Source organism: Brachybacterium nesterenkovii, assembly GCF_900163655.1.
GTDB classification, from domain to species: Bacteria; Actinomycetota; Actinomycetes; order Actinomycetales; family Dermabacteraceae; genus Brachybacterium; species Brachybacterium nesterenkovii.
In genome coordinates this window covers 57,672-144,121 of sequence record NZ_FWFG01000048.1, presented here as the reverse complement: position 1 = coordinate 144,121, position 86,450 = coordinate 57,672, and the positions used below count along the sequence as shown (strand labels likewise).

Here is an 86,450-nt window from a genome sequence, read left to right as displayed (position 1 = left end):
GAAGACCTCGACCCTCACCCCGACACCGACGCGCCGCCCCAGGTCGCACCACAGCGACACCCTCATCTGTGAAGAGCCGGTAATGACGGGGATCGCGCCGGGCACCGGGCGCCCGAAGGCGGGGTTCATAACCCGTCCACTCGGTCGTCTTCCTCTGCATTCCGAAGCTCAGGCCCAGCTGCTCGGCCTGGTCCTCGAGATACCCGACCAGCTCGATCAGATCGGGCCGGACCCCGCCTTCCCTGAGCGCGGCGAAGCGACTCTCGCGATCGCGTTCAGTCCGGCTGGACTCCGCGATCTTTCGCGTCCCGTCGCGGGCGGTGACTGCCGAGCTGGTGACGGCGGAGAGCAGCGCACCCGTGTCGAGCTTCCCGCCAGGGGTGGAGAACGCGGTGCGCAGGTGCTTGAGGAAGTCCTCGAGCATGTCGACGTCCTCGGCTGGCACCTCCGGGAACTGCGTGTAGCGGACAGCGGCTGCTTCGGTGGTGCCTGCGTCGGGAAGCGGCTCGCAGTTGAGTCCCCGATAGTGGTGTAGCGCGGTGGCCCGTCGTCCCGGACAGGGACGCGGCCACCGTGTGATCCTTCGAGAAAGCTCTCTACTTCTCACTCGAACGGAGTCATCACGATGACCGCTCCTCACATTGTCGACCCTCACGGCCTTCTCAGTCACGCTCTCGGCGAGGCGTCGCCGGATCTGATGCGTGATCTGCTGCAGAACACGATCAACATGCTGCTGTCCGCGGACGCCGACCTCGTCGCCGGCGCGGAATACGGCCGGCCCAGCGAGACCCGGACGGCCCAGCGCAACGGCTACCGTCACCGCGAGCTCGATACCCGCGTCGGCACGCTCGACGTGGCCGTGCCCAAACTCCGCACCGGCACCTACTTCCCGCACTGGCTGCTGGAGCGGCGCAAGCGCGCCGAAGCCGCTTTGATCACCGTGGTCGCCGACTGCTACCTCGCCGGCGTCTCCACCCGCCGCATGGCTCCCCGGATGCACGCTTCGCGCACATCGCATCCGGGGCCCCAGCTCGTCAAGACCCTCGGTATCGATGGCCTGTCCCGCTCCCAGGTCTCCCGGATGGCCAGCGAGCTCGATGAGCAGGTCAAGACCTTCCGTCACCGCCCGCTGGGCGAGGCCGGACCGTTCACGTTCGTCGCTGCGGACGCATTGACGATGAAGGTCCGTGAGGGCGGACGCGTGATAAACGCGGTCGTGCTGGTCGCGACCGGGGTGAACAACGATGGGCACCGCGAGTGCCTCGGGATGCAGGTCGCGACCAGCGAGACCGAAGCAGCGTGGAACACGTTCTTCGCCGACCTCGTCGCCCGCGGCCTGACCGGGGTGCGCCTGGTGACCTCCGATGCTCACCGGGGCTTGGTCGAGGCGATCGCGGCGAACCTGCCCGGCACGGCCTGGCAGCGATGCCGCACCCACTACGCCGCGAACCTCCTGGCCGTGACGCCCAAGACCATGTGGCCGGCGGTGAAGGCGATGCTGCACAGCGTCTATGACCAGCCCGACGCACAAGCGGTCGACGCGCAGTTCGACCGGCTGCTGGGACAGACCAGCGAGCGTCTGCCCGAGGTCGCTGACCACCTCGCCGCCGCGAGAGAAGTCCTGCTGGCGTTCACCGCGTTCCCCAAGGAGATCTGGCGCCAGATCTGGTCGAACAATCCCCAAGAGCGACTCAACCGCGAGATCCGCCGCCGCACCGACGCCGTCTCGATCTTCCCGACCCGCGGCGCGATCACCCGCCTCGTCGGCGCGGTCCTGGCCGAGCAGACCGATGAATGGCTCGAAGGACGCCGCTATCTCGGCCTCGACGTCCTCCGCCGCTCCCAGCTCCACCTCGTCGCCACCCCGACCGATACCAAAGAGGTGACTACCCCCGGCCACACAACCCCAGCCCTGACCGCCTGAAACACCGAAACCGAAGGATCCGACCGCTACACCACTTCCAGGGACTTGACCGCGCTCGCTCGGTCTCTGGAGTGATGCGCTGGGGCACCCTGAGCATTCCTTCGAGAACCTCGGATTGGCGGTCTGCGGCCTCGTCGTCCAGTGACGAGGCGGCCCGGGCGAAGGCCTTGTACACGGAGGCGTAGCGGGTCTGCATGCAGAGCATCGCGAACAGCTGGGTCTCTCGCCGCTCGTCGAGCTGCGCGTCCTTGTTCTGGAGCTGGATCAGGGAGAGCAGCTGCAGGGTGTTGAACAGGGGCTTGATGGAGCGGGGGTTGCTGCCGACGGAGGAGAGCGCGAGATCGACCCGCAGCGCGCCGTCCGGCGAGTCCGGGATCCCCGTGAGCCGCTGGAGGTAGGCGAGGGTGTCGTACGAGCCGGTCGGGAGGTTGAACGGGATCTGGATGATCTTGTCGAAGAACGACTGGGCGCGCTCGTCGGTGATGTCGTCGCCGTACTTCTCCCGCACCCCCAGCTTCACGATCTTGAAGTCGATCGCGAGGACGAAGATGCAGTTCTCGACGTCGAGCAGCACCTTGATGGCCTCCATCACCTCCACGGCGCGGGCGGGCTCGAGCCGGTCGAGGTCGTCGACGAAAATCACGAAGCGCCTGCCCGTGTCCCTGATCGCGGAGGCGAAGCTCTCGCACAGCTCGGCCAGCAGGGTGACGTCGGCCGCGGGGTTCTCGAGACCGCCGTCGGTCTGCTCGAGCCCGTCCCAGAGGTCCTTCCCGTTCTCGACGAGATCGACCACGGCGCCGTAGCCCGCGAGGCGGGTCGCCCCCTTCGCGGCGCCGACCGAGGCGGCGACGAGGAACTGCTGCGCCTGCGTGATGAAGCGGCGCCGCTTCTCCCGGGCCTGCACGGTCTGCGCGGACTCCACCTGCGCGACCTTGCGGCAGATCTCCCACAGCAGCGCCCCCGCGGTCTGGGTCCCGGCGCCGAGCTGGGCGTACTGCCAGGTGTTGAACCAGATGATCTCCGGCCTCTTGTCGGGATCCTGCGCGGCGAGCCGCTCGCCGACGATCTTCATCGCACTCGTCTTGCCGGTGCCCCAGTCGCCCTGGACGGCCACCGTCATCGGAGTCTGGCACTGGGTGAGGAACTCCGAGAGCCCGCTCATGTAGTGCCCGATGCCGAGCTGGTCCTCGGTCGCGGGGAGATCGTTCAGGCCTGCGCGGAGCTCGGGGCGGGGCGGCATGGGGGTCCTCTCGGTGGTCGGGCCGGTCGGCCGCCCGTCCCCGCGACGGGAACGGGCGCTCCGACCACCGTAGGCACCGAGCGGGGCGTCCTCCCCGTCCGGACGGCGCCGGTCAGCCTTCCCGGACGACCCCGAACACCGTCGCGCGCACCCCGTTGGAGAAGACGCGGTCCTCGAGGACGCGCAGCGGCGGCAGGCCCGGGCCCTCGGCGGGGAACAGGCGCTCGCCCGCCCCGAGCACGACGGGGAACGTCAGCAGGTGGTAGCGGTCGACGAGACCGGCCTCGGCGAGGGACCGGGCCAGCTCGCCCGAGCCGTGGACGATGATCGGCCCTCCCTCGGTCTCCGTCAGCGCCCGCACCGCGTCGATCGATGCGAGGCGATGGCAGTCGCCCCATGGGTTCACCGCGACCTCGGCGTCGCTGAGCGTAGTCGAGACGACGTACTTGGGCAGGGCGTTGTAGTGCGCGAACTGGTCGTCCATCGACGGCCACACGGGCGCGAACTCCTCGAAGGTGCGCCGACCCAGCAGCAGGGCGGTGGACTCCATCTGCTCGCGGCCCTAGAGCTCGTAGGCCTCGGGCACGAACTCGACCTCCTGGAAGGTCCAGCCGGCGCGGGGGGTGGTCGCCGCCGCCGGGAGCCTCCATGACGCCGTCGAGCGTCAGCATCTCGGTCACGATGATCGGTCGGGTCTCGGTCATGGCTCCTCCTGGAGTCCGGGGCAGGCTGATGGGCCGCGCTCCGGCTCAGGACAGGGCGAGCCCGGACGACTACCCTCTCCCCATGGGACGAGTGACCGATGCGCGACGCATCACGACGGTGCGGGTCCGGGACGGGCGCCTGTTCTCGGGCCGCAAGGGCGATCACGTGGCCGTCGAGGAGCCCCTGGACATCCGCGTCAACGGGCAGGCGCTGTCGATGACGATGCGCACCCCCGGCCACGATGTCGAGCTGGTCCACGGCCTCCTCCACGCCGAGGGCCTCATCGCCTCCCGCGAGGACGTCTGCGAGGCCCGCTACTGCGACGGCGCCGTCGTCACGGGGGAGGAGGGCCTGCCCGAGAACACGTACAACGTCATGGATGTGGCCACCCGCACCCTGCCGATCGCTCCGATCGTCGCCCGCACCTTCGTCACCAGCTCCGCCTGCGGGGTGTGCGGGACCGCGAGCATCGACGCGGTGCGCACCAAGGGGCGCTACACCCTCGACGCCGACTGGACGATCGCCCCGCAGGGGCTCTTCGACGTGCAGCAGCGCTTCGACGAGGGTCAGGCCGTGTTCCAGCGCACGGGCGGCATCCACGGCGCCGCGCTCGTGCGGCGCGACGGCGAGATCCTCGTCCAGCGCGAGGACGTCGGGCGCCACAACGCGGTCGACAAGGTGATCGGCTGGGCGCTGCAGCAGGACCTCCTGCCCGCCGCCGACTGCTTCCTCCTCGTCTCCTCCCGCGCGTCCTTCGAGATTGCCCAGAAGGCGTACATGGCCGGGATCCCGATGCTGGTGTGCGTCTCCGCGGCCAGCTCGCTGGCCGTCGAGACCGCCGAGACCGTCGGCATGACCCTCATCGGCTTCCTGCGCGGTCAGGCCGACGGCGACGGCCGGATGAACGTGTACACCTCGCCCGAGCGCCTGGACCTGTCCGCGGTGGAGGGCTGACCGCCGCCGATAGCCGTCGCGACATGGCCCCGATCGCCCGCACCCTGCCCGCCGACACCACCAGCAGCACCCGATGATCGATCTGCACGCCGCCGTCGCCGACCTCCGTACCTGGCAGGAGGCCCTCTACCAGGACCTCCACCGCCACCCCGAGCTGTCGCTGCAGGAGCATGCGACGGCCGAGCGCATCGAGACCGAGCTGCGGGAGCTGGGCCTGACTACCGAGCGGATCGGCGGCACCGGCGTGGTCGCGGTCATCGAGAACGGCGACGGGCCCACCGTCCTCGAGCGGGCCGACATCGACGGCCTGCCCGTCACCGAGGCCTCCGGCCTGCCCTATGCCTCCGAGGAGCCCGGGCGCATGCACGCCTGCGGCCACGACGTGCACATCTCCACGCTGCTGGGCGCGGTCCGCGTCCTCACCGCCCACCGCGACGCCTGGCACGGCACCTTCATCGCCCTGTTCCAGCCCGCCGAGGAGACCGCCCAGGGCGCCCGGGCGATGGTCGCCGACGGCCTCGTCGACCGGATCCCGCGGCCCGACGTCGCGCTGGCCCAGCACGTGATGCCCGGGGCCGCCGGCCGCATCGGCACCCTCGCCGGGCCGCTGCTGTGCCAGGGCGACTCGCTGCGGGTGACGATCCACGGGCGCGGCGCCCACGGCTCGATGCCCCACTCCGCGCAGGACCCCGTGGTCGTCGCCAGCGCGATCGTGCTGCGCCTGCAGACGATCGTGGCCCGCGAGCTCAGGCCCGGCACCTTCGGCGTCGTCACCGTCGGCGCCCTGAACGCGGGCACGAAGTCGAACATCATCCCCGCGACCGCCGAGCTGCTGCTGAACGTGCGCACCTACGACCCCGCGGTGCGCGAGCACGTGCTCGCGGCGATCCGCCGCATCGTCGACGGCGAGTGCGCCGCCGCCGGCATCGAGACGCCCGCGGACATCGAGCTGTACGACGCGTTCCCGCTGACGTCGAACGACCCCGAGGTCACCGCGACCGTCACGGGGGCGCTCACCGCGGCCCTCGGGGAGGAGAGCATGGAGGAGGCCGAGCCCACCACCGGCTCGGAGGACTTCTCCTGCATCCCGGACGCCTTCGGCACCCCGTACACGTCCTGGGTGCTCGGCGGCTTCGACCCGGAGGCCTACGACCGGGCGGTCGAGCGCGGCACGGTCGCCCAGGACATCCCGGCCAACCATGCGCTGAACTACACGCCCGTCATGCAGCCCACGCTCAGCGCGGGCACCACGGCGCTGGTCGCGGCGGCGCTCGCGTACATGGGGAGCTGACCGCGGTCCGCGCGTCAATCCAGCCCGAGCGCGCCCGCGGCAGTGACCTCGTCGACGACCAGATCGGTGGCCGTCCCCGCCAGGAGCGCCGCGCGCAGGGGCACCGCCTTGCGCGTGCCGGCGGCGATGAGCAGGCGGCGCGGGATCCGCTGCAGACGGGCGGGATCCGGGCCCGAGCCGCGCCCGTTCATGTCGATCCCGTCCCAGCTGCCGTCGGCGCGCAGGAAGACGGTGCACACGTCCCCGACCGCCCCGTCGGCCAGCAGCGCCGTGCGGTCCGCCTCGGTGAGGTAGCCGCCGGTCTGCACCTGGCTGGGGACCTCCGCGTCGAAGGCGCCCACGCCGAACACCGCCAGCGTGCACTGGCGCTGGGCCTCCAGGACCCGCTGCACCGAGCGCTCGCGCAGCATCGCCTCGCGCGTGGAGGCGACGTCGAAGAAGGCGGGGACGGGGAACTGCATGACGGAGGCGTCCCACACCTCCGCGGCCCGCGCGAGCACGGTGGAGACGTACGCCAGGCCGGTGCCCTCGAGCGAGATGGCGCCGTTGAGCTGGACGAGCCGCAGCCCCGGAGTGGGGCGGGGGCGGAGGCGGGAGACGACGGCCGCGATCGTCGTGCCCCAGGCCAGGCCCACGCTCATATCGGGGCGGAGCATCCCTGCGAGCTCCTCGGCGGCCGCTTCGGCCACCGCCCCGAGGCGGTCGATATCGCTGTCTCTGCCGCCGTTGTCGGCCGGGACCACGCGCGCCCGGACATCGAAGCGCCGCTCGAGGCGCTCGCGCAGCTTCTCTGCCCGGTGCGCGCCCGGGGGGTGCAGGGAGATCCGCACGAGGCCGTCGGCCCGCGCGTCGCGCAGGAGACGCGAGACGGTGGAGCGGGAGACGCCGAGGGCGGCGGCGATCGCCTCCATCGTCAGCGCCTCGTCGTAGTACATCCGTGCAGCTGCGAAGGCGGCGTGTTGCCGAGCGTCCGTGCCCATGACGGCCAGTGTTGCACGTTCGTGCAGCCACCTTGCGTCAACGCGCACATCGGGTCACGATGGGGCCGACGTCGACGGGGACCTTCGTCCCGGGTCAGGTCCCGGCCCTGCGGGACCACGCCCTGCGGTCCCGGTCGACGACGCCCCCACCTGTGAAGGAGCACCCCGTGCCGATCGTCGCCCGCGCGAACCTCAGCCCCGCCTCCCGCGAGGAGCACCTCGCCCGCCTCGAGTCCGCGACGCTCGAGTACCCCCTCGACGTCCTCGTCATCGGCGGTGGCGCGACCGGTGCCGGAGCGGCCTTCGACGCCGCCTCCCGCGGCCTCGACGTGGGGCTCGTCGAGGCGGGCGACCTCGCCTCGGGCACCTCCTCGCGGTCCTCGAAGCTCATTCACGGCGGCCTCCGCTACCTCCAGATGCTGGACTTCACGCTCGTCGCCGAGGCGCTGCGCGAGCGCGACCTGCTGCTCACGCGCACCGCGCCGCACCTGGTCCGCCCCGTCTCCTTCGTCTTCCCGTTCGCGCGCAAGGTCATCGACCGGGTCTTCATCGGCTCCGGCGTGGCCCTCTACGACACGCTGCAGTCGCTCGGCCGCCGCCGCGCCGTCCCGCTGCACCGCCACCTGCTGCACGACAAGCTGATGACGGTCTTCCCCGCCCTCGACGGCTCGAAGCTCGCCGGCGCCGTCGAGTACCACGACGCCCAGGTCGACGACGCCCGTCTGGTCATGATGCTCGCCCGCTCCGCCGCCCTCCACGACGCCGCGATCGCCACCTACACCCGCGTCATCGACTACGTCCGCGAGGACGGCCGCGTGATCGGCGTGAAGGCGCGCGACGAGGAGACCGGCCACGAGTTCGTGATCCACGCGCGCGAGATCATCCTCGCCACCGGCGTCTGGACCCAGGAGCAGCAGGAGATCGCCGAGGCCGAGACCGGACTGCGGGTGCTCGCCTCCAAGGGCATCCACATCACGGTGCCTAAGGACCGCATCCCGGCCAAGGCCGCGACCGGCATCATCACGCAGACCGAGAAGTCAGTGCTGTTCCTCATCCCGAGCGACGAGTACTGGATCATCGGCACCACCGACACGCCGTGGACCGAGGATGTCGCGCACCCCGCCGCGACCGCCGCCGACATCGAGTACGTGCTCGATCATGCCAACGAGATCCTCGCCAGCGACCTCACCCGGGAGGATGTCATCGGCGTCTACGCCGGTCTGCGGCCGCTCCTGCAGCCCGTCAGCAAGGGCGAGAAGGCCGCGAGTGCGTCCACCAAGGTCTCCCGCGAGCATACGGTCATGACCATCGAGCCGGGGCTCACCGCGGTCGCCGGCGGCAAGCTCACCACGTACCGCGTGATGGCCGAGGATGTCGTCGACCACGCGATCCGCGACTCCTTCCCCGACCGCCCCAGCCTCACCGCCTCCCTGCCGATCGTCGGCGCCCAGGGGTACCGCGAGCTCACGGCGCAGCGAAGCGAGATCGCCCGCATCCGCGAGTACGATCTCGTGCGCGTGGACCGCCTGCTGGGCCGCTACGGCGCCCTGCTGCCCGAGGTCATGGCGCTCATCGACACCGATCCCTCGCTGGGTGAGCCCCTCGAGGGCGATGAGCGCTACCTGCGCGCCGAGGTCGTCTACGCGGTGCGCGCCGAGGGCGCCCGCCACGTCGCCGACGTCCTCATGCGCCGCACCCGCTCCGATTACGAGGTCGCCGACCGCGGCGCCGGCGCGGCCGCGGAGGTCGCCGCCCTCATGGCCCCCGAGCTCGGCTGGGACGCCGAGCGCGAGGCCCTCGAGGCCGAGACCTACCGGGCCCATATCGCCGCGCGCCTAGCCGGTGAGCAGGCGCGCGACGACGCGAGCGCCGCCGCGGCCCTCGCGGATGCGCCGGAGGTGCCCCGACGGGCATGATGGAGACCCCCCGACGGGCATGATGGACCCGTCCGGCGCGCGCCGGACGTCTTCGCGGCCCGGGATGCGATCCCGGTCCGCGTCCCCCGGGGGCGGGTGCAGCGCCCGCCCCCGCCGCACCGGCACCGACGCCGGTCGGCTCCCGGCAGCGACCGGGCATCCCGGGACCGCGACGACGCGGCCCTACCCCAAGGAGACGACAGATGATCGGAACGATCCTCCTGCACGAGATCGTCGGCACGGCGATCCTGCTGCTGCTCGGCGGCGGGTCCGTCGCCAACAACATCCTCGCGAGGACCAAGGGCTTCGGGGGCGGCTGGCTGATGGTGAACTTCGGCTGGGGCCTCGCGGTCTTCGCCGGCGTCTACACCGCCTACAAGACCGGCGGCCACCTCAACCCGGCCGTCACGCTCGGCATAATCGCCCACGGCGCGAGCGAGTTCGCCCCCGGCATCGCCGTGAACGTCGCCAACACCGCGGCCTACCTCGTGGCGCAGCTGATCGGCGCGATGATCGGCGCCTTCCTCTGCTGGATGGTCTACAAGAACCACTTCGACGCCGAGACCGACCCGGGCAAGATCCTGGGCGTGTTCTCGACCGGGCCGGAGATCCGCAACCCGCTGTGGAACCTCATCACGGAGACGATCGCGACCTTCGTGCTCGTCTTCATCGTGCTGGTGTTCGGCCAGACCCCCTCGGGCCTGGGCCCGCTCGCGGTCGCGCTGCTCGTCGTCGTCATCGGCATCTGCCTCGGCGGCCCCACCGGCTACGCGATCAACCCCGCCCGTGACCTCGGCCCCCGCATCATCCACGCGATCCTGCCGATCCCGAACAAGGGCGGCTCCGACTGGGGCTACGCGTGGGTCCCGATCGTCGGCCCGATCCTCGGCGGCGTCATCGCCGGCGTCGCCGCGAGCCTGTACATCTGATCCGCGCAGCGGGACGTGCGCCGAGCGCGCACGGCCCGCTCGCACACCCGCCCCCGGAGAACTCGCACATCCGCCCCGCGCTCTCCGCCCCCGGAGCCGCGCCACCGGCCACGACGGCCGCGTCACCACCACCGCAACGAAGGAGTTCCGATGAACGAAGAGCCGAAGTACATCCTCGCGATCGACCAGGGCACCACGTCCACCCGCGCCATCGTCTTCGACCACGCCGGGCAGATCGTCGCCACCGGCCAGCGCGAGCACGAGCAGATCTTCCCCCGGGCCGGCTGGGTCGAGCACGACCCGCTGGAGATCTGGAAGAACACCCGTGCGGTGGTCGGCGACGCCCTCGTCGAGGCCGAGATCAACCGCCACCAGCTCGCCGCGGTCGGCATCACCAACCAGCGCGAGACCGCCGTCGTGTGGGACCGCACCACCGGCAAGCCCGTGTACAACGCGATCGTCTGGCAGGACACTCGCACCCAGCGCATCTGCGACGAGCTCGCGGGCGACGAGGGCGCCGACCGGTACAAGGAGCGCGTGGGCCTGCCGCTCGCGACCTACTTCTCCGGTCCGAAGGTGGCGTGGATCCTCGACAACGTCGAGGGCGCGCGTGAGAAGGCCGAGAAGGGCGACCTGCTGTTCGGCAACACCGACGCCTGGCTCGTGTGGAACATGACTGGCGGCGTCAAGGGCGGCATCCACGTCACCGACGTCACCAACGCCTCCCGCACGATGCTCATGAACATCGACACCCTCGACTGGAACGCCGACATCGCCGCCGACATGGGCATCCCGCTGTCGATGCTCCCGGAGATCCGGTCCTCCTCCGAGGTCTACGGGGTGGGCCGCAAGAAGGGCCTGCTCATCGACACCCCGATCGCCGGCATCCTCGGCGACCAGCAGGCCGCGACCTTCGGCCAGGCCTGCTTCGAGGTGGGCCAGGCCAAGAACACCTACGGCACCGGCAACTTCATGCTCATCAACACCGGCGAGGAGGCGGTGCGCTCCGAGAACGGGCTGCTGACCACCGTCGCCTACAAGATCGGCGACAACAAGCCGGTCTACGCGCTCGAGGGCTCCGTCGCCGTGACCGGCTCCCTCGTCCAGTGGGTGCGCGACAACCTGGGCCTGATCGACGACGCCCCGCAGATCGAGGAGCTGGCCACGCAGGTCGACGACAACGGCGGCTGCTTCATCGTCCCCGCGTTCTCGGGCCTGTTCGCCCCGTACTGGAAGTCCGACGCGCGCGGCGCGATCGTCGGCATGACCCGGTACATCACCAAGAACCACATCGCCCGCGCGGCGCTCGAGTCCACCGCCTTCCAGTCCCGCGAGGTGCTGGATGCGATGAACGCCGACTCCGGCGTCGAGCTCACCGAGCTCAAGGTCGATGGCGGCATGGTCAAGAACGAGACCCTCATGCAGTTCCAGGCGGACCTGCTGGGCGTGCCCGTCGTGCGTCCCCAGGTGATCGAGACCACCGCGCTCGGCGCCGCCTACGCCGCCGGCATCGCCGTGGGCTACTGGGACGGCGAGCAGGACGTGATCGACAACTGGGCCGAGGACAAGCGCTGGGAGCCGTCGATGGACTCCGAGACGCGCGAGCGCTACATGCGGGTGTGGAAGAAGGCCGTGGAGCGCACCTTCGACTGGTACGACGACGACGTCGAGGCGCTGTTCGGCTGAGGAGGCTGATTCGGCGCGGCCGAGGCGGCCCGGCTGTTCTGCTCGGCTGCGTCGGCTGAGCTGATTCGGTCCGCGGGGCAGAACTGGTAGCTATACGTGCGCACGGTGCCTGTGAGGGCATCGTCTGCATGCATGGCTGCCAGTTCTGGCACGGGGTCGGTGTCGGGGGCAGGAAGCCAGGCTGCCCGGCGGGGAGCCTCAGCCCAGGCGCTGGCGGGGCTTCCTGAGCGCCACCGCGTAGACCGCGCCCAGCAGCACCAGCCACACCACGCCCACCACGAGGGCGATCCGGGTCTCGGGGAACACGGCCAGCAGGGCGATCACCGCGATGATGAACGCGAGCGCCGCCCACGACGCCACCGGCCACAGCGGCACCGGGAAGCGGTCCGCGCGCACCCCGTCGCGCACCATGCGCCGGCGCATCGCCAGGTGGGACAGCAGGATCATCAGCCACACCCACACCGTCGCGAACGTCGCGAGCGAGGCGATGATCTCGAACGCGTTCTCGGGCACCACGGCGTTGAGCACCACGCCGACGACGAGCGCCGCGATCATCACCAGGACGCTGGCCCACGGCACGCCCGCGCGGGACACCGAGGTGAACACGCGCGGCGCCTGCCCGGACTCGGCCAGGGCGTACAGCATGCGGCCCGAGCCGAAGGTGTCGGCGTTGATCGAGGAGATCGCCGCGGTCACCACGACGGCGTTGAGGATGTGCGGCGCGTACGGCACGCCCAGGGCCTCGAAGATCTGCACGAACGGGCTGGCCTCTCCGTCGATCTGCGTCCACGGCACGAGCGACATGATCACGCCGAGCGCGAGCACGTAGAACAGCAGGATCCGCACCGGGACCGTGTTCACGGCCTTCGGGACGGCCCGGTCGGGGTCCTCCGCCTCGCCCGCGGTGATGCCGATCGTCTCCACGCCCCCGAAGGCGAACACCACGAGCGTGAGCGCGGCCAGCAGGCCCATCGGCCCGTTCGGAGCGAAGCCGCCGTGATCGACGAGGTGGGACAGGCCCGGAGCGGTCGAGCCGACGCCCGAGCCGATGGCCAGCAGCGCGACGCCTCCGACGATCATCGCGACGATCGCCGCGACCTTGACCAGGGTGAACCAGAACTCGAGCTCGCCGAACACCTTCACGTGCCGCAGGTTCACCGCGGCGATGATCAGCAGCACGGCCGCCGCCCAGATCCAGCGCGGTGTGTCCGGGAACCACAGGCCCATGTACAGCGTGAGCGCCGTGACGTCCGCGATCGCGACCACCAGCATCTCGAACACGTACGTCCACCCGGTGACGTAGCCGGCGAACGGCCCCAGGAACTCGGTCGCGTACTCGCTGAAGGCGCCGGGGACGGGGATGCGCACGGCCATCTCGCCCATCGCCCGCATCACCATGAACACGGCCGCACCGGCCACGATGTAGACGAGCAGCACGGCGGGTCCCGCGGCCTGGATCGCCGCCGACGATCCGTAGAACAGGCCCGTGCCGATCGCGCTGCCCAGCGCCATGAACTGGATGTGCCGGACCGTCAGGCCGCGGCGGAGGCGCGAGGGGGGAGCGGTCGCGGCATCGGGGAGGGGGGAGGAGGGGCTCATCCCGGAATGGTACGAGGCCGACGGAGCGCGGTGCGCGCAGTCCGCGGCGGGCCCCGTGCCAGGATGGATCCATGGCCGACACCAGCGCCCTGCTGCCCGATCCCGTCTACTTCGCGGGCCTGCCGAAGGTCGTCTGCTCGGGCGCGGTGATCCTGCGCGATGAGACCGGGCGCTTCGTCATCGAGAAGCCCATCTACCGCGACCACTGGCTGCTGCCCGGCGGCGGCGTCGACCCCGGGGAGGACCCGCGCGAGTGCGCCCGACGCGAGGTCGCCGAGGAGCTGGGCCTCGACATCGAGGTGGGCGTGCTCCTGGACATCATGTGGGTGCCGTCCCGGGCGGCGAGCTGCGCGCCGATGGGCGCGCACTTCGTCTTCGACGGCGGCGTGATCCCCGAGGCCGAGCTGCGCGAGCGGATCGTCCTGCAGGCGGAGGAGCTCTCGGACTGGCGGCTCGTCGGCCCCGAGGAGGCGCACCTGCTCAGCGACTGGGGCGCGGAGCGGGTGCGCGGTGCCCTCGCCGTCCTGAAGGGGTGCGCCGGCGCGGACCTGCACACAGCGGGGTGACGCGTCGCCCCGCTGATCGGCCTGCCCTGCCCCTCACGCCTCGAGCGCGGTGCCCGCCTTCTCCGGCAGCGTGAACGCGGCCGCGCCCGCGAGGACGAACCCGCCCGCGAGCACCGCGAACGTGAGCACCTGCCCGCCCGCTCCCATGAGCACGGGCACCAGCAGCGGCGAGATGATCGAGGCGATGCGCCCGAAGCCCGCGGCGGCGCCGGTGCCGGTCGCGCGCAGGGCCGTCGGATAGAGCTCGGGACCGATCGCGTACAGCGCGCCCCAGGCGCCCAGGTTCGCGAACGACAGCGCGCAGCCCGCGGCGATGATCTGCGCCTCGGAGTCCGCGAGCCCGTAGGCGGCGGCCGCGACCGCCGAGCCCGCGAGGAACAGCGTGAGCGTCCAGCGTCGCCCGATGCGCTCGATCAGCCATGCGGAGACGGCGTACCCGGGCACCTGCGCGAGCGTGATGATCAGCGTGAAGGTGAAGGAGCGGGTGAGGTCGAAGCCGCGGTCGATGAGGAGCGATGGGATCCAGATGAACGCCCCGTAGTAGGACAGGTTGATCCCGAACCACACCAGCCACAGCGCGGTGGTGCGTCCGCGCAAGTCCGCGGACCAGATCGAGGTCGGCGCAGCGCTCGACGGACCGGGCGCGGGACGCCCCGCATCGGCGCTCTCATCGGCGTCGGTATCGGTGTCTGCGCCGGCTCCGCCCGCCGCGACCGGCGCCGGAACCCCGGCGGACTCCTCGAAGGAGCGGACCACGGCCTCGGCCTCCGCGTCGCGGCCCGTTCGCTCCAGATGGCGCACGGACTCGGGCATCGACCAGCGGACCACGAGCGACCAGATCGCCGGGATCATGCCGAGCGCGAGCGCCCAGCGCCACCCGTCGGGCCCTCCCGCCGCGACGAAGCGGCCGATCACCGCGGCGAGGATCCAGCCGAGCGCCCAGAAGGCCTCGAGCCACACGACCACCCGGCCCCGGATGCGTCGGGGCGCGAACTCGCTCATCAGCGTCGAGGCGACAGGCAGCTCGGCGCCGAGGCCCAGGCCGACGACGAAGCGCAGCGCGATGAGCATCGCCAGTCCGGTCGCGAGCGCCGAGGCGCCGGTGGCGAGCCCGTAGACGAGCAGGGTGAGGGCGAACACGCTGCGGCGGCCGATCCGGTCGGCCAGGAGCCCGCCGAGCGCGGCGCCGAGCGCCATGCCGACGAACCCGGCCGACGCGATCAGCGAGCCCTGCTCGCGCGTGATGCCCCAGTGGACGCCGAGGGCCGCGATGACGAAGGAGATGAGCCCGACGTCCATCGCGTCGAGCGCCCACCCGATGCCGGAGGCGCCGAGCATGCGTCCGTGGCGGCGGGTGAAGGGAAGACCGTCCAAGCGGTCGGCCCGACTGGGGACGCGGGCGGAGGAGGAGAGTGAGGTCACGGGAACGATCATGGCCGCTCCCGGCCGTGGATGGCACGTATCTCGGCCCCCGCGCGGCGGTTCTTCGTGAATCCGCCCCGCTGGGGTGTGACCTCCGCTACGGTGTGGCGGTCGGGACCTCAGTCCCGATGGCTCGCGTGCGGCGCTGCGCCCGACGGTCCTTCTCCTCGGGATCGTCGAGCCTCGGCCCTCGTCGCCCCGGCGACCACTGATCCGCCGCACCTCGCCTCTCCCCGACCCCCGGAGCCCGATGATGAACTGGGACGTGATCTGGAAGCTGATCGCGCTCGCGATCTACTTCCTCGCGATGCTCGCGATCGGCCTGCACGCGTACAAGAAGACCGACGACGGCGATGACTACATGCTCGGCGGCCGCCGCCTGCACCCCTTCACCGCGGCGCTGTCCGCCGGTGCCGCGGACATGTCCGGCTGGCTGCTCATGGGCCTGCCCGGCGCGCTCTACATGGGCGGGCTCGTCGAGGCGTGGATCGCCGTCGGCCTGACCGTCGGTGCCGCCCTGAACTGGTACTTCGTGGCCCCGCGCCTGCGCCAGTACACGCAGATCGCCCGCAACTCGCTGACCGTGCCGAGCTTCTTCGGCAACCGCCTGTACGACCGCACGCGTCTGCTCCGCATCGCCGCAGGCCTCGTGATCCTGGTGTTCTTCACCTTCTACGTGTCCTCCGGAATGGCCGCCGGCGGCAAGTTCTTCGAGTCCATGTTCGGCGGGAACTACCTCACGGGCATGCTGATCGTCGCGGGCGTGACTGTGGTCTACACCCTCTTCGGCGGCTTCCTCGGCGCCACCTACACCGACGTGGTCCAGGGCCTGATCATGCTCGTCTCCCTCATAGCCGTGCCGGTCGCGGCGATCATGGCGGTCGGCGGTCCCGGTGAGATGCTCGAGTCCGTGCGCCAGGTCAACGCCGACTTCGCCTCGATGACTCGCGGCGCGACCGCCGTCGGCGTCATCTCTTCGCTCGCCTGGGGCCTGGGCTACTTCGGCCAGCCCCACATCATCGTGCGCTTCATGGCGCTGCGCTCCTCCCGCGACGCCCGCTACGGCCTGGGCGTGGGCATCACCTGGATGATCCTGTGCGTCCTCGGCGCGGTCCTCACCGCGATGGCGGGTATGGCGTACTTCCAGCAGAACGGGACGGAGAAGCTCACCGACACCACCAACGGCGAGTCCGTGTTCCTGGACCTGTCCCAGATCCTGTTCCACCCGCTCATCGCCGGGGTCCTGCTGGCCGCGGTGCTCGCGGCGATCATGTCGACCATCTCCTCGCAGCTGGTCGTGACGTCCTCCGCGCTCGTCGAGGATCTCCTGGGCGGCGTCGGCATGGAGATGGGCCCGATCGCGAAGCTGTGGGCGGGGCGGATCGGGGTCCTCGTGGTCTCCGTGATCGCCGGCCTGCTGGCCCTCGACCCGGAGAGCTCGGTCCTGGGTCTCGTCGCCTTCGCCTGGGCGGGGTTCGGCGCCGCCTTCGGTCCGATCGTGATCCTGTCGCTGTACTGGCGTCGCCTCACGGCGATGGGCGCGCTCGCGGGCATGGTCGGCGGTGCCGTCATCTCCTTCTGGTGGGGCAAGGCCCTGCCCGATGAGGACTGGAACCTCTTCGGCGGGGAGCACCTGTACGAGATCGTGCCGGGCTTCCTCGTCTGCCTGATCCTGGCGGTGCTCGTCTCGCTCGTGACGCCGCAGCCCCCGCGCGCGGCGATGGACGAGTACGACGACATGGTCGCCTCGCTCGCCGACGGGCAGACCCCCGTGCACGAGACCGCGAGCGGCATGGACGCCGGTGCCGGGATGGCGACGGGCAGCTCGAGCGCCGTCTGAGGCGCACCTGCCGCACGCTCCCTGCGCTCGATGCATGACGACGATGGGCCCCTGCCGAGGCGATCGGCAGGGGCCCATCGTCGTGCCTCTGGGCGCCGGCCTGCCGCGGGCGCCCGCTGGTGATCGTGCTGGTGCAGGTGCTGGTGCTGGTGCTGGCGCGGGTGCCGGGTGCCGGGTGCCGGGTGCAGGTGTTGGCGCGGGTGCTGGTGCTGGTGCTGGTGCTGGCGCGGGTGCCGGGTGCAGGTGTTGGCGCGGGCGCGGGCGCGGGTGCGGTCCGGGCGCTCAGTCGCCGAGGCGGTACGTCACGACGTCGAGCACGTCGCTGTCGGAGAGCTCGGGCATGTGCGTGCGCAGGGCGTCGAGGAACGGCGGCAGCGCCGGGTAGCCGTCGGCCTGCGCATCGGCGTCGGTGAGCTCGCCGACGCTCGTGCGGCGCACGCACGTGACCTCGACGGGCAGCAGCAGGTCGGCGCCGTCGGCACCCGCGCCCAGGAGCACGATGTCGGCAGGGCCCGTTGCGAAGGGGCCGTCGACGCGGATGGTCTGCAGCTTCGCCCCGGAGCGGATCTGCTCCTCGTAGCGGGCGAGCATCGCAATGCGCTGACGGGGCGATGACGGTGCGGGCGACGATGCGGACGAGGCCGCGGCGGGGGCAGGCCCCGCTGCGGACGAGGCCGCAGCCGGTGCGGGCTCCGCCGTCTGCGGGCCATCCCCGACCGCCGTGCCGGTGGACGTACTGGCGGCCGTGCCGCTGGTGGTGTCCGTCCCGCTGGTGGTGTCCGTCCCGTCGTCCCCGATGAGCGCGTCATCGGGGTGGAAGCTCGGCATGTACGACAGTCCCAGCAGCAGACCCTCGGGGGTCAGCAGGCGTCCGGTGGTCTGGCCCCACGGCTCCACGTGCGCATCGACGAGGATCCGATGGCCGCGCCCGCGCAGCGCCTCGAGGCCTTCTCCCACCTGCTCGGGGGAGGCCATCTCGAGCTCGATCCACGCCTGCGGGACCGGCAGATCGGCAGGCCACTCCGTGCTCCCGAACGTCGCCTCGGCCGCCTGGGCCAGCGGCCACAGCCCGAACACTCTCGCGCCGTCGAGGTCCTGGGCGTGGAAGTAGTCGGGGGCGAGCTCGTCGAAGGGGATGCCGAGGTCCTGCGACCAGAAGCGGTGGGTCGTGCCCGCGTCGGGGCCGATCGGGCCGAAGCCCGCGATGCACTGGATGTCCATGTCGCGAGGGTAGTCCTGCGGGGGAGGGGCGCATCTCTGCCCATCTCTCCGCCGAGTGTCATGCTGCGACTCATCTAGGGCCGAATCTGGCACCCATCGTGACGCTCGGCAGGTGCGGGTGCGGGTGCGGGGCGGTGCTCGGCAGGCGAAGGCGGTGCTCGGCAGGGGCGGGTGCGCGCGTGAGAGCGGGAATGGGTGCGGGTGCGCGAGCAGGAGCTGGAGCGCGGGCGTGCGCGGGTGCTGGAGGCGGGGCCGCCTCAGCGCAGCACGAGCAGCGCCGCGATCACCAGCATCATCACGCCGATCAGCACGTCCAGCACCCGCCACACCGCCGGGCGCGCGAGGTGCGGGGCGAGGGCGCGGGCGCCGAGCCCCAGCAGCGAGAACCACAGGATGCTCCCGGCCATCGCGCCCGCGGCGAACCACCAGCGGCCGACGGGCCCGTGCCCGGACGCGATCGTGCCGAGCATCAGCACGGTGTCGAGATACACGTGCGGGTTCAGGAACGTCAGCGCGAGCGTGGTCAGCGCGACCCCCGACCGGGGCGCGCTCGACGCGGTGCTCGGCGACGGGGCTGCGGAGAAGGGCTGAGATGGGAGGCGCCGCCGGGACCCCGTCGAATCCAGGGCCCGGGGCGCGCTGTCCATCAGCGCGGCGGGCTCAGCCCCGCCGCGCGGCCAGGAGCTTGTCGGCGTGGGGGCCGAGCATCTCGCGGAACGTGCCCTCCTGATCGGTCGGCGCGGGCGTGACCAGGTAGAGCACCGTCCCGAGGAGTGCCCACGCGCCCAGCAGGATGTACTCGGCGGGCCAGACGAGCGACATCGCGACCCCGGGGACCGGGATGACGGTGAACGCGATGACGAGGGTCGCGCCGATCGCGCCGACGGCCGGGAGGAACGCGGGACGCGCACGGTACGTGTACTCGAGGCCCGGGTAGCGGGCGGGCATCCGGTACTTGGCGATGCACACCAGCAGCCAGACGATGCCGAGGAACACGCCGCCGGCGTCGAGGAACCAGACGATGGCGCCCGGACCCAGCAGGCCGAAGGCCACCGTCACGGCGAGCACGAACAGCAGGGCGCGGCGCGGGACGCCGGAGCGCTCGTCGATGCGGGCGAGGCCATGGGGGAGCATGCGGGCGCGCGCGAGGGCGAGGACCACGCGGCTGGACGCCACGAAGAGCCCGATGAAGCTCGTGACCAGGCCGAGCACGGCGATGAGGAAGGCGCCCAGGCCCAGCAGCGGGAAGCCGGCGGCGGTGAACGCGTCGATCGTGCCGAGCTCCATGCCCGCGACGTCCTCCCACGGCACGACGTACGCGGTCGCGAGCAGCACGGTCGCGTAGAAGGCCGCGGCGCACGCGACGGTCAGGACGACCGCGCGCCCCACGCGCGCCGGCGGGAGGCTCGACTCCTCGGCGAGCACGGCCACGAGGGAGAAGCCGACGACGTAGGTGATGCCGGGGACCACCATGCGCAGGGTCGAGGTCACGGGCTCCTGCTCGGGCGTCCACAGGGGCAGCAGGTTCGACGGCGATCCGTGGACCAGGGCGGTGCCGGCCAGCGCCAGGCCGATCACGATCATCACGGCGAACAGGACCACCTGGATCTGGGCGCCGAGGGACACGCCCCACCAGTTGAGCGCGAACACGATCGCGGTGAGCACGAGGCCGGCGATCAGCACGGGAGCGGTGACGGCCTCGTCGGCGATCGAGTACAGCGGCATCGCGTCCATGCCGGGGACGTACTTGCCCAGCAGGGTGCCGAAGGCGGTCACGTAGAACGCGAGGGAGGAGATGTAGGCGCCGATGTGGAACCAGCCGGTCGCGAAGCCGAACGGGCGGCCCAGCGCGGTGTAGCCCCACACGACCTCCCCGCCGGCGCGCGGGATCGCCGAGGTCAGCTCCCCGTAGGCGAGGGCCACGCAGGCCGCGAGCGCCGCGCCGATGAGCAGGCCGATGATCATGCCGCCCGCGCCGAGGTCCGCGAAGAAGGTCGACGACGTGTAGATCCAGGACGACCCGACCACGCCCGCGACGCCGAGGGCGATGAGGGAGGTCATGCCGAGGGACTTCTTGAGCTCCGCCATGGAGATGGTCCTTCCGGGAGGGGATCGCCCCATCATGCGCGGCGGGTCCGACGAACCGCGACAGCGCGGGCGCGTCGTCGGACAGGAGAGGCGGGAGCCGGGGCGCGTTGTCCGATCGAGAGCAGGAGCCGGGAGTGCTCGTCGTCCGATCGGAGGCCGGGGTGCGCGTCGTCGGACGCGATGGGCGGCACAGTCAGGTCCTGTCGTCGGACCGGAGAGGCGGAGGCCGGGGCGCGTCGTCCGATCGAGAGCAGGAGCCGGGAGTGCTCGTCGTCCGGCTCCTGGCTGGTGCGACTGTGCGGGACTCGCCGTCCCAGCCCGATGCGATCGGTGCTCCCCGCGCCTCGGGAGCGACAGGTGGAACGCAGGCCGGATGCAGCGGGCGGAATTGCGGTGGACGCGGGGGATGCGAGGGCGCAGGATCGACCACGATGACCACGATGAACGCTGCTCCCGCCCCGGACCCCGCCGTCCCCGACCCTGCTCCCGCCTCCCCTCCGGATGCTGTCTCTGCCGCGCAGGCCGGGGCATCGGCCTCTGCTGAGGCGCGGCGGGCTCCTGTCTCCGACGCCCCCGACCCCGCCGCGCTGCTGCGCGCCTACGACGAGGAGCTGCGCACCGAGGCCGAGACGCCGAGCGCGCTCCGGGTCGAGCTGCTCGGTCCGCTGCGCCTGGCCGAGTTCGCGGGCGGGCGCGGCTTCATCACCTACCGCGACCTCGGCGGTGCGGACGCGACCGCAATCGGGCGACTCGTCGACGCCGCCCTCGCGCACTTCCGCGATCAGACCGCCTGCACCGAGGTCGAGTGGAAGACCCGCGGCCACGACGTCGGCCCGGGCCTGCACGAGTCGCTCGTCGCCCGCGGCTTCGTGCCCGAGGAGACCGAGTCGATCATGATCGGCCCGCTCACCGCGCTCCTCGACGCTCATGCTCCCGCGGGCGTCGTCATCCGTCGCGCCACGGAGCCCGATGATGTCCGCGCGGTGTGCGCCGCGGTCGACCGTGCCTTCGGCGAGGACGTGGACCCGGTGCGCGCCGAGGAGATCCTGGCGCGGCTCGAGCGGGAGGCCGACCGCGCCGACGGCATGCAGCTGTGGGCGGCGGAGGTCGACGGCGTGATCGTCTGCGGCGGCCGCCTCGAGCCCGTGCCCGGGACCCGCTTCGTCGGCATCTGGGGCGGCGCGACGCTGCCCGCATACCGCGGCCGCGGGATCTACCGGGCGTTGACCGCCGCCCGTGCCCGCGAGGCCCTCGCGATGGGGCGCACTCTCGTGCACTCCGACTCGACGGAGGACTCCCGGCCGATCCTCGAGCGCTCCGGCCTGGTGAAGGTCTCGACGACCACGCCCTACGTCTGGCGGCGCTGACGGCAGGCTGCGGAAGCGCAGGGGTGTCCGAAAGGCGCTCTCGTGCCCGTCGTCCCATCCAGCGCCGCTCTGCGACTCACATCGGGCCTGATCTGAGTCCCATCATGGCGCTCGGGGATGCGCCCCTCAGCGTGGGAGCGCGTTCTGGTCAGAAGTCGTCGCTATCGGGCGTGAATTCCGACCGGGAGTGACCAGAACGGGCTGCGGACCGACGGGCAGACCGGTCGGCACCCCGTGGAACGACCAGAACAGGCGAGGGGCAGCTGGCGGGCTGGGCGTCCCTCGGTGCCCCGCCCGCCCGTCGTCCCGTCGCATGGCCGGGCGTCCCCAGCGCGCCGAATGTCTGCACGGGACCGGTCTGCACGGGAGCGGGCGTCACCCGCGCGCCGCTCCGCCATCCCTGTCCGGAGGGCGCGCCGGGATCCGCCTCAGCCGAACGTGTGCGACCCGCCCGTGACCTCGTGCCCCGTGCCGTCGGGCAGGACGATCGTCGCGGGCACGCCCTCGGGGATCGTCGTCTCCAGGCGCAGCGCGCCGCCGGCCCCGGTGCTCCAGGAGACCTCGACGCGGCCGGAGACCGTGTCGAGTGCGCCCTTGGCCCACGTGACGCCCTCGCCGGGGACGGGCTGGATGCGCACGCGGCGGTAGCCGGGCTCCGCCGGACGGATGCCGAGCACCACCTGGTAGATCCAGTCGGCCACGGCGCCCAGGGCGTAGTGGTTGAAGCTCGTCATCTCGCCGGGGTTGATCGAGCCGTCCGGGAGCATCGAGTCCCAGCGCTCCCAGATCGTCGTGGCGCCCATCGACACCGGGTACATCCACGACGGGCACTCTCGCTCCAGCAGCAGGCGGTAGGCGGCATCGGCGTGGCCCGTCTCCGACAGCGCCCACGTCACGAACGGCGTGCCCGCGAAGCCCGTGGACACCCGGTAGCCGGCCTCGGCGACAATCTCGGCCAGGCGGTCGCCCGCCTTCGCCCGCACATCGCCCTCCAGCAGGTCGAAGGCGATCGCGAGGGCGTACACCGTCGCGCAGTCGGAGGTGATCCGGCCGTCCTCGCTCACGTACGCCGCGACGAACGCCGCGTGGGCGCGGTCGGCGAGGGACTGCCAGCGCTCGGCGTCGGCGCTCTCGCCGACCAGCTGCGCGGTCTCGGCGGCGAAGCGGGCGGACCGGATGAGGCATGCGGTCGCGACCACGCCGGTGTCGGCCTTCGCGGCAGCGGGCTGGTCCGGCGGGGCGTCGGGGTCGAGCCAGTCGCCGAACTGGAAGCCCTGGTCCCACAGGCCCGAGGGGGAGAGGACCTTCTCGACCGACTCCAGGTGCAGCACCATGCCCGGGTACTCGGCGCGCAGGGCGTCGAGGTCGCCGTAGGCGTTCCACAAGGCCTGCGGCACCCACACGGAGGCGTCGCCCCAGATCGCGGTGACCCCGCCCCAGGCGTCGGCCTGGGCCGCGAACTCCTCGGGGAAGTTCGCGTGGCGCAGCACATCGGGGATCACGAACGGCACCCAGCCGCCGTCGTTGGTGCGCGTGTCCGCCGCGAGGTCCAGCAGCCACGAGTGCAGGAAGTCCGAGACGTCGAACTGGTAGGCGGCGGTCGCGGCGAAGGCGGCGATGTCGCCCGTCCAGCCGAGGCGCTCGTCGCGCTGCGGGCAGTCCGTCGGGACGCCCAGGAAGTTGCCCTTCTGACCCCACACCACGTTGCTGACCAGCTGGTTCACATCGTCGTTCGAGCACTCGAAGGTGCCGGTGCGCTCGATGCGCGAGTGGACGACGACGGCCTCGAGGTCATCGGCCGTGAGCTCGCCGGGCCAGCCCGTGACCTCGGCGTAGCGGAAGCCGTGGAAGGTGAGGGTGGGCTCGAACGCCTCCGGCTCCCCGGTCCCGGCCAGCACCAGGCGGTCGGTCGCCTCGGCGCCGCGCAGGGGCCGCGTGCCGAGCTCCTCGTGCTCGAGCACCTCGGCGTGGCGCAGCGCGATCTCGGTGCCCTCGGGGCCCGCGACGGCGAAGCGGATCCATCCCACCAGGTTCTGCCCGAAGTCGACGAGGGTCCTGCCCGACGGGGAGGTCCAGATGCGCTGCGGGCGCAGCACCTCGTGGCGGCCGATGAGCGGGGAGGCCTGCTCGATGAGCGTCGCGCGGTCGATCTCGACGGCGCGCACCGCGGCGTCCTCCGCCTCGAGGCGGCGGTCCTCCCGCTGGCCGGCGTAGAGAGAGGCGTGCTCGACGGTCGAGAGGGTCGCGCTCCACGACTCATCGGTGACGACGGTCTGGACGGCGCCGTCCTCATAGGTGATGACGAGGGCCGCGAGCAGGGCGGTGTCGGGGCCGTAGTTCGCGTTGGCGCCCTCGAAGCCGAGGTTGCCGTGCCACCAGCCGCCGGCGAGGCGGATGCTGAGCTCGGGCGCGGACGAGGCGGAGCGCAGGAGATCGGTCACGTCGAAGCGCTGGACCTGCAGGCGGTCGTCGTAGGCGGTCCATCCCGGGTTCAGGACGGAGTCGGTGACGGGGGCGCCGTCGATGCTCGCCTCGTAGACGCCGTGGGCGGTCGCGAGCAGCTCGGCGGAGGCGATGCGGGCCGCGTCCTGCTCGAGGGCGATCGAGGTGCGCAGGGACGGGCAGGCGGCCCTCGGGGTCGCCGGCCGCGATGGCGACGGCCTGCTCGAGGACGGTCAGGGGTGCGGAGGCGGTGGTGCCGGATGCGGCAGGTGCGGTCATGGTCTTCCTCGACTCGACGGGTGATGCGGCCCGCGGGCGGCCGATGCGGCGGCCCCGGGCGCGGGGTCCGCGGTGCGCGACTGCCGCCGGGAACGGGGCCGGGCGGGATCGCGCAGGAGCGGGCTCGGGAACCATTCGATGACAGAGCGTGAAACGTTGCAAGATGTGGCCTAAGGCGGAGACGGGGGCGCGGCAGGCAGGGGAGCCGGGCATGTGTGCGGGCGAGCGTGGGCGGGCGAGCGTGCGCGGGCGGGCGCGGACGGGCGCGGGCGGGCGCGGACGGGCATGAACGGGCATCGGCGGTATGGAGTGGGGCGCGCGTGCGAGGGATGCGCCCCGGGGCGCATCGAGGCTGTGTCCCTGCTCCCTGCTCCCTGCTCCCCGGGCGGGCGTTCCGGTCTCGGTGCTGGCCCATCTGCCCGATGCGGGCGGCCCGGGGCCGCAGGTGCGATACCGTCGCCTCACCGCCGCGCGCTCCCCGCGCGGCAGGCGACCGGTGCATGGTCGCCACAACGACCCGGACGACGCCTCGCTCGGTGCCATCGACGGCAGGGTGGCCTGCCGCCGGCGCCCGGTCGGGGCCGCCGCCCGGACGATGGCCCTGGACGGCGCCGACGGCGGCCGCGGGAACGGAGGATTCGGTGGCCACCACACGCCCCGTCGGCAAGAAGCCCGTCGGCATGAAGGACGTGGCGCGCGCCGCGGGGGTATCCGTCGGCACCGTCTCCAACGTGCTCAATCGCCCGGAGCAGGTCTCCGCCGACCGTCGCGCCCGCGTCGAGGCCGCGATCGCCGAGCTCGGCTACGTTCGCAACGACGCCGCCCCCCAGCTCAAGATGGGCCGCTCCCGCACCGTGGGCGCCGTCGTCCTCGACCTCGCCAACCCCTTCTACGCCGACGTCGTCGGCGGGATGGAGGCCGCCGCCGAAGCCTCCGCGCTCGCCGTCATCGCCGGCAGCTCCGCCAACCGCCTCGAGCGCGAGCGCCTGTACCTGTCCCTGTTCGAGGAGCAGCGCGTGCGCGGCATCCTCCTCGCGTCCACGGGCGGCGATCGCGATCTGCCCGCCGCCATCCGCCGCCGCGGCACGCCCGTCGTGCTGGTCGAGGACGGCATCGCCGATGGCCGTGACCTCGCAGGCGACCCCGAGATGCCCTCCGTCTCCGTAGACGACGTGGCCGGCGGGCGCATGGCCGTCGAGCACCTCGTGGGCGCCGGACGCCGCCGCATCGCCGTCGTCGCCGCACGCCGCGACATCCGCCAGGTCGCCGAGCGCGAGGCGGGCGCCCGTGCCGCCGCCGAGGAGGCCGGTGCCCGCTTCGAGGTGCTCGAGGCCGACGCCCTGACCGTCCTCGCCGGGCGCGAGGTGGGCGAGCGGATCGTCTCGATGCCGCGGGCCGAGCGTCCCGACGCCGTGTTCTGCGTCAACGACCTCCTGGCCGTCGGCGTCCTGCAGGCGTGCGCCTTCCGCCACGAGGTGGCCGTGCCCGAGGAGATCGCGATCGTCGGCTACGACGACATCGAGTTCGCCCGCTCGGCGATCGTGCCGCTGACCTCGGTGTCCCAGCCGGCGGACCTCATGGGCCGCACCGCGCTCGCGCTCCTCGAGGAGGAGATCGCGCAGGGCGCCGAGGCGCAGCACCGACGGATCGTGTTCCAGCCCGAGCTCGTGGTGCGGGAGTCCAGCGGGGCGTGACCCGGGCCCGAAGACGGCGGGCGAGGCCTGGCCCGGTCAGGCCTCGATCGAGGGGCGCTCGTCGTCGGCGAGGCCCGCGTAGACCTCGGAGAGGGACTCGGCCAGGCGGTCCTGGCGGGCGCGGATCGAGTCCTGGCCCGCATAGTTGGTGCCGTCGGCCAGCCAGATCTTCAGCTCCTTCGAGCCGGTGGCGCGCATGACGTCGATGCACTCGAGGTGGTGGTCGATGGCCTTGCGGCGGATCGCGGCGTCGCCGTGGGTGAGGGAGCCGAACTTGTAGTCGTCGTTCTGGAACGTGTTGGAGTTGATCATGCCGATCGACACGCCCTGCTCGCGGGCGAAGTCGGCCAGCTTCCCGAAGTCCTCGACCCGGTCCCAGGGGTAGTGCAGCGACACGCGCGGCGCGCTGCCCGTGTACGCGTGGGTCTGGGCGGCGTCGGCGATCTTCTCGAAGGGGTCGTGGGGCGTGCCCGGGGTGCTGAACACCTTGAAGCGGGTGCCGGAGTTGCCGTACCCCCAGCTGGGGACCTCGATCGTGAACTCCGCGAGGTCGCGGGCGACGTCCTCGGGCAGGGCCTCGAGGGGGTGGGCGGTCATGGGGTTCTCCTCGGTGAGAGCTCGGTAGGTGGGTCGCGATGGTCTCTGGGGTCGTTCCGGAACTCGTCGTCGATGTCGCGTGAAACGACTCATGAAGGACATGAGCATCGCGTGAAACGACTCACAAGGTGAGTCCCGGTCGATGCGGACCGCATGGGTCCCGCGACGACGACGTCAGAGGCGGGGCCGAAGGAGGACCCGCCCTCCGAGAGCTCGAGGAGGAGCCGCATGACCACCGAGAATGCCGACGTCGCACGCCTGGCCTCCCTGCTCGCAGCGACCGACGCCCGCAGCGCTTCGTGCTGCTGCTTCCTGCTGCACGTGCAGCCGGAGCGCCTTGCCGACTACGTCGAAGCCCACCAGGACGTGTGGGCCGAGATGCGAGAGGCCCTGACGGACGCCGGCTGGCGCAACTACTCCCTGTTCCTCCGTCCCGAGGACGGCATCGTCGTCGGCTACTTCGAGGCTGATGACTGCGACGCCGCACAGGAGGCGATCGCCCGCGCGAGCGTCTCGCTCCGCTGGGAGGCCGCCATGGCCGAGTACTTCACCCCCGGCGGCGGGGACAAGCAGATCCTTCCGCAGTACTTCCACCTCGCCTGACCGATCCCCAGCGGATCCCGCTGACAGCCTTCCGCCGTGCCCGCGCCCACCGTCGTGGGCCCCATCGCCATCGACCGCACCAACGCGGTCGGATGAACACCGTCCTCCGCACCCGCCCCAGTCCATTCCCGAACACCTGAGGAGAACCCATGACCACGACCCCCGACGTCGCCGGCCCGAAGCCCGGCACCGTCCGCGGCTGGAAGGCGACGATCGCCGTCGCCATGTCCAACTACATCGAGGCCGGATCGATTCTCGCCTGGCCACGAGCCTCAGCCTCTGGCAGGAGCACTTCGGCTTCACCGACTGGACCGTCGGCCTCGTCGCCGCGATCTCCGCCAACGCGTTCGGCGCCGCCGTCGGCGCGATGATCGGCGGGCCGCTCGGCGACCGCTACGGACGCAAGTTCATCTACACCTACGACCTGATCCTCTACATGCTCGGCACGCTGCTGGTGGTGTTCGCGGCGGCGCCCTGGATGCTGCTGGTGGGAGTGGTCCTGACCGGCATCGCGGTCGGCGCCGGCGTGCCCGTGGCCTGGACCTACATCACCTACATCGCCGAGCAGGCGCCCGAGGGTCAGCGCGCCCGGCACGTGGGCACCGCCCAGCTGGCCTGGTCGCTCGGCCCGGCCGTGGTGTTCGCGATCGCGACCGCGCTGGTCCCGCTCGGCCTGCTCGGGTCGCGGATCATCTTCGCCCACCTGTTCGTCATCGCCTTCATCACCTGGTGGGTGCGCCGCGGCCTCGCGGAGTCGACGATCTGGAGCGACCACAAGAAGGCCCGCGACGAGGCCGCCCGGGCCGGCGGCGCCGCGGTGCGCCACCGCGGCTTCCTCGAACTGCTCTCGCACCCCAAGAACATCACCGCCCTGCTGTTCCTCATCGGCGTCTACAGCCTGTGGAACACCGTGGCCGGTCAGATGGGCATCTTCATGCCGCGCGTCTACCAGACCGCCGGTGTCACCGATCCCGCCCAGCAGAACCTCCTGCAGGTGCTCCTATGGACCATGACGGTGGTCGTCACCTATGTCGGGTTCATGATGCTCGGCGACCGCATGGACAGGCGCGTCCTCTACGCGATCGGAGCGGTGCTGGGCATCGCAGCGTGGGTGCTTCTCGTCTTCGCGCATGTGACCATGCCGCTGCTGATCCTCTTCGCGGTGCTGTGGGGCGCGTCGGCCGGCATCGGTGCGCAGGCCTTCTACGCGCTGTGGACGGCGGAGATGTTCGCGACCCCGTACCGGGCCAGCGCCCAGGGCGTCCTGTTCTTCGTGGCGCGCATCGCCGTCGGGATCCTCAGCTACTTCTTCCCGACCATGCTGGCCGAGCGAGGCGTGCCCTTCGTCGGACTGATCATGTTCGGCTTCCTCGTGGCTGCACTCCTGATCGGCGTGATCGGCGCCCCGAACACGCGCGGCAAATCGCTCGAGCAGATCGAGCTCGAGCGCTACGTGCAGCGCGTCGCACGCTGAGGGGAGGACCCCGTCGGAGAGGTGACGCCGGTGTCCTCGCCGAGGGCGTGCGTCTGGCGTGCGCCGCCCTGCGGAATGGTCGATCTTCGTCGGGGCAGCGGCATCTTTCCGACGGAGATCGACCACTCCGCGTCGCCGTGCCGACGAAAATCGACCACATCGTGCACGTGCCCGGCTCGGTCGCCTGGTGCTCGCTGGTCACGTCACCGGTCCGACCATCGCATGTGCGACGGTGACCATGTCAACTGTTCGATGCCCCGTGGCGGACACAGCGTGCTCGCGCGACCATCACTCCACCCGACCGCATGACGAAGGAGTCCCGATGACCACCACCGACAGCCCCGCCACGACGCACGACGACGCCCCGGGCTTCCTGCCCGAGCTCGCCGAGCGCCTTCCGCTGATCCGGGACCTCGGGCCGATGCAATTCGATCACCCGGCGATGCGGGCCTGGGACGCCCCGCACGGCGACCCCGAGACCTGGGATCTGCAGATCCCCGACCGCGAGCTCCCCGGCCCCCACGGCCCCGTCCCGGTGCGCATCTACGCCCCGAGCGACGAAGCGCGGGACGGTGCGGCCGACGATCCGCGGGCCGGTGCGGTCAGCGATCCCGGTGCGCCGCGCCCATGCCTCGTGTGGCTGCACGGCGGAGCGTTCATCGGCGGTGATCTGGACATGCCCGAGGCCCACGAGGTCGCCCGCGGCATCGCCGGACGCGCCGGCGCCGTCGTCGTCTCCGTCTTCTACCGCCTGTGCGACGTGCCCGCCGACATGGGCGGCGCGCCCGCCACGACCAACCCCCGCGGCAAGACCGGGGTGCACGCCCCGATCCCGCTCGACGACGCGCATGCGGCCTTCACCTGGGTGCGCGAGCACGCGGCGGACCTCGGCATCGACCCGTCGCGGATCGCCGTGGGCGGGGCCAGCGCAGGCGGCGCCCTCGCCGCCTCCCTGTCCCAGCGCCTCGCCGACGAGGGCGCCCCCGCGCGGCGCGCGCTGCTCATGTACCCCGTCGTCCACGCCGTGTTCCCGGAGCCCACGCCGGAGGAGGCGGCGGCGCTCGCCGTCACGCCGGGGGTGCTGCGCTTCCACACCGAGACGACCGTCGCGATGAACGAGAACTACCTGGGCGGGCCCGTCGAGACGGCGACGCCGTACGAGTTCGCAGCGCTCGCCGACGAGGACGCCCTGCGCGCCCTGCCCGCCACGTACATCGAGGTCGACGAGTTCGACGACCTGCGCCGGAGCGGCCGGGCGTATGCCGAGCAGCTGCGCGACGCGGGCGTCGACGTCACGTTCGAGATCCGGCGCGGGGTGCCGCACGGGCACCTGAATCGGGTGGGGCTGTCGACGGCGGCGCAGTCGCTCGACCGGATGGCGGCGCTGCTGGGGGAGTGAGCGGGGGCGCGGGTAGTCGTCGTACGGAGGCGATGGGAAGTACCGCAGCAATACGCGCCGATAGGCCCATATACCGGCTATCGGCACGCATGCATGCGGCACTTCCCATCGGGGTGGGGGAACCGCGTCGTCTGCGCTCCTGATGCCCTGGATTTCTGAGCCGCCCGTGCTCCCGCGGCCCGGAACTCCCGTCGCCCCGGCCCCCTCGACCGCACCGTGCCCCGCTCGCGCGGGTTTCCAGGCACAATGTCAGCATGAGCGACGGACGCGGCCTGCGAATCCTGCGCGGCACCGCTGCCGCGTCGGTCGCGACCGCCGTCGCCCTGATCGGCCACCTCCTCGGCGGCGCCGAGTCCGTGCCGCTGCTGGGGATCCTGCTGCCGTGGTGGCTGTCGGTCTCGGTGTGCGTCCTGGCGATCGGTCGCCGGCCGAGCCTGGTGGGCATGAGCGTCTCCGTCGCAGCGAGCCAGGTCCTGTTCCACCTGCTGTTCAGCATCGGCGGGGGAGTGCAGCTCGCGCTCGCCGCCGGGGGCCTGCCCTCGGGCCACCATGCCGGGTATGGGGCGGCTGCGAGCAGGGCGGCTGTGAACGGGGCGGTGCCACCGGGCGCGATGCCTGACGGCGTCATGCCGGACGGCGCGATGCTCCACGGCGGCATGACGATGCCCGCGACGGCGGCGACCCCGGACTCGTCGGCCGCTGCCCATCTCGCGCACGCCGTCGGCATGGGGCCGATGATGCTGCTGGGCCATGTCGCCGCCGCCCTCGTCACTATCTCGCTGCTGCACCGCGGGGAGGTCGTGCTCCTGCGCTGCCTGGGCCTGATCGCCCGCGCGCTCGCGCACATCGCCCCGCACCTGCCGCGCCCCCTTCTCGCGCTCCCGGCCGTGCCCGCGGCCCGGGATCGTGCACCCCAGCAGATCGGCGCCCGCCTCCGCGAGGCGCTCCTGGACCCCCTGCGGCGGCGCGGGCCACCGCTGCTCCTGGCCGTCTGAGCCCGTCGTCGCCGCTGACCCCGCGTCCGAGCGCAGGCCCGCCGGACCCTCGATGCGACCACGCCCCGCCCCGGCGCTGCCGGACCCGCCGCGCCCATCTGCGGCAGGGGTTCCGTGTCCGTGCGGACCGCACGTCCAGGGGCCCGGGCAGACCGCCTCGCGGTCGGCACCGCAAGACCTGCGGAACCCGGCTCTGTGCCCCGTCATCTGTGCCCCGTCATCGGAGTGCCGAGCGGACGGCCGCGCCCTGTGCGCGATCGACGCGACCGGCAGCCGCGCGATCGACGGGACCGGCACCCGCGCGATCGACGGGACCGGCACCCGCGCGATCGACGGGACCGGCGCCCGCGGCGTCTGCACACGGACCGGCTGCTACCGCACGGCTCCCACCGGCACGGCTGCCACCGGCTCGGCACCGCGGCATCCACCGGGGATCGCTCATCGGCCCCATCCCTTCTTCGACACCGTTCGTCCTGCGCCCGCGCACCGATGCGCGAGCACGCCCATCCAAGGAGCACCCATGACCCGCACCACCGCCCCCACCCGCCGTGCCGCGCTGCTCGGCCTCGTGTCCCTCCCGGTCCTGCCCCTGCTCGCCGCGTGCGACGGCGGCACGGCCTCCGGCGCCTCGGACGGCGGTTCGTCCGGCGCGACCGCGTCGGCCCTGAGCGTCACCGACCCGTGGGCCAAGGCCGCCGAGTCCGATATGACCGGCGTCTTCGGCGTCCTGAAGAACACGACCGACAAGGACGTGCACGTGACCGGTGCCAAGAGCCCGGCCGCCGGGATGTGCGAGCTGCACGAGACCATCACCGACTCCACGGGAGCATCGAGCATGCAGAAGGCCGAGAACGGATTCGTCGTCCCCGCCGGCGGCGAGTTCGCGCTCGAGCCGGGCGCGAACCACATCATGCTCATGCAGCTCACCGGTCCTCTGAAGCCGGGCGACGAGGTCGAGGTGACCCTCGAGCTCGAGGACGGGACCACGATCCCCTTCACCGCCGCCGTCAAGGAGTTCACCGGCGCCAAGGAGAACTACGGCGGCGCCTCCGACGGCGGCGGCATGGAGGACATGGGCGGCATGGGCTCGGACGGCGGGCACTGATGCAGGACGACCCACGCCAGCCGACGGCCCCTCAGGACCCGGCGGACCCGCAGCACCTAGGGGATCCGCGAGACGCGGCGGACCCGCAGCACGTGACCGAATCCGCCGACCGCCGGTCTGCGGCCCAGCCGGATGAGCGGCAGGACGCCGCCGCATCCGCCGCATCGGCCGCATCGGCGGCACCGCAGTCCGCGGCCGGCCCCGACGGGCAGCAGGATCCTGCCGCGTCGCGGCCGGGTCGCCGCGGGGTGCTCATCGGCGGAGCCGCGGCCGGGGGAGCGGTGCTCGGCGCCGCTGCCCTGGCCGGCGCCGACGCGGTCCGCGACCGCGTCGGCGCCCCCTCCGGGGGTGAGGCCGCCCCGCTGATGGGCGCGACCACGATCCCCTTCCACGGCGAGCACCAGGCCGGCATCGAGACCCCGCCCGCCGCGCACGCCACCTTCGTGTCCCTCGACCTGCGACCGGGGGCCGTGCGCGACGACGTGATCCGCATGCTGCGCATCCTCACCGACGACGCGGCGCGCCTGACCGCCGGCCGCGGGGCCCTCGCGGACACCGAGCCCGAGCTCGCGGAGGTCCCGGCGTCGCTCACGATCACCGTCGGCTTCGGACCTGCCCTCGTGCGGGCCGCTGAGCGGGAGGTACCGACGTGGCTGGCCCCGCTGCCGGCGTTCGGCATCGACCGCCTCGAGCCGACGCTGTGCGACGGCGACCTCCTGCTCCAGGTCTCCGCCGGCGAGCCCCACACCGTCGCCCACGCCGTGCGGATGCTGCTGAAGGACCTGCGCGCCTTCGCGGACCTCCGCTGGACCCAGCAGGGCTTCCACCAGGCCCACGGCTCCGTGAAGCCCGGGACGACGATGCGCAACCTCTTCGGCCAGGTCGACGGCACCGTGAACCCGCAGCCCGGGGAGGAGTCGTTCCGCCACACCGTGTGGATCCCCGACGGACCGTGGGCGGGCGGCACCTCGATGGTGCTGCGCCGCATCGCCATGGACCTCGACACCTGGGACGAGCTCGACCGGCCCGGCCGCGAGCTCGCCATCGGCCGCCGCCTGGACACCGGGGCGCCGCTGACCGGGACCGCCGAGCACGACGAGCCCGACTTCGACAAGCTCGGCCCCAACGGCTTCGCGGCCATCCCCGAGTTCTCGCACATGCGCCGGGCCCGGGGCGTCGACAGCCCGAACGGGGGGCAGACGATCCTGCGTCGGCCCTACAGCTACGACGAGCCGGTGGGCGCGGGGGCGGGCGCGATCTCGTCGTCGGGCCTGATCTTCGTCGCGTTCCAGGCGAGCGTGCTCGAGCAGTTCGTGCCGATGCAGCGGCGCCTGGACGAGCTCGACCTGCTGAACACGTGGACCACGCCGATCGGCTCGGCCGTGTTCGGGATCCCGCCGGGCTGCGCCGAGGGCGAGTTCGTCGGCGAGGCCGTGCTGGGGTGAAGAGGGCGGTCGGGGTCCGGCACACCGGTGGACAGGGGCTCAGCGGGGCGCCCGAGCGGATGGGAGCCGTCTCCCTCGGCCGGGCCGTTCGTCTCGGCCGAACCGTTCGCCGTGATGGAACGGTCCGGTGAGGTCGAGCGCTCCGCCTCGGTCGGCTGCGCCCTCGCCGTGTCGGCCCCGGCAGGGCCGGGTCCCCGGTGCCGCGGCGATACTCTTCCCTTGGGGCCCGGATCGGGCTGATCGGGAGGGCGAACAAGGTCGCCCGCGCACAGGACGGGGCAGGACATGGACGGATGGCGGCCGATGCAGGACCCCTCTGCGATCTCACCGGCGGGACCGAGCGGTCAGGGGCCGACGGGTCCGGGAGCGACGTCGCAGACGCCAGGTGATCCGAGCCCGACGGCGATGGGCGCCTCCCCGACGGGTGCGCCGTCGACGGGCGCCGTGGCAGGAGCACCGTCGACGGACCTCGCGGCCGGCGCACCGTCTGCTGGCCCCGTACCGGGGACGCCGAGCGCAGCGACTCCGGGGCCCCGCGGCCCGCGCGACACAGTCGGGGTCGTGGTGTTCCTCCTGGGGATCGCCGCGAGCATCCCGACGGCCCTGATCTCGGCCCTCATCATTCGTTCGCTGCTGAATGCCCCCGGCGAGATGGGTGCGGGATACCTTCTCGCGCGCCTGGTCCCCTTCGGAACGGCGCTCGCCGTCACTGCGGTCCTCGTCGTCGGCATCTGGCTCATGCGGACGCCGGTGGCCTCGAGGGCCTGGGCGACAGGCGCCGTGGTCGGCGCCCTCGTGTGGGGCATCGGTGCCGCATACGTCCTCTCGCTCTTCGCAGGCATGGCGCTGGCGCAGATGGAGGTCGAGACCTTCCGCGTGTTCCACCTGCTGTCCACGGGTGTCATCGGCCTCATCGAGGTCTCGCTCGTGATCGGCGCCTGGGTGCTCGCGCGCCGCTACCGCCCCATCCTGCTGCTCGGTGCCGTCGTGGTCGCGGTCGCGGCCACCGTCTGTTCGACGGCGGTCTCCTTCCTCTTCCTGCACTCCTTCGCGATGTACGCCGGGTACCTTCTGGGCCTCGTGCCCACTGTCGTCTCGGTCGTCATCCAGCTGCTCGGGATCGGGGCGCTCGCGCTGCTGGCGCGGCGAGTGCATCGCTGAGGGACCGCGTCGACGGGCGGGTGCGGTGATGATCGACCCCGCCATGCTCGCCGCCTCGTCCCGAACATGCATCGAGGCGGCATGCGACCCGCCATGGGCGAGGCAGATGCCGTCCCACTGCATTTTCTGGACGGCTCTCGCCCCGTCCTTCCCCCACGTGCGCGGCCCTCGCACAGCCTGTCCCCGACACGTGCCGCCACCGTTCCCCGGCACACGCGACCCTGCCCGCTCCCGCCCGCCAGCACGGCTCACTCCCGGCGCTCGCAACCGGCCCGCTCACCGGCTCACGGACCCCGCCCCGCCCCCGCCGCCCCCGGGCTACGGTGGATGGAGGGAGCCAGGCGTCGCAGGGCCGCACGCACGGCCCCCCGACGCGGCGCCGCATCGCAGCGACGCATGAGGAGGCATCGGGAATGACCGCACTGCTGGAGGGCCGCACCGCTCTGGTCACCGGAGGGACGCTCGGCATCGGCGCCGGGATCGCCGAGCGCCTGCGCGCGCACGGCGCCCGGGTGGCCGTCACCGGGGTCACCGAGGAGGAGTGCGCGCAGGCCCGCGAGACAGGGGCCATCGCCCATGTGCTCGACGTCCGGGACGCCGATGCGTGCCGACGCGTGGTCGCCGACGTCGTCGCCGAGCTGGGCGGACTGTCGATCCTGGCGTCCAACGCCGGGGTGTACCCGCAGGCCCGGATCGACGCTATGACCGATGCGGACATCGACGCCATCTTCGACATCAACGTCAAGGGCACGATCCACGCCGTGCAGGCCGCGATCCCCGCACTCGAGGCGTCCGGCCGAGGGCGCATCGTCGTGACCAGCTCGATCACCGGGAACATCACGGGCTTCCCGGCGTGGTCGCACTACGGGGCGACGAAGGCCGCGCAGATGGGCTTCGTGCGCTCCGCGGCGATCGAGCTGGCCCGCCGCTCCGTCACGGTCAACGCCGTGCTCCCGGGCAACATCGTGACCCCGGGGCTGCGGGAGCTGGGGCAGGAGTACATGGACCGGATGGCGCGCTCCGTCCCCGCCGGGTTCCTCGGGGAGCCCGCGGACATCGGCGAGGCCGTCGCCTTCCTCGCCTTCGACGGGGCGCGGTACATCACCGGCCAGGGCATCGTGGTCGACGGCGGCCAGATCCTCCCGGAGACCCCGGAGGCGCTCGAGGATCTCTGACCGCGGCGCGTGCGCGTGCTCATGGGGCGCGTGCCCGCGAGGAGCCCGCGCGTGGTGCGCGCGGCGGCGGTGCATGCGTTCACGGGGCGGGCCGAGGAGAAGGGTGATGGTCGCTCTGCGGCGGACCGTGATCGCCGGGCGTCGGGTGCGGGGAAAAGCCCTCGTGCACGAGTGGCGGGGGAGCGCTGACAGAAGTGGTCGCTATGCGTGCGGACGACGCCCGTGGAGGCGGTGTCTGCACGTATGGCTACCGGTTCTCGCAACGCTGGTGGGCATACATGTCGGCGGTGCTCGCCGACGCCGTGTGCTCCCGTCGGGCCATCGGCCCGCGTGGGGCGGTCGCAGGGTCGACCGCGTTGTCGACGGTATGAATCCCGGCCCGGGCTGAGCTACTCCCCGGGGCTGAGCCGCTTCCCGGGGCTGAGCCGCTCCCCGGGCCATGGCGCGGCCCCGGAAGCGGTGCTGCTCAGACCTTGCGGCGCCCGAGCGACGTCTGCAGCCTCACGAGATACCCGTCGGGGTCCTGCACGAGGAACTGCCGCACGCCAGACTCCTCCCCGCCGGTGCGGTACCAGACCTCCTCGGGCTCGAGGAACAGCGGCCAGTCCTCCGCGGCGAGACGAGCCAGCGGTGCGTCGAGGTCGTCCACGGAGATCTGCAGATTCATCCCGCGCCCGAGCGGCTTCTCGAATCCGCCGGTGCGCCATGTCCGCCCCAGGCCGATCTGGTCGAGCATCACGTGCGCATCGCCGCAGGCCAGATAGGCAAAGCCCTCTTCGGGACGGTCGTAGAGCACGATGAAGCCCAGCAGGTCGCACCAGAATCGCCGAGAGGCGGCGCAGTCGGTGACGGCGAGCTCGGGGACGAGGGCGGGAGCGGGAGCCATGGCACCAGGAGACCACAGCGCGCAGCGATGGGATGTGGGACCGGGCGGCTCGGTCCGCAGAATGCATCGAGACGGCACGTGCCTCGCCATATGCGGGGCGCATGCCGCTGGACTGCAGATTCTGGACGCGTACCGCAGGAGTGCGCGGCGAAGGGACACCGGTGCGTGTGCCGTTCCGCGCAGGAGGCGACGACGGGGGACCGAGCGCGGCCCGGAGGCGGGGAACAGCGGAGTGGAGGTCGGGAACGGATCGGAGGCGGAGCACCGATCGGAGGTGGGGAGCGGACGGGGGACGGAGCGCGGCCCGGAGACGGGGAACAGCGGAGTGGAGGTCGGGAACGGATCGGAGGCGGAGCACCGATCGGAGGTGGGGAACAACGGACCGGATGTCGGGAGCGGATGGGAGACGGAGCGCGAGTCGGACCGGAGCTCCGTGGGCGACCTGAGCGCCCGGCGGAGGACGCGGCGCCCGACTAAATAAATGTGGTCACCTATTTCTGGGTACCCTGGTCCCACGGCGATGGGGCAGCGCCCGGTCGCCGTGCGATCGACGCCCCTCGCGAGCTCATCCGCAGACGTGTCGACCCCGGTCCCTCCTGCTCGCGCCGCCTGCCGTCCGCAGCAGCCGTCCCCGAAAGGCACCGCCTCCCGCCGTGTACGCGCTCCTCCTCGCGATCATCTACATCGCCTTCATCAGCCTCGGCCTCCCCGACGCCCTCCTCGGCGCCGGCTGGCCCGCCATGCACGGCGAGCTCGACGTCCCCGTCGCCTTCGCCGGCATCGTCTCGATGATCATCGCCGCCGGCACGATCGTCTCGAGCCTCGCCTCGGAGCGCCTCACCCGGCGTCTGGGCGCGAGCGTCGTCACGGCCGTGAGCGTGGGCATGACGGCCGTCGCCCTGCTGGGATTCTCGTTCTCCAGCGCGTTCTGGATGCTGTGCCTGTGGGCGATCCCGTACGGCCTGGGCGCCGGAGCGGTCGACGCCGCCCTCAACAACTACGTGGCACTGCACTACGCGGCCCGCCACATGAACTGGCTGCACAGCTTCTGGGGCGTCGGCGCCTCGATTAGCCCGTTCATCATGGGCACCGCCCTGTCGATGGGGGCGGGCTGGTCCAGCGCCTACCTGACCGTCGGCATCATCCAGGTGGCCTTAGTGATCGCCCTGGTCGTCGCGATCCCGCTGTGGGGGAAGGTCGATCGCGCCCGCCCGGTGCCGGTCGACGAGAACGGCGAGGCCGAGGAGCGTCCCGGCGGGCATGTGCCGCTGGCGACCGCGCTGCGGATCCCCGGCGTCGTGCTGATCCTGGCCACGTTCTTCGCCTACTGCGCCCTCGAGTCGACCGCGATGCTGTGGGCCTCGACCTACCTCGTCTCCGCTCGCGGGGTGGACACCGCGACGGCGGCGACGTTCGCCGCGATGTACCTCCTCGGCGTCACCGGCGGACGCTTCCTCGCGGGCTTCGTCGCCGATCGCATCGGGGACCGTCAGCTGATCCGCGGCGGCTTCACGCTCGTCGGCATCGGCGCGCTGCTGCTCCTGCTGCCGCTGCCCACGCCCGTCCTCGCGCTCGCCGGCCTGGTCATCGCCGGCCTCGGCTCGGCCCCGATCTACCCGGCGATCATCCACTCGACGCCCGCGAACTTCGGGAAGAACAACTCCCAGGCGATCATCGGCATCCAGATGGCAGCCGCCTACCTCGGCACGACGCTGATGCCGCCGGCTTTCGGCGCCGTCGCGGGGTGGGTCGGCCTGTGGCTGTTCCCGGTGGCGCTGCTGCTGTTCGCGGGCCTGGGCCTGGCGATGTCCGAGCGGATGAACCGCCTGATCCCCGCCTGGTCCGACGCGCCGGTGCGGTGCTGACAGAACTGGTAGCCATACGTGCAGACGCGGCTCTCATGAGGAGTGTCTGCACGTATGGCTACCAGTTCCAGCACGGGGTCCCGTTCCCGGCGCTCGCCTCACGCGTGCAGGCCGTGCGGCTCCTCGGCGCGGGCGATCTCGAGCGTCTCGAGCTGGATCGTGGCGTGCTCGAAGGCGACGGGGAAGTGGGTGCGCACGCACTCGTGGACGTCCCGCAGGATCTGCAGCGCATGGGCGGTCTCGAAACATCTGGCATCGACCACCACGTGGGCCGAGAGCACGGGCTGGCCGGTGCCGATCGTCGAGGCGTGCAGGTCGTGGACGCCCCGCACGTGCTCGAGCTCGAGCAGGTGGCTGCGGACATCGTCGAGATCGATGCCCGCCGGCACGGATTCGAGGAGGATGCGGACGGTCTCGCGCAGGATCCGCAGGGCGCGCGGGACGATCAGGGCGGCGATGAACAGGCCCGCGAGCGCATCGGCGCGCAGGAAGCCCGTGGTCTCGATGATGATCGCTGCGGCGATGACGCCGGCGGAGCCGAGCGCGTCGTTCAGGACCTCGAGGAAGGCGGCGCGCAGGTTCAGGCTCGCATCGCGCCCGCCCGCGAGGACCAGGATCGCGAAGACGTTGGCGGCCAGGCCGATCACGCCGAACACCAGCAGCTCCCGCGCGGCGACCGCGGGCGGGGAGGCCAGACGCGAGATCCCCTCGATCGCGGTGTAGACGCCGACGCCGATCAGCAGGCTCGACTGCGCCAGCGCCGCGAGCACCTCGAGCCGGGCCAGGCCCCAGGTGCGGGTGCTGGTGGCGGGGCGGCGCATGAGCGCGGCGGCGGTCAGCGCGATGATCAGGCCCGAGGCGTCGACGAGCGCGTGCGCGGTATCGGTGAGGAGCGCGAGGCTGCCGGTCAGCACGGTGCCGACGGCCTGGGCGATGACGATCCCGCAGGTCAGGGCGGCGGCGATGGCGAGGCGCGCGGTGGACGATGAGCCGTGGCCGTGGCCGTGGCCGTGGCCGTGGCCGTGGCCGTGTGCAGGGGAGGGGGAATGGCTGCTCGGGTGCGCGTGCGCCTGGGGCGGGGATTGCGCGCCCGGGTGTGCGAGCTCGTGGCCGGGGGTGCCCGTGCCCGCGTGCGCATGGTCCGGGCGGAGGGGACTCCCGCCGGAGTCGGAGTGACCGCGGCCCGGCCGTTCACCCTCGTCCGCAGTGCCCATCGCGGTCGCGCCCCCTCCCGGATCGGTGCCGCCACAGCGGCATCGTCAAAAAACGATGATATCGCCATGCGACGTCATCGGAAAGGTCGGTGTGTCGCTCGGGGCTGCGTGAGGGCCGTCTCGCGCGCCTCGACCCGGGGGCGGCCCGGCTCCGAGCCGCACCGGGCCTCGCCGATCCGGGCCTGGACGGGGCCTCGCCGATCCAGACTTGGACCGGGCCCGACCGGGCCCGGTATCGTGGTCGCATGTCCACGCGGGTCAACATGCACGAGGCCAAGTCGAACCTCTCCGCGCTCATCGCCCGCGTCCTCGAGGGGGAGGAGATCACGATCGCGCGGGCGGGGGCGCCGCTCGTCGATCTCGTGCCGCACCGCCCCCTGCGCGTGGTCTACGGGCTGGCTCCGGACGCCGCGGATCACGACCCGGATGTCTTCGACGGGCACGACGAGGAGATCGCGGAGATGTTCTACGGGGCGCAGGACGCATGATCCTGTTCGACACGAATGCGCTGCTGTGGCTCGTCGCGGACAGCCCCCGTCTCGGACCGGAGGCGAGAGAGCGCATCGGATCAGCGGATCAGGTCTGCTTCTCGGCGGTCTCCGTCTCGGAGATCGCGATCAAGCACATGCTCGGTCGGATCGCCCTCCCCGGCGCGGACGCGTTCCCGCGCATCTTCGCGGAGTCCGGGCTGCGTGAGCTGCCGTTCACGGCGCACCACGCCGCGACGCTGCTCGAGGACCCGGACCTCCGTCGACACGACCCGTTCGATCGGATGCTCCTGGCACAGGCATCGGCAGAGCGCGCCGAGCTGCTGACCTCGGACAGCGTGCTGCTGGGCATGGGGCGCAGCGGCGTGGTCGACGCGCGACGCTGAACCGCGCTCAGCGGAAGCGCCGGCTGTCGCCCCGTGCTCGCCGTCGACCCCGTGCTCGCCGTCGCCCCCGAGCTCGCCGTCGACCCCGCGTTCGCCGAGCACCGACCCTCGGCCCGTCCAGAGCCGCACAGCACCGGCGGCGCCTGAGCACTCGTGCCCGGTGAATCAGCTCCCCGCGATGCCGTGCCCTGCGGTTCTCAGCGCCCCGCGGTTCAGCTCCCCGCGCGGAAGCGCGCCGGGAACGTCGGATCCGCGGTGCCGCCGGGGACGTCGGTGAGGGAGGCGCGCACGGCGTCCATCGAGGAGGGGATCTCGAAGGGCAGCGTCCCGATCGGCTCGACCGCACCGGTCAGCGCGTCCACCAGGGCATCGTCGGAGACCCCGGCGCTGCCGACCAGCACGGTCGCGATCTCCGCGATCGGCGCGAGGATCGCCGGGCGCAGCAGCGTCGCGTCGACGATGAGCGGCACCTGCTCGGCGACCGTCCGCAGACGGGCGACCAGGCCGGGGCGGTACTCGAGCGAGCCCTGGTGGAAGAAGGACTCCAGGAGCAGGTCGTCGCGTGGGTCGAAGGGCTCGGCGAGCCGCACCACCGCGAGATCGGCGTCCGCGGGATCCGCCACGACCGTCCCGAGCCGCGAGGCCGCGGCTTCGGAGAAGCCCTCGACGTACACGCGGCGCTCATCCGCAGGCAGCGGCAGCACGACCGGGCCGAGGGTCGCCGCCGACGCGGTGCTCCGCTCAGCCGCCGACGCGGCGCCCCGCTCCGCCGCAGGAGCCTGCCCCGCGGTCGCCGCCCGCGCATCCGCCCCGTTCTTCAGCACGATCACCGACGCCGCCTGCGCCCGTGCCCCGCTCTCCCGGAACTCCTCGAGCCCGACGATCTGCTCGGCCGCGTCCTCGTCCACGAACGGGTCGTCGAACAGCCCCAGCTGGAACTTCACCCGCAGCAGGCGGCGCACGGAGGCGTCGATGCGGGCCTCGTCTATCCGCCCGTCCCGCACGAGCGCGACGATCCGCTCGGGGCACTCCTCGCCGCCGAACTGGTCCACCCCGGCGCCGACGGCCTTGATGATCCGCTCGTCGGCGTCCAGGTGCTCGACGCCCCAGGTGCGGGCCGGCAGCGGCTTGCCCATCGCGTGCATGTCCGTGACCAGGCCCCAGTCCGTGCACACGACGCCGTCGAAGCCCAGCTCCTCGCGCAGGATCTGCGTGATGACCTGCCGGTTGTAGCCGAAGCCCACCTCCTCGATCGCCTCTCCGTTGCGCACCAGGCCGACGGGCATTCCGTAGTAGGGCATGAGGGCGCTGACGCCGCGGGCGATGGCCGCGCGGAACGGCTCGAGGTGCATCTCGAAGCGCCCGCCCGGGTAGACCTGCTCGCGCCCGTAGGGGAAGTGGGGGTCCTCCCCATCCTTCTGCGGGCCGCCGCCGGGGAAGTGCTTGGCCATGCAGGCCACCGACTCCGGGCCCAGCTCCGCCGTGAGCTGGAAGCCGTCGAGGTAGGCCTCGGCGATCCGCGAGACCCGCTCGGCGTCGGGGCCGAAGGTGTGGAACTGGCGGCCCCACCGCGGCTCGGTCGCCAGGTCGATCTGCGGGTGCAGCGCCGCATGGATGCCGACGGCCCGGTACTCGCGCCGGGCGATGTCCGCGAACTCCCGCACCGCCTCGGGGGAGTCGAGGGCCGCGAGGCCGAGGGGCTCCGGCCAGGCCGACATGACCCCCGCGGAGAACGCGGCGCCCTCGTTCTGCACCATCGAGTGGCGCGGATCGGAGCTGATCGTCACGGGGATCGAATGCGGCCCCTGGGCCGCCATCTCCTGGACCGTGTTGGCCCAGCGGGCCGTGGCACGCCCGCTCGACGCCAGCGCGTGCACGTTGGCGTGCGTGATCCGACGCCGCAGCACCATGTCCTCGGTGCCCATCGTCGCGATCATCCCGGGGCCGGTCAGCGGCTCCCCGTCGGGGGACATCTCGATGATGCTGTGGAACATGAGCCCGGCCTTCTCCTCGAGGCTCAGGCGGGACGTCAGGTCGGCGGCGCGCTCGTCGGGCAAGAGCCGCGGGTCCTCGAACGGCGCCATGACGCCGTCGTGGTCGAGGTCGCGGAAGCGCGTGCCGTCGTCGGCGGTGAGCAGGGCCAGATCGGGGCGGGAGGTCATCGGGGGCTCCTGGAGGGGTGGTCGGCGGTGGTGGTGGCGGATCAGGCCCGGGCGCGCAGGGCCAGCTTGGCGTACAGGTCGAGGTGCATGAGGGCCACGTCGAGGCGCTCCCACACGGTGATCTCGCGATCGGCCATCACCTCGCCCGAGTACGCGCCCTCGTCGGTCAGCACCGGGGCCGGGCGGCGGCGGAAGGACGAGGACGCGGGGCTGAGCTCGAAGGCCGTCTGCAGCGCCGTGAGCAGCACCAGCGGGGAGTCCCCGAGCACGTAGGCCTCCCCGGGGTCCATGCCCAGGGCCGACACCTCGGCCGTGACCCGCGAGAGGGCCGCGAACAGGTGCGCGCCGAGCTCCCCGGCGCCCGCCATGTGCACGGTGAGCTCCGCGAACGAGGCGATGGTCTGCCGATAGGCGTCCCGCGGGACCTGCCACAGCTCCACTGCCGAGGCGTTGAGCACCAGGCGCGCGGCGACGGGATCGATCGCGGTGTTGTACTCGACCGGCGGCACGCCCGGCGCGACGGGCGCTGCCGGATGCTCGGCTCCGCCGATCCACACCACGGTGAGGCGCTCGGCGATCTCCGGGGCTGCGGCCAGCGCGCTCGCGATCTCCGTGAGGGAGCCGCCGCAGCACACGTACAGCGGTCGCGGATCCTCCCGCAGCGCCTCGTCGACGATCAAGCGCACGGCCTCGCTGCCGCCGCGCTCGGCGGCGATCACGGCCGCGTCCGCGGACGGCACGGCCTTCTCGGAGCCCGCGACGACGCGCACGTCCTCGCGCCCGGCCAGGCGCAGCACCTCGCGGGCCGCGCCGACGCCCCGCTCGGCGGAGCGGCCCGAGGGGTCGAACGGGTCGCCCTCGCGCAGGTGCGAGGCGATCACGCCGACGAGCTCGACGGAGGGGCTGAGCGCGTGGTGGGCCAGCTGCACGAGGCCGTCGGGGTCGCCGATGTAGTCGTTGTCGCTGATCACGCGCACGCGCGGGCGGATCTCGGGCATCTGGGGCAGGGCGGCCTGCGCGGTCGCCGGGGCGGTGGTGGTGTCGGTGACGGCGGGGTTCTGGGCGCTCATCGGTTCTCCTCCGGGGAGTGATCAGGGGCAGGGGCGATGGAAGACGCGGGATCGGGCTCGGCGACCGGTGCGGCCTCCGCGAGGCGCTCGGCCAGCGCGCGCTCGAGGCCCAGCAGGGGCTCGACGGCGCAGTCGCCCGACGCCTCGGGCCCGCCCAGGCGTATGCCGCGCCCCTCGGCGGTCTCCCAGGCGGGCCAGCCCGGCTTGCCGTCGGCGATGAAGCGCACCCACGCGCCGTGGACCGCATCGGCCAGCTCCTGCGGCGGCTGCTCGCCGCACAGCGCCGTGACGTGCTCGGCCGCGGTGCCCAGGGCGTCGAAGACGAAGGGCACGTCGATGCAGTGGCTCGCGGTGCCCCCGCGCGGCGCGAAGCGCAGGTCGTAGACGAAGATGGGGCCCGCGCTGCGGTCGGCCACCTCGAGCAGCGGCAGGCGGAACGTGCCCAGGGTGATGATCCCGCCCAGGGCGTCCGCCGCTGGGTGCCCGCGGTTGAGCTCGGTGACCAGACGCCCGGCGAGATCCCCGACCACGGTGGAGCCCAGGGCCTCGACGACGTCGGCGCCGCCGAGCATCCCTGCGAGAGCGCCGCCCGCCATCGAGAACTCATCGGCCACGGCCCCCGCCAGCAGCGGGCGCCGCGCCGGCGGGTCGGCCAGGGCGTCCAGGATCTCCCGGGGCAGGATCTCGTCGTCGGCCACGGGGTAGAAGGCCAGGCCCGGCATGTCCGCGCCCGCGAGGTTCTCCGCCACCCAGTCGGCCAGCGGCGCCGCGGAGGCGGCCGCCGCCTGCTGGGCCGCGGCGCCGAGCTCGCCCTCGAGGGCGGCCTGCGCCGCGTCGATCGCCGCATCGTCCAGGGTCGCGAGACCCTCGAGGGTCGGCTCGACGCCCGCGATCTGCGCGAGGCGCGCGGTGCGCTCCCGCGCGGTCTCGAGCGGCATGCGTCGCAGCGCACCGGACTGGGAGATCCCGGCGCGGAACAGGCCCTCGGCGGCGGGGGAGGCCAGCAGGGCCAGGACGGAGCCGCCGCCGGCGCTCTGGCCGGCGATGGTCACGCGCTCCGGGTCCCCGCCGAAGGCGCCGATCGCACGGCGCACCCAGGTCAGGGCGGCGATCTGGTCGCGCAGTCCGCGGTTGTCGGGGGCGCCGGGCACGGAGCCGAAGCCGTCCAGGCCCAGGCGGTAGGAGATCGTCACGGTCACGATGCCGTCGCGGGCGAACGCCGCCCCGTCGTACCAGGGGCTCGCGGCGCTGCCGGCCCTGTAGCCGCCGCCGTGGATCCACACGAGCACCGGCAGGCGGGCGCCCTCGCGCTCGGCGTCGGCCAGCGGTGGGGTGAACACGTTGACGCTCAGGGTCTCGGTGCCGGGGATCGTCGGCTCGGGGATGGCGGTGACCTCGCCGAACGGCACCCGCTGCGGGGTCGGGCCGTAGGCGGAGGCATCGCGGGGCTCGGTCCACGGCGCGGGCTCCTGCGGGGCCGCGAAGCGCAGGGCGCCCTGGGGCGGCGCCGCGAACGGGATGCCGCAGAAGGCGTCGGAGGTGAAGCCCCGCGGGTCCTCGCGTCGGTGGGGGTGGTGGTCATGATTCCTCCGTGCCGGTCGGGCGGGTCGTGCTGGTCGTGCGGGTCGTGCCGGTCGTGCGGGGCGAGGCCGACGGCCGCGATGCCGCGGACGGCTCCGGCGACCGGGGTGCGGCGTCGGAGTCGGGCGCGTCGGTGATGAGCAGGGCCGTGTCCCACGGTCCCAGGACGATCGGGGCGCCCGCGGCGAGCTCGACGGAGGTGCCGTCGGGCTGTCGTCGCGTGCAGGCGGTCGGGGCGCCCACCTCGGCAGGCTCCCACGACCAGTTGTGGAGGGCGTGCAGCACGCGCCCGTCGCGCAGGCGCGCCGCGCTGTGCGAGAGCGTCGGATGCGCGCGCTCCACCGGCCCGTCACCGCCCTCCGGTGCCGGGGCGAGACCGGCGATCGTGCTCCGCCACGGGTCCTCCGGCAACGATGTGCGCGCGATCCAGCGGGCGAGAGAGGCCGACAGCGGCCGGTCGGGCACGCAGCCGATGGTCGTCACGCGGCCTTCCCCGCAGCGGGCGGTGGTCACGGCGGCGAAGCGCCCCAGGAACGGGTCGTCCCCGTAACCGGCGAGCACCTCGGCGCCCTCGGTCTCGAGGCAGTCGGCGTACCAGAGCGCGCCGCCCGCGATGGTCGGGCGAGAACCCGCAGCCTCCTCCACCGGGGCCTGGCCACCCGTCGCGGGACCGGCATCAGCATGCGCACCGCCCACCGCGGTCGGGCGCCGCACCGCCGTGGACTCCGTGTACCGCACGCCGGCCGGGCCTCGCAGGGCCCCCGGCAGCACCTCGGCGCGCACCACGGCGTCCTCATCGGCCACGCCCGTGCGAGGCGTCAGCACCAGGTGCCCGCCCGCCTCCGCGTAGGCGACCAGGTGCGCGAGCAGCGCATCGGAGGCGATGTACAGCGACTGCACGATCAGCACCGGATGCTCCCGCACCATCGCGGCGGGGTCCTCGGGCAGCTGGTGCGGGGCGACGATGTCCGCCGACAGGCCCGCGTCGAACAGGCCCCGGTAGGTCTGCGCGAGCATCTTCTCGGAGGCGTCGCGGTCCCCGAAGAACGTCGCGGTGTCGCCAGCGTGGAACGGCGGCTGGCACTCGATCGCCCAGCGCGAGGGGGCGTCGACCAGGATCGCCACATCGCTCAGCGGCGTCAGGCCCGTGACGTCCTCGCGCAGGGCCGCGAGCTCGGCGCCCACCGCGGCGAGCTCGTCGTAGGCGCGGGCCGGCTGCAGGGAATGGCCCAGCACGCCGGACCAGTAGGTCTCGACGCCGAAGCGGTTGGTGTGCCAGTGCCAGTACTCGACCATCCGGGCGCCGCGCATCAGCAGCGTCCAGACCGCCTGGCGCCGCTGCCCGGGCCACGAGGGCAGCTGATCGGCGGAGAAGCCGATGTTCGTCGCGTTCGTCTCGGTGACCACGAAGGGGCCCTGCTTCATGCCGCGCGCGACGTCCGCGAGGTAGGACGGGTAGGCGGCGCCCGACCACAGGATCCACGCGGGGGCGCCCATCGGGTGCAGCTCGTCGGGCCCCGGCAGGGCGAGCCCCTCCTGGGCCGCGTAGTAGACGTTGGCGCCCGCGACGTCGAGCGGATCGGCGATCACGGTGACGTCCTGGCCGGACTGGTTGGCCGCGATGCAGGTGGTGATGACGTGATGCTCGGGGACCAGGGAGCGCACCAGCTCCGTCTGCCAGCGGATCATGTCGTGGGAGAGCTCGGCCTGCCAGCGCCGCCAGGCGAGGTCGTAGCTGGGGGTGGTGTTGCCCTCGGGCCGCCACAGCTCGTCGAAGTCCGTGAGGCGGTGGGACCAGTAGACGAGCCCCCAGCGCCGGTTCAGCTCCTCGACGTCCCCGCCGAACCGCTTGCGCAGCGACTCCACGAAGCCGCGGAACGCGCCCTCGTTGTGGATCAGCGCGAGACCGGGCTCGTTGTCCACCTGCCAGCCGACGACGGCCGGGTGCTCGCGGTAGCGCTCGACGATCTTCGCGATCACCCGCTCTGCGAGGCGCCGGAACGTCGGGTGGGAGTAGTCGACGTCCTGGCGCGCTCCGTAGGGCTTGGGCGCGCCCGTCGCGAGCTCGAGCGCGGTCTCCGGGTACGCGATCCGCAGCCACGGCGGCACCGCGTAGGTGGGGGTGCCGATGATGACGTCGATGCCGCGCGCATGCGCCGCGTCCAGGACCGGCTCGAGCCAGTCGAGGTCGAACACCCCCTCGCTCGGCTCCCACGTGGACCACACGGATTCGCCCACGCGGATCAGCGTGAAGCCCGCCGCGGCCATGAGGTCCATGTCCTCGTCCAGGCGGTCGCTCAGGTGGTACTCGTGGTAGTAGGCGGCGCCGAAGCCGAGGCGCTCGTCCCACGGGGCGGTGCGCACGGGGTGCGCCGCGCTGGACGTCGGATCGGTGGCGGTCATGGGGTCCTCCTGGAAGGGGCGTTCCCGGTCGGGCGGCGGCGCCCGTCCGGATGCGGGAAGCGGGAGCGGCGCTGCGGGCGCACCGGGGACCGGCGCGCCCGCAGGGGTCAGCGGATGGCGCGTTCGATGTCCTGGCCGCGGCGGCGCAGCGCGAGCACGTCGACCACGCCCTCGCGGGCGTAGGGCCCGCCCACGCGACCGGTGAACGACTCGCACACGTCCGAGCTCAGGAAGCGGCCGTCCACGGAGGCGATGTCGATCCAGCCGTCGGCTCCGCGCACCTGCGCGCGGAGCGTGTCGCAGGAGGCGTTCATGTTCAGCGCCCCGACCACGAAGGGCTCGGCGACGATCCGCAGGGCCAGGCGGGCGAGCGGGCCGTCCGTGGCGTCCCCGTCGGTCCCGGCATCCGGCAGCAGCACCTCCCAGGACTGCGCCAGGGAGTAGGTGTGCATGCTCGCGCGCACGGTCCCCTCTGCGCCGCCCGCCTCGATATCGAGGTGGGAGTGCTCGTCGAAGCGGAGGGAGAGCCCGCCGGCGCCCGCGCGCAGATCCAGCTCGCACTCGAGCTCGAGGCCCTCGGTGCTCTGGCGGATCCCGATGAAGTCCGGGGCGAGGTCCTCCATGCCGACGCCGCGGCCCGTGAGCCGCAGGGCCCCGGGTCGAGCCGCGGCGTCCGCGACCTCCCACGGGAAGCGCCGCACCGCGATCAGCTCGGGGTCGAAGCCCTGCTCGCCCGCGGGGGCGGCACCGCCCAGGTCGACGACGTGCTCGTGCGGCGCGTGGCGGTCGTCCAGGCGCACCGGCTCCGCGTACGGCCAGCCGTCCACCCAGGTCACGGGCACGATGAACGTCTCGCGGCCCATCGGCGCGAACGCCCGGGTGGTCGAGCGCGGACGGGTGCCCAGCAGCACCATCGCCCAGGAGCCGTCGGCCATCTCGATCAGGTCCCCGTGCCCGGTGTTCTGCACGGCCCGGTCGGTGCCGCGGGCGGTCACGAGCGGGTTGTGGGGTGCGCCGGAGAAGGGGCCCGAGGGGGAGGGGCCGCGGGCGATCGTCACGGAGTGGCCGCGCTCGGTGCCGCCCTCGGCGATCATCAGGTACCAGTGCTCGCCGCGGCGGTACAGGTGCGGGGCCTCGGGGAACATGCCCCCGGTGCCGGACCACAGGCGGATCGGCTCGGACAGGGCCTTCCCGGTCTCGGTGTCGATGGTCACCTGGGTGATGCCCAGGTGGTTCAGCTCGCCGGTCTCGTCGTCGAGCATGAAGCCCGACATCGTCACGTAGCAGGTGCGGTCCTCGTCCCAGGCGATGTCCGGGTCGATGCCCAGGGCCTCCATGACCACGCCGTCGGACCAGGTGCCGGCAGGGTCGTCGGCCGTGAACAGCACGTTCCCGCGCCCGGTGCCCAGCATGTCGGGCACCACGAGGTGGAAACGGCCGTCGTGATGGCGGATCGTGGGCGCCCAGGCGCCGCCGCCGGTGGGCACGCCGGGAACGCCCAGCTGGCCCTCGCGGACGGCCACGTGGCCGATCAGCTCGACCTCGCGCAGATCGCGCGAGCGGAAGACCGGGATGCCCGGCAGGTACTCGAAGCTCGAGGTGGCCAGGTAGTACCAGCCGTCGACGAAGCAGACGCTCGGATCCGGGTGGAAGCCGGGGATCAGCGGATTAGGCAGGGCGTCGTTCTCGGCCATGTCAGCGCACCTTCTTGATCGGCAGGACGAGGAGCGAGGCGATGATGACGATCACGATCGCCCGACCCACAGCGAGGAGTAGCCGAAGGCGGCGATGAGGCCCGCGTAGATGATCGGCGAGAGCATCTGGGGCACGTTGTTGGCGATGTTGATGATGCCCAGGCACGTGGCGGCCTCCTCGGGGGAGGGGAGCACGTCGACCACGAGGGCCACGTCCACGGCCATGTAGGCGCCGAAGCCGGCCCCGGCGACCACCGAGTACAGCAGGATGCCGGTGGTGGTGGGCATGAGCAGCGGGAAGATGCAGCCGATGGCGATGAGCAGCGTCGCGATGACGACGAACATCTTGCGGCGCTGGAGCTTGTCGGAGAGCGGGCCGGCGATGAAGGTCGCGACCACGGACGAGGCGGCGTAGACGAGGGACTGCAGGCCCATGAAGCCGCCGGCGGTGACGGGGTCCATGCCCACGTAGCTGAGCAGGATGTAGAACATGTAGCCGGTCAGGCCGATCGCGCCGAGGAACATCGCGAAGCGCTGGGCGAAGGCCCAGGCGAAGTCGGGGTGCAGGCGGGGCGAGACCCAGAAGCCCTTGAGGAAGGAGCCCAGGCGGAAGGGCTCGACCGCGAGGTCCTTCGAGGAGCGGTCCTGGTTGAGCAGGATCAGCAGGGCCGTCGTGATCATCACGGCGAGGGCGACGACGAGGTAGCCCACCCCCATGTTCGCGACGAACTGCCCGGCGATGAGGATGCCGAGCGTCATGCCGACGGTCGAGCCAACGCCCATGAACGCGGAGGCGGTGCCGCGGAAGTCCTCGTCCAGGCGGTCGGAGACGAGCGCGGACAGCGGGCCCTGGAGGCGTTGAGGGAGACCTGAGCGAGCACCCACATGACCGCGATGATCGCGACGCCGCGCCCGATGTGGGGCAGCAGGATCAGCATGATGCCGCCGAGGAAAGCGCCGCCGAGCATCCACGGGGCGCGGCGGCCGAGCTTGGAGCGGGTGCGGTCGGAGAGGGCGCCGACGAGGGGCTGGACGAACATCGTCGCGAAGCTCGAGACCGACGTGACGATCGCGAGGTTCGCCTCCTTGGCCGAGGGGTCCAGCTCGTTGACCTGCGCGGGCAGCAGCACCGAGCCGGCGGCCATGTAGCAGGCGAAGAGGGCGATCGAGGTGATGAGCATCGACCACACGAGCTTGTGGAGCGCGGCGCCGGTCACGTGGTGCTCACCCGCCGGCTCGAGGGTGCGGCTGGTGGGCCCGAGCCCGGAGGTCGCGTTAGGCGGCGTGATGTCGGGGGTGGCGCTGGGGTTCATGGAGGGGGCCTCCGGGTGGTGTCGACGGTGACGGGGATGGCGCTGCGGCGCGCCGGGCGGGGCCACGATGTGGGCCAGGGTTGATCAGAACCGGGAATGACCGGCGCGCGAGAGGAGCACGAGATGAAGCGCGCGACCAGCGCCGACGTGGCAGCATGCGCCGGCGTCTCCCGCGCGACCGTCAGCTACGTGCTCAACGACCGCCCCGGCATCTCGATCCCCGAGGCCACGCGGCAGCGGGTGCGCGAGGCCGCCGCCGCGCTCGACTACGTGCCCAACCACAGCGCCCGCGCCCTGCGCGGACAGGCGCCGCCCGTCATCCTCGTCATCACCCGCTCCATGCCCTTCGGCCGCAACATCGGCGACATCATGGACACCCTCACGGCGCTCGCGACCGCGCGCGGCTTCTCGCTCGTCACCTTCCAGACCGGGTCCTCCAGCAGCCTCGAGCTCACGCTCTCCCACCTGTGGCCGCGCCTGGCCCTCGCCGTCGTCGGGCTCGAGGACGCCGACCGCGAGGTCATCGAGCGCCTCGGCACCCCGTGGGTCGACGGCTGGAGCGGCGTGCAGGAGGTCGCCTCCGGCGCCGCCGTCACCGAGATGCAGGTCGCCGCGCTCGTCGCGGCCGGCCGCACCCGCCTGGCCTACTTCGGGGCCGTCGAGGAGTCCCTGGGGATCTTCGAGGCCGACCGCCGCGCCGGTGTCGCCGCCGCGTGCGCCCGGCGAGGGCTCCCCGTCCCCCGCGAGCACCGCGTGCCGCAGATCCGCGAGGACGCCGACACGGCACTGGGCCCGATCGTCCGCGACTGGGTGCGCGGGCCGGAGCCCGTGGACGGCGTGGTCTGCTACAACGACTTCTGGGCCGGGGCGCTGCTCGCCGCCGCGCACGCCGAGGGCATCCGTGTGCCCGAGGACCTCGCCGTGATCGGCCTCGATGACGAGCCCATGGCCGCGTTCCTCGAGCCGCCGCTCACGACGATCGCCCTGGACGCGCAGGCCATCGCCCATCGCCTGTTCGCGCGGGGCCTGGCGCAGATGGGCGAGAGCGCGACCGGCGACGAGGCGACCGCGGGGCTGCGGATGATCCGCCGGCGCTCGGTCTGAGGGACGCGGCGGCGCTCAGGCCCCGGCGAGGCGCGCGTACCAGGTGCTCAGCACGTCCTCGATCCGACCGTGCACCCGCACGGTCGCGAGCTCGTCCCCACGGGTGGGGCCGTCGTTGACGATGACGACGGGCAGGCCGTCGGCCCGCGCCCTCCGCACGAAGCGCAGCCCCGACATGACCGTGAGGCTCGAGCCGAGGACGAGCAGCGCGCCGCTGTCGGCCACGGCCTCGAAGGCCGCGTCCACCCGGGCGCGCTCGGCGCTCTCCCCGAAGAACACCACGTCGGGCTTGAGCATCCCGCCGCACAGCGCGCACACGGGGTAGCGGAAGTCCGCGGTGCGGTCCACCTCGGCATCGCCGTCGGGCGCCTGCGCGGTCTCGGCCGCGAGCTCGGGCAGTCGCCGCGCGACCTGCGGGTTCATCGTGAGCAGGCGCTCATGGTGCACGGCGCGGGAGATCTTCGCGCCGCAGCCTAAGCAGCGCACCGTATCGAGCCGTCCGTGCAGGTCGATCACCGGATCGGAGCCGGCGGCCTGGTGCAGGGCGTCGACGTTCTGGGTGATGACGGCGGTGAGCGGCACGGCGCGTCCCAGCTGGGCGAGGAGCTCGTGCGCGCGGCCCGGGCGTGCGCGCGTGAAGTGGGACCAGCCGACGGTGGCGCGCGCCCAGTACCGCCGCCGGGCGAGGTCGGAGCCCGTGAACTCCTGGATCGTCATGGGGGAGCGGGGCACGGCATCGGCTCCGCGATAGTCCGGCAGGCCCGCGCCGGTGGACATGCCCGCGCCCGTCAGCACGGCCGCCGGGGAGGCGCGGCGGAGCACGGCGAGCGCCTCGTCGACCACCTCCGGAGCGCTCACGATCCCGTAGCCGCCGCGCGGGTCCGGGCCCCAGGCGGGCAGGCGCGGCAGGCCCCGGGCCACCGCGGCCCCCGGCGCGGTCGCGGTGGCGAACCAGCGCCCGACGTCCGTGCCGCTGGCATCGCCCGTGCTGGCGGCCGGGGCGGGGTTCTGCTCGATCCGGGTCACCGGCCAAGCCTACGGACGCCGCCGCGCGTCCCCGGAGCGGGAGCGCGCGGCGGCGGGCACGGACAGGGCGCGGTCACCGGTGCCGGTGCAGCAGGGCGTCCATCGGCGTGAAGTCGGCGAACTCGGCGTCCAGCCCGGTGGCATCGCCGTCGGCCCCGGACGGCTCGGGCGCCGCCTCCGCGGCGGCGCGAGCGGCCGCGGCGGCGGGAGAGGTCAGCAAGGCGGCGAGCTCGTCGGCGGCGCGGGCGGCGCGCAGGGCCAGCGGCTGCTCGTCGGACTCGTCGGCCTGCATCGCCCCGAAGTCCGAGCTCGCGGCGAACACGCCGGTCGGCACCAGCTGGGCCTTGAGGTAGACGAAGACGGGCCGGATGGCGTGCTCGAGCGCGAGGGCGTGGCGGCTGGTCCCGGCCGTGGCGCCGAGCAGGACCGGCGTGCCGCGCCACAGCTCGGTGTCGAGCGCGTCGACGAACGTCTTGAACAGGCCCGACGGGCCCGTGTTGAAGATCGGCGTCACGGCGATCACGGCATCGGCCGAGCCCAGGGCGTCGATCACCTCCTGCAGGCGGGGCGATGCCACGCGGGACAGCAGCATGTCGGTCGCGTCCCGAGCGATCTCCCGCAGCTCGATCGTGCGGACCTCCACCGCCTTCCCGGCGTGCTCGAGGGCCCGGCGCGTCGCGCCCGAGAGCATGTCGGCGAGCATGCGGGTGGAGCTCGGGGTGGAGAGTCCGGCGGCCAGCACGAGCAGGCGCAGCGGGCGCGCGGCGGCTGCACCGGCGGCGGCGTCCGCGCCCTGCTGCGCGGCGGTCGTCGTCGCGCCCGTCGTGGTCGGGCCCGTCACGTTCCGTCCCGTCGTGGTCGGGCCCGTCACGTTCCGTCCCGTCGTGGTCGGGCTTTCCGTCCTCGGCGTCTCGGTCATCATTCCCTCGCGTCCTCGGCCCGCAGGCCGGTCCAGTTGTCCCCGGTCTCGAAACGGTACGTCGGGTCGAAGGCGCCGCGCTCGGCCTCGGCCGCGGCGACGAGCGAGGCGTGGGTGGGGGCGTCCGGCACGTCGGCGGGGCGGCGGGCGTCGAGCTCGCGGCGAAGGACGGGGACCACCTCGGTGCCCAGCAGCTCGATCTGCTCCATGACGGTCTGGTGCGGCAGTCCCGCGTGGTCCATGAGGAACAGCTGGCGCTGGTAGTCGCCCACGTGGTCGGCCATCGTCAGGTAGCGCTCGATCACCTGATCGGGGGAGCCGACCACCAGCGGGGTCTGCGCGGTGAAGTCCTCGAGCGAGGGGCCGCCGCCGTAGACCGGGGCGCTGTCGAAGTAGGGGCGGAACTCGGCGACGGCCGCCTGGGAGTCCTTGCGCATGAACGCCTGGCCGCCCAGGCCCACGATCGCCTGCTTCGCGCTGCCGTGGCCGTAGTGCTCGAAGCGGCGGCGGTAGAGCTCGACCATCTGCTTCGTGTGGCTCATGGGCCAGAAGATGTTGTTGTGGAAGAAGCCGTCGCCGTAGTACGCGGCCTGCTCGGCGATCTGCGGGGAGCGGATCGAGCCGTGCCACACGAACGGAGGCACGCCGTCGAGGGGGCGCGGGGTGGAGGTGAACTGCTGCAGCGGCGTGCGGAACTCGCCCTGCCAGTCGACCACGTCCTCGCGCCACAGGCGGTGCAGCAGCTCGTAGTTCTCGATCGCGAGCTCGAGGCCCTTGCGGATGTCCTGCCCGAACCACGGGTAGACCGGGCCGGTGTTGCCGCGGCCCATGACGAGGTCCACGCGGCCCTCGGTGAGGTGCTGCAGCATCGCGTAGTCCTCGGCGATCTTCACCGGGTCGTTGGTGGTGATGAGCGTCGTCGCGGTCGAGAGGATGATCTTCTCGGTGCGCGCGCCGATGTAGGCGAGCGTGGTGGTGGGGGAGCTGGTCACGAACGGCGGGTTGTGGTGCTCGCCCAGGGCGAAGGCGTCCAGGCCCACCTGCTCGGCGAGCTCGGCCTCGGCGATCATGGTCTTCAGGCGCTCGTGCTCGGTGGGAACGCGGCCGGTCGTGGGATCGCGGGTGATGTCCGCGATGGTGAAGATGCCGAACTGCATGGTGCGCCTCCTGGTGCGTCGTCCTCGATGATCGCGCTCGGGGTGGGTGCCCGATGCGGCGTTCCCGATGCCGCATGCACGACACGGTGCGCTGAATGCGGCGTGCTCGGTGCATCCTGCGCGTCGCCTGCTGCTCCGTGCTGTGCAGTCCGCGGCGCGATCCGTTAGGGGAAAACTAAACTAACCTGCGCCCGATAGCAAGAGGCGTGTTCGCCGGGGCACACGGCGGACAGTGCGGGACCATCGGCTTCCGCGCGAGTGAGGCATGCCTTACCCTTTTTCGCATGACCGTCTGTTCGCTTCTCGACGCACCGCTCCACCGGGACCTCGACATCGAGGCCCTCCCGGCGGACATCGGCCTGCGCCGCCGTCTCCTCGAGCTCGGCGTGCGCCGGGGAGCGCCGATCAGCGCCGTCCAGCGGACCGCCGGCGGCGGGCTCCTGCTGCGGACGGGCCCGAGCCGCGTCGCGATCGACCGCGCCACCTGCGCGGGCATCACCGTGTGCCTCGCGAGCGCCGACGGCACCTGCCTCGCCGCCTCCGGCGCCGCGGACGCGACCGGGAGCCCGATGTGCGCCGGCGGCACCGGCGCGGTCGCCGCCCACCGGGCGGACGCGGGCACCGGCGAGCCGAGCGCGAACGCCGCGGCCCGTGCCTGAGACCGTCCAGTCCTCCTGCCACGGCGGCGGCTCCGTCGCCCCCACCGCGGGCGCGCCCACGGTCGCGTTCATCGGCTGCCCCAACGTCGGCAAGACCACCCTGTTCAACGCCGTGACGGGCCTGCGCCGCAGCGTCGGCAACTGGCCCGGCACCACCGTCGAGACCGGTCGGGGCCGCTGGCACGTGGGCGACGAGCGCGTCGACGTGATCGACCTGCCCGGCACCTACTCGCTGGACCCGCAGTCGCCCGACGAGGCCCTGACCCGCTCGATCCTGGTCGACGCCCCCGCCGCGGAGCGCCCCGCCGCCGTCGTCATCGCCGCCGATGCCGTCGACCCCGCCCGCTCCCTCTACCTGTGCGCGCAGGTGCGCGAGCTCGACCTCCCCGTCGTCGTGGCCCTGACCATGAACGACGTGGCCGCCCGGCGCGGAGCCGCCGTCGACGCCGAGGCGCTCGCCGCGGGCCTCGGCTGTCCCGTCGTCGCCGTGGACCCGCGCCGGGGGACCGGCGTCGAGGAGCTCGCCGCCGCCGTCGCCGACGCCCTGCGCAGCCGCACCATGGCGCCGCGCCCGACCGACGCCCCGGCGGACGATGAGCTCGCCGCGATGGACGATCGCTTCGCGTGGATCGAGGCCGCGCTCGCCCCGGCGCTCGCCGGCTCGCCGGGCACAGGCGACGGCCCGGCCCGGCCCTCGGCCAGCGAGCGGATCGACCGCATCGTGCTCCACCCGATCGCCGGACCGCTCGTGTTCCTCGCGGCGATGTGGGCGGTGTTCCAGCTGACCACCATCGTGGCCGCGCCCCTGCAGGACGGCCTCGACGCCCTGTTCAGCGGCCCCGTCACCGACGCGGGCGCGGCGCTGCTCGCGGCTCTGGGCATCGACCACCCCCTCGTCACCGGGCTCGTGCTCAACGGCCTCGTCGCGGGCGTCGGGATGCTGCTGACCTTCGCCCCGCTCATGGCGATCATGTTCGCGCTGCTCGCCGCGCTCGAGGACTCCGGGTACATGGCCCGCGCCGCCGTCGTCGCCGATCGCGCCATGCGCGCCCTCGGGCTGCCGGGGCGGGCGTTCCTGCCCCTCATCGTCGGCTTCGGGTGCAACGTCCCGGCGATCTCGGCGACCCGCGTGCTGTCGGACACGCGCCAGCGGATCCTCACTGCCCTGCTCGTGCCCTTCACCTCATGTTCGGCGCGCCTGACCGTGTACGTGATGCTCGCCGGAACGTTCTTCCCCGAGCATGCCGGGACCGTCGTGTTCGCGATGTACGTCATCTCGATCCTGCTGGTGATCGCGACCGGGTTCGCGCTGCGACGCACGCTGTGGCGCACGATGGGCTCGGCGCCGCTGGTCATGGACCTGCCCCCCTACCAGGTGCCCTCGCCGCGGATCCTCGCCGCGGGCACCTGGGTGCGCCTGCACGGCTTCCTGCAGACCGCCGGGGGCGTGATCGTCGCGACCGTCATCGTGGTCTTCGCGCTGCAGTCGATCCCCGCGACCGGGGACCATGCGCTCGGTGAGGTCCCGCCGGAGGACTCGCTGTACGCCGCGGGCGCCCAGGCGGTCGCCCCGGTGCTCGCGCCCGCCGGCTTCGGCGACTGGCGCACCGCCGGGACCCTCGTGACCGGCTTCGTGGCCAAGGAGGCCGTCATCTCGTCCTGGGCGCAGACCTACGCGCTCGAGGACCCCAGCTCCCTGGACGCCCGCGAGCAGGGCTCCTCGCCGCTCGCGGTGCAGCTGCGCGCGACCTTCGCGGACTCCTCCGGCGGGCACACCGGCCCCGCGGTCTGGGCCTTCCTCGTGTTCCTCCTCGCCTACACGCCGTGCGTGGCGACCCTCGCCGCCCAGCGCCGCGAGATCGGCCTGCGCTGGACCGTCTTCGGGGTCGCGATGCAGCTGTGCATCGCATGGACCCTCGCGGTCGCCGTGTTCCAGATCGGCAGGCTGATCTGGTGACCGGGGTCCGGGCGCGAGGACCCGCCACCCGGGTGATGGCCGCCGTCCGCGACGGCGCGTCGACCCCGCCGATGATCGCGCAGGCCACCGACCTGCCCGTACCGGTGGTGCGGGCCGTGCTCGTGCAGCTCGAGCGCACGGGCGCGCTCACGGTCTCGAGCACCGGCGCGGGCTGCGCGTCCGGAGGCTGCGGCTCCTGCCCCGTCGCGGCCGCCGGCCCGGCGCCGTGCGCGAGCCGCGCGCCCGACGGCGCCCGCGTGCTGGAGCTGCGGGCACGCTGAGAGTGCGTTCTGGCGGGGTCGCGCTCCCCGTTCCTGCTCGAACCGGTGCACTCCCGCCGCATGTCCCGCGAGCCCGCGCCCCCGTTACCGCAGGCGGCGCGCGTGCGCCCTCGGAGGATGACCTGCTGCCTCAGGCGACGAGCTCGTCGGGGGCGGAGAACGTCGCGCAGCGCCCGGTGACGCCGGGATCGTCGTAGCCCGCCCGCGCCCATCGCGCCTGGGTGGCGCCGGATCCGTGAGCGGGATCGGGGCGGTACGTCTCGGCGTCGACCATGTGCTCGTAGAACCCCTGGGTGACCTGCGGCGACCCGTCGAGGAGGCCGTGCGTGCTCGCGCCCAGGCAGGTGGCCATCGACTCCAGGCGGCGCGTGAGCTCGGGCTCGGCCTCGGGGTGATCCGCGGTGTACGCGTGCACGGCGCCAGCCAGACCCGTCAGGGACTGCAGGTGATGGCCGTACTCGTGGGTGACGGCCGCGACGAGCAGGAGGTCGCCGATGTCCGGCACCTCGGCGTCCTGCCGGGCGGCGGCGGGGGAGACGTAGATGGTCCGATCGGCCTCGCAGTACGCGGCGGGGACCACGGTCTCGGCCTGCTCGCACTGGCCGGGACTGGTCTGGGCCGGATCGAGCACGCGCACCGCGACCGGGCTGAACTCCAGCCCCGCGCGCTGGACCGGTCCCTGCCAGGCGCGGTCCAGGCAGGAGGTCAGAACCGTCAGCCTCTGCTCGAGCGCGGGCGTCGAGCCGGTCGGATCGGGTGCGGGCAGGTCGCACCGCGTGCGCTCGGGGACGCCGAGCCCGGTGATCGGGCTGCGGACCAGGTCCAGCCAGGCCGCATCGTCCGCGTGCGAGGTCGGCACGGTGCCCGGCGCCACCGAGGCCGCGCTGCCGGCGATGGCGCTCGTGCCGGAACCTGCGCCGTCGGCATGCTGGCGCGGGCTCGTGGTCGAGGCGTACGGGGCGGCGAGGTCGTCGAGATGCCCCAGGAACGCCAACCCCGTGAGGCCGACGACGCACAGGCCGGTCAGGACTGCTGCGCACAGGACCAGCGCCGGGTGACGATGCGTCGCCTCGGCGCCGTGTGCGAGGTGTCGGCCCTGGGGTCTCATGGTCCTTCTGCGCGGTCGTGTCGCGGCGCACGGACGGTCTCCGGGCCTCGGCGCCAGCGTACTCAGAGGGAGGGGGCCGGGGGTGCGATTGCCCAGGCGGGCGGTCGGCTGCGGGCGGCCCGCTGGCACGCCGCCCGGGTGCGCTCACGAGCGTCTGGCGTCCAGAAGATGCAGTGAGACGGCATGCGCCCTGCAATATCCGGGGCGCATGCCGCTGGGGAGCATGTTCTGGACGCGCACGCCGAAGCCGGGGTGCGGCGCGGGGGAATGGAAGCGCTCGAGCTGCGTCGGAGCCTGGGTGCGAGGTGCCTCGAGCTGAGGCGGAACCCGGGCCGCGGTATCAGGGGCCCGGGCGGGCGGTCCGGCCGCACAGGCGTCTCCCGGTGCCGCGAGCCGCACTCCCGACATGCCGAACGCCCCCTGGCCTGCGATCGTTATCGCAGGTCAGGGGGCGTTTCCCGGGCGGAGGATGGGGGATTTGAACCCCCGAGGGCTTTCACCCAACACGCGTTCCAGGCGTGCGCACTAGGCCGCTATGCGAATCCTCCAGGCGCTCCGAAGAGCAGGCATCAGACTACAGGATGCCGTCGCGGATCGCCCAGCTCGGCCCCGGGACGGGTGCATCTCACATTCGCAGCGTTGTGCCGGAGCCGAGGCGGGGCCCGTCGTCGGACCGGAACCTGCGCTGGGGTCGGAACCCGGGCCGGATGCGACGACGCCCGGCCCCCGAGCGCGGACCGGGCGCTCACGTCGATCAGGGGAGGGGTCTCAGTCGAGATCCTCCGGGTGGCGTGCGACGTTGACGACGGCGGCGGCGAGGCCGCCCCAGACGCCGCCGATCGCGACGATCATCATGACGATGGCAGATGCCGACATGGGAACTCCTTGCTGGAAGCCGGTCCGGGGACCGGGGAGGGAGGGGCTGGGCGACGGCGCCGTCCGTCCGTGCGCGCGTCGGCTGCACGGGTCGGACTGCGCAGTCCGGCGGGTCAGCGCACCGCAGCGGCGGCGTGCCCGTGGGGACGCATCTGGTGGGGGTTGTCGGTGCCCGCGTCGTCCAGGCCCACGCCCCGGACCACCTCGGGGGCGACCTCGTCGCCGTCCGAGTCGGCCTTGTCGAGGTGGGAGCGCTGCGACCACGGCAGCATCGACAGGATGATCGCGACCACGATCAGCGCGGCCGCCATGCCCCAGCCGAGGAGGCCGACGAACCATCCGGGGTAGCCGCCGTACGGCGCACCGGTGGCCAGCAGCTCCTTGGTCGCGAAGAACACCGAGACGGCCAGCACGATCGGGTCGATGATCGCGACGCACAGCATCCAGATCGTGCCGACCTTGAAGCTGCCGCGGTGGTTGAGGTGATCGCGCAGCGTGGGGAGCCCGCGCAGCACCCACGCGAAGATAATCGTCGAGACGAGGGCCGCCGCGACGATGCCGTACTGGTTCACGAAGGCGTCGAGCGTGTCGAGGATCGGCAGGCCCTGGCTCGTGGAGAACAGCAGCGTGGAGACGATCGCCAGCGGCACGACCACGATCACCGAGGCCGCCGCACGCGTGGTGCCGAACTTGTCGTGGACGGCGGAGATGACGACCTCGACGATCGAGATCAGCGAGGTGAAGCCCGCGAGCACGAGCGAGCCGAAGAAGAGCACGCCGATCAGCGCGCCGCCGGGAGCCTCGCCGATGATCGTCGGGAAGGCGATGAACGCCAGGCCGACGCCGTCGGAGACGACCTCGGAGACCTCGACGCCCTGGGCCTGGGCCATGAAGCCCAGCGCCGCGAAGACGCCGATGCCCGCGAGGATCTCGAAACCCGAGTTGGCGAAGCCCACCACGAGGCCCGAGCCCGTGAGGTCCGACTTCTTCTTCAGGTAGGAGGCGTAGGTGAGCATGATCCCGAAGGCCACGGACAGGGAGAAGAAGATCTGCCCGTAGGCCGCGACCCACACCTGCCCGTTCAGCAGCGCGCCCCAGTTCGGGGTGAACAGGGCATCGAGGCCCTCGAGGGCGCCGGGCAGGAACAGGGCCCGGATCACGAGCACCAGGAACATGACGACCAGCAGCGGGATGAAGACCATCGAGGTCTTGGCCACGCCGTTCTCCACGCCCAGGACCATCGTGGCGAGCACGGCGACCCAGACGACGACGATCGAGATGAAGATGGGCCAGATGATCTGGCCGGTCAGCCCGGAGGCCTCGGGGGCCGGGGCCTGGGTGAACTCGCCGAAGAACGCCGCGGCGTCGTCGCCCCAGGACTGCTTGAGCGAGAAGAAGATGTAGTCGCCGGCCCACGCGAGGATCAGCGCGTAGTAGGCCGCGATGACGACGCAGATGAGCACCTGCCACCAGCCGATGAACTCGGTCCAGCGCTTGACGCGGCGCCAGGCCAGCGGGGCGGAGCCGCGCCAGCGATGGCCGATCGCGTAGTCGAGGAACAGCAGCGGGATGCCCGCCGTCATGAGCGCGACGAGGTAGGGGATCATGAACGCGCCGCCGCCGTTCTCGTAGGCCACGGCGGGGAAGCGCCAGATGTTGCCCAGGCCGACGGCCGAGCCGATCGCGGCGAAGATGAACGCCGAGCGGCCCGAGAAGGCGCCGCGGTCCGCGGTCGCCGTGTGCGCGGGGGCGTCGGGAGTGGTGGAGGAGGACATGCGAGAGCCTTTCGGCCGGGCGTGGAAGGACTGGGACGGTCCAGGGTAAGGAGGGGTCCGCGCTTTGCACCCCTCGTGCTCGGAATCCGGACACACGACGGCGGGCACCGGACGCTGCCGGTGCCCGCCGTCGGGCTGTCGCCGCAGGGGGCGGAGGTCGCCGAGGCGACCGCAGGGGCGATCAGGAGCGGGAACTGCCGCCGGTGATGTCGTCGAGCTCCGCGCCGCTCTGCCCCTGGCGGACCAGGCCGTCGGCCCGGTGCTCCCAGAAGTCGGCGTTGCGGATCCCGAGGGGCCGCGGATCGAACTGCGGGTCCAGGCCCTCCTTCTTCTGGCGCTGGTAGTCCTTGAAGGCCTTGAGGGCGGGGCCCTGCATGATCAGGATCGCGACGATGTTCAGCCATGCCATCGCGCCCACGCCGATGTCGCCGAGCGCCCAGGCGGCGCCCGTGGTGGTCACCGCGCCGTTGACGACGGAGATGAGCACGAGGGCCTGCAGGAGGTGCAGGACCACGCGGCGGGCCGTGCGGTTGGGGATCCAGCGGGAGAGGTAGGCGAGGTTGACCTCGGCCATGTAGTAGTACGCGACGATCGTGGTGAAGGCGAAGAACAGCAGGGCGATCGCCACGAAGGTCGGGCCCATGCCAGAGAAGACGGTGTCGAAGCCGAACTGCGCGAACTCGGGACCGTAGTCGACGTCCGCCGGGACCTTGCCCTCGTAGATCGTGGGGCCGGTGTCGCCCTCGGGGCCGTACACGCGATACATGTCGGTGGAGATGATGAGGAACGCGGTGGCGGTGCAGACGAACAGGGTGTCGATGTACACGGCGAAGGCCTGCGCGAATCCCTGCTTGGCGGGGTGGGAGACCTCGGCCGCCGCGGCGGCGTGGGGGCCGGTGCCCTGGCCCGCCTCGTTGGAGTAGAGGCCGCGCTTGACGCCCATCTCGACGGCCTTGCCGACGATCGCGCCGAAGACCGCGTGGGCGCCGAAGGCCGACGAGAAGATCATCCCGAACACGTGGGGGATCTGGTCGACGTTGATGAGGAACACGATCAGCGCCGCAATGATGTAGAGCACCGCCATGACGGGAACGACCATCACGGCGAAGGTCGCGATGCGCTTGACGCCGCCGATCACGATGAACGCGAGCACGATCACGAGGGCGACCGCCGTGATCCAGTGGGGCAGGTTCCACGCGGCGAACATCGACGAGGCGATGCCGTTGGCCTGGACGCCCGGCAGGAAGTAGCACATCGCGAAGATGGTGACGACGGCGAAGACGATCGCGTAGACGAGGAACAGCGGTCCGGCAGCGGTGTGCTTGTAGGCCTTCTCGATGTAGTACGCCGGTCCGCCGCGGTACTCGCCGGTGTCGACGTCCTTCTCCTTGTAGATCTGCCCCAGCGTGCACTCGATGAACGAGGTCGCGGCGCCGAGGAAGGCGACGGTCCACATCCAGAACACGGCCCCGGGGCCTCCGATCGCGATCGCCGTGGCGACGCCGCCGATGTTGCCCATGCCCACGCGTCCCGCGAGGGACATCATGAGCGACTGGAAGGACGAGGTGCCGTCCTGGGAGGCCTCGCCGTCGCGGAGCTGGGCGAGCATGTCGGGGATGCAGCGCACCTGCAGGAACACGGTGCGCAGACTGAAGTAGAGGCCCGCCAGGAGGCAGAGCAGGACGAGCGGGAGCGACCAGATGAGGCCGTTCGCGCCGTCGATGAGGTTCTGGATCACGAGGACTCCTCGAGTGGAGGGGGCGACGGAGGGCCGCGCACCGGGGATGGTCGCTGCCCTTGCTGCCGTCGGGGATGGGGGGAGTGCGTGCGAGGGGGCTCGCACGGCGGGTCGGCAGCTCGAGAGGGCTCGAGTGGCCGGGGTCACAGACTGCTCGGTGGATAACGTAGTGCACTGAGCGCATCGCGCGGCGCAATCGGTCAAGCCGTGTCCGAACGGTGACCTTCGTCGGGCACGCGACCCGTTGCGGGCTCGCGGGAGGGCCGTGGCGTTGGGTAGACTCCACAGCGACCCCTCGTGCGGTGTCATCTCGCTGAACTCCCCCAGGGCCTGACGGCAGCAAGGGCAGGCGGGCTCTGGCAGGTGCACGGGGGGTCGTCGCCTGCCCGGGGTGCTGTCGTGCGCTCGGCGGGGGGCCATCCGCGCCAGGACGGACGCGGTGGTCGGAGCGAGCGCGACCACGCCGATGCGTGCGCGATCCCGCACGAGCCGCATCGGGTTATCCCCCGGGCGATCGGAGGGAGCGCCGGATGCCGCGGCGCCGCGTCCGCGGGAAGCATCGACGGCGGGGCCGCACGGGTCCTGATGACCCGCCGAGGAGACCAGATGCATCTCGCCCCGAGCGCCCCCGCTCCTGTCCGCCGCCCGGCGCCGGAACCGGTCGGTCGCCCCGTTCCGGATTCCGTCGCAGGCCGTGGCCCCGGGCCGATCGCGCTGATGCGGGTGCTCGGCTTCGCCGTGCTCGCGATCGGGGCCTCGACCCTGCTGTCGGTCCCGTTCGCCCTCGGGCCGGTGCCCGAGGAGGCGCTGGGCCTGGCGGTACCGCTGGCGCAGCTGACACCGCTGCTCGCGGTGCTCGCCGTCCGTCGTCGTGATCAGCGCCTGCGGGACGCCCTCGGGCTCGTGGTCCGAGACCGTCGGCGCCTGCTGATCGGCCTCGCCGCCGCCCTCGCCGCGTTCGCGCTCGTCCCCGTGCTGCGGATCCTGCTCGGCGCCGTGACGGGGGCGAGCCTGTGGGCCCCGTCGGGCTCCCTGCTCGCCGTGGCGCTCGCCGTCCCCGTCGTGGCCGTGATGCAGTCGCTGTTCGCGTTCGGAGAGGAGACCGCCTGGCGCGGCTGGCTGCACGAGAGTCTCGCGCCTCGGGGGTTCTGGGCGGCGGCGCTGTGGACCTCGGCGCTGTGGGCGCTGTAGCACCTGCCGATCGTCCTCGCTCTCGGCTTCAGCGTGCGCGATGCGACCGCCTACCTCCTGGCCGTCTTCGCCGTCGGCCCGCTGCTCGCGGCCCTGCGCGAGGCGGGTGCCAGCGTATGGCCTGCTGTGCTCGGCCACGGCCTGCTCAACTCGCTGCGCGTGGCCCTCGAGCAGAACCTCACCGTGCCGCTCGAGGAGCGTCCCGCCTCCGGCTGGCTGCTGCTCGAGCTGGTCGCATGCGTGCTGTGGCTCGGGGCCGCGGTCGCGGTGCGTCGGCTCGCCGTCTCCAGGGTCGGGCGCTGAGCATCTCCGAGTGCGCCGGGAGAGGACTGCTCGCCCGGTCGGCCGACGACGACGCGGAGCCCGTGGGGGATGCCGTGCTCGTCCGTCGGTCCGCTCCCGTAGCCTGGGCCCGTGGTCACCGCTCTGTATCGCCGCTATCGCCCCGAGACCTTCGCCGATGTCATCGGCCAGGAGCACGTCACGGTGCCGCTCATGCGCGCCCTGCGCTCCGGGCGCGTCGGGCACGCCTACCTCTTCTCCGGGCCGCGCGGCTGCGGGAAGACGACGAGCGCGCGCATCCTGGCGCGCTGCCTGAACTGCGAGCAGGGGCCGACGGACACCCCGTGCGGGCAGTGCGACTCCTGCCGCGACCTCGCCCGCGGCGGCCCCGGCAGCCTCGATGTGGTGGAGATCGACGCCGCGAGCCACGGCGGTGTCGACGACGCCCGCGAGCTGCGCGAGCGGGCGACCTTCGCCCCGGCCCGCGACCGCTTCAAGGTCTTCATCATCGACGAGGCCCACATGGTCACGTCGGCCGGCTTCAACGCGCTGCTGAAGCTCGTGGAGGAGCCGCCCGAGCACGTGAAGTTCGTGTTCGCGACGACGGAGCCCGAGAAGGTCATCGGGACCATCCGCTCCCGCACCCACCACTACCCGTTCCGGCTGATCCCGCCGCAGATCCTCACCCCGTACCTCGAGGAGATCTGCGCCGCCGAGCACGTGCCCGCGGGGGAGGGCGTGCTGCCCCTCGTGGTCCGCGCCGGCGGCGGCTCGGCCCGCGACACCCTCTCCGTGCTCGACCAGCTCATGGCCGGGGCGGGGGAGGACGGCCTGGACCACGCCACGGCCATCTCCCTGCTGGGCTTCACCGACACGGCCCTCCTGAACGCCGCGGTCGAGGCGATCTCGCGGCGGGATGCGCAGGCGATGTACGCGGCGGTCGAGCAGGTGATCTCCTCGGGCCAGGAGCCGCGGCGCTTCGTCGAGGACCTCCTCGAGCGACTGCGCGACCTGATCGTGCTGGCCGCCGTCCCCGAGCGCGGCGAGGATCTCCTGCCTCAGCACCCCGCCGATGAGCTCGCGCGCATGCGCGACCAGATCCAGGGTGCCGACCCGGCGGATCTCTCGCGCTGCGGTGATCTGGTGCACGAGACCCTGTCGACCATGTCGGGTGCGACCTCCCCGCGCCTGCACCTCGAGCTGCTCGCCGCGCGTCTCGTGCTGCGCGACGAGCGCGCCCAGGCCGCACCCGCGGCGCACGCCGGTGCATCGTCCTCGGGCGGTGCACCGATGGCGCAGAGCGGTGGACCCTCGGGCGCTCCGGCCGGAGGCGCGGGAGCCGCCTCGGGACGAGACCGGGCCCGGCAGATCGCCCAGCAGCAGGCGGAGGCCGCGCGGCGCGCACGCGACGGTGTCCCGGGAGGGAGCCCCGCGCAGGTGGCAGAGCCCGCTGGCCGCGAGCAGACGGCGGGCACCGCGGCGCCCGTGGTGGACGACGGCTGGGGGCCGGTGGCCCCGATCGGCCAGGGCGGATCAGGCCAGGGCGGATCCGACCAGAGCGGATTCGGGGAGGGCGGATCCGGTGACGATCGCGCGCCCGACGGCGGAACTGCGCACGAGACCCCCGCGGATCGAGCGGACGTCGACCGTGCCGCGCCGATGCACGGCGGCATCGCCCCTGAGCAGGGCGTTCATGGCGGGCGGGCGTCGGCGGATCCCGTTGCCGTGACGGCTGCACCGGATGCGCCGCATGTCACCGAGGGTGCCCCTGCGACGGGCAGCGCATCGTCCGACGCTCCCGCTCCCGCTCCCGCTCCCGCTCCCGCTCCCGCTCCCGGAACCGACGCCGGTGCCGATACCGCTTCTCCCGCCCCTGCTGGTTCCCCTGCCGGGGACGGCCTCGACGCCGACGAGGTGCGCGGGCACTGGTCCGCGATCCTCGATGAGCTCCAGCAGATCCGCCGCCCCTCGTGGGCGCTCGTCTCCCAGAACGCGGAGGTCCACTCCGTCCGCGGGGGAGCGCTCGTGCTCGCCTTTCGCACGGAGGGGCTCCTCGCCGCGTTCCAGCGGGGTACGGGCGCCGCCAACGTGGCGGATGCGGTGCGGCGGGTGATGCGCCGGGACGTGACGGTCGAGGGCGTCGTCGGCGAGGGACCCGCGGGGCCTCCGGCAGGTGGGAACGACGGGCCCCGACCGGGCGGGGCCCAGCCGGGCGCGTCCCAGCCCGGGGGGCCGCGACCTGGAGGGCCTCAGCCCGGTGGACGTCGGCCGAGTGGGCCGGGCAGTGAGCCGCCGCGGGATGCGCCGTCGAACGCCGATCCGCAGGCCGCTTCGCGACAGGGCGGACCCGCAGTGCGCCCGCAGCCGTCGAACGGCGGCCCGAGGCACAATGCTCAGGGCCAGGGCCAGGGCCAGGGCCAGGGCCAGGGCCAAGGCCAAGGCCAAGGCCAAGGCCAAGGCCAGGGCCAAGGGCATGGACAGACCGCGCAGCCCGGCCGCCCGCAGGGTCGGGGGCCGTCCGCCCCGGTGCCGCCGTACGTTCCCGACGAAGACTTCCCGCCCGAGCCGGATGACCCCTACCCGCCGGACCCCTGGGACCACGGCGGTGCCGCGCAGGCGGTGCCGGAAGAGCCCGACGACGTTCCCGCGGGAACGTCCGCACCGGCGCAGACCGGCGAACAGAGCGCTTCCGCTCCGGCCGCTCCGGCGGGCGCGGGGGACCTGACGCCGCTCACGATCCCCGACGACTCCCGCGACGACGTCCCCGACGACGAGCCGCGCACCCACGGCCAGACGGCCCTGCGCACGGCCCTCGCTGAGGGCCGCCCGGTGCGCACCGAGCCCCGAGAGCGCTCCGCAGGGTCCCCGGCCACGGCCGCGGGCGAGCAGGAGCCATCCCGTCCGTCGGCGACCGGTGCCGATGACGTCGCCCCGGACATCGCGGTGGGGCGCGATGAGCCCGTCGCCCCGTCGGCGCCGCCCGCCTCGACATCCCCCGCTCCGGCTTCTGCCCCCGCTTTCGCATCCGAGTCGGAGCCTGCGCCATCGTCTCCTCCGGCATCGGCGGTTGCCGAAGCGGACGACGGCTGGGGTGCGCCGATCACGCTGGGCACGGGCGGCGGACCGAGCGCCTCGTCCGCGCAGAGCGTCCCGTCTGCCCAGAGCGCCCCGCCCGAGCAGATACAGACCGCACCCTCGCAGCGGCCCGACCGGGCGCCGTGGCCCGACACCGCACAGGAGCAGGCTCGCCCGCACGGTGCCTCCGGCGCGGCGCTCGCCCGCGAGGCCGCGCTCGCCTCGCGCCGCACCACCCCGGCAACGCAGCGCGGACGCGGCGCGGGCCACGCCGAGCCCGGAGCGCCTGAGGACCTGACCGGCGGTGCCACCCGTGACGACGAGGACGCCCAGGTGTCGACGCGCCGCCCGCAGGAGCTCGTCGAGCAGCTGCTGGGCGGACAGGTGCTCGAGGTCATCGACGAGACCCGGTGACGGGCCCGCCCTGACGGCGGCCTCCGTCCGGCGGCGTCCGTCCGGCGGCCCCGTCCGGCGGCGTTCATTCGGCTGCATCCGTCCGGCTGCGTCCGTTCCGATGCCCCGGGCTGTCCCGGCTGCCCCGAGCGTGACCGCCGCCCGCTGCTCCCCGCCGCGTGTGGCGCCCGTCGCCCCGCCCCATCGGCTGTCCAGGTCCGTCGGACCGCTCGCCTAGAGTGGCAGGCGTGTACGAAGGCATCGTCCAGGACCTCATCGACGAGCTCGGCCGGCTGCCGGGCATCGGCCCCAAGTCGGCCCAGCGCATCGCGTTCCACCTGCTCGACGCCGACGAGGCCTCGGTCCGTCGGCTCGCCGAGGTGCTCGTGACGGTTAAGGACACCGTGCGCTTCTGCGAGATCTGCGGCAACGTCTCGGCCGACGAGCGCTGCCGCATCTGCACCGACCCGCGTCGCGACGACCAGGTGATCTGCGTGGTCGAGGAGTCCAAGGACATCGTCGCCATCGAGCGCCTCCGCGAGTTCCGCGGCCGCTACCACGTGCTCGGCGGCGCGATTGACCCGATCGGCGGCGTCGGCCCCAACGACCTGCGGATCACCGAGCTCATGGCGCGCCTCGGATCCGGCGAGACCCAGGAGATCATCCTCGCGCTGGACCCGAACATCGAGGGCGAGGCCACCGCCGCCTACCTCTCGCGCCTGCTGCAGCCGCTCGAGCTGACCGTCACCCGCCTGGCCTCGGGCCTTCCTGTGGGCGGTGACCTCGACTACGCCGACGAGATGACGCTGGGCCGGGCCTTCGCCGGTCGCCGCGCCGTCTGAGCGGGGGAGCGGGCCACCGATGACGGGCGCACAGCATCCGGGGCATCCGGGCGACACCGGTCCGGGCGCGCCGTCGCAGCCCGTCCCCGGGGCGCAGGGTGCCAGCGCCCTGGGCGCTCCGGCCCCCGCGGTCCCGATGCGCCGCATCGCGCCGCTCACCGCGCTGCCGCCGCCCCCGCGCATCGGCCCTGACGAGCCCGCCCTGCCCGACGAGATCCTGCTCGAATCCCGCCGCGAGCTCACCCGGCGCCTGCTGCGCCAGGTGTGGAAGCCCGCGCTCGTCATCGCGGCCCTCTGGTTCCTGCTGGTGATCGGCTACGTGCAGTCAACCTCGCCGACCATGTGGGCGCTGTCCCCGCTCTACCTGGGCTCGGACATCTCGCTGGGCACTCTCCTGCGCACGCTCGGGCTGTCCCCGTGGGGCGTCACCGCGGCGCTGCCGCTCGTACCGATCCTCGGCACCGCCGCCTCGATCGCCCTGGTGCCCGTGGCATCCGCGCGGATCGCCCGCCTGAACCCCCGCCACGAGCTCACGGACCTCGCCTTCCGCCGCCGCATCGCCCGCACCTGGGCGCGGATCCTGCTGGCGCCCGTCGCCGCGACCATCGGGGTGCTGGGCCTCGCCGTCCTCTGCCAGGCGCCGCTCGCGTGGAGCGACCTCAGCTACGGCGTGCTCGCCGGCTTCGCGGGCGGCATCGGCCTGACCTGGTGCGCGACCATCGCCGCGCGCGCCCTCCTCGACGTCACCGCGGTCCTGGGGGAGCGCGACGCGGGGGGCGCGCTCGCCCAGGACCGCCGCCACCTGCCGCCGAGCGCGCCGCTCGACGTCCCGCGGTTGCTGTGGCGCAGCCTCCTGGAGACCCTCCGGGCGCTGGCCGTGACCGCCGGCGCGGTCGTGCTCCCGCTGGCCTGGCTGGTGTTCGGCTTCGGGGATGCCGTCGTGGTGTTCGGGAGGGTGTCGGACCCGTCGCTCGGCAGCCGCATCGACACCGGCCTGAGCCTGGCGACGTGGATTGTCGGCGGGACGCTGCTCGCGCTCGCCGTCGCCGCGATGGCGCTCGTGCCCTGGATCGCGATGCGCACGGCCGATGGCCTGCGCTCCCAGGTCACCGACCTGCGCACCTACCCGGCCTGGAACGACCGCGCCCTGGTCAACCCGTGGGAGCGCCGGGTGTGCACGGTGATCGCCACCGCGGACACGGCCATCGCGCTCGCCGCCCTCCTGCTGCTCGTGCTCTCTCTCGCCGCTGTCGGGGGCCTGGACGCGATGGCGTGGATCTGGATCGTCCTCGACCTCGTGCTGGTGATCCCGGTGCTGTTCGGGATTCTCCTGTGGCGGATGCGCGCCCGTCTGCGGGATGTGGTCTACGGGCCCGCGTCAGCGCACATGCGGCGCCGCTGCCCGGCCGCGCGCATCGCTCCCGAGGCCGGCACCCGCAGCGAGCTGGCCGCCGATCCCGTCGTCCGTCAGCGCCTGCGGGCGGCGGCCGGGGACGCGTATGGGCTGGATCCCGTCGGGAGTGGATCCGGCCCCGTCGGCAGCGGCCCTGACCTGGTCGGCAGCGGCCATGGCCCTGGAGGAAGCGCCGCCGGGGTGGCTGGCCGGCCCGATCCTGCCCGTGATCTGCCCGACGGCGAGCTCCCCGACTTCGGGGCCACGGGCTCGAGCCTCACCCCGATCCCGCGGCGCGTCCGCCGCGATGACGGTTCGATCCCCGAGGACCTCACCGACCTCGGCCGGCCGCGCCGTCGCTGAGCCGACCGCTGGCAGGGGCCCTGGCCACCGCTGAGCCGACCGCTGGCAGGGGCCCTGGCCACCGCTGAGCCGACTGGTCCCAGTGCGGGGGCGTCCAGAGTCTGCAGTCCAGCGGCATGCGCCCTGGCATATGCGAGGCAGATGCTGCTGGACTGCAGATTTGGGACAGGGGTGTCCCGGGCGGCAGCGCGGCAGGACGTCCGAGCGGTTCACCCTGCGGCCTCGGGTGCCTGCCCGCGGTCTCGGGCGCCTACCCGCCGCGTCAGGCGATGCGCGTGCCCGTGCCCAGGCGCCTGACCGGGGCCTTGATCCGATAGGTCGCCACGGCCACTGCGCCCGCCGCCACGAGGGCGTGCGCCCCCAGGCCCATCGGCCACACCGGGAGCGTCCACGGCTGCTCGAGGTCCTTCGGGTAGCCCTCCGCCTCGGTGTCCCAGCACTCCACGAAGTGCGAGGGGTGCGTGGGGTGGGCCAGGTAGCGGACGAGGGTGGAGATGCCGCGCAGGGCGTCGATGTCGCCGGGGCCGATGTCGTCCTGGCCGATCGGGATCTGCGGTGCCGTGTCCGCGACGATCACGAAGGGGTTCAGCCACAGCAGGGGCATCAGCAGATCGGTGCGGACCACGTCCCGCACCTCCTGCGTCTTCACGCAGCGCCCGGCGTCCATCGAGCCGGACGTGTACTCCGTCTCGTAGACCGTGACCTCGTGCTTCCACACGACGAACGGGGCCGCGCAGGCGAACACGATCGGCAGGATCGTGGTGGTGCCCAGCACCACCAGGTACGACAGCACGACGGAGCCCAGCGGGCGGTTCGTCAGCGAGGACAGCCCCACGCCGATCGCCGTGATGCACAGCGTGAGCGCGGCGATCATGGCGATCACCCGGGCGACGTAGAACGGGCTCGCCCCCGCCAGGAGGGCCGCCGGGACCACCGAGGGCAGCGCCGCGACGAGGAAGGCGAGCCCGGTGATCCACCCCGCGAGGACCTTGCCCACGACGATCTCCAGCGGGGACAGGAGCGTCGCCTGCAGCGTCGCCAGCGTCCCGTCGGCCCGGTCGCCGTTGATGGCCGCGGAGGACATCGCCGGGATCACCAGCAGCATCGCGAAGATCAGCAGCAGCACGCTCGCGCTGAACACGATCGCCCCGGCCAGCCGGAGGTCGTCTCCGAAGACGCTGCCCGTGCCGAGCCACATCGAGGCCAGGCCGATGAGGACGGACATGCCGGTCAGCAGCAGGAACCAGATGCCGAGCGCGATGTACCAGCGCACGGTGCGGACGCGCTGGCGCAGCTCGAGGTCGATCATGAGGCCGACGCCCCGGGGTCGCAGGCTCATCACAGGGCTCCCTTCCGCTGGGCGGCCTCGGTGGACAGGTAGGCGGACTCGAGGCGCCCCGCGCTGGGTGCGAAGGCGACGAGAGCGGCGTCGGCGCGCACCAGATCGGCCAGCAGGCGCGCGGCCGCCTCCTCGTCGCGGGCCATGACGATCGCCTCGGCGTGGCCGCTGACGGCCTGGTCCGGCGGGATGACGGCCACGTCCTGGAGGCCGACGGCGGCGAGGGCGTCGTGCAGGCGGGTGGTGGAGGCGGACTCGAGGCGCCAGGGTCGCGGGCGGTGCGCTAGGTCGCGCACGCTCGACTGGTCGACGAGGGCGCCCTGGTCCATGACCGCGACGTCGTCGGCCATCTCCTCGAGCTCGGTGAGGATGTGGCTCGAGACGAGGACCGTGCCGCCGCCGGCGGCGACGGAGCGCACGATCCGCTGCAGGTTGCGGCGCGAGGAGGGGTCGAGGCCCGAGGCGGGCTCGTCGAGGATCAGCACCTGCGGGCGGTGCATGAGCGCGCGGGCCAGGCCCAGGCGCTGCTTTTGCCCGCGGGAGAGCACGCGGGCGGGCTGGGTGGCGAGGGACTCGAGGTCCACCTCGGCCAGGAGCTCGGGGATCCGCTGGCGGATGTCCGCGCTCGGCATGAAGTAGGCGCGGCCCACGATCGACAGCACCTCGTGGACCTTCAGCGAGTCCCAGGTGCCGAACTGGTCGGGCATCCACCCCACCAGGCGCCGCACCTCGGCGGGGTGCGTGAGCGGGTCGTACCCGCAGATGCGTACGGTCCCGGTGTCCGGGGCCAGCAGCGAGGCGAGCATGAGCATGAGGGTCGACTTCCCGCAGCCGTTGGGACCGACGAGCGCCGTCACCCGTCCGCGGTGCGCGGTGAGGCTCATCCCGGCGACGGCCTGCACGCTGCCGAAGGCGCGGTGCACGCCGTCGACCTGGATGCCGGGGGCGTCCGCCGCGGCCGGAGCCGACGGACCGGGGACGGATCCCGCGCCGCGGATCGGACCGGGCTCGGGAGCGATGGCAGGGCCCGATGGCGCGACGGCGCCGTACGGATGAGGCGACGAGGCCCCGCCGGGCGCGGCGTGATCGCCCTCGTGCGGCGGTCTGAACTGCGGAAGAGTCATCGTGGTCCCCCTGAACGGTCGGTGCCGGTCCGCGGCGGCCCTCGTGCATCGGCGGCCCGGCGGATGGTGCGCGGCGCCGTCCCCCGAGAGCGCCGGTGGATGGATCATGCCACGCCAGGGGCGATACTGGTGATCTCCACCACGTGCGCGCCCGTCGCCCGCCTCGTGCGCACCGTCTGCCCGCCCCGGCTCGCTGCCTGTCCCACCGTCTGTTCGCCCCGCCCCGGGAGGTCACCGATGCCCTCGCCCCTGCTGCGACAGCTCCCCGTCGCCGGCTCTTGCCCGGCCGACCGGGCCGAGCAGGCGCTCGCCCACGGCACGCCCGCGCCCCTCGCCGCCGACCTGCGCGCCCTCCTCGGCACCGAGCAAGTCCTCACCTCCGCGAGCGACCTCGTGCGGTACGCGAGCGACGCCAGCCCGTACCGCATGATCCCTCAGGCCGTCGTGCAGCCGCGGAGCATCGAGGACGTCGCGGCGATCTGCCGCTACGCCGCCTCCCACGGCCGCACGATCACCTTCCGCGCGGCCGGGACCAGCCTCAACGGACAGTCCCAGGGCGACGGGATCCTCGTGGACGTGCGCCGCCGCTTCTCCTGGGCGCGCCCCGAGGACGGCGGCGAGGTGCTCGCCGTCGGCTGCGGGATGGTGCTGGCGCGGGCCAATGCGCAGCTCGTGCCGTTGGGCCGCAAGCTGGGGCCCGGCCCCGCCTCGAGCGGCGCCGCGACCGTCGGCGGCGTCATCGCCAACAACGCCTCGGGGATGGCTGCGGGGACCCGCTGGAACGCGTACGCGACGCTGCGCTCGATGGTGTTCGCGCTCCCGTCGGGCACGATCGTCGACACCGCCGCACCCGACGCCGACGAGCGCCTGCGCGCGGCCGAGCCCGAGCTCGTCGCCGGGATCGAGGCCCTGCGCGAGGAGATCCGCGGCGACGACGCCCTCGTCGCGCGCCTGCGCTCGAAGTTCTCCATCAAGAACACCAACGGCTACCGCCTGGACGCCTTCTGCGACGAGGGCTCTCCCGTGCAGATCCTGCGCCGCCTGCTCATCGGCTCGCAGGGGACCCTCGGCTTCGTCTCCGAGGCGCGGATGGAGACGGTCCCGATCGGACGCCTGTCCACGACGGCGTTCCTGCTCTTCGCCGACCTCCACGCGGCTGCCGCCGCGGTGCCCGTGCTCATGCGCGCCGGCGCCCGCACCGCCGAGCTGATGGACTGCCAGAGCCTGCGGGACACCGCGCACATCCCCGGGGCCCCGGCCTGGCAGCAGGAGCTCGCCGACGGCGTCGCCGGCGTGCTCACCGACCTCCGGGCCGATGACGAGGAGACGCTCGCCGCCTTCGAGGAGCGCGTCATGGCCGAGCTCGGCGAGGGCGTGATCGGCGGGGAGTTCACGCGCGACCCGAGGACCGCGGGCGGCTACTGGGCGGTGCGCAGCGGCGTCCTGCCCGCGATCGGCGGCGCGCGTCCGCAGGGCACCGTCGTGCTCGCCGAGGACGTCTGCGTCCAGCCCGACGCGGTGGCCGATGCCGCCGTGGACCTCGGGGAGGTGCTGGCCCGCCACGGCTTCCCCAGCGCGGTCCAGGGCCACGCGAGCGCCGGCAACCTCCACTTCATTCTGCTCGTGGACACCACCGACGAGACCCAGCTCGCGCGCTACCGGGCCGTCATGGACGACGTCGCGGACCTCATCGTCGACCGCTACGACGGCTCCCTCAAGGGCGAGCACGCGACCGGCCGCAACATGGCCCCGTACCTGCGCAAGGAGTGGGGGGACCGGATCGTCGGCCTCATGCGGCGGGTCAAGGAGCTCATCGACCCCGCGGGGATCCTCTCGCCCGGCGTGATCCTCGATGACGACCCGCTGGCCAACGTGCGCCACCTGAAGTCGCTGTCGCCGGTGCAGGCCGAGCTGGACCCGTGCATCGAGTGCGGCTTCTGCGAGCCCGTCTGCCCGAGCCGCGACGTCACGACGACGCCGCGCCAGCGCATCGTCCTCGAGCGGGAGATCGCCCGTCAGGGCGGCAGCGGGGAGCTCGTCGAGCGCCTCGCCGCGGACTTCTCCTACGAGGCCGTCGAGACCTGCGCGGGCGACTCCTCGTGCGCGATCGCCTGCCCCGTCGACATCGACACCGGGGCGGCGATGAAGCACGTGCGCCGTGCCGGCCACGGCCGCGTCGCCGAGGGCCTCGCCGCGGAGGCCGCCCGGCGCTGGGGCGCCGTCACGCGCGTCGCCCGCATCGGGGTGGGGGCCCTCGGGGCGGTCGCCCGCAGGGTCGGGGATCGGCCCCTGGGCGCGGCGTCGGCGCTCGCGCGGCGGGTCGGCGGTTCCGATCTGGTGCCCGCGTGGATCGGCACCATGCCCCGCGGAGCCCGGCCCCTGCCGACCACCGCGGACGACGGGGCGGGCGCCGTGTACCTGCCCGCGTGCATCAACCGGATCTTCGGGGTCCCCGCCGATGCGGGGGCCGCGCTGAGCGTGGTCGAGGCCGTCGTCGCGCTGGGGGAGCGGGCCGGGGTGCCCGTCTCCATCCCCGACGGCGTCGGGGACCTGTGCTGCGGGACCGTCTGGCATTCCAAGGGCTTCGAGCGCGGCGAGGAGATCATGGCGCGCCGCCTGCTCGAGGCCCTGTGGCGCTTCAGCGACGGCGGGCGGCGCCCGATCGTCGTCGACGCCTCCTCCTGCACCCTCGGCATGGCGCGCGAGATCCTCCCGCATCTCACGCCCGAGCAGCGACAGCGCCATGCGCGCATAGAGATCCTCGACGCCCTGACCTGGGCGCGCCGGGAGATCCTGCCGCGCCTGGAGACGACGAGTCCCGCTGAGCGCGCCGTCCTGCACCCCACCTGCTCGATGGCCCACCTGGGGCTCGAGGACGATCTCGTGGCCGTCGCGAGCGCGAGCGCCCGCGAGGTCGTGCGGCCCGTGGCGACCTGCTGCGGCTTCGCCGGCGACCGCGGGTTCCTGCACCCGGAGCTCACGGAGGCGGCCACCGCCCAGGAGCGCGAGGACGTCCTCGCCGTCGACGCCGATGCCCACCTGAGCGGCAACCGCACCTGCGAGCTGGGGATGGAGCACGCGACCGGGAAGGCCTACGAGTCGGCGCTCGTGGCGCTCGAGCGCGCGACCCGCTGACGACGGGGTACGCGCACGACCGCGCTCCCCGCGCGAGCGTCGCGGCGCCCGCGGGAGCCTTGCGGCGCCCGCGGGAGCCTTGCGGCGCCCCCGGGAGCCTTGCGGCGCCCGCCCTTCACCGCGCCTGCGCATCCTCTCCCCACGACCCGCGTGATGCCTGCGCCACGAGTGCTGGCATCCGCCCCCTCCGGGCGGGCACGATGTCCGAGGTCGCGGTCCCGTCGGCCGCCCCGACGACCCCGCAGGAGACGCCGTGGACCTGATCCACCTGCTCATGGACCCCGTCCAGCTGCTCGAGCGCTTCGGCGACGCCTTCTGGTGGGTGGCCCACGTGATCGTCTTCATCGAGTGCGGGCTGTTCTTCCCGATCCTGCCGGGCGACTCCCTGCTGTTCGCCGTCGGGATGTTCTCCCACAACGGCCAGCTGGGTCAGCCGCTGTGGCTCTCGCTCATCACGCTGTGGGTCGCGGCCTTCGGCGGCAACGTCGTCGGCTACGAGATCGGCCGCGCCGCCGGCACCAAGCTGTACGAGCGCGACGGCCGCTTCCTCAAGCGCAAGTACTTCGACCAGACCATCGCGTTCTTCGACCGCTACGGGCGCCGCGCCCTCGTGCTGGGGCGCTTCGTGCCGATCGTCCGCACGTTCATCACGGTCGTCGCGGGCGTGGGCCAGATGCCCCGCCGCGTGTTCTTCACCTGGTCCGCGGTCGGCGCGATCCTCTGGGTGTTCCTGCTCGTGATACTCGGCTACTTCCTCGGTCAGGTCGCCTTCATCCGCGACCACCTCGAGGCCGCCGTGCTGCTGATCGTCCTCATCTCCGTGCTGCCGATGGCGATCGAGGGCGGACGCCGATGGCTGCGCACCCGCCGCGGGACCGCCGCGGAGTGACGCAGGATCGCCGCGGAGTGACGCGGGGGACGCCGCGAGGCTGACCGCCGGATCCCCGCGGCGCGCACCGGCGACCGGCGAGGACGGTGAAGGGCGGGTGCCGATCGGCGCCCGCCCTTCCTGCATCCGTGCAATCGCGCGGAGGCACCCGCTCCGGGGCGGACGGAATGTCCGGCTCAGTACGTGTGCTGCCAGTGCCAGGGCTCGCTGGAGTTCTGGTAGGCGCTCTGGCCGAAGCCGAAGAGGATCGCATTGGCGAGCAGCCAACGGTAGGTGGCGTCGTCGCGCTCGAGGGAGATGTCGATCGCTCCCGTTGTCGCGTCCCCGTGGTTGGAGGTGCCGGGCACCGAGGCCCGCGGTGCCCCGTAGGCCACGAACAGCTGCACCTGCCGGTCGAACGGCCGGTAGGCGTCGTTCAGCGTGAACGTGCCGCCGGTGTCGCGGCGGAACTTGTCCTGCATGGCGAGGAACGCCTGGGCCGCGTCGGTGGGCAGCGTCCAGTTCGGGGCGACGATGGTCAGCTGCTCCGGCGCCAGGCGGCCGTTCGTGCCGTCGAACACCCGATTGGGGGAGGACATGATCCGCGCCCAGGTGCGCAGGTCCACGGTCCCCGTCACGGGGATCCCCTGGGCCTGCTGGAAGGCCCTGACCGCGGCGACCGTCGAGGCGCCGTACCTCCCGTCGATCGGGGCCCCCACCTTCGCCTGCACGGCGCGGACGTAGTCGCCCGTCGAGCCGCTCGAGAGCGTCGGGTAGGTGTACTTCGCCCCGCCCGCGGGGGTGGTGGGCGGCGGGGAGTCCCAGTAGTCCGGGGTGGTGAGCTGCCCGCCCTTGAAGCTCTGGTAGGTGATGCCGGTGCTGCCGGTGCGGACGTCGCCGATGGGGGCGTTGAGGTAGCCGCCCATGCCGCCGGCCGCCAGGTAGCGCCGATAGAGCGTGCCCGTGACCGTGAAGGTCCAGCCGTCGGTCGAGTAGATGCCGCCGTTGTCGAACTGCTGGTAGGCCGTGGCGCCGCGGTGGGTGCGGTCGCTCGTGACCATCCCGAAGGTCGAGGCGCCGCCGCGGGCGTCGTACTCGGCCAGCTGGTCACCGGTCACGAACGTGACCCCGCCCGTCACCGGGGAGTACTACAGGATCGAGCCGTCGGCGAAGTCCTGGCGCAGACCGTTGCCGTAGCGGTAGGCGTGCCCCGTCGGGGCGCCCACCGCGCTGCCGCCGTTGTGGGTGCGCCAGTAGGAGCCGGTCGGCCCGGACAGCATCACGGATGCGCGGGACGGGCGTCCGCCCACCACCCGGTACAGGACCGCAGTCATCTCGCCCCGGGTGATGGTCCTGCTGGGGCGGAACTCGCCCTTGGAGGACACGGTGACGAAGCCGTTGGCGTACGCCCAGGACATCTCGGTGTAGCTCGGGGACTGCGGAGTCACGTCGATGAAGGGGGAGCGGGCCGGGCCGGGAGCGCCCTCGAAGCGGTAGAGGCGGTAGAGGCGGTACAGCAGGGTCATCGCGGCATCGTGAGAGATCGCCGTCGTCGGACGGTAGGTGCGGTTTGCGTAGCCGGTGTCCAGACCGGTGCCGTAGGCCCAGGTGATCTCGCGGTAGTACCGGTCGGTCGTCGCGACATCGGTGTACGGGCTGGTCGACGGGGACGTCCAGGTGGAGGGGCCGCGGAGGGCGTAGAGCATCGCGAGGAACTCGGCGCGAGTGGTGCTCGCCGTCGGGCGGAACGTCCCGTCGGGCTCGGCGGTCACGATCCCCTGGGACTGCGCCCACAGGATCTGGTCGTAGTACCTGGTCCCGGCGGGGACGTCGGTGAAGCCGACCTGCGCGGGAGCGGCGACCGCGCGCAGGGGCATCGTCGGTGCGGGTGCCGCGGGCGTCGTCTCCGGGGCGAGCGTCAGGGCCGCTGCGGTGATCGGCGTGTCCGCGGCGGTCGGGCCGGTCGTCGCGGCGGGGGCCTCGGCGCTCGGTGCCGCCGCGGCCGGAGCCGCCGCGCTGTCGGTGCCAGCCGGCGCCGCGCCCTGCTCGGGCTGGGCTTCGGCGAGCGAGCCCTCCGTCGGCAGATCGGTCGGAGCCACGGGGGACGCCGTCCCGGATTCCGCAGCCGTGGACGAGGGGTCGGTCGTCTGCTCGGTCGTGGCCGCGTCACGCGGCGCTTCTCTCGGGCTCGGCGGCGCCCGAGACCGGTGCGCTCTCCGCGGGCGCCGCAGCGCTGTCCGATGCCGAGACCGTCGTCACGGGGCTCTCGCCCGCGCGCGCCTCGGAGGCGCCGAGCAGGATGCCCGTCAGGGCGATCGTCGCGAAGCCCGCCACGAGGACCGGGCGGGCCAAGGGGCCGGGGATGATGGTGCGCCGCATCGTGCCCGTTGCCTCGCCGGGGGCCGGGCACGGGGGCAGCGGGTGGATCGGGAGCGTCGTCCGGCGCGTGCGCTCGCGCGTGCGTCGTCGGGAAGCGGGGGAGAAGGACATCGTTCGCCGTTCGCCGGGACCGTAGGGCGTGGCCCCGAAGGACCGGTGCAGAGGAGGTCCGCCCGGAGCCGACGATGGGGGAGCGGGGAGCGGGCGCATCAGGACGCGGCAAGGGGCGGGGTGCCGCGGGCGGAGCCGGGGGGAAGCGGCGCCGCCAGCATCCCACACCGCGCGCACGCAGGCACCCCCAGGAGCGGCGTGCCCCGGGTCAGAGACGGCACCCCGCCCAGGAGCAGCCCGCCCGACAACGGTGCCCCCGCCGGGAGCGGCGCTCTCAGGGGCCTGCGCCGCTCCGCGGCCGCCTCTCCCTCCGCGGGTCGCCCGCGGACGAGCCGCAGGCGGCGTCGTCGTCTTCCGTAGACTGCCCGGAGCACCGAGCGCAGAGAGAGGGCAGCGATGAGCCTGGTCGTCCAGAAGTACGGCGGGTCCTCCGTCGCCGATGCGGAGTCCATCGTCCGCGTCGCGGACAGGATCGCGCGGTACGCGCGCGCCGGCCACCAGGTGGTGGTCGTGGTCTCCGCGATGGGCGACACCACCGACGAGCTCATCGACCTCGCCCAGCAGGTCACCGAGAACCCGCCCCCGCGCGAGCTCGACATGCTGCTGACCGCGGGCGAGCGCATCTCCATGGCCGTCCTGTCGATGGCCCTGAACTCCCGCGGCATCGGCGCCCGTGCCTACACGGGCTCGCAGGCCGGCGTCATCACCGACGCCACCCACGGCCGCGCCCTCATCCTGGATGTCACTCCGGGGCGCATCCGCGATGCGATCGACGAGGGCGATGTCGCGATCGTCGCCGGCTTCCAGGGCGTCTCCCAGACCACCAAGGAGATCACCACGCTGGGCCGCGGCGGCTCGGACACGACCGCGGTGGCGCTCGCCGCGGCCCTGGACGCCGACGTCTGCGAGATCTACTCCGACGTCGACGGCGTGTTCACCGCGGACCCGCGCATCGTCCCGGCGGCCCGCCGCGTGCCCGTCGTCTCGTGCGAGGAGATGCTCGAGCTCGCCGCCAACGGCGCCAAGATCCTCATGGTCCGCAGCGTCGAGTACGGGCGCCGCCACGGGATCCCGCTGCACGTGCGCAGCTCGTTCAGCGGCAACGTCGGGACGATCGTCAGCGACGACGGGGAGCGGATGATCCCCATCGATCCCGAGACCACCTGCCGCATCGGCGATCTGCCCCGCCTGGGCGCCGTCGCCGCACCCGCGGGGGACGCGGCGCCGACGGGCGACTCCGCCCCGACGCACGATCCCGCCCCGGCGGAGCCGGGGGGCGCCGCCGCACCGATGGACGCATTCGAGAACGAGGAGAACGCCGTGGACAGCTGGAACGCCGAGGGCCTCGAGGCGCCGATCATCTCCGGGGTCGCGCACGACCGCAGCGAGGGCAAGATCACCGTGGTCGAGGTCCCCGACATGCCCGGCAAGGCCGCCCGGGTGTTCGACATCGTCGCCTCCACCGGCGCGAACATCGACATGATCGTCCAGAACACGTCGACCACCGACGACACCGTCGCGATCTCGCTGACGCTCCCGGAGTCCGACGCGACCGCGGCGCTGGCCGCGCTCGAGGCCGCGAAGGACGAGGTCGGCTTCTCCGAGGTCCGCTACACCGACCGCATCGGCAAGGTGTCCCTCGTGGGCGCCGGCATGCGCCAGTCGCCGGGCGTCTCCGCCACGCTGTTCCGCGCCCTGGGGGACAACGGGATCAACATCGACATGATCTCGACCTCGGAGATCCGCATCTCCGCGGTCACCGACATCGAGCGCCTCGACGACGCCGTGCGCGTGATCCACACCGCCTTCGGCCTCGACTCCGACGCCGCCGAGGCCGTCGTCTACGGCGGCACCGGCCGCTGACCGAGCGCTCGCCCTCTGACCCGTTCCCGCAGGAGAACCCCATGACGCAGGACCGAAACGCCCAGCGCCCCGTTGCACAGGGCCGCGCCGACCAGGCCGCCGCGCAGATCCCCGGCCGCACCGCCGACGGGCCCGTCATCGGCGTCGTCGGCGCCACCGGCCAGGTGGGGCGCGTGATGCTCGCGCTGCTCGCCGAGCGGGCCGTGCCCCATCGCGAGATCCGCGCCTTCGCCTCCGCGCGCTCCGCCGGCGCGACCGTCGACTTCGCGGGCACCGAGGTGCTCGTCGAGGACGCCGAGACCGCCGACATCACCTCCGACGGCCACCGCATCGACGTGGCGATCTTCTCCGCGGGCGGCGGCACCTCGCTGCGTCTGGCGCCCCGCTTCGCCGAGGCCGGAGCAGTCGTCATCGACAACTCCTCCGCCTGGCGCAAGGACCCCGAGGTCCCGCTCGTCGTCTCCGAGGTCAACCCGGAGCAGATCGCGCAGCGCCCCAAGGGGATCATCGCCAACCCGAACTGCACCACCATGGCCGCCATGCCCTCGCTCAAGGCGCTCCACGACGCCGCGGGCCTGACCCGCCTGACCGTGGCGACCTACCAGGCCGTCTCCGGCAGCGGGGTCAAGGGCGTGGCCGAGCTCGCCGCGCAGATCCGCGCCGGTGCCGATGCAATCGAGGCGCTCGCGACCGACGGCTCCGCCGCCGCGCTGCCCGCCCCCGAGGTGTACGCGAAGACCATCGCCTACGACGTGCTGCCGCTGGCCGGGAGCATCGTCGAGGACGGCTCCGGCGAGACCGACGAGGAGCAGAAGCTGCGCAACGAGTCGCGCCGCATCCTGCAGCTGCCCGACCTGGCCGTCGCGGGCACGTGCGTGCGCGTCCCCGTCGTCACCGGGCACTCGCTGGCGATCCACGCCGAGTTCGAGCGCCCGATCACCCCGGACGAGGCGCGGTCGCTGCTCGAGGCGGCGCCGGGCGTCGAGCTCGCGGACATCCCGACCCCGCTCGAGGCCGCGGGCCGCGACGGCACCTTCGTGGGCCGGATCCGCCAGGACCAGTCCGTCCCCGAGGGCCGGGGCCTGATCCTCTTCGCCGTCGGGGACAATCTGCGCAAGGGCGCCGCCCTGAACGCGGTGCAGATCGCCGAGCTGGTCGCGGCGGAGATCGCGGCGCGCTAATACCCGATCGCGGGCGTCGGCGCGAGCAGTTCCGACCGACCGGTAGATCGGCCTCCCCCGGCGCTATGGTGGCGGGACGATGAGCACTCCACTCGACTCCGAGGGCGGCATCGCGCCGCTCGACCCGGGCAAATTCCCCCACTCCCCGTCCGTGGCTGACCCCGCGACCGCGATGAGCGACCGGGCCGGTGACGCGCTGGGCGTCCAGGACCACGGCTTCGCCGTGTCCCCGGGCTGGATGGCGCACGCCATCGCGACCCTCGACTCCGCCTCGGGCTCCGGCCCCGCCCCGACGGCCGGTGTCCGGCCGCGCCAGGGAGCGTCGAACGGCCGCCGCCGGGAGATCATCGACGCCGCCGCGGAGCTCTTCGCGATCCACGGATACCGCGGGGCGAGCCTGCGCGAGATCTCCGCCCGGGTCGGCATCTCCCACCCGGGGATGCTCCACTACTTCAAGTCCAAGGACGCCCTGCTGGACGCGGTGATCGACGACCTCGAGGGCCACGCCCAGCACGCCATCGACCAGATCCAGAGCATCGAGACCTCGGTGGAGCGCTTCGAGCGCACCGTGGCCCGGGACTTCGCCACTGACGCCCACCAGATCCTCCTGCTCGCGGTGCTCGCGACCGAGGCCATCGACCCGGAGTTCCCGGGCCGGATGCGGATCATCCGCCTGCGCCGCGTCTACGAGCACATCCTCGAACACGTCCTGCGCACCTTCGACAAGCGCGAGCAGCTGCGCGAGGGCCTCGATCTGGCCTGGGCGGCGCGCATGCTCGTCAGCGCCACCATCTCCCTGGCCACGCGGGAGGCGACGATCGGCGCGGTGCAGTCCTCGAGCGCCGGCGTCGCGGGGCCCGATTACCTCGCGCTGCTGGCGCTGATGCGCCGCTGACATGGCAGGCGCCGAGCAGTCCGCGGATGACGCGGCGGCCGCGCGCGGACGGTCGGACGATGCGGTGAGCTCCCGGCCGGTACCGGGCCCGGCCGCTGCGGCTGGGTATCACTCGACCGGGACGGACCCTGCGGGGGTCGGCTCGACCGGGGCGGGCTCGACCGCCGGAGATGCGGGGACCCGGGCGGTGACCGGATCGAGCGCGGCAGCGCCGGACCCCGGCACCCTGTCGAGCGCGACCGTCGTCGACGTGCGCGGACGTCGACTCGGCCGCGTCCACGACGTCTTCCGCGTCGACAGGACGGGGGAGGTCGCGGCGCTGTCGGTCGCGATCGGGCGCTGGGGAGGGCGGATCGTGCTCGTCGCCGCGGACCGTCTCAGTCCCGCGGGCTCCGGCCGTCTGGTCCTCGACCCCTCCACAGGGCCGCTCGAGGACGCCCCCGAGGCTCCGGTGACGGGGCATCTGACGGGGGAGGAGCTGGCCGCGCTGGGGGACGGTGCGTGCACGAGCGGCGTGCTCGGGGACGGTGCCGTGCGGGACGGCGTGCTGAAGGGCGCCGGAACCGGACGCTGACGACTGCGGGGCATCGCGGGTGCCGCTCCCCGTCCTCTCCGGGATGAGCCCCGGTCCACGTCGCTGATCCCCCGGCGTCCGCCCCGTTGCGCGCCGCGGCCCCATCCGCCCCGAACGCCCCGGCCGGAGCGTCGTCGCCTGCCATACTGTGCCCATGCGTGGAATCATCCTGGCCGGCGGTACCGGCTCCCGACTGCACCCGCTCACCATCGGCGTCTCCAAGCAGCTCATGCCGGTGTACGACAAGCCGATGATCTACTACCCGCTGAGCACGCTGATGCTCGCGGGCATCCGCGACATCCTCGTCATCACCACGCCGCAGGACCAGAGCGCCTTCCAGCGCGTCCTCGGCGACGGCTCCGCCTTCGGCGTGAACCTCCAGTACAAGGTCCAGCCCTCCCCGGACGGGCTCGCGCAGGCGTTCATCCTGGGCGAGGAGTTCCTCGACGGCGACCGCGCCGCGCTGGTGCTGGGCGACAACCTGTTCTACGGCCAGGGTATGGGCTCGCAGCTGCGCCGCTACACCGAGGTCGACGGCGCCGCCGTGTTCGGCTACTGGGTCGCGGACCCCACCGCCTACGGTGTCGTGGAGATGGGCGAGGACGGGCGGGCGATCTCGCTGGAGGAGAAGCCGGCTCAGCCCAAGAGCAACCTCGCCGTCCCGGGCCTGTACTTCTATGACGCGACCGTCTCCGAGCGCGCCAAGGCGCTCGAGCCGTCCCCGCGCGGCGAGCTCGAGATCACCGACCTCAACCGCACCTACCTGGACGACGGATCGCTGCACGTCGAGGTCCTGACCCGCGGCACCGCGTGGCTGGACACCGGCACCTTCGACGACCTCGCGGCGGCGGGAGACTTCATCCGCACCGTGCAGAAGCGCCAGGGCCTGTCGATCGGTGCCCCCGAGGAGGTCGCCTGGCGGATGGGCTTCCTCAGCGACGACGAGCTGCGCGCCAAGGCGGAGCCGCTCGTGAAGTCCGGGTACGGCAAGTATCTGCTGGACACGCTGGAGCGCGAGCGCGCGGAGCGCTGACGGGCCGGGCGTTCGAGCGCCTGCCCGGCGGGCTACGAGAACTGGTAGCTATACGTGCAGACACCCGTTCTGCGGGACCCGTCTGCATGTATGGCTACCAGTTCTCGCAACGTAGAGCCGGGCCAGCTGGATACGCTGCCCGCGCGATGTTCTCGGTTCAGACTGTCGTTGCTCGCTCGAACGCCCTGCGGCCCGTGGCCCCCGCTTCGGTGATAGCGTCGAGCAGTGCCGACACGGGTGCGCCGCCAGTCGTGCCAGATCTGTCCGTAGCTCAGGCGAATCGGTTGGAGGCCGAGTCGCCGCATGACGAGATCGCGTCGGCGATCCTCGGCGAAGGCTTCCGGAGAGCTGTGATACGTACGCCCATCCATCTCCAGGACCACTCCGCCTGCATAGGCATCGACGTAGCCGACCTCCTCGATGAAGACCTGCTGCTCGACCTGGAAGCCGCGGTGCCGCAGCCAGCGCACCACGCGTGTCTCCGAGCCGGACTCGCTGGCCGTCGAGAGGCTGTGGAAGGTGCGTCGGGCGGCGACGGGAGCTTCGTGGATCAGGGACATGAGGTCGTCGGGGAGGATCAGACCCTGATGCAGCGCCGACTCCATCAGGATGGCAGTCGTCTCGGGCTCCTGGCAGCGCAGAGCATGGGC

68 protein-coding genes, 1 tRNA gene, 1 other RNA gene and 2 pseudogenes (1 of these 72 only partly in view) are annotated in these 86,450 nt (G+C 72.9%); 38 read left to right on the top strand and 34 right to left on the bottom strand.

The window, feature by feature from the left end; translation table 11 throughout:
• Window positions 1-424 (bottom strand): hypothetical protein (locus FM110_RS05345; RefSeq protein WP_143276279.1); only part of this gene is annotated, 424 nt, incomplete at its 3' end.
• 201 nt (window positions 425-625) lie between these two features.
• On the opposite strand from FM110_RS05345, the gene FM110_RS05340 reads away from it, so the two are divergent.
• Entirely contained in the window at window positions 626-1,924 is a 1,299-nt protein-coding gene (locus FM110_RS05340) for an IS256 family transposase (RefSeq protein ID WP_087103333.1), read from the top strand.
• On the opposite strand, the gene FM110_RS05335 is transcribed toward FM110_RS05340, so the two are convergent.
• Window positions 1,887-3,164 carry a KAP family P-loop NTPase fold protein gene (locus FM110_RS05335; protein WP_087103331.1) on the bottom strand — a complete coding sequence of 426 codons (1,278 nt, stop codon included), beginning with the start codon at window positions 3,162-3,164 and terminating at the stop codon, window positions 1,887-1,889. The two genes, FM110_RS05340 and FM110_RS05335, sit on opposite strands and share 38 nt — an antisense overlap.
• Before the next feature lie 112 nt (window positions 3,165-3,276).
• A complete protein-coding gene (locus tag FM110_RS05330; protein WP_234991924.1) occupies window positions 3,277-3,714 on the bottom strand; it encodes a dihydrofolate reductase family protein in 438 nt (145 codons plus the stop codon).
• Window positions 3,715-3,950: 236 nt separating this feature from the next.
• On the opposite strand from FM110_RS05330, the gene fdhD reads away from it, so the two are divergent.
• A complete protein-coding gene (gene fdhD / locus FM110_RS05325; protein ID WP_087103328.1) occupies window positions 3,951-4,823 on the top strand; it encodes a formate dehydrogenase accessory sulfurtransferase FdhD in 873 nt (290 codons plus the stop codon).
• A gap of 73 nt (window positions 4,824-4,896) precedes the next feature.
• A complete protein-coding gene (locus FM110_RS05320; protein WP_087103326.1) occupies window positions 4,897-6,114 on the top strand; it encodes an amidohydrolase in 1,218 nt (405 codons plus the stop codon).
• A 14-nt stretch (window positions 6,115-6,128) separates the two neighbouring features.
• Here the strand turns inward: FM110_RS05320 and FM110_RS05315 are convergent, their stop codons facing one another.
• Window positions 6,129-7,094, bottom strand: a complete 966-nt coding sequence (locus tag FM110_RS05315) for a sugar-binding transcriptional regulator (protein WP_234991923.1) — start codon at window positions 7,092-7,094, stop codon at window positions 6,129-6,131.
• 167 nt (window positions 7,095-7,261) lie between these two features.
• Between FM110_RS05315 and FM110_RS05310 the strand changes: the two genes are divergently transcribed.
• From FM110_RS05310 to glpK, 3 genes are all read left to right on the top strand, one after another.
• Window positions 7,262-9,010, top strand: coding sequence for a glycerol-3-phosphate dehydrogenase/oxidase (locus FM110_RS05310; protein ID WP_234991922.1), 1,749 nt, complete (start codon window positions 7,262-7,264; stop codon window positions 9,008-9,010).
• Between the two features lie 206 nt (window positions 9,011-9,216).
• On the top strand, window positions 9,217-9,939 hold the full coding sequence (locus FM110_RS05305) for an MIP/aquaporin family protein (RefSeq protein WP_087103361.1): 723 nt from the start codon (window positions 9,217-9,219) through the stop codon (window positions 9,937-9,939).
• Between the two features lie 150 nt (window positions 9,940-10,089).
• Window positions 10,090-11,625: a glycerol kinase GlpK gene (gene glpK, locus FM110_RS05300; RefSeq protein WP_087103321.1), complete on the top strand. Its 1,536-nt coding sequence runs from the start codon at window positions 10,090-10,092 to the stop codon at window positions 11,623-11,625.
• A 198-nt stretch (window positions 11,626-11,823) separates the two neighbouring features.
• On the opposite strand, the gene FM110_RS05295 is transcribed toward glpK, so the two are convergent.
• Window positions 11,824-13,224, bottom strand: a complete 1,401-nt coding sequence (locus FM110_RS05295) for an amino acid permease (RefSeq protein WP_087103319.1) — start codon at window positions 13,222-13,224, stop codon at window positions 11,824-11,826.
• Between the two features lie 71 nt (window positions 13,225-13,295).
• Here FM110_RS05295 and FM110_RS05290 point away from each other — a divergent pair, with 71 nt between their 5' ends.
• A complete protein-coding gene (locus tag FM110_RS05290) occupies window positions 13,296-13,790 on the top strand; it encodes an NUDIX domain-containing protein (protein ID WP_087103317.1) in 495 nt (164 codons plus the stop codon).
• Window positions 13,791-13,823: 33 nt separating this feature from the next.
• Here FM110_RS05290 and FM110_RS05285 read toward each other — a convergent pair whose 3' ends face one another.
• Window positions 13,824-15,224 (bottom strand): MFS transporter, encoded by a 1,401-nt coding sequence (locus FM110_RS05285; RefSeq protein WP_087103315.1) that lies wholly within the window; start codon window positions 15,222-15,224, stop codon window positions 13,824-13,826.
• A 241-nt stretch (window positions 15,225-15,465) separates the two neighbouring features.
• Here FM110_RS05285 and putP point away from each other — a divergent pair, with 241 nt between their 5' ends.
• Window positions 15,466-17,052, top strand: a complete 1,587-nt coding sequence (gene putP / locus FM110_RS05280) for a sodium/proline symporter PutP (RefSeq protein ID WP_087103313.1) — start codon at window positions 15,466-15,468, stop codon at window positions 17,050-17,052.
• A 282-nt stretch (window positions 17,053-17,334) separates the two neighbouring features.
• Here the strand turns inward: putP and FM110_RS14255 are convergent, their stop codons facing one another.
• The 3 genes from FM110_RS14255 to FM110_RS05255 form a co-directional block, all read right to left on the bottom strand.
• Window positions 17,335-18,273 (bottom strand): ASCH domain-containing protein, encoded by a 939-nt coding sequence (locus tag FM110_RS14255; protein ID WP_200810174.1) that lies wholly within the window; start codon window positions 18,271-18,273, stop codon window positions 17,335-17,337.
• Window positions 18,274-18,530: 257 nt separating this feature from the next.
• The gene (locus tag FM110_RS05260) at window positions 18,531-18,920 is read right to left on the bottom strand and encodes a LysE/ArgO family amino acid transporter (RefSeq protein WP_087103311.1); all 390 of its coding nucleotides are present in this window, start codon (window positions 18,918-18,920) and stop codon (window positions 18,531-18,533) included.
• Between the two features lie 13 nt (window positions 18,921-18,933).
• Entirely contained in the window at window positions 18,934-20,361 is a 1,428-nt protein-coding gene (locus FM110_RS05255) for an APC family permease (RefSeq protein ID WP_087103309.1), read from the bottom strand.
• A gap of 431 nt (window positions 20,362-20,792) precedes the next feature.
• On the opposite strand from FM110_RS05255, the gene FM110_RS05250 reads away from it, so the two are divergent.
• On the top strand, window positions 20,793-21,728 hold the full coding sequence (locus tag FM110_RS05250; RefSeq protein WP_234991921.1) for a GNAT family N-acetyltransferase: 936 nt from the start codon (window positions 20,793-20,795) through the stop codon (window positions 21,726-21,728).
• Window positions 21,729-22,156: 428 nt separating this feature from the next.
• Here FM110_RS05250 and FM110_RS05245 read toward each other — a convergent pair whose 3' ends face one another.
• The gene (locus tag FM110_RS05245) at window positions 22,157-24,331 is read right to left on the bottom strand and encodes an alpha-L-rhamnosidase (protein WP_407641028.1); all 2,175 of its coding nucleotides are present in this window, start codon (window positions 24,329-24,331) and stop codon (window positions 22,157-22,159) included.
• A 798-nt stretch (window positions 24,332-25,129) separates the two neighbouring features.
• Here FM110_RS05245 and FM110_RS05240 point away from each other — a divergent pair.
• On the top strand, window positions 25,130-26,143 hold the full coding sequence (locus tag FM110_RS05240; RefSeq protein ID WP_087103357.1) for a LacI family DNA-binding transcriptional regulator: 1,014 nt from the start codon (window positions 25,130-25,132) through the stop codon (window positions 26,141-26,143).
• 42 nt (window positions 26,144-26,185) lie between these two features.
• On the opposite strand, the pseudogene FM110_RS05235 reads toward FM110_RS05240, so the two are convergent.
• Window positions 26,186-26,740 (bottom strand): annotated as a pseudogene (locus tag FM110_RS05235) (L-rhamnose isomerase); the annotation flags it as partial.
• A 228-nt stretch (window positions 26,741-26,968) separates the two neighbouring features.
• Here FM110_RS05235 and FM110_RS05230 point away from each other — a divergent pair.
• The 8 genes from FM110_RS05230 (at window position 26,969) to fabG (ending at window position 36,097) form a co-directional block, all read left to right on the top strand.
• The gene (locus tag FM110_RS05230) at window positions 26,969-27,343 is read left to right on the top strand and encodes an L-rhamnose mutarotase (RefSeq protein WP_087103307.1); all 375 of its coding nucleotides are present in this window, start codon (window positions 26,969-26,971) and stop codon (window positions 27,341-27,343) included.
• Window positions 27,344-27,467: 124 nt separating this feature from the next.
• Entirely contained in the window at window positions 27,468-28,817 is a 1,350-nt protein-coding gene (locus FM110_RS05225) for an MFS transporter (RefSeq protein WP_234991930.1), read from the top strand.
• Window positions 28,818-29,139: 322 nt separating this feature from the next.
• Window positions 29,140-30,216: an alpha/beta hydrolase fold domain-containing protein gene (locus tag FM110_RS05220; RefSeq protein ID WP_087103305.1), complete on the top strand. Its 1,077-nt coding sequence runs from the start codon at window positions 29,140-29,142 to the stop codon at window positions 30,214-30,216.
• Between the two features lie 254 nt (window positions 30,217-30,470).
• The gene (locus tag FM110_RS05215) at window positions 30,471-31,211 is read left to right on the top strand and encodes a hypothetical protein (protein WP_087103303.1); all 741 of its coding nucleotides are present in this window, start codon (window positions 30,471-30,473) and stop codon (window positions 31,209-31,211) included.
• 520 nt (window positions 31,212-31,731) lie between these two features.
• Window positions 31,732-32,316, top strand: coding sequence for a copper chaperone PCu(A)C (locus tag FM110_RS14110; RefSeq protein ID WP_159457983.1), 585 nt, complete (start codon window positions 31,732-31,734; stop codon window positions 32,314-32,316).
• A 248-nt stretch (window positions 32,317-32,564) separates the two neighbouring features.
• The gene (locus FM110_RS05205; RefSeq protein WP_234991929.1) at window positions 32,565-33,761 is read left to right on the top strand and encodes a Dyp-type peroxidase; all 1,197 of its coding nucleotides are present in this window, start codon (window positions 32,565-32,567) and stop codon (window positions 33,759-33,761) included.
• Window positions 33,762-34,322: 561 nt separating this feature from the next.
• Window positions 34,323-34,922 (top strand): hypothetical protein, encoded by a 600-nt coding sequence (locus FM110_RS05200; RefSeq protein ID WP_087103298.1) that lies wholly within the window; start codon window positions 34,323-34,325, stop codon window positions 34,920-34,922.
• A 413-nt stretch (window positions 34,923-35,335) separates the two neighbouring features.
• Window positions 35,336-36,097: a 3-oxoacyl-ACP reductase FabG gene (gene fabG / locus FM110_RS05195; protein ID WP_087103296.1), complete on the top strand. Its 762-nt coding sequence runs from the start codon at window positions 35,336-35,338 to the stop codon at window positions 36,095-36,097.
• A gap of 466 nt (window positions 36,098-36,563) precedes the next feature.
• Here the strand turns inward: fabG and FM110_RS05190 are convergent, their stop codons facing one another.
• Entirely contained in the window at window positions 36,564-36,983 is a 420-nt protein-coding gene (locus FM110_RS05190) for a bleomycin resistance protein (protein ID WP_087103294.1), read from the bottom strand.
• A 653-nt stretch (window positions 36,984-37,636) separates the two neighbouring features.
• Here FM110_RS05190 and FM110_RS05185 point away from each other — a divergent pair.
• Window positions 37,637-38,848, top strand: coding sequence for an MFS transporter (locus tag FM110_RS05185; RefSeq protein WP_087103292.1), 1,212 nt, complete (start codon window positions 37,637-37,639; stop codon window positions 38,846-38,848).
• A 98-nt stretch (window positions 38,849-38,946) separates the two neighbouring features.
• Here the strand turns inward: FM110_RS05185 and FM110_RS05180 are convergent, their stop codons facing one another.
• Window positions 38,947-40,062: a cation diffusion facilitator family transporter gene (locus FM110_RS05180; protein WP_087103290.1), complete on the bottom strand. Its 1,116-nt coding sequence runs from the start codon at window positions 40,060-40,062 to the stop codon at window positions 38,947-38,949.
• 245 nt (window positions 40,063-40,307) lie between these two features.
• On the opposite strand from FM110_RS05180, the gene FM110_RS05175 reads away from it, so the two are divergent.
• Entirely contained in the window at window positions 40,308-40,550 is a 243-nt protein-coding gene (locus FM110_RS05175; protein WP_087103288.1) for a type II toxin-antitoxin system Phd/YefM family antitoxin, read from the top strand.
• On the top strand, window positions 40,547-40,936 hold the full coding sequence (locus FM110_RS05170) for a type II toxin-antitoxin system VapC family toxin (RefSeq protein WP_087103286.1): 390 nt from the start codon (window positions 40,547-40,549) through the stop codon (window positions 40,934-40,936). The genes FM110_RS05175 and FM110_RS05170 overlap by 4 nt, the downstream gene beginning before the upstream one ends.
• A gap of 212 nt (window positions 40,937-41,148) precedes the next feature.
• Here the strand turns inward: FM110_RS05170 and FM110_RS05165 are convergent, their stop codons facing one another.
• The 7 genes and pseudogenes from FM110_RS05165 to FM110_RS05135 all read right to left on the bottom strand — a co-directional run bounded on the left by FM110_RS05165 (window position 41,149) and on the right by FM110_RS05135 (window position 51,159).
• Window positions 41,149-43,098, bottom strand: coding sequence for a glycoside hydrolase family 3 protein (locus FM110_RS05165; protein WP_087103283.1), 1,950 nt, complete (start codon window positions 43,096-43,098; stop codon window positions 41,149-41,151).
• 41 nt (window positions 43,099-43,139) lie between these two features.
• Window positions 43,140-44,168, bottom strand: coding sequence for a nucleoside hydrolase (locus FM110_RS05160; protein ID WP_200810172.1), 1,029 nt, complete (start codon window positions 44,166-44,168; stop codon window positions 43,140-43,142).
• Window positions 44,165-45,697, bottom strand: a pseudogene (locus tag FM110_RS05155) (carboxylesterase/lipase family protein); the annotation flags it as partial. The gene FM110_RS05160 and the pseudogene FM110_RS05155, both read right to left, overlap by 4 nt.
• A gap of 49 nt (window positions 45,698-45,746) precedes the next feature.
• Entirely contained in the window at window positions 45,747-48,152 is a 2,406-nt protein-coding gene (locus tag FM110_RS05150) for a beta-galactosidase (RefSeq protein ID WP_087103279.1), read from the bottom strand.
• A gap of 107 nt (window positions 48,153-48,259) precedes the next feature.
• Window positions 48,260-49,846, bottom strand: a complete 1,587-nt coding sequence (locus FM110_RS05145) for a glycoside hydrolase family 43 protein (RefSeq protein WP_087103277.1) — start codon at window positions 49,844-49,846, stop codon at window positions 48,260-48,262.
• Between the two features lie 51 nt (window positions 49,847-49,897).
• Window positions 49,898-50,629 (bottom strand): MFS transporter, encoded by a 732-nt coding sequence (locus tag FM110_RS05140; protein ID WP_087103275.1) that lies wholly within the window; start codon window positions 50,627-50,629, stop codon window positions 49,898-49,900.
• Window positions 50,602-51,159: an MFS transporter gene (locus FM110_RS05135; protein WP_087103273.1), complete on the bottom strand. Its 558-nt coding sequence runs from the start codon at window positions 51,157-51,159 to the stop codon at window positions 50,602-50,604. The genes FM110_RS05140 and FM110_RS05135 overlap by 28 nt, the downstream gene beginning before the upstream one ends.
• Before the next feature lie 123 nt (window positions 51,160-51,282).
• Between FM110_RS05135 and FM110_RS05130 the strand changes: the two genes are divergently transcribed.
• Window positions 51,283-52,263, top strand: coding sequence for a LacI family DNA-binding transcriptional regulator (locus FM110_RS05130; RefSeq protein WP_159457981.1), 981 nt, complete (start codon window positions 51,283-51,285; stop codon window positions 52,261-52,263).
• 15 nt (window positions 52,264-52,278) lie between these two features.
• Here FM110_RS05130 and FM110_RS05125 read toward each other — a convergent pair whose 3' ends face one another.
• The 3 genes from FM110_RS05125 to FM110_RS05115 form a co-directional block, all read right to left on the bottom strand.
• Window positions 52,279-53,289 (bottom strand): Sir2 family NAD-dependent protein deacetylase, encoded by a 1,011-nt coding sequence (locus FM110_RS05125; RefSeq protein WP_234991920.1) that lies wholly within the window; start codon window positions 53,287-53,289, stop codon window positions 52,279-52,281.
• 73 nt (window positions 53,290-53,362) lie between these two features.
• Entirely contained in the window at window positions 53,363-54,130 is a 768-nt protein-coding gene (locus tag FM110_RS05120) for a CE1759 family FMN reductase (RefSeq protein ID WP_234991919.1), read from the bottom strand.
• Window positions 54,131-54,207: 77 nt separating this feature from the next.
• Entirely contained in the window at window positions 54,208-55,365 is a 1,158-nt protein-coding gene (locus tag FM110_RS05115; RefSeq protein WP_087103269.1) for an LLM class flavin-dependent oxidoreductase, read from the bottom strand.
• Between the two features lie 284 nt (window positions 55,366-55,649).
• Between FM110_RS05115 and FM110_RS05110 the strand changes: the two genes are divergently transcribed.
• Genes FM110_RS05110 through FM110_RS05100 form a run of 3 tightly spaced genes read left to right on the top strand, consistent with a single transcriptional unit; the run spans window position 55,650 to window position 58,262 of the window.
• Window positions 55,650-56,024 (top strand): FeoA family protein, encoded by a 375-nt coding sequence (locus FM110_RS05110; RefSeq protein WP_087103267.1) that lies wholly within the window; start codon window positions 55,650-55,652, stop codon window positions 56,022-56,024.
• Window positions 56,017-57,981: a ferrous iron transport protein B gene (gene feoB, locus FM110_RS05105; RefSeq protein WP_087103265.1), complete on the top strand. Its 1,965-nt coding sequence runs from the start codon at window positions 56,017-56,019 to the stop codon at window positions 57,979-57,981. The genes FM110_RS05110 and feoB overlap by 8 nt, the downstream gene beginning before the upstream one ends.
• The gene (locus FM110_RS05100) at window positions 57,978-58,262 is read left to right on the top strand and encodes a hypothetical protein (RefSeq protein WP_143276276.1); all 285 of its coding nucleotides are present in this window, start codon (window positions 57,978-57,980) and stop codon (window positions 58,260-58,262) included. Before feoB ends, FM110_RS05100 begins: the two co-directional genes overlap by 4 nt.
• Before the next feature lie 130 nt (window positions 58,263-58,392).
• Here the strand turns inward: FM110_RS05100 and FM110_RS05095 are convergent, their stop codons facing one another.
• The 5 genes from FM110_RS05095 to FM110_RS05075 all read right to left on the bottom strand — a co-directional run bounded on the left by FM110_RS05095 (window position 58,393) and on the right by FM110_RS05075 (window position 63,759).
• A complete protein-coding gene (locus FM110_RS05095) occupies window positions 58,393-59,370 on the bottom strand; it encodes a neutral zinc metallopeptidase (RefSeq protein WP_087103261.1) in 978 nt (325 codons plus the stop codon).
• A 463-nt stretch (window positions 59,371-59,833) separates the two neighbouring features.
• Window positions 59,834-59,918, bottom strand: a tRNA-Ser gene (locus tag FM110_RS05090).
• Between the two features lie 220 nt (window positions 59,919-60,138).
• Entirely contained in the window at window positions 60,139-60,246 is a 108-nt protein-coding gene (locus FM110_RS05085) for a methionine/alanine import family NSS transporter small subunit (protein WP_087103259.1), read from the bottom strand.
• A 113-nt stretch (window positions 60,247-60,359) separates the two neighbouring features.
• Window positions 60,360-62,021: a sodium-dependent transporter gene (locus FM110_RS05080; protein ID WP_087103257.1), complete on the bottom strand. Its 1,662-nt coding sequence runs from the start codon at window positions 62,019-62,021 to the stop codon at window positions 60,360-60,362.
• 181 nt (window positions 62,022-62,202) lie between these two features.
• The gene (locus FM110_RS05075) at window positions 62,203-63,759 is read right to left on the bottom strand and encodes an alanine/glycine:cation symporter family protein (RefSeq protein WP_087103255.1); all 1,557 of its coding nucleotides are present in this window, start codon (window positions 63,757-63,759) and stop codon (window positions 62,203-62,205) included.
• A 286-nt stretch (window positions 63,760-64,045) separates the two neighbouring features.
• Between FM110_RS05075 and ffs the strand changes: the two genes are divergently transcribed.
• The 6 genes from ffs to FM110_RS05045 all read left to right on the top strand — a co-directional run bounded on the left by ffs (window position 64,046) and on the right by FM110_RS05045 (window position 71,298).
• An RNA gene (ffs, locus tag FM110_RS05070) (signal recognition particle sRNA small type) lies at window positions 64,046-64,142 on the top strand.
• A 223-nt stretch (window positions 64,143-64,365) separates the two neighbouring features.
• Complete coding sequence (locus FM110_RS05065) at window positions 64,366-64,950, top strand: type II CAAX prenyl endopeptidase Rce1 family protein (RefSeq protein WP_143276274.1); 585 nt, start codon at window positions 64,366-64,368, stop codon at window positions 64,948-64,950.
• Window positions 64,951-64,983: 33 nt separating this feature from the next.
• A complete protein-coding gene (locus FM110_RS05060) occupies window positions 64,984-65,253 on the top strand; it encodes a hypothetical protein (RefSeq protein ID WP_087103251.1) in 270 nt (89 codons plus the stop codon).
• Window positions 65,254-65,364: 111 nt separating this feature from the next.
• A complete protein-coding gene (locus tag FM110_RS05055) occupies window positions 65,365-68,721 on the top strand; it encodes a DNA polymerase III subunit gamma and tau (protein WP_143276273.1) in 3,357 nt (1,118 codons plus the stop codon).
• A gap of 227 nt (window positions 68,722-68,948) precedes the next feature.
• Complete coding sequence (recR, locus tag FM110_RS05050) at window positions 68,949-69,542, top strand: recombination mediator RecR (RefSeq protein ID WP_087103349.1); 594 nt, start codon at window positions 68,949-68,951, stop codon at window positions 69,540-69,542.
• A gap of 19 nt (window positions 69,543-69,561) precedes the next feature.
• On the top strand, window positions 69,562-71,298 hold the full coding sequence (locus FM110_RS05045) for a hypothetical protein (protein ID WP_087103249.1): 1,737 nt from the start codon (window positions 69,562-69,564) through the stop codon (window positions 71,296-71,298).
• A 262-nt stretch (window positions 71,299-71,560) separates the two neighbouring features.
• Here the strand turns inward: FM110_RS05045 and FM110_RS05040 are convergent, their stop codons facing one another.
• Both FM110_RS05040 and FM110_RS05035 read right to left on the bottom strand, forming a co-directional pair.
• A complete protein-coding gene (locus tag FM110_RS05040; protein WP_087103247.1) occupies window positions 71,561-72,637 on the bottom strand; it encodes an ABC transporter permease in 1,077 nt (358 codons plus the stop codon).
• The gene (locus tag FM110_RS05035; protein WP_087103245.1) at window positions 72,637-73,761 is read right to left on the bottom strand and encodes an ABC transporter ATP-binding protein; all 1,125 of its coding nucleotides are present in this window, start codon (window positions 73,759-73,761) and stop codon (window positions 72,637-72,639) included. Before FM110_RS05035 ends, FM110_RS05040 begins: the two co-directional genes overlap by 1 nt.
• Window positions 73,762-73,998: 237 nt before the next feature.
• Between FM110_RS05035 and FM110_RS05030 the strand changes: the two genes are divergently transcribed.
• Both FM110_RS05030 and FM110_RS05025 read left to right on the top strand, forming a co-directional pair.
• Complete coding sequence (locus FM110_RS05030; RefSeq protein ID WP_087103243.1) at window positions 73,999-76,896, top strand: FAD-binding and (Fe-S)-binding domain-containing protein; 2,898 nt, start codon at window positions 73,999-74,001, stop codon at window positions 76,894-76,896.
• 274 nt (window positions 76,897-77,170) lie between these two features.
• Window positions 77,171-77,785, top strand: coding sequence for a DedA family protein (locus FM110_RS05025; protein WP_087103348.1), 615 nt, complete (start codon window positions 77,171-77,173; stop codon window positions 77,783-77,785).
• Window positions 77,786-77,961: 176 nt separating this feature from the next.
• Here FM110_RS05025 and FM110_RS05020 read toward each other — a convergent pair whose 3' ends face one another.
• From FM110_RS05020 to FM110_RS05010, 3 genes are all read right to left on the bottom strand, one after another.
• Window positions 77,962-78,882: a peptidoglycan-binding protein gene (locus FM110_RS05020; protein ID WP_143276271.1), complete on the bottom strand. Its 921-nt coding sequence runs from the start codon at window positions 78,880-78,882 to the stop codon at window positions 77,962-77,964.
• 30 nt (window positions 78,883-78,912) lie between these two features.
• The gene (locus FM110_RS05015; RefSeq protein WP_087103239.1) at window positions 78,913-79,863 is read right to left on the bottom strand and encodes an S-layer homology domain-containing protein; all 951 of its coding nucleotides are present in this window, start codon (window positions 79,861-79,863) and stop codon (window positions 78,913-78,915) included.
• A gap of 67 nt (window positions 79,864-79,930) precedes the next feature.
• A complete protein-coding gene (locus tag FM110_RS05010) occupies window positions 79,931-80,143 on the bottom strand; it encodes a hypothetical protein (RefSeq protein ID WP_143276269.1) in 213 nt (70 codons plus the stop codon).
• Between the two features lie 507 nt (window positions 80,144-80,650).
• Between FM110_RS05010 and FM110_RS05005 the strand changes: the two genes are divergently transcribed.
• The 5 genes from FM110_RS05005 to rfbA all read left to right on the top strand — a co-directional run bounded on the left by FM110_RS05005 (window position 80,651) and on the right by rfbA (window position 85,800).
• The gene (locus tag FM110_RS05005; protein ID WP_087103236.1) at window positions 80,651-82,117 is read left to right on the top strand and encodes an aspartate kinase; all 1,467 of its coding nucleotides are present in this window, start codon (window positions 80,651-80,653) and stop codon (window positions 82,115-82,117) included.
• A 41-nt stretch (window positions 82,118-82,158) separates the two neighbouring features.
• Window positions 82,159-83,298 carry an aspartate-semialdehyde dehydrogenase gene (locus FM110_RS05000; RefSeq protein WP_087103234.1) on the top strand — a complete coding sequence of 380 codons (1,140 nt, stop codon included), beginning with the start codon at window positions 82,159-82,161 and terminating at the stop codon, window positions 83,296-83,298.
• A gap of 79 nt (window positions 83,299-83,377) precedes the next feature.
• Complete coding sequence (locus FM110_RS04995) at window positions 83,378-84,193, top strand: TetR/AcrR family transcriptional regulator (protein ID WP_087103232.1); 816 nt, start codon at window positions 83,378-83,380, stop codon at window positions 84,191-84,193.
• Between the two features lie 187 nt (window positions 84,194-84,380).
• On the top strand, window positions 84,381-84,767 hold the full coding sequence (locus FM110_RS04990; RefSeq protein ID WP_159457980.1) for a PRC-barrel domain-containing protein: 387 nt from the start codon (window positions 84,381-84,383) through the stop codon (window positions 84,765-84,767).
• 154 nt (window positions 84,768-84,921) lie between these two features.
• Window positions 84,922-85,800, top strand: coding sequence for a glucose-1-phosphate thymidylyltransferase RfbA (gene rfbA, locus FM110_RS04985; protein WP_087103229.1), 879 nt, complete (start codon window positions 84,922-84,924; stop codon window positions 85,798-85,800).
• Window positions 85,801-85,832: 32 nt separating this feature from the next.
• Here the strand turns inward: rfbA and FM110_RS14485 are convergent, their stop codons facing one another.
• On the bottom strand, window positions 85,833-86,450 hold the 3' portion of the coding sequence (locus FM110_RS14485) for an endonuclease domain-containing protein (RefSeq protein WP_234991918.1). It continues 9 nt past the right edge of the window; 618 of the gene's 627 nt are visible here — the last part of the coding sequence; its start codon lies off the right edge, out of view — the gene reads right to left on this strand; its stop codon occupies window positions 85,833-85,835.

Coding starts and splice junctions, on each gene's coding strand:
- FM110_RS05340 (WP_087103333.1), top strand. CDS start 626: ATGACCGCTCCTCACATTGTCGACCCTCACGGCCTTCTCAGTCACGCT.
- FM110_RS05335 (WP_087103331.1), bottom strand. CDS start 3,164: ATGCCGCCCCGCCCCGAGCTCCGCGCAGGCCTGAACGATCTCCCCGCG.
- FM110_RS05330 (WP_234991924.1), bottom strand. CDS start 3,714: ATGGAGTCCACCGCCCTGCTGCTGGGTCGGCGCACCTTCGAGGAGTTC.
- fdhD (WP_087103328.1), top strand. CDS start 3,951: ATGGGACGAGTGACCGATGCGCGACGCATCACGACGGTGCGGGTCCGG.
- FM110_RS05320 (WP_087103326.1), top strand. CDS start 4,897: ATGATCGATCTGCACGCCGCCGTCGCCGACCTCCGTACCTGGCAGGAG.
- FM110_RS05315 (WP_234991923.1), bottom strand. CDS start 7,094: ATGGGCACGGACGCTCGGCAACACGCCGCCTTCGCAGCTGCACGGATG.
- glpK (WP_087103321.1), top strand. CDS start 10,090: ATGAACGAAGAGCCGAAGTACATCCTCGCGATCGACCAGGGCACCACG.
- FM110_RS05295 (WP_087103319.1), bottom strand. CDS start 13,224: ATGAGCCCCTCCTCCCCCCTCCCCGATGCCGCGACCGCTCCCCCCTCG.
- FM110_RS05290 (WP_087103317.1), top strand. CDS start 13,296: ATGGCCGACACCAGCGCCCTGCTGCCCGATCCCGTCTACTTCGCGGGC.
- FM110_RS05285 (WP_087103315.1), bottom strand. CDS start 15,224: ATGATCGTTCCCGTGACCTCACTCTCCTCCTCCGCCCGCGTCCCCAGT.
- putP (WP_087103313.1), top strand. CDS start 15,466: ATGAACTGGGACGTGATCTGGAAGCTGATCGCGCTCGCGATCTACTTC.
- FM110_RS14255 (WP_200810174.1), bottom strand. CDS start 18,273: ATGGACATCCAGTGCATCGCGGGCTTCGGCCCGATCGGCCCCGACGCG.
- FM110_RS05260 (WP_087103311.1), bottom strand. CDS start 18,920: ATGGACAGCGCGCCCCGGGCCCTGGATTCGACGGGGTCCCGGCGGCGC.
- FM110_RS05255 (WP_087103309.1), bottom strand. CDS start 20,361: ATGGCGGAGCTCAAGAAGTCCCTCGGCATGACCTCCCTCATCGCCCTC.
- FM110_RS05250 (WP_234991921.1), top strand. CDS start 20,793: ATGACCACGATGAACGCTGCTCCCGCCCCGGACCCCGCCGTCCCCGAC.
- FM110_RS05240 (WP_087103357.1), top strand. CDS start 25,130: ATGAAGGACGTGGCGCGCGCCGCGGGGGTATCCGTCGGCACCGTCTCC.
- FM110_RS05230 (WP_087103307.1), top strand. CDS start 26,969: ATGACCACCGAGAATGCCGACGTCGCACGCCTGGCCTCCCTGCTCGCA.
- FM110_RS05220 (WP_087103305.1), top strand. CDS start 29,140: ATGACCACCACCGACAGCCCCGCCACGACGCACGACGACGCCCCGGGC.
- FM110_RS05215 (WP_087103303.1), top strand. CDS start 30,471: ATGAGCGACGGACGCGGCCTGCGAATCCTGCGCGGCACCGCTGCCGCG.
- FM110_RS14110 (WP_159457983.1), top strand. CDS start 31,732: ATGACCCGCACCACCGCCCCCACCCGCCGTGCCGCGCTGCTCGGCCTC.
- fabG (WP_087103296.1), top strand. CDS start 35,336: ATGACCGCACTGCTGGAGGGCCGCACCGCTCTGGTCACCGGAGGGACG.
- FM110_RS05190 (WP_087103294.1), bottom strand. CDS start 36,983: ATGGCTCCCGCTCCCGCCCTCGTCCCCGAGCTCGCCGTCACCGACTGC.
- FM110_RS05180 (WP_087103290.1), bottom strand. CDS start 40,062: ATGGGCACTGCGGACGAGGGTGAACGGCCGGGCCGCGGTCACTCCGAC.
- FM110_RS05175 (WP_087103288.1), top strand. CDS start 40,308: ATGTCCACGCGGGTCAACATGCACGAGGCCAAGTCGAACCTCTCCGCG.
- FM110_RS05170 (WP_087103286.1), top strand. CDS start 40,547: ATGATCCTGTTCGACACGAATGCGCTGCTGTGGCTCGTCGCGGACAGC.
- FM110_RS05165 (WP_087103283.1), bottom strand. CDS start 43,098: ATGACCTCCCGCCCCGATCTGGCCCTGCTCACCGCCGACGACGGCACG.
- FM110_RS05160 (WP_200810172.1), bottom strand. CDS start 44,168: ATGAGCGCCCAGAACCCCGCCGTCACCGACACCACCACCGCCCCGGCG.
- FM110_RS05150 (WP_087103279.1), bottom strand. CDS start 48,152: ATGACCGCCACCGATCCGACGTCCAGCGCGGCGCACCCCGTGCGCACC.
- FM110_RS05145 (WP_087103277.1), bottom strand. CDS start 49,846: ATGGCCGAGAACGACGCCCTGCCTAATCCGCTGATCCCCGGCTTCCAC.
- FM110_RS05140 (WP_087103275.1), bottom strand. CDS start 50,629: ATGGGCGTTGGCTCGACCGTCGGCATGACGCTCGGCATCCTCATCGCC.
- FM110_RS05135 (WP_087103273.1), bottom strand. CDS start 51,159: ATGAACCCCAGCGCCACCCCCGACATCACGCCGCCTAACGCGACCTCC.
- FM110_RS05130 (WP_159457981.1), top strand. CDS start 51,283: ATGAAGCGCGCGACCAGCGCCGACGTGGCAGCATGCGCCGGCGTCTCC.
- FM110_RS05115 (WP_087103269.1), bottom strand. CDS start 55,365: ATGCAGTTCGGCATCTTCACCATCGCGGACATCACCCGCGATCCCACG.
- FM110_RS05110 (WP_087103267.1), top strand. CDS start 55,650: ATGACCGTCTGTTCGCTTCTCGACGCACCGCTCCACCGGGACCTCGAC.
- FM110_RS05095 (WP_087103261.1), bottom strand. CDS start 59,370: ATGAGACCCCAGGGCCGACACCTCGCACACGGCGCCGAGGCGACGCAT.
- FM110_RS05085 (WP_087103259.1), bottom strand. CDS start 60,246: ATGTCGGCATCTGCCATCGTCATGATGATCGTCGCGATCGGCGGCGTC.
- FM110_RS05080 (WP_087103257.1), bottom strand. CDS start 62,021: ATGTCCTCCTCCACCACTCCCGACGCCCCCGCGCACACGGCGACCGCG.
- FM110_RS05065 (WP_143276274.1), top strand. CDS start 64,366: ATGCATCTCGCCCCGAGCGCCCCCGCTCCTGTCCGCCGCCCGGCGCCG.
- FM110_RS05045 (WP_087103249.1), top strand. CDS start 69,562: ATGACGGGCGCACAGCATCCGGGGCATCCGGGCGACACCGGTCCGGGC.
- FM110_RS05040 (WP_087103247.1), bottom strand. CDS start 72,637: ATGAGCCTGCGACCCCGGGGCGTCGGCCTCATGATCGACCTCGAGCTG.
- FM110_RS05035 (WP_087103245.1), bottom strand. CDS start 73,761: ATGACTCTTCCGCAGTTCAGACCGCCGCACGAGGGCGATCACGCCGCG.
- FM110_RS05030 (WP_087103243.1), top strand. CDS start 73,999: ATGCCCTCGCCCCTGCTGCGACAGCTCCCCGTCGCCGGCTCTTGCCCG.
- FM110_RS05025 (WP_087103348.1), top strand. CDS start 77,171: ATGGACCCCGTCCAGCTGCTCGAGCGCTTCGGCGACGCCTTCTGGTGG.
- FM110_RS05010 (WP_143276269.1), bottom strand. CDS start 80,143: ATGCGGCGCACCATCATCCCCGGCCCCTTGGCCCGCCCGGTCCTCGTG.
- FM110_RS05005 (WP_087103236.1), top strand. CDS start 80,651: ATGAGCCTGGTCGTCCAGAAGTACGGCGGGTCCTCCGTCGCCGATGCG.
- FM110_RS05000 (WP_087103234.1), top strand. CDS start 82,159: ATGACGCAGGACCGAAACGCCCAGCGCCCCGTTGCACAGGGCCGCGCC.
- FM110_RS04995 (WP_087103232.1), top strand. CDS start 83,378: ATGAGCACTCCACTCGACTCCGAGGGCGGCATCGCGCCGCTCGACCCG.
- rfbA (WP_087103229.1), top strand. CDS start 84,922: ATGCGTGGAATCATCCTGGCCGGCGGTACCGGCTCCCGACTGCACCCG.